General features: G+C 45.4%; 115 protein-coding genes, 2 tRNA genes and 3 pseudogenes (2 of these 120 only partly in view). 74 read left to right on the forward strand and 46 right to left on the reverse strand.

All coding sequences use genetic code 11. The features are described 5' to 3' along the window. Positions 1–486 carry the 3' portion of a class I SAM-dependent methyltransferase gene (locus Q9R23_RS04180; RefSeq protein ID WP_311246455.1) on the forward strand. 306 nt of this gene lie to the left of the window's left edge, so the window shows 486 of its 792 coding nt (coding positions 307–792); its start codon lies beyond the left edge, outside the window; the stop codon is at positions 484–486. Positions 487–542: 56 nt separating this feature from the next. On the opposite strand, the gene putP is transcribed toward Q9R23_RS04180, so the two are convergent. Beyond that, entirely contained in the window at positions 543–2,015 is a 1,473-nt protein-coding gene (gene putP / locus Q9R23_RS04185) for a sodium/proline symporter PutP (protein ID WP_311246456.1), read from the reverse strand. Positions 2,016–2,276: 261 nt separating this feature from the next. Continuing rightward, complete coding sequence (locus tag Q9R23_RS04190) at positions 2,277–3,452, reverse strand: MalY/PatB family protein (protein ID WP_311246457.1); 1,176 nt, start codon at positions 3,450–3,452, stop codon at positions 2,277–2,279. A gap of 156 nt (positions 3,453–3,608) precedes the next feature. Between Q9R23_RS04190 and Q9R23_RS04195 the strand changes: the two genes are divergently transcribed. The 7 genes and pseudogenes from Q9R23_RS04195 (at position 3,609) to Q9R23_RS04225 (ending at position 8,606) form a co-directional block, all read left to right on the forward strand. Next, a complete protein-coding gene (locus Q9R23_RS04195; protein ID WP_035407347.1) occupies positions 3,609–3,806 on the forward strand; it encodes a hypothetical protein in 198 nt (65 codons plus the stop codon). A gap of 85 nt (positions 3,807–3,891) precedes the next feature. Next, positions 3,892–3,962 (forward strand) — tRNA-Thr (locus Q9R23_RS04200). A gap of 88 nt (positions 3,963–4,050) precedes the next feature. Next, positions 4,051–4,944, forward strand: coding sequence for a helix-turn-helix domain-containing protein (locus tag Q9R23_RS04205; protein ID WP_290759021.1), 894 nt, complete (start codon positions 4,051–4,053; stop codon positions 4,942–4,944). Continuing rightward, positions 4,941–5,834 (forward strand): helix-turn-helix domain-containing protein, encoded by an 894-nt coding sequence (locus tag Q9R23_RS04210; protein ID WP_311246458.1) that lies wholly within the window; start codon positions 4,941–4,943, stop codon positions 5,832–5,834. The genes Q9R23_RS04205 and Q9R23_RS04210 overlap by 4 nt, the downstream gene beginning before the upstream one ends. An 83-nt stretch (positions 5,835–5,917) precedes the next feature. After that, positions 5,918–6,799 (forward strand): annotated as a pseudogene (locus tag Q9R23_RS04215) (helix-turn-helix domain-containing protein). Positions 6,800–6,835: 36 nt separating this feature from the next. Beyond that, complete coding sequence (locus Q9R23_RS04220; protein ID WP_311246459.1) at positions 6,836–7,702, forward strand: helix-turn-helix domain-containing protein; 867 nt, start codon at positions 6,836–6,838, stop codon at positions 7,700–7,702. Between the two features lie 28 nt (positions 7,703–7,730). Further along, positions 7,731–8,606, forward strand: coding sequence for a helix-turn-helix domain-containing protein (locus tag Q9R23_RS04225; protein WP_290784336.1), 876 nt, complete (start codon positions 7,731–7,733; stop codon positions 8,604–8,606). Here the strand turns inward: Q9R23_RS04225 and Q9R23_RS04230 are convergent. Then, complete coding sequence (locus Q9R23_RS04230) at positions 8,603–9,232, reverse strand: FMN-dependent NADH-azoreductase (RefSeq protein WP_311246460.1); 630 nt, start codon at positions 9,230–9,232, stop codon at positions 8,603–8,605. The genes Q9R23_RS04225 and Q9R23_RS04230 overlap by 4 nt on opposite strands. A 145-nt stretch (positions 9,233–9,377) precedes the next feature. On the opposite strand from Q9R23_RS04230, the gene Q9R23_RS04235 reads away from it, so the two are divergent. Both Q9R23_RS04235 and Q9R23_RS04240 read left to right on the forward strand, forming a co-directional pair. Further along, positions 9,378–9,521, forward strand: coding sequence for a hypothetical protein (locus Q9R23_RS04235; RefSeq protein ID WP_311246461.1), 144 nt, complete (start codon positions 9,378–9,380; stop codon positions 9,519–9,521). Positions 9,522–9,629: 108 nt separating this feature from the next. Continuing rightward, positions 9,630–11,219 (forward strand): putative bifunctional diguanylate cyclase/phosphodiesterase, encoded by a 1,590-nt coding sequence (locus Q9R23_RS04240; RefSeq protein ID WP_311246462.1) that lies wholly within the window; start codon positions 9,630–9,632, stop codon positions 11,217–11,219. A gap of 83 nt (positions 11,220–11,302) precedes the next feature. Here the strand turns inward: Q9R23_RS04240 and Q9R23_RS04245 are convergent, their stop codons facing one another. Both Q9R23_RS04245 and Q9R23_RS04250 read right to left on the reverse strand, forming a co-directional pair. Continuing rightward, a complete protein-coding gene (locus Q9R23_RS04245) occupies positions 11,303–11,980 on the reverse strand; it encodes an amino acid ABC transporter permease (RefSeq protein ID WP_290784344.1) in 678 nt (225 codons plus the stop codon). 2 nt (positions 11,981–11,982) lie between these two features. Next, positions 11,983–12,825: a transporter substrate-binding domain-containing protein gene (locus tag Q9R23_RS04250; protein WP_035407369.1), complete on the reverse strand. Its 843-nt coding sequence runs from the start codon at positions 12,823–12,825 to the stop codon at positions 11,983–11,985. Between the two features lie 294 nt (positions 12,826–13,119). Here Q9R23_RS04250 and gltB point away from each other — a divergent pair, with 294 nt between their 5' ends. From gltB to Q9R23_RS04360, 22 genes are all read left to right on the forward strand, one after another. After that, positions 13,120–17,592: a glutamate synthase large subunit gene (gene gltB / locus Q9R23_RS04255; RefSeq protein ID WP_311246463.1), complete on the forward strand. Its 4,473-nt coding sequence runs from the start codon at positions 13,120–13,122 to the stop codon at positions 17,590–17,592. Further along, on the forward strand, positions 17,589–19,055 hold the full coding sequence (locus Q9R23_RS04260) for a glutamate synthase subunit beta (protein ID WP_311246464.1): 1,467 nt from the start codon (positions 17,589–17,591) through the stop codon (positions 19,053–19,055). Before gltB ends, Q9R23_RS04260 begins: the two co-directional genes overlap by 4 nt. 158 nt (positions 19,056–19,213) lie before the next feature. After that, the gene (locus Q9R23_RS04265; protein ID WP_214854292.1) at positions 19,214–19,507 is read left to right on the forward strand and encodes a PTS sugar transporter subunit IIB; all 294 of its coding nucleotides are present in this window, start codon (positions 19,214–19,216) and stop codon (positions 19,505–19,507) included. Further along, the gene (locus Q9R23_RS04270; protein ID WP_311246465.1) at positions 19,500–21,512 is read left to right on the forward strand and encodes a BglG family transcription antiterminator; all 2,013 of its coding nucleotides are present in this window, start codon (positions 19,500–19,502) and stop codon (positions 21,510–21,512) included. Before Q9R23_RS04265 ends, Q9R23_RS04270 begins: the two co-directional genes overlap by 8 nt. Before the next feature lie 194 nt (positions 21,513–21,706). After that, positions 21,707–23,137, forward strand: coding sequence for a PTS mannitol transporter subunit IIBC (locus Q9R23_RS04275; protein WP_311246466.1), 1,431 nt, complete (start codon positions 21,707–21,709; stop codon positions 23,135–23,137). Between the two features lie 34 nt (positions 23,138–23,171). After that, on the forward strand, positions 23,172–23,609 hold the full coding sequence (locus Q9R23_RS04280; RefSeq protein WP_200934376.1) for a PTS mannitol transporter subunit IIA: 438 nt from the start codon (positions 23,172–23,174) through the stop codon (positions 23,607–23,609). Positions 23,610–23,611: 2 nt separating this feature from the next. After that, complete coding sequence (locus tag Q9R23_RS04285) at positions 23,612–24,754, forward strand: mannitol-1-phosphate 5-dehydrogenase (protein WP_214854286.1); 1,143 nt, start codon at positions 23,612–23,614, stop codon at positions 24,752–24,754. A gap of 246 nt (positions 24,755–25,000) precedes the next feature. Further along, complete coding sequence (locus Q9R23_RS04290; RefSeq protein WP_214854284.1) at positions 25,001–25,798, forward strand: hypothetical protein; 798 nt, start codon at positions 25,001–25,003, stop codon at positions 25,796–25,798. A gap of 68 nt (positions 25,799–25,866) precedes the next feature. Continuing rightward, on the forward strand, positions 25,867–26,391 hold the full coding sequence (locus tag Q9R23_RS04295) for a TraR/DksA C4-type zinc finger protein (protein ID WP_214854282.1): 525 nt from the start codon (positions 25,867–25,869) through the stop codon (positions 26,389–26,391). 195 nt (positions 26,392–26,586) lie between these two features. After that, on the forward strand, positions 26,587–28,107 hold the full coding sequence (gene adh, locus Q9R23_RS04300; protein ID WP_290758975.1) for an aldehyde dehydrogenase: 1,521 nt from the start codon (positions 26,587–26,589) through the stop codon (positions 28,105–28,107). Positions 28,108–28,129: 22 nt separating this feature from the next. Next, a complete protein-coding gene (locus Q9R23_RS04305; RefSeq protein WP_214854277.1) occupies positions 28,130–28,492 on the forward strand; it encodes a DUF779 domain-containing protein in 363 nt (120 codons plus the stop codon). 187 nt (positions 28,493–28,679) lie between these two features. Then, positions 28,680–29,690 carry a S66 family peptidase gene (locus tag Q9R23_RS04310; RefSeq protein WP_311246467.1) on the forward strand — a complete coding sequence of 337 codons (1,011 nt, stop codon included), beginning with the start codon at positions 28,680–28,682 and terminating at the stop codon, positions 29,688–29,690. Positions 29,691–29,705: 15 nt separating this feature from the next. Next, a complete protein-coding gene (locus tag Q9R23_RS04315; RefSeq protein WP_214854271.1) occupies positions 29,706–30,047 on the forward strand; it encodes a hypothetical protein in 342 nt (113 codons plus the stop codon). A 21-nt stretch (positions 30,048–30,068) separates the two neighbouring features. Continuing rightward, positions 30,069–31,001, forward strand: coding sequence for an alpha/beta hydrolase (locus Q9R23_RS04320; RefSeq protein WP_029341930.1), 933 nt, complete (start codon positions 30,069–30,071; stop codon positions 30,999–31,001). A gap of 42 nt (positions 31,002–31,043) precedes the next feature. Beyond that, a tRNA-Leu gene (locus Q9R23_RS04325) sits at positions 31,044–31,127 on the forward strand. Between the two features lie 202 nt (positions 31,128–31,329). Next, positions 31,330–32,097 carry a transporter substrate-binding domain-containing protein gene (locus Q9R23_RS04330; protein ID WP_035407400.1) on the forward strand — a complete coding sequence of 256 codons (768 nt, stop codon included), beginning with the start codon at positions 31,330–31,332 and terminating at the stop codon, positions 32,095–32,097. Positions 32,098–32,128: 31 nt separating this feature from the next. Further along, positions 32,129–32,773 carry an amino acid ABC transporter permease gene (locus Q9R23_RS04335; RefSeq protein ID WP_290758966.1) on the forward strand — a complete coding sequence of 215 codons (645 nt, stop codon included), beginning with the start codon at positions 32,129–32,131 and terminating at the stop codon, positions 32,771–32,773. Further along, the gene (locus Q9R23_RS04340; protein WP_290758964.1) at positions 32,770–33,498 is read left to right on the forward strand and encodes an amino acid ABC transporter ATP-binding protein; all 729 of its coding nucleotides are present in this window, start codon (positions 32,770–32,772) and stop codon (positions 33,496–33,498) included. Before Q9R23_RS04335 ends, Q9R23_RS04340 begins: the two co-directional genes overlap by 4 nt. 311 nt (positions 33,499–33,809) lie before the next feature. Continuing rightward, entirely contained in the window at positions 33,810–36,650 is a 2,841-nt protein-coding gene (locus Q9R23_RS04345; RefSeq protein ID WP_290758961.1) for a 2-oxoglutarate dehydrogenase E1 component, read from the forward strand. Positions 36,651–36,685: 35 nt separating this feature from the next. After that, positions 36,686–37,942 carry a 2-oxoglutarate dehydrogenase complex dihydrolipoyllysine-residue succinyltransferase gene (gene odhB / locus Q9R23_RS04350; RefSeq protein WP_311246468.1) on the forward strand — a complete coding sequence of 419 codons (1,257 nt, stop codon included), beginning with the start codon at positions 36,686–36,688 and terminating at the stop codon, positions 37,940–37,942. A 180-nt stretch (positions 37,943–38,122) separates the two neighbouring features. Then, positions 38,123–38,995, forward strand: coding sequence for a glycerophosphodiester phosphodiesterase (locus Q9R23_RS04355; protein WP_311246554.1), 873 nt, complete (start codon positions 38,123–38,125; stop codon positions 38,993–38,995). 217 nt (positions 38,996–39,212) lie between these two features. Continuing rightward, the gene (locus Q9R23_RS04360; RefSeq protein WP_050678277.1) at positions 39,213–39,656 is read left to right on the forward strand and encodes an Rrf2 family transcriptional regulator; all 444 of its coding nucleotides are present in this window, start codon (positions 39,213–39,215) and stop codon (positions 39,654–39,656) included. A 54-nt stretch (positions 39,657–39,710) separates the two neighbouring features. On the opposite strand, the gene mnhG is transcribed toward Q9R23_RS04360, so the two are convergent. Genes mnhG through Q9R23_RS04395 form a run of 7 tightly spaced genes read right to left on the reverse strand, consistent with a single transcriptional unit; the run spans position 39,711 to position 45,498 of the window. Further along, positions 39,711–40,085 carry a monovalent cation/H(+) antiporter subunit G gene (mnhG, locus tag Q9R23_RS04365; protein WP_214854257.1) on the reverse strand — a complete coding sequence of 125 codons (375 nt, stop codon included), beginning with the start codon at positions 40,083–40,085 and terminating at the stop codon, positions 39,711–39,713. After that, a complete protein-coding gene (locus Q9R23_RS04370) occupies positions 40,069–40,305 on the reverse strand; it encodes a Na(+)/H(+) antiporter subunit F1 (protein WP_369792030.1) in 237 nt (78 codons plus the stop codon). Before Q9R23_RS04370 ends, mnhG begins: the two co-directional genes overlap by 17 nt. A gap of 47 nt (positions 40,306–40,352) precedes the next feature. Further along, positions 40,353–40,829, reverse strand: coding sequence for a Na+/H+ antiporter subunit E (locus Q9R23_RS04375; RefSeq protein WP_311246469.1), 477 nt, complete (start codon positions 40,827–40,829; stop codon positions 40,353–40,355). A 3-nt stretch (positions 40,830–40,832) separates the two neighbouring features. After that, the gene (locus Q9R23_RS04380; protein ID WP_311246470.1) at positions 40,833–42,320 is read right to left on the reverse strand and encodes a Na+/H+ antiporter subunit D; all 1,488 of its coding nucleotides are present in this window, start codon (positions 42,318–42,320) and stop codon (positions 40,833–40,835) included. After that, complete coding sequence (locus Q9R23_RS04385) at positions 42,313–42,654, reverse strand: Na(+)/H(+) antiporter subunit C (protein ID WP_023468540.1); 342 nt, start codon at positions 42,652–42,654, stop codon at positions 42,313–42,315. Before Q9R23_RS04385 ends, Q9R23_RS04380 begins: the two co-directional genes overlap by 8 nt. 1 nt (position 42,655) lies before the next feature. Beyond that, on the reverse strand, positions 42,656–43,096 hold the full coding sequence (locus Q9R23_RS04390; RefSeq protein WP_214854251.1) for a Na(+)/H(+) antiporter subunit B: 441 nt from the start codon (positions 43,094–43,096) through the stop codon (positions 42,656–42,658). Continuing rightward, on the reverse strand, positions 43,093–45,498 hold the full coding sequence (locus tag Q9R23_RS04395; RefSeq protein ID WP_311246471.1) for a Na+/H+ antiporter subunit A: 2,406 nt from the start codon (positions 45,496–45,498) through the stop codon (positions 43,093–43,095). The genes Q9R23_RS04390 and Q9R23_RS04395 overlap by 4 nt, the downstream gene beginning before the upstream one ends. Positions 45,499–45,855: 357 nt before the next feature. Between Q9R23_RS04395 and Q9R23_RS04400 the strand changes: the two genes are divergently transcribed. Then, positions 45,856–46,107: a hypothetical protein gene (locus tag Q9R23_RS04400; RefSeq protein WP_023468537.1), complete on the forward strand. Its 252-nt coding sequence runs from the start codon at positions 45,856–45,858 to the stop codon at positions 46,105–46,107. 40 nt (positions 46,108–46,147) lie between these two features. Here the strand turns inward: Q9R23_RS04400 and Q9R23_RS04405 are convergent, their stop codons facing one another. Then, positions 46,148–46,441 (reverse strand): hypothetical protein, encoded by a 294-nt coding sequence (locus tag Q9R23_RS04405; protein ID WP_023468536.1) that lies wholly within the window; start codon positions 46,439–46,441, stop codon positions 46,148–46,150. A 246-nt stretch (positions 46,442–46,687) separates the two neighbouring features. Then, on the reverse strand, positions 46,688–47,401 hold the full coding sequence (locus tag Q9R23_RS04410) for a YebC/PmpR family DNA-binding transcriptional regulator (protein WP_214854245.1): 714 nt from the start codon (positions 47,399–47,401) through the stop codon (positions 46,688–46,690). Positions 47,402–47,595: 194 nt separating this feature from the next. Here Q9R23_RS04410 and Q9R23_RS04415 point away from each other — a divergent pair, with 194 nt between their 5' ends. Further along, positions 47,596–49,368 carry a glycoside hydrolase family 13 protein gene (locus tag Q9R23_RS04415; protein WP_311246472.1) on the forward strand — a complete coding sequence of 591 codons (1,773 nt, stop codon included), beginning with the start codon at positions 47,596–47,598 and terminating at the stop codon, positions 49,366–49,368. 55 nt (positions 49,369–49,423) lie between these two features. On the opposite strand, the gene Q9R23_RS04420 is transcribed toward Q9R23_RS04415, so the two are convergent. The 6 genes from Q9R23_RS04420 to Q9R23_RS04445 all read right to left on the reverse strand — a co-directional run bounded on the left by Q9R23_RS04420 (position 49,424) and on the right by Q9R23_RS04445 (position 54,141). Next, positions 49,424–50,626, reverse strand: coding sequence for a DUF1015 domain-containing protein (locus tag Q9R23_RS04420; RefSeq protein ID WP_290758940.1), 1,203 nt, complete (start codon positions 50,624–50,626; stop codon positions 49,424–49,426). A 14-nt stretch (positions 50,627–50,640) separates the two neighbouring features. Continuing rightward, a complete protein-coding gene (locus Q9R23_RS04425) occupies positions 50,641–51,798 on the reverse strand; it encodes a phosphoglycerate dehydrogenase (protein WP_311246473.1) in 1,158 nt (385 codons plus the stop codon). Beyond that, positions 51,799–52,863 carry a 3-phosphoserine/phosphohydroxythreonine transaminase gene (serC, locus tag Q9R23_RS04430; protein ID WP_311246474.1) on the reverse strand — a complete coding sequence of 355 codons (1,065 nt, stop codon included), beginning with the start codon at positions 52,861–52,863 and terminating at the stop codon, positions 51,799–51,801. A 124-nt stretch (positions 52,864–52,987) separates the two neighbouring features. Next, positions 52,988–53,353, reverse strand: coding sequence for a nuclear transport factor 2 family protein (locus Q9R23_RS04435; protein WP_023468530.1), 366 nt, complete (start codon positions 53,351–53,353; stop codon positions 52,988–52,990). A gap of 82 nt (positions 53,354–53,435) precedes the next feature. Further along, entirely contained in the window at positions 53,436–53,636 is a 201-nt protein-coding gene (locus tag Q9R23_RS04440) for a cold-shock protein (RefSeq protein ID WP_023468529.1), read from the reverse strand. A 247-nt stretch (positions 53,637–53,883) separates the two neighbouring features. Then, entirely contained in the window at positions 53,884–54,141 is a 258-nt protein-coding gene (locus Q9R23_RS04445; RefSeq protein WP_035407462.1) for an RNA polymerase sigma factor, read from the reverse strand. A gap of 141 nt (positions 54,142–54,282) precedes the next feature. On the opposite strand from Q9R23_RS04445, the gene Q9R23_RS04450 reads away from it, so the two are divergent. The 5 genes from Q9R23_RS04450 to egtD all read left to right on the forward strand — a co-directional run bounded on the left by Q9R23_RS04450 (position 54,283) and on the right by egtD (position 58,836). Beyond that, a complete protein-coding gene (locus tag Q9R23_RS04450) occupies positions 54,283–54,840 on the forward strand; it encodes a GNAT family N-acetyltransferase (RefSeq protein ID WP_308101685.1) in 558 nt (185 codons plus the stop codon). Then, positions 54,827–55,333, forward strand: coding sequence for an NUDIX domain-containing protein (locus Q9R23_RS04455; RefSeq protein ID WP_214854230.1), 507 nt, complete (start codon positions 54,827–54,829; stop codon positions 55,331–55,333). The genes Q9R23_RS04450 and Q9R23_RS04455 overlap by 14 nt, the downstream gene beginning before the upstream one ends. 158 nt (positions 55,334–55,491) lie before the next feature. Continuing rightward, on the forward strand, positions 55,492–56,475 hold the full coding sequence (gene guaC, locus Q9R23_RS04460; protein ID WP_311246475.1) for a GMP reductase: 984 nt from the start codon (positions 55,492–55,494) through the stop codon (positions 56,473–56,475). 124 nt (positions 56,476–56,599) lie between these two features. Next, the gene (egtB, locus tag Q9R23_RS04465; RefSeq protein ID WP_311246476.1) at positions 56,600–57,880 is read left to right on the forward strand and encodes an ergothioneine biosynthesis protein EgtB; all 1,281 of its coding nucleotides are present in this window, start codon (positions 56,600–56,602) and stop codon (positions 57,878–57,880) included. Beyond that, entirely contained in the window at positions 57,880–58,836 is a 957-nt protein-coding gene (gene egtD, locus Q9R23_RS04470; protein WP_311246477.1) for an L-histidine N(alpha)-methyltransferase, read from the forward strand. The genes egtB and egtD overlap by 1 nt, the downstream gene beginning before the upstream one ends. 84 nt (positions 58,837–58,920) lie before the next feature. On the opposite strand, the gene Q9R23_RS04475 is transcribed toward egtD, so the two are convergent. Next, positions 58,921–59,244 carry a hypothetical protein gene (locus Q9R23_RS04475; protein WP_056061877.1) on the reverse strand — a complete coding sequence of 108 codons (324 nt, stop codon included), beginning with the start codon at positions 59,242–59,244 and terminating at the stop codon, positions 58,921–58,923. Between the two features lie 39 nt (positions 59,245–59,283). Next, complete coding sequence (locus Q9R23_RS04480; RefSeq protein WP_035407485.1) at positions 59,284–60,402, reverse strand: NAD(P)/FAD-dependent oxidoreductase; 1,119 nt, start codon at positions 60,400–60,402, stop codon at positions 59,284–59,286. Positions 60,403–60,686: 284 nt separating this feature from the next. On the opposite strand from Q9R23_RS04480, the gene Q9R23_RS04485 reads away from it, so the two are divergent. The 3 genes from Q9R23_RS04485 (at position 60,687) to Q9R23_RS04495 (ending at position 63,594) form a co-directional block, all read left to right on the forward strand. After that, entirely contained in the window at positions 60,687–61,235 is a 549-nt protein-coding gene (locus tag Q9R23_RS04485; RefSeq protein WP_290781983.1) for a hypothetical protein, read from the forward strand. A gap of 487 nt (positions 61,236–61,722) precedes the next feature. Then, entirely contained in the window at positions 61,723–62,673 is a 951-nt protein-coding gene (gene corA / locus Q9R23_RS04490) for a magnesium/cobalt transporter CorA (protein WP_311246478.1), read from the forward strand. Positions 62,674–62,685: 12 nt separating this feature from the next. Next, positions 62,686–63,594 (forward strand): LysR family transcriptional regulator, encoded by a 909-nt coding sequence (locus Q9R23_RS04495; protein WP_311246479.1) that lies wholly within the window; start codon positions 62,686–62,688, stop codon positions 63,592–63,594. 60 nt (positions 63,595–63,654) lie between these two features. Here Q9R23_RS04495 and Q9R23_RS04500 read toward each other — a convergent pair whose 3' ends face one another. Together Q9R23_RS04500 and Q9R23_RS04505 are read right to left on the reverse strand one after the other, a co-directional pair. Then, positions 63,655–67,242, reverse strand: coding sequence for a dynamin family protein (locus Q9R23_RS04500; protein WP_311246480.1), 3,588 nt, complete (start codon positions 67,240–67,242; stop codon positions 63,655–63,657). 121 nt (positions 67,243–67,363) lie between these two features. Next, positions 67,364–68,788 carry an NAD(P)H-binding protein gene (locus Q9R23_RS04505; protein WP_311246481.1) on the reverse strand — a complete coding sequence of 475 codons (1,425 nt, stop codon included), beginning with the start codon at positions 68,786–68,788 and terminating at the stop codon, positions 67,364–67,366. Between the two features lie 160 nt (positions 68,789–68,948). Here Q9R23_RS04505 and Q9R23_RS04510 point away from each other — a divergent pair, with 160 nt between their 5' ends. Both Q9R23_RS04510 and Q9R23_RS04515 read left to right on the forward strand, forming a co-directional pair. Then, positions 68,949–69,338 carry a hypothetical protein gene (locus Q9R23_RS04510; RefSeq protein ID WP_311246482.1) on the forward strand — a complete coding sequence of 130 codons (390 nt, stop codon included), beginning with the start codon at positions 68,949–68,951 and terminating at the stop codon, positions 69,336–69,338. Positions 69,339–69,583: 245 nt separating this feature from the next. Then, entirely contained in the window at positions 69,584–70,933 is a 1,350-nt protein-coding gene (locus Q9R23_RS04515) for a phenylacetate--CoA ligase family protein (protein WP_311246483.1), read from the forward strand. Between the two features lie 55 nt (positions 70,934–70,988). Here the strand turns inward: Q9R23_RS04515 and Q9R23_RS04520 are convergent, their stop codons facing one another. After that, on the reverse strand, positions 70,989–71,843 hold the full coding sequence (locus tag Q9R23_RS04520; protein ID WP_311246484.1) for an effector binding domain-containing protein: 855 nt from the start codon (positions 71,841–71,843) through the stop codon (positions 70,989–70,991). Between the two features lie 172 nt (positions 71,844–72,015). Between Q9R23_RS04520 and Q9R23_RS04525 the strand changes: the two genes are divergently transcribed. Beyond that, complete coding sequence (locus Q9R23_RS04525) at positions 72,016–72,897, forward strand: phenylacetate--CoA ligase family protein (protein WP_311246485.1); 882 nt, start codon at positions 72,016–72,018, stop codon at positions 72,895–72,897. Between the two features lie 43 nt (positions 72,898–72,940). Here Q9R23_RS04525 and Q9R23_RS04530 read toward each other — a convergent pair whose 3' ends face one another. Continuing rightward, complete coding sequence (locus tag Q9R23_RS04530; RefSeq protein ID WP_311246486.1) at positions 72,941–73,303, reverse strand: hypothetical protein; 363 nt, start codon at positions 73,301–73,303, stop codon at positions 72,941–72,943. A gap of 186 nt (positions 73,304–73,489) precedes the next feature. Between Q9R23_RS04530 and Q9R23_RS04535 the strand changes: the two genes are divergently transcribed. Then, a complete protein-coding gene (locus tag Q9R23_RS04535) occupies positions 73,490–74,221 on the forward strand; it encodes a DUF5694 domain-containing protein (RefSeq protein ID WP_311246487.1) in 732 nt (243 codons plus the stop codon). Further along, positions 74,222–74,818 carry a hypothetical protein gene (locus tag Q9R23_RS04540; protein ID WP_311246488.1) on the forward strand — a complete coding sequence of 199 codons (597 nt, stop codon included), beginning with the start codon at positions 74,222–74,224 and terminating at the stop codon, positions 74,816–74,818. It abuts the gene before it with no gap. Here the strand turns inward: Q9R23_RS04540 and Q9R23_RS04545 are convergent. Continuing rightward, positions 74,800–75,726 (reverse strand): zinc-dependent alcohol dehydrogenase, encoded by a 927-nt coding sequence (locus Q9R23_RS04545; RefSeq protein WP_311246489.1) that lies wholly within the window; start codon positions 75,724–75,726, stop codon positions 74,800–74,802. The genes Q9R23_RS04540 and Q9R23_RS04545 overlap by 19 nt on opposite strands. Positions 75,727–75,848: 122 nt before the next feature. Between Q9R23_RS04545 and Q9R23_RS04550 the strand changes: the two genes are divergently transcribed. From Q9R23_RS04550 to Q9R23_RS04565, 4 genes are read left to right on the forward strand one after another with little or no spacing between them, the layout of a single operon-like run. Continuing rightward, positions 75,849–76,016 (forward strand): hypothetical protein, encoded by a 168-nt coding sequence (locus Q9R23_RS04550; protein ID WP_156358986.1) that lies wholly within the window; start codon positions 75,849–75,851, stop codon positions 76,014–76,016. Positions 76,017–76,028: 12 nt separating this feature from the next. Beyond that, on the forward strand, positions 76,029–76,442 hold the full coding sequence (locus Q9R23_RS04555) for an RDD family protein (protein ID WP_214854197.1): 414 nt from the start codon (positions 76,029–76,031) through the stop codon (positions 76,440–76,442). Then, positions 76,432–77,157 carry an alpha/beta fold hydrolase gene (locus Q9R23_RS04560; RefSeq protein WP_214854195.1) on the forward strand — a complete coding sequence of 242 codons (726 nt, stop codon included), beginning with the start codon at positions 76,432–76,434 and terminating at the stop codon, positions 77,155–77,157. The genes Q9R23_RS04555 and Q9R23_RS04560 overlap by 11 nt, the downstream gene beginning before the upstream one ends. After that, complete coding sequence (locus Q9R23_RS04565) at positions 77,129–77,587, forward strand: NUDIX hydrolase (RefSeq protein ID WP_056061840.1); 459 nt, start codon at positions 77,129–77,131, stop codon at positions 77,585–77,587. The genes Q9R23_RS04560 and Q9R23_RS04565 overlap by 29 nt, the downstream gene beginning before the upstream one ends. Positions 77,588–77,642: 55 nt before the next feature. Here Q9R23_RS04565 and Q9R23_RS04570 read toward each other — a convergent pair whose 3' ends face one another. Further along, positions 77,643–78,392, reverse strand: a complete 750-nt coding sequence (locus tag Q9R23_RS04570; RefSeq protein ID WP_311246555.1) for an SDR family oxidoreductase — start codon at positions 78,390–78,392, stop codon at positions 77,643–77,645. 188 nt (positions 78,393–78,580) lie between these two features. Between Q9R23_RS04570 and Q9R23_RS04575 the strand changes: the two genes are divergently transcribed. Continuing rightward, entirely contained in the window at positions 78,581–78,970 is a 390-nt protein-coding gene (locus Q9R23_RS04575; protein WP_214854193.1) for a thiol-disulfide oxidoreductase DCC family protein, read from the forward strand. 44 nt (positions 78,971–79,014) lie between these two features. On the opposite strand, the gene Q9R23_RS04580 is transcribed toward Q9R23_RS04575, so the two are convergent. The 7 genes from Q9R23_RS04580 to Q9R23_RS04610 all read right to left on the reverse strand — a co-directional run bounded on the left by Q9R23_RS04580 (position 79,015) and on the right by Q9R23_RS04610 (position 85,808). After that, positions 79,015–80,127: a hypothetical protein gene (locus Q9R23_RS04580; protein WP_311246490.1), complete on the reverse strand. Its 1,113-nt coding sequence runs from the start codon at positions 80,125–80,127 to the stop codon at positions 79,015–79,017. Between the two features lie 74 nt (positions 80,128–80,201). Then, positions 80,202–80,444, reverse strand: a complete 243-nt coding sequence (locus Q9R23_RS04585; RefSeq protein ID WP_311246491.1) for a spore coat protein — start codon at positions 80,442–80,444, stop codon at positions 80,202–80,204. Between the two features lie 78 nt (positions 80,445–80,522). Then, entirely contained in the window at positions 80,523–81,404 is an 882-nt protein-coding gene (locus tag Q9R23_RS04590) for a manganese catalase (RefSeq protein ID WP_058264888.1), read from the reverse strand. A gap of 84 nt (positions 81,405–81,488) precedes the next feature. Continuing rightward, positions 81,489–82,628: a M14 family metallopeptidase gene (locus Q9R23_RS04595; protein WP_311246492.1), complete on the reverse strand. Its 1,140-nt coding sequence runs from the start codon at positions 82,626–82,628 to the stop codon at positions 81,489–81,491. Between the two features lie 2 nt (positions 82,629–82,630). Continuing rightward, positions 82,631–83,185, reverse strand: coding sequence for a cysteine hydrolase family protein (locus Q9R23_RS04600; RefSeq protein WP_311246493.1), 555 nt, complete (start codon positions 83,183–83,185; stop codon positions 82,631–82,633). Positions 83,186–83,197: 12 nt separating this feature from the next. After that, entirely contained in the window at positions 83,198–83,503 is a 306-nt protein-coding gene (locus Q9R23_RS04605) for a hypothetical protein (protein WP_035407545.1), read from the reverse strand. Further along, complete coding sequence (locus Q9R23_RS04610) at positions 83,493–85,808, reverse strand: sensor histidine kinase (RefSeq protein WP_214854179.1); 2,316 nt, start codon at positions 85,806–85,808, stop codon at positions 83,493–83,495. The genes Q9R23_RS04605 and Q9R23_RS04610 overlap by 11 nt, the downstream gene beginning before the upstream one ends. 288 nt (positions 85,809–86,096) lie before the next feature. Between Q9R23_RS04610 and Q9R23_RS04615 the strand changes: the two genes are divergently transcribed. The 5 genes from Q9R23_RS04615 (at position 86,097) to Q9R23_RS04635 (ending at position 89,558) form a co-directional block, all read left to right on the forward strand. Then, a complete protein-coding gene (locus Q9R23_RS04615) occupies positions 86,097–86,498 on the forward strand; it encodes an RrF2 family transcriptional regulator (RefSeq protein ID WP_056061810.1) in 402 nt (133 codons plus the stop codon). A 327-nt stretch (positions 86,499–86,825) separates the two neighbouring features. After that, the gene (locus tag Q9R23_RS04620) at positions 86,826–87,254 is read left to right on the forward strand and encodes a hypothetical protein (protein ID WP_056061808.1); all 429 of its coding nucleotides are present in this window, start codon (positions 86,826–86,828) and stop codon (positions 87,252–87,254) included. A 368-nt stretch (positions 87,255–87,622) separates the two neighbouring features. Further along, on the forward strand, positions 87,623–88,435 hold the full coding sequence (locus Q9R23_RS04625) for an MBL fold metallo-hydrolase (protein ID WP_214854177.1): 813 nt from the start codon (positions 87,623–87,625) through the stop codon (positions 88,433–88,435). Continuing rightward, on the forward strand, positions 88,432–88,926 hold the full coding sequence (locus Q9R23_RS04630) for an AAA family ATPase (RefSeq protein ID WP_035407558.1): 495 nt from the start codon (positions 88,432–88,434) through the stop codon (positions 88,924–88,926). The genes Q9R23_RS04625 and Q9R23_RS04630 overlap by 4 nt, the downstream gene beginning before the upstream one ends. Continuing rightward, the gene (locus Q9R23_RS04635; protein WP_311246494.1) at positions 88,923–89,558 is read left to right on the forward strand and encodes an HAD hydrolase-like protein; all 636 of its coding nucleotides are present in this window, start codon (positions 88,923–88,925) and stop codon (positions 89,556–89,558) included. Before Q9R23_RS04630 ends, Q9R23_RS04635 begins: the two co-directional genes overlap by 4 nt. 39 nt (positions 89,559–89,597) lie before the next feature. On the opposite strand, the gene Q9R23_RS04640 is transcribed toward Q9R23_RS04635, so the two are convergent. Further along, positions 89,598–90,983 (reverse strand): MFS transporter, encoded by a 1,386-nt coding sequence (locus tag Q9R23_RS04640; protein ID WP_311246495.1) that lies wholly within the window; start codon positions 90,981–90,983, stop codon positions 89,598–89,600. Between the two features lie 321 nt (positions 90,984–91,304). Here Q9R23_RS04640 and Q9R23_RS04645 point away from each other — a divergent pair, with 321 nt between their 5' ends. Further along, complete coding sequence (locus Q9R23_RS04645; protein ID WP_214854171.1) at positions 91,305–91,646, forward strand: hypothetical protein; 342 nt, start codon at positions 91,305–91,307, stop codon at positions 91,644–91,646. A gap of 478 nt (positions 91,647–92,124) precedes the next feature. On the opposite strand, the gene Q9R23_RS04650 is transcribed toward Q9R23_RS04645, so the two are convergent. After that, on the reverse strand, positions 92,125–92,835 hold the full coding sequence (locus Q9R23_RS04650; RefSeq protein ID WP_290758850.1) for a GntR family transcriptional regulator: 711 nt from the start codon (positions 92,833–92,835) through the stop codon (positions 92,125–92,127). Between the two features lie 165 nt (positions 92,836–93,000). Between Q9R23_RS04650 and Q9R23_RS04655 the strand changes: the two are divergent. The 3 genes and pseudogenes from Q9R23_RS04655 (at position 93,001) to Q9R23_RS04665 (ending at position 97,036) form a co-directional block, all read left to right on the forward strand. Then, positions 93,001–94,891, forward strand: a pseudogene (locus Q9R23_RS04655) (beta-glucoside-specific PTS transporter subunit IIABC). Positions 94,892–94,915: 24 nt separating this feature from the next. Next, a complete protein-coding gene (gene bglA / locus Q9R23_RS04660) occupies positions 94,916–96,373 on the forward strand; it encodes a 6-phospho-beta-glucosidase BglA (protein ID WP_290758847.1) in 1,458 nt (485 codons plus the stop codon). A 105-nt stretch (positions 96,374–96,478) separates the two neighbouring features. Further along, positions 96,479–97,036, forward strand: a complete 558-nt coding sequence (locus Q9R23_RS04665; protein ID WP_290758844.1) for a ribonuclease FAU-1 family protein — start codon at positions 96,479–96,481, stop codon at positions 97,034–97,036. Positions 97,037–97,052: 16 nt separating this feature from the next. On the opposite strand, the gene Q9R23_RS04670 is transcribed toward Q9R23_RS04665, so the two are convergent. Beyond that, positions 97,053–98,264, reverse strand: coding sequence for an MFS transporter (locus Q9R23_RS04670; protein WP_311246496.1), 1,212 nt, complete (start codon positions 98,262–98,264; stop codon positions 97,053–97,055). A 130-nt stretch (positions 98,265–98,394) separates the two neighbouring features. Here Q9R23_RS04670 and Q9R23_RS04675 point away from each other — a divergent pair, with 130 nt between their 5' ends. From Q9R23_RS04675 to Q9R23_RS04690, 4 genes are all read left to right on the forward strand, one after another. Next, the gene (locus tag Q9R23_RS04675) at positions 98,395–98,964 is read left to right on the forward strand and encodes a GNAT family N-acetyltransferase (protein ID WP_311246497.1); all 570 of its coding nucleotides are present in this window, start codon (positions 98,395–98,397) and stop codon (positions 98,962–98,964) included. A 271-nt stretch (positions 98,965–99,235) separates the two neighbouring features. Next, positions 99,236–99,454 (forward strand): AbrB/MazE/SpoVT family DNA-binding domain-containing protein, encoded by a 219-nt coding sequence (locus Q9R23_RS04680; protein ID WP_023468485.1) that lies wholly within the window; start codon positions 99,236–99,238, stop codon positions 99,452–99,454. Between the two features lie 25 nt (positions 99,455–99,479). Then, entirely contained in the window at positions 99,480–99,980 is a 501-nt protein-coding gene (locus Q9R23_RS04685) for a cation:proton antiporter regulatory subunit (protein ID WP_311246498.1), read from the forward strand. Positions 99,981–99,983: 3 nt separating this feature from the next. After that, positions 99,984–101,204, forward strand: coding sequence for a cation:proton antiporter (locus tag Q9R23_RS04690; protein ID WP_311246499.1), 1,221 nt, complete (start codon positions 99,984–99,986; stop codon positions 101,202–101,204). Between the two features lie 53 nt (positions 101,205–101,257). Here Q9R23_RS04690 and Q9R23_RS04695 read toward each other — a convergent pair whose 3' ends face one another. Beyond that, entirely contained in the window at positions 101,258–101,782 is a 525-nt protein-coding gene (locus Q9R23_RS04695; protein ID WP_311246500.1) for a dihydrofolate reductase family protein, read from the reverse strand. An 82-nt stretch (positions 101,783–101,864) separates the two neighbouring features. Between Q9R23_RS04695 and Q9R23_RS04700 the strand changes: the two genes are divergently transcribed. Continuing rightward, on the forward strand, positions 101,865–102,773 hold the full coding sequence (locus Q9R23_RS04700; RefSeq protein ID WP_214854152.1) for a helix-turn-helix transcriptional regulator: 909 nt from the start codon (positions 101,865–101,867) through the stop codon (positions 102,771–102,773). 56 nt (positions 102,774–102,829) lie between these two features. Further along, entirely contained in the window at positions 102,830–104,845 is a 2,016-nt protein-coding gene (locus Q9R23_RS04705; RefSeq protein WP_214854149.1) for a Na+/H+ antiporter, read from the forward strand. 52 nt (positions 104,846–104,897) lie between these two features. Here the strand turns inward: Q9R23_RS04705 and Q9R23_RS04710 are convergent, their stop codons facing one another. Then, positions 104,898–105,329: an Lrp/AsnC family transcriptional regulator gene (locus tag Q9R23_RS04710; RefSeq protein ID WP_290777027.1), complete on the reverse strand. Its 432-nt coding sequence runs from the start codon at positions 105,327–105,329 to the stop codon at positions 104,898–104,900. Positions 105,330–105,448: 119 nt separating this feature from the next. On the opposite strand from Q9R23_RS04710, the gene Q9R23_RS04715 reads away from it, so the two are divergent. Further along, positions 105,449–105,868, forward strand: a complete 420-nt coding sequence (locus tag Q9R23_RS04715) for a carboxymuconolactone decarboxylase family protein (protein ID WP_311246501.1) — start codon at positions 105,449–105,451, stop codon at positions 105,866–105,868. Between the two features lie 12 nt (positions 105,869–105,880). Here the strand turns inward: Q9R23_RS04715 and Q9R23_RS04720 are convergent, their stop codons facing one another. Continuing rightward, positions 105,881–106,336, reverse strand: coding sequence for an NUDIX hydrolase (locus tag Q9R23_RS04720; RefSeq protein ID WP_311246502.1), 456 nt, complete (start codon positions 106,334–106,336; stop codon positions 105,881–105,883). A gap of 156 nt (positions 106,337–106,492) precedes the next feature. Further along, on the reverse strand, positions 106,493–107,908 hold the full coding sequence (locus Q9R23_RS04725; RefSeq protein ID WP_311246503.1) for an NAD-dependent succinate-semialdehyde dehydrogenase: 1,416 nt from the start codon (positions 107,906–107,908) through the stop codon (positions 106,493–106,495). Between the two features lie 193 nt (positions 107,909–108,101). Here Q9R23_RS04725 and Q9R23_RS04730 point away from each other — a divergent pair, with 193 nt between their 5' ends. Next, on the forward strand, positions 108,102–109,349 hold the full coding sequence (locus Q9R23_RS04730) for a polysaccharide deacetylase family protein (RefSeq protein WP_311246504.1): 1,248 nt from the start codon (positions 108,102–108,104) through the stop codon (positions 109,347–109,349). Between the two features lie 36 nt (positions 109,350–109,385). Here the strand turns inward: Q9R23_RS04730 and Q9R23_RS04735 are convergent, their stop codons facing one another. Continuing rightward, positions 109,386–110,183, reverse strand: coding sequence for an SDR family NAD(P)-dependent oxidoreductase (locus tag Q9R23_RS04735; RefSeq protein WP_311246505.1), 798 nt, complete (start codon positions 110,181–110,183; stop codon positions 109,386–109,388). Between the two features lie 63 nt (positions 110,184–110,246). Then, entirely contained in the window at positions 110,247–111,014 is a 768-nt protein-coding gene (locus Q9R23_RS04740) for an SDR family NAD(P)-dependent oxidoreductase (RefSeq protein WP_311246506.1), read from the reverse strand. A gap of 118 nt (positions 111,015–111,132) precedes the next feature. On the opposite strand from Q9R23_RS04740, the gene Q9R23_RS04745 reads away from it, so the two are divergent. Continuing rightward, positions 111,133–111,762 (forward strand): hypothetical protein, encoded by a 630-nt coding sequence (locus Q9R23_RS04745; RefSeq protein WP_311246507.1) that lies wholly within the window; start codon positions 111,133–111,135, stop codon positions 111,760–111,762. On the opposite strand, the gene Q9R23_RS04750 is transcribed toward Q9R23_RS04745, so the two are convergent. Continuing rightward, complete coding sequence (locus Q9R23_RS04750) at positions 111,750–112,604, reverse strand: LysR family transcriptional regulator (RefSeq protein WP_311246508.1); 855 nt, start codon at positions 112,602–112,604, stop codon at positions 111,750–111,752. The two genes, Q9R23_RS04745 and Q9R23_RS04750, sit on opposite strands and share 13 nt — an antisense overlap. 136 nt (positions 112,605–112,740) lie before the next feature. Here Q9R23_RS04750 and Q9R23_RS04755 point away from each other — a divergent pair, with 136 nt between their 5' ends. The 3 genes from Q9R23_RS04755 to Q9R23_RS04765 are packed head-to-tail and all read left to right on the forward strand — an operon-like array spanning position 112,741 to position 114,013. Next, positions 112,741–113,106 (forward strand): ArsR/SmtB family transcription factor, encoded by a 366-nt coding sequence (locus Q9R23_RS04755; protein ID WP_311246509.1) that lies wholly within the window; start codon positions 112,741–112,743, stop codon positions 113,104–113,106. Next, entirely contained in the window at positions 113,078–113,584 is a 507-nt protein-coding gene (locus Q9R23_RS04760; RefSeq protein ID WP_311246510.1) for an SRPBCC family protein, read from the forward strand. Before Q9R23_RS04755 ends, Q9R23_RS04760 begins: the two co-directional genes overlap by 29 nt. An 18-nt stretch (positions 113,585–113,602) precedes the next feature. Next, positions 113,603–114,013: a DUF4362 domain-containing protein gene (locus Q9R23_RS04765; protein ID WP_311246511.1), complete on the forward strand. Its 411-nt coding sequence runs from the start codon at positions 113,603–113,605 to the stop codon at positions 114,011–114,013. A gap of 48 nt (positions 114,014–114,061) precedes the next feature. Here the strand turns inward: Q9R23_RS04765 and Q9R23_RS04770 are convergent, their stop codons facing one another. Then, on the reverse strand, positions 114,062–114,697 hold the full coding sequence (locus Q9R23_RS04770) for a homing endonuclease associated repeat-containing protein (RefSeq protein ID WP_311246512.1): 636 nt from the start codon (positions 114,695–114,697) through the stop codon (positions 114,062–114,064). Positions 114,698–114,880: 183 nt separating this feature from the next. Here Q9R23_RS04770 and Q9R23_RS04775 point away from each other — a divergent pair. Further along, positions 114,881–115,343: pseudogene (locus tag Q9R23_RS04775) on the forward strand (SAM-dependent methyltransferase); it runs 250 nt beyond the window's last position.

Here is a 115,343-nt window from a genome sequence, read left to right on the forward strand (position 1 = left end):
GGGATGCATGTGTTAGATTGTACACTCGGTTTAGGTGCAGATGCGATTGTCATGAGTCATGCTATTGGAGAGCAGGGACGGATCATCGGTCTAGAAAGCAAGACTGAGACAGCCTTTGTCGTCAAGGACGGATTAAAACGCTGGGAAGAATCTTACGAACCAATCAATCAGGCGATGCGACGAATCGAAGTGAAAGTCAGACATCATCTCGCATTTTTGAAAGAATGTCCGGATAATTGCTTTGATGTCATCTACTTTGACCCCATGTTTGAACAGACTGTTGAAGAATCGACACATCTAGACGCTTTACGAAAACTTGCGAATTATGAAGCCTTATCTGTTGAAGCGATGATTGAGGCGAAGCGTGTGGCACGTCAGCGCATCGTATTAAAAGCACATTATGAGAGCCCATTGTTTGAACGGTTTGGGTTCGAAAGAACAAAGCGTAAAACGTCGAAGTTGCATTATGGCGTGATTGAACTGTAGATCAAAAAAAGACCTCTGCAATTCATACGGCAGAGGTCTTACTCGTTATTCGCTGATTATTGAACAGCGTCTTTTAATTCGTCTTCCATCTCTTCAAACGTTTCCTGAACGGCACTGACCGGTTGTTTCGTCATCAAGCTGACAACGACCGTAAAGATCAAGCTTGTGAAGAATCCAGGTACCATTTCGTAAAGCGTCGTACTAAGTCCGAGTTGAACCCAGATGATGACAGTCAAGGCACCTGAGATGATACCAGCCAGTGCACCTTGTTTCGTCATCCGTTTCCAGTAGAGAGAAAGCAAGATGATCGGACCAAAGGCAGAACCGAATCCAGCCCAAGCGTAACCGACAAGTGCAAGAATCGTCGCTGACGGATTCCAAGCGAGTACACTTGCAACGATTGCTACGACAAGAACAGCAATTCGACCTGTTAAGACGAGTTGTTTATCCGTTGCATCCTTTTTCAAGAACGTTTTATAAAAATCTTCTGTCAACGCACTCGAAGTAACGAGCAACTGTGATGAAATCGTCGACATGATTGCTGCAAGAATCGCAGCCATCAAGAACCCAGTGATATAAGGGTGGAACAGTACGTCAGAGAAGCGGATAAAGACCGTTTCCGGGTCGCCAAGTCCATTCCCTTGACCTTCGAAATAGGCAATTCCGACGAGTCCTGTCATCATGGCACCAAGAATCGAGATGAACATCCATCCGATTCCGATACAACGGGCGCTTTTTAAATCCTTGACTGAGCGAATCGCCATGAAACGGACGATGATGTGTGGTTGACCAAAGTAACCAAGTCCCCAGGCAAGGAATCCGATGATTCCAAGAACTGTTGTTCCTTTAAGTGGATCAAATAACGAAGGGTCTAATTTTTCAGCGTAGTTGTATGCACCATCGACTCCGCCGACGTCTGTCAATGCGACGACAGGAACAAGCACGAGTGCGATGAACATGATACAGCCCTGGACGAAGTCGGTCCAACTAACTGCGAGAAAACCGCCGAATAAGGTGTAGGCGATTACGACCGCAATCGTCAAGAGCATACCATAGTGGTAATCAAATCCGAATGAGCTGACAAATAGTTTTCCGCCTGAAACGATTCCAGCTGATGTGTAGAACGTGAAGAAGATGATGATGACGAGTGCTGACACAGTACGAAGCACGCGTGATTTGTCTTCAAAGCGATTCTCTAAGAAATCAGGGATCGTAATTGAGTCGTTTGCCATTTCCGTATAGAGACGGAAACGTGGTGCGAGTACGATATAGTTTACGTAACATCCAATCAATAAACCAAGTGCGAGCCAAAGGGCTGATACACCTGTTGCATACATGGCGCCGGGAAGTCCCATGAGCATCCATCCACTCATATCCGATGCACCAGCAGATAGTGCTGTTACACCTGGACCGAGATCGCGTCCGCCTAACATGTAATCTTCTGTATTCGTCGTTCGCTTGTAGGCAAAATAACCGATTGCCAACATGAGAACAAGATACAGGATGATCGAAATCCATTCTTGCGTCATAAAGTTAAATCCTCCAAATGCAATAGTTTTTTCAGCGATCAAGCATGTATTGACTTGTTCGCCAAATGATATGTTCCCAACCTTACAGGGGATAAAACGACTTTGCAAGTCACTCCATTTTCAGGAAAAGTGCCGCTACGCCTAGTGCCTTAAGGGATTGGGACGGTTTTAGTCCCTATTAAAGTTCTTCTAATCAAAATATTCCGAATAATTCACTGCATTAAAAAATGACCCTAATGATTTAAGGTCATTCGAGTCAAATTAATTGCTCCAAAATCGTTCGTACGCAGCGCTTAAGCGGTCTAGAGCTTGATCGAGCTGTGCGCGAGGGCAACCGATATTTAAGCGTTCAAACGTTTCTCCATGGGAACCGAATGAAGAACCGTGTGTCAAAGCGAGTTTTGCTTCCTTAACTAGCCAATCGGCGCGCGTTTTGCTATCGAGATTAAGTGCTTTGAAATCAATCCACAACAAGAATGTAGATTCTGGAATGATGACATTTAATTTCGGCATTTCTTGACGAATACGACGGACGGCATGGTCACGATTGTCTTCCAAATAAACAAGGAGTTGCGCTAACCATTGCTCACTCGCATGATCTCCGTACGCCGCCGAAATAGCAGTTGAAGCCAATGCGTTTGGATGAACAAAATGACGTTGCTGGACACGCTCGATCCGTTGACGAATCGAAGTGTCTGGTACGACCAAATAAGACGCGTAAAGTCCAGGAATATTGAATGTTTTGGATGGTGCGCTGACCAAAATGATTTTTTCATAATCTAAGGCAAGAATTGGTGTGTGGACAGAACCCTTATAGACGAGATCCGCATGAATTTCATCGGATACAAGGTAGACATCGTGTTGTTTCGCGAGTGCTACGATGCGCTGTAATTCTTCTTTAGGAAAGACTTTTCCGCTTGGATTATGAGGACTACACAGAATCATCATCTGCGCAGTTTGCATTTGTTGTTCGAGAAGCGAGAAATTCGTCCGGTACGTCTCTTCTTCTAAAAGAAGTGGATTCTCAACGATCTGCCGTTGGTTAGACTGAATGATCTGATGAAATGGTGGATAGACAGGTGTCTGGATGATGATTGAATCACCAGGTTCAGTTAGCGCTAGGACTGTATGGGCAAGTCCTGGAACGACACCGTTCGAATAAAGAATGGAATCGGTAGTGATCGTTACGTCATATCGCTGCTGAAACCAATGCTGAATCGCTTGTTTTGCTTCCTCTTCAAACATCGAGTAACCGAAATGACCTGTAGCAGCACGTCTTGTCAACCGTTCTGTGAGATGATGCGGTGGACGGACATCCATGTCGGCGACCCACATCGGAATCAGCTCATCGGATCCATAGAGTGAATGAAGTCCGTCCCATTTGACGGATCCTGTATTTCGTTTCTCAATCGTTTCATCGAAATTAATCTGCTCCATCAGACTTCACTTCCTATTCTTTTTAAGTTAAACTGCTCCATTTCACCATAGCGGATAAAGAGAGGAAGGAGCAAGTCGGAAAATATAAGGTTTAACATTTATTCGATCAGGCAATTATTTAACTCGAACCTACCATAACAGAACGGAGTGATGATCATGTTACATTCTAAAGTAGTTGTCGGGCGAACGCCTGAAGAATTAGAAGAACGATTGAACGAATTTTTTGAGAACAACGGTGTTGGGTCAAACGCCATCATTACGTTGAAATTTTCAACATTCGTCGCGTCTAAAGCGGATGAACATTATTCGGTTTTAGTCGTCTATGATAATTCATTAACAAAAACGACACTGTAAAAAAGTAACAAGGAGTTGCGTGGAAATCACGTCGACTTCTTGTCTTGTCTTTTTTTATAAGTTATACTAGAAACAGATTTTACAAGCTTCCGTAGGTTAATGGCAGACCTCAGCAATGGTAATGCTGCAGTGCGAGTTCGATTCTCGCCGGAAGCATACATGCGTCTTTCGTCTCAAGTGATATATACTTGAAACGAAAGACTTTTTTTATGATGGATTCATCTTTGATTGAGGAGTGAACTTCATGCATCCAGTCATTCATTCTGTTGGCGATAAGATCAAGCAAGAACGAAAAAAACAAGGAATGACACAAAAAGCACTTTGTGAAGGGATTTGTAGTCAGGCTGAGATCAGCAAAATCGAAAATGGTCGAAATTCTCCGACGATTGATTTACTACAGCAAATTTGTCGAAGACTGCGCATTCCGATTTCATTGTTTTTTGAAGATGAAATCGTGTCACAAAAATTAAATGAGATTGATCAAAAAATGTTACGCCATATGAGAGAGAAAAATTACTCATCTATGGACAAAGATTTAGAAGAATATGCGAAATCAAATACAGCGTTTGAAATTCAAGTGTTAATTCGTTATCATCGAAAATTACTATTATATGAAAAAGGAAACATCGATTTTAGAACATGCATTTCTGCTTTATTGAAATTAGTCAGCGAAGAAAAGTTAGAAGAAAAATCATTTCTTCTCTATACTCGAATTCAAATGGCAATCGCTGTATTGTATACGAATCATGAAGATTACATGCATTCCCATCAAATCTACGTAGAATTACTAAAACTACATTATCAGACGCGAGAATATAAAAAAATTAGAATGAAAATCATATACAACTATTTACGTAACTTATACAGATTAAAGCGATTCGAGGAAGGGTTACAAGAAGTAGAACGAGTCATAGAAGAAACTAAAGAAATACAAGATTTGACATACCTTGGTCATTTCTATTATCAAAAGGGCTTTTTTTTAGAATCATTAAACGCTCCTGAGAAAAGTGTTAAAGAAGCTTACACGATTGCTTACTCATTTTTTACTGCGACAAACAATCACGCATACCGAAAAATTCTTGAAACACATTTATCAGATTTATTACTATTCCCTATCGACAGAAGTGAAGGGAAATGATGAATTTGGAAAATTTAACTTCGTCAATTGGTAAAAAGATTAAACAATTGCGTATCGAAAAGCATATGACTCAAAATGAACTATGTGAAGATATTTGTAGCCAAGCTGAAATCAGTAAAATCGAAAACGGCTTAAATTCACCGACTGTCGATTTGTTGCAACAAATTTCCAAAAGGTTAAAGGTGCCCATTTCTTTATTATTTCAAGAACATACGGATGAAGAACAATTTTTTCAAATTGATCAATTCTTATCCGATTTGCTTCGAGAAGAGAAGTACGAAGAAGCAATGGAGCGAATTAATCAGCAAGAAAAAAATATGATCACTGAAGTCGATATTTTAAAAAGTTACATTAAAACGATCATTGATCTAAAACAAAATCGGATTGATTTTCGGACAGCTGCGAGCCTACTCAGCAACTTGTTGAATGAAAAAGAAGTGTGGTCGCATTCCATTCAATTGTTCATTCGAATCAAAATGGCGATTGCAAATATGTATTCAGAAAAGGATCTATTTCATTTAACGGAATCCGTATATCAGGAATTGGAAAAAGAAATTGAAGCGCTCCAGTCGACTGCCCATCTGAATGCGCTATTAAAAATTTATTTTAATCATTGTCAGATTCTTGAATACCAAGGGAAGTTTGAGGACAGTATCGCCATCGCTAAGAAAGGATATGAACTATGTTTGCTGCATAATCATACATTTTTGTTTGGACATTTTTATTATCAGCTCGCGCACTATCACGAACAGTCAGGTGAAGATGAGATGTCACTTCAAAAACAGTATTCCGTCGCCTATACATTGTTTCACGCGTTTGAGCACGACGTTCGAAAACAGATGATTCTTCGCATGAAGGAAAAGTATATGTTATTTACCTTTGAGAAGTGATAAATAGGATGCGTAACCTTCTTGCCAAACAAGAAGGTTTTTTTATTAAAAGTGCAATCAAATGAGTAGTGAGAGGTGATAAGATGAAAAACGTACATCCAATTGGGGAGACACTGAAATTTTATCGACGTTTGAACAACGTATCACAAAAAGACATTAGTACAGGGATCTGTAGTCAGGCTGAAATTAGTAAAATTGAAAACGGTAAGGTAATGCCGACCGTTGAATTATTACAGCAACTTGCTATAAAGCTTTGTGTTCCTATATCCGAACTCGTTAAAGATGGTGCTGAACATCGTTTGGAACAAGCTCGTATTCTTGACCAAGCACTTCGTAAGCTAGTACGAGAAAATAAATTTGATAAATGCCTTCGTGTAATGAAACAAGTCTCATCCAGTCGATCTTCTGACGAAGTAAGGCGAATAATGAGATACTATGAAATCGTGATCGCCTATCGGCAACAGCACGTTGATTATCGAACGACCTCAGTCTTATTTGCACGATTGATCGATCAAGAAGGTTTACAGGTGCAGGATCCGATTCTTTACTTTCGAGTCAAGATGGCACTATCCATTTTATATGCGGAGTGCGAACAGTATCAACAAGCAGAAAAAATATATACTGACGTATTACATTTCACGACAGAAATTAGCGGTTTAAAAGAAGAACGACTTAAGATTCTTTATAATTATGCGAAATTATTATATAAAGTTAATCAGCCAGAAAAAGGACTTCGTATCATCGAGGAAGGGATACTGCTCAGTCGAAAATTGAAATAAACATCCTATTTAGCGCACTTCTATTATCAACGTGGTGAATTTCATGAGCGAATGGGGGTAGATATCTTGCAGACGAAACATGATTATACGATGGCCTACGAATTATTCTCTGCCTTTCAGATGAAACAATATGCTGACATCGTTCTAGAGGTGAAACGTTCTTTTTTGCAGTCTATGCCTGAATGAGGTCATTGCTTAACAAGCGAGAAAAGAGGAGAAACGTTGCGTATTGAATCATTTGGTAAACAGATCAAACAACTACGGATCGAGAGGAAGTTGACACAAAAAGAATTAGCGAAGGATGTATGCAGTCAAGCTGAATTAAGTAAGATTGAAAATGGGAAAACTATACCAACAATTGATCTTGTTCAGCGTTTGTCTCAAAAGTTACATATTTCAATGGATCAGATCTTCATCGATTCAAATGAAGTAAAGCTATTTCAGCGCTATGAGGTACAACTAGCGGACTTTTCTAGACAACGTCGTTATGATGAAATGCTTGATTTCATGAGATGTTTACCAACTAGTCTTCCTCCTTCCGTTCAGTTATTGATTCGTTATTTTGAATGGGTCGCTCGCGAAGGGAAAAAAGATATCGATTATCGAACATGTATCTCACAGTTGCTTCGGTTATCGGATGAACAACAAATGGAAACAGAGTACCCTGTTCTTTATTTACGTATCCGGATGTCTGTTGCAAACTATTATTATTTAAACAGTCAGTATCCGTACGCGAGAAAAATTTATCAAGAATTACTAACCTATGATTACTCGACGGATACGCTGAAAAAGTTACAATGTAAAATTTTATATAATCATGCGCAACAGCTCTATTTTCAAAATGATTTTGTAACAGGGTTAGAGATTACTGAAAAAGGACTCGCCTTATCCGTTGAGCGAAAAGATACAGCGATGTTAGGACACTTCTTTTATCAAAAGGGATGTTTCTATGAAGAATTGAGTTACGCAGAACGTGATATTCGTGACGCGTTTACCTACGCCTATTCTCTTTTTACTGCTTTTGGTAATGAAAATCATGCCGCGCTAGTATTAAAAGGAAAAAACCAGTTTCTCTACTTTCAAATGTAATCTTGGAAGTAAAAGAAAGGAGTATAATTTGAATCATTTACCCGTCTCCATTGGTTATGAAATCAAGCGACTTCGAAAAGAAAAAAAGATCACACAGGCAGAATTATGTGAAGGCATTTGTAGCCAAGCTGAAATTAGTAAAGTCGAAAACGGTAAAAATTCACCTACCATTGATTTACTCCAACAAGTGGCAAAACGGCTGAAAGTACCATTATCGATGTTGTTTCAAGATCATTTACGAAGTGATGTCTTTCAATCATATGATGAACAATTAGCGGACTTGTTACGTACTAATCAATATGTAGATGCTCTGAAATTGAGCGAACACGTACTGTCTACAACTGAATATGAACAGGTACGTAATTTAGCAAGATATTATCAAGTCATCGTGCAGGAAAGAAGTGGTCAAATTCATTACTTAAAAGCTGTTCAATCGCTCGAACGGTTACTAAATAAAGAACAACTCTCGTTTGAATCAGCTACCTTGTATCTACGGATTCAGATGGGGATGGCGAATCTGTATGTCGAACACGGTGACTTTGAATTAGCGGATGATCTTTTTCAGAATTTGATTCAAGCAAAATACGAAACGATCGAATTAAAAAAAGTTCGAATCAAGATTTTATATAATTATGGACAACAACTTTTACTGCAAAAAAAATACCTTGCTGGTCTAAAAATCACCGAACAAGGTATTCAGGAGAGTCTTCAGTTGGAAGACGGTCATTTCTTAGGTCACTTTTACTTTCAAAGGGGATACTTTAAGCAGCAATTAAATGGTGATCTCTCAGATATCCAGCGTGATTTTACGATGGCTTATTCCTTGTTTTGTGCATTTGATATGCCGATTCATGAAAAACGTCTTCTGGAAGAATATGCAGAGTATGTTCTATTCCCAATTTAAAACGAAAGACCGAATTGTCGGCACTCTTGAAGCGCTTGTTCGATCAATTCAGATGCACGATCAGGGTATTGCTGATGTCCTTCTAAAATGACAGTTGATACATCATTGATCCCAAAGAATGCTAACAAGTCTAACATATAGCGAACCGCGTGTTCACTTGGGGCTTTCTCTTTTGTCGAGTAATCACCACCGCGTGAATGAATCAACAGCACTTGTTTGTCTTCAACAAGTCCGATCGATCCTTCGGCTGTATAACGAAACGTTTGACCAGCCTGGGCGAGATAATCCATGTAATTGTGAAGCGGTGCCGGAACCGTTAAGTTCCACATCGGAAATGAAAAGACAACTTTATCGGCATCTAAGAATCCGTTTAGATATTCTTGAAGCCGTTGTGCATGAGTCGCATCATCTCCAGTTAATTCTTCCCCTTTAAATAGCCGCCCTGCCGCGTTCGCAAGTTTTAGGTCAAAGAAGGGAAGACGTTCCTCGAATAAATTCAAAACCGTAATTTTGTCCTCAGGATGGTTTTCACGATAAGCATTCAGAAAGGCATCGTTTAATTCAGAACTGATGCCTTTTTTTTGATGTATGCTATCGTTTGCTTCGATGAATAGTAAATGAGACATAGTGATCGCTCCTTTCTATACCTATCTATTCCCATTTTGCTTAAAATCATGACTTCCCATTATTTTATTATTTTTAGAAAATTCAAGTTTTATTTTGGTTCTGATAAGGAAAATAAACGACAGGAACTTGAAAGAGGGGATGGCGATGAATACACAGCGACGTTCTTCCAATAGTCAGCAATATCATCGAGAAATTCGGGCAAATTATCAATTGTTCGGGATGATCATTTTTATTTTGACGAGTTGTGGTGCCGTTTTATATATCGTTGCCAATACATTTAGTAGTTAAGGTTTAAAAGGGGAGGATTGGATACGTGCACTTGTCATTGCGAGTGCTGGGAGTGTTCAATACTTCATCGGTAAAAGTACATTGTCAGACCGACTAAAGCCACATATGATGTCTAGCGTTTTTTTATTGATTCCATATATTTATCATCCATTCATCGGTAGGGGAGTCCAGACAGTTTGGGCATGTGCCCTTCTATTCATATTAACTTCCTTAGTCGTCATCAACCGAACGATGCTACTGTACGCAACAAGCATCACGACGGTTTCTCTTCTTTATATTTGGTATCAAACTCCATCACTTGAAAACACTTCGATGTTTGTATCCGATCACATCGCGCGTATTGGACTTATCTTGATTGCGACGATCATTAGTTTACTGATCCATAATCAATATGTTACCCGTCTTGAACGAAATATTGAATACTTAGCCCGTTTACAGGAACAAGCATTTACGGATCCCGTGACAGGTTTACCAAACCGCTCTTCGTTTGTCATTGAAGTAGATAAGAAAAAACAAGATGGCGATATGATTTGTCTCGTGGATTTGGATGATTTCAAAACAGTAAATGATGCATTCGGTTATCGAACTGGTGACCGTTCATTACACATCATTGGTCGACGATTGATGAATCGTTTTTCAGATTGTACGATTGCGAAAGCGAGCGGTAGTGCTTTTTTACTGCATGCGCCTTATCATCATGATGCACGAGTCCTCTGTGACGATATTTTATCAAGTGTATCAGAACGTGTACAAATTGACTTTAAGCAAATCAATGTTACTGCGAGTATTGGTGTTTCCTATATCAATGATGAATCGACGGACCATGTCATCAATGACGCGGAGATTGCACTATTCACAGCCAAAGCAAATCGAAAGAACACGTATGCGATCACAGACTTAGCAATACAAAATGAACGGAAGCGAGCACTCCAGTTAACGCGCGATTTATATGATGCAGAATTGGATCGAGACTTCTTTATTTTATTTCAACCTCAAGTCAATGCGAGAACGCGTCAAATTACAGGTGTAGAGGCTTTAATTCGTTGGAATCATCCGGAATACGGTCTTGTTCCACCAGTTGAGTTCATTCCACTCGCGGAAAGAACACGATTTATTGAGACATTAGGGCGATGGGTCATGCGTCTAGCCTGTCTTCAAGGAAAAGCTTGGTTGGAGGAAGGGAAGGAACCTCTAACGATTTCGGTTAATGTTTCACCGTGGGAATTACGACAAGCTGATTTTACGAATCGAGTGCTCACTATATTAAAGCAAACAGGTTTTCCTCCATCACTACTTGAAATCGAGATGACAGAACATATCTTTATCGAAGGAACCGAGCAAATTATCGAAACATTAAACGCACTCCATTTGTATGGCATTCGAATCACTCTTGATGATTTTGGAACTGGATTCTCATCCATGCAACCACTCGTGGAACTACCATTCGATCAATTAAAAATTCCAAAAGAAATCGTTCAAGAAGCGATTCATTCTGAAAGGAAACGAGCGATGATCGAGACGATCATTCAATTAGGAAAACGATTAAATATGACAATCGTAGCAGAAGGAATCGAACTTGAAGAAGAGGCAACATTGCTCGAACAGATGGGGTGTCATACGTTGCAAGGATATCTATTCTATCGACCGCTTCAGCCGCAACAATTAGAATATTTTTTAGCGATGTGTCGAGAAGGCTAAACAGATATCAAACAATTGAAAATACAAACAGGCGAAGGATCATGTCCATCGCCTGTTTGTATTACCATATAGGAGATAATAAATCAGAGATACCGGGCAAAACGACGTTCGAGAATCTCTTGGATGACTGCGATACATGAACATATACCCCAGTAAATGAACGCAACGACAAAATAGACGGTCATATAGTCGAATTCACGCCCACCAACGATTTTTGCCTTTTGAAAAATTTCAGGGACAGTAATCATGGCAGCAAGCGACGAAGCTTTGACAAGATCTAGCAAGACGTTCGAAAGCGGTGGGATGGCAATTCGAATCGCTTGCGGCAAAATGATGCCAACAAACGTCCGATACCTAGATAAACCGAGGGACGCCGCTGCCTCTTCCTGCCCACGATCAATCGAGAGTAAGGAAGAACGAATGATTTCTGCCATGTATGCCGCACTATTTAAACTAAAACCAGTAATCGCAGCGGTCAACGCGTTCAGTTGAATATTGATGACTGGCAGCCCGAAATACAACATGAACAATAGCACGAGAATGGGTACACCACGCATAAATGAGATGTAGGCGCTCGCTCCAATACGCAATACTCGAAAATGAGAGAGACGACAAAGGGCAAGAATTAACCCAATTCCAAGACCAATCGCCATGCTGAGCAAAGAAATCCATAATGTTTGTCCAAGTCCACTTAAAATATATGGAAACGAATCGACCGCCAATTCAGGATTGAAGACGGACCGCCAATCAATCGATGACATCGTTAGTTCACATCGACAATCGTCGTTTTGACGTCAGGCATTTGGGAAACATTCTTTCCGGCATAAAATTGCTTCGAAATGTCTTTTAATGTACCGTCTTCCTTCATTTTATCGAGTTGTTCGTTAATGTTGGATTGAAGTTCTTTATTGTCTAAATCCATGATTAAACCGACTTGGCTCGGATTATAGGCGATGTCCGGATGAATCGTGATATCGAAGTCTTTGAAGAAATCGACAGCGAGTGTTTGCAAGTAATAATCATTCAAGATGACGTCTGTGCGACCGTTTGAGACATCTCGTAGATATTGATCGTTCGTCGCATTATCGTAAGTGACTTCTTTTGCACCGTATTTTTTAGCAATCTGCATATATGTCGTTGTTGCTTCTCCGGCAGCTTTTTTTCCTTTTAGATCTTCTAAAGACTTAATGCCTGACAAATCACTTTTACGGACGATTGCCGTACCATACGTATATTTATATGGTTTTGAGAAAGCGAATTTTTCTTTACGGTCATCGGTGATCGTAATGTCGTTAGCCGCAAGGTCAACCTGACCTGTATTAACGCTTGTCAACATACCGTCGAAAGACATCTCTTTGAACTTTACTTTCAAATCAAGCCGTTTGGCTACTTCTTTGACGACTTCAACGTCAAACCCCGTCAATTTATTACTTTTTTCATCATGATAGGACGTCGGGTAAAGTGTACCTGCTGTTGCGACGACGATTGTGCCTTCTTTTTGGATTTTATCGTATGCGGTTGCTTTCTCGTCTTGTTGACCGCATGCGCTTAATAGAATCGAGCTTCCTGCAATCAAGAGTCCCGTCCATTGCATTGTTTTTTTCATCGTATTATTCCTCTCTTTATTTCCGTAATCAGTAACGCTGTTCCTATATAAAAATACCACGGAATCACATGTTCGGGCAAAGCAATACGTGCATAAAGTGTTGGATTTAACTAAAAAAAATATTGAATGAATATCCAAGTATATGTAAGCGTTATCAATGTTGATATATGGTGATTCTATCTCCAGAGATTGATCAAGATGGTGATTATGCATAGTAGCGAATAAACATAAAAGGGTGTAAAGTGTAACTTAACTGAATATACAGAAAATTAAGAAGGCAAGGAGAGTGCTACTATGACATTTCATAAATACCCTGAACAGCAGGGCTTATACGACCCTCGTATGGAACATGATGCGTGTGGGATCGGGGTTTACGCACATCAAACAGGACGAGCGAGTCATGAAATCGTTGAACATGCATTGGCCATGCTTTGTCAAATGGAACACCGTGGTGGACAAGGGAGTGATGCGAAGACTGGAGACGGGGCGGGTATTTTAACGCAATTACCAGATCGGTTGTTTCGTGAAACGGTTCGGCACATTTCCTTCCCTAAAAAAGGGGATTATGGCGTTTTCATGATGTTCTTGCCACGTGAGGAACGAGAACGGATGCGACTCGAACGAACGTTAGAGTCAATCATTTTGACGGAAGGGCAAGACGTCTTAGGATGGCGAACCGTACCCGTCCAGTCCGAAATGCTTGGATCAGGTGCACGTCGTACGGAGCCAGTCATTCGTCAATGTTTCATTGGTGCAAAGGCGATGGAAGGATTGACATTTGAACGAACACTCTTTTTGATTCGTCGCGCATTTGAACGTGAATCGGAGCAACTCGGTCTTGAGCAATACGTCTTGAGTAGCTCGAGTGAAACAATCGTGTATAAAGGACTCGTGACGACGGATCAACTACGTGCGTACTTTGATGATTTACGTGACGAACGCTATCAGTCAGGCTTTGGTATTGTACATTCACGTTTTAGTACGAACACGTTCCCAAGTTGGAAACGTGCCCATCCAAACCGTTATTTGATTCACAATGGCGAAATCAATACGTTGCAAGGAAACATCCGGGCAATGCGCGGTCGAGAACGTCGACTTGCTGAGACGACGTACGGTAATCGGGCAGAGGAAGTGTTGCCGATATTGGATGAGACAGGTAGCGACTCATCAATGCTTGATAATGCGTTTGAGTTTCTTCATCTGTCAGGTCTTTCTCTCGCTGAGACAGCACTGATGCTCGTGCCGGAACCATTCGAACATGCCGAAATCAGACCGGCGAAGCGCGCGTACTATGAGTATCACAGTAGCATGATGGAACCGTGGGATGGTCCGTCTGCCATCGTCTTCACGAACGGAAAACAGATTGGTGCGACGCTTGACCGAAACGGTTTACGCCCGGCGCGATATGTATTGTTACGCGATGGTCATTTCATGTTGTCGTCAGAAGCAGGAGTACTCCCTCTTCGTGAACAAGACATTTTGTACAAAAAACGATTAGCACCGGGTGAACTCCTTTTACTCGATTTTGCGTCCGGTCAGTTAATCGCAGATGAAGAGATCAAGCGGGAGTTAGCGACACGTCACCCTTACGCGGAGTGGCTCGCTCAAGAAGTCGTTTCCCTCTCAAGTAACGACTTCAAGGAAACACTCATTGAACTTGGAACGAAACAGCGGCATTTTGGATACACGCGTGAAGATATCGATCAATACTTGATTCCACTCGTCGAAGAACAAAAGGATCCGATAGGCGCGATGGGAACGGACATACCGCTAGCGGTCTTAAGTGAACGTCCTCAATCCTTGTTCCGTTATTTCAAACAGCTATTCGCACAAGTCACGAATCCACCGATCGATGCGTTACGCGAAGAGATCGTCACCTCGACGCTAACATGGCTTGGTCGACAAGGGGAGCTGCTGACGCCGAACCGTGCGAACTGTCGTCGTGTTCGCTTAGAGACGCCGATCCTGCGACCAGACGAAGCCCATGTGCTTAAACAATGTGGACTTAAGCAGAAAACGATCTCAACGACGTTCACCGACTCGCTTGAAGAAGCGCTTGACATGATCGTTGATGAGGCTGTGACCGCTGCACAAAACGGGTATGAATTATTGACGTTATCGGATCGTCTCGTTCGCCCTGGAGCATTACCGATGCCAATCCTCTTAGTAACGAGTGCGATTCATCATGCGCTGATCCGTAAGGGATTACGAACAAATCTCAGCTTGATCGTTGAAGGTGGAGAAATTCGTGAGGTCCATCATGTCGCGACGTTGATCGGGTATGGTGCGGATGCGATTTATCCGTACCTTGCATATGCGACGCTTGAAGAAGCAGTAGGGGATCGTTTTACGGATGTAGCCAAACGTTATCAAAAAGCAGTCACGGAAGGCGTCGTCAAAGTCATGTCGAAGATGGGCATTTCGACGATCTTCAGTTATCGGGGCGCTCAAATCTTTGAAGCAGTCGGAATCGATCGCTCTGTCATCGAACAGCATTTCACTGGCACGGTCTCTCAATTGAGTGGGATGACGCTTGAGCTGATGGAAGAAGAAGTCCGACGAGCACAACAGGTTGCAGATGAACGGATTCATTTAGAGTCCGGCAGTGTCTTCCGGTACCGTCAAGCAGGAGAACATCATGCGTTTAATCCAGCGACGATTCATTTGCTGCAACACGCATGCCGCACAAATGATTACCGGCTCTATCAAAAGTACGCACAACGCATTCAGGAGGAACCAGCAACGGTGCTACGACATCTGTTGACATTCAAGGAGACGACGGCAATCCCGATCGAAGAAGTCGAGCCCATTAGCGAAATCGTCAAATACTTTAAAACAGGTGCAATGTCATACGGCTCGTTATCAAAAGAAGCGCATGAGACACTCGCGATTGCGATGAACCGCTTAGGTGGAAAAAGTAACAGTGGTGAAGGTGGGGAGGAAGAAGAGCGATACGAACACGATGAAAATGGCGATTTCCGGATGAGCCGAATCAAACAAATCGCCTCTGGTCGTTTTGGAGTGACGAGTCATTATCTGGTACATGCCGACGAATTACAAATCAAGGTGGCACAAGGTGCGAAGCCTGGTGAAGGTGGTCAATTGCCTGGTGAAAAAGTCTATCCATGGATCGCACGTGTGCGTGCATCAACACCTGGTGTTGGATTGATCTCCCCACCTCCACACCATGATATCTATTCAATTGAAGATTTAGCCCAGTTGATTCATGACTTAAAACGTGCGAACGATCAAGCCCGGATTAGCGTCAAACTCGTCGCCAAAGGAGGCGTTGGAACGATTGCTGCTGGCGTTGCGAAGGGGTTAGCAGATGTTATCGTCATCAGTGGTCATGACGGCGGAACGGGCGCCTCACCTAAGACGAGTATTCAACATGCCGGACTGCCATGGGAACTTGGTCTTGCTGAAACACATCAAACGTTGACATTAAACGGGTTACGCGAGCGTGTCGTTCTCGAGACGGACGGAAAGCTATTGACCGGTCGTGATGTCATCCTCGCAGCAATGCTAGGAGCGAATGAATATGGATTTGCGACAGCACCACTTATCGCTGTCGGCTGTATCATGATGCGTGCTTGTCATCTCGATACGTGTCCTGTTGGTGTCGCGACACAGGATCCAGAGCTCCGCAAGAAATTTACCGGATCTGCCGATGATGTCGTCCATTTCATGACATTTATCGCTGAGGAAGTACGAGAACATTTAGCAAAGCTAGGTGTGAGACGGTTGCAAGATCTCGTAGGGCGTACGGATTTACTCGAACCATCGGAACGACAACGAACGCATTGGAAGGCGAAAAGTCTTGATTTCTCTCGTCTCCTCGTTCATGTGTCACACGGTCCGGCTGAACAACAACAGCATCACGTTGAGCGTTCCTTTGACGCTCGTGAAATCTCGCCGTATTTGGAGGAGGCAGATTTCAGTCAGCCACAGACACTACGTTTAACGATTCAAAATACAGACCGTGCGATTGGCACGCAGACCGGTGCAATGCTGACCAGACGATTTGGGGCACTTGGTCTTCCGACGGATCGATTGAAACTTGAACTGCAGGGATCTGCCGGGCAAAGTTTAGGTGCGTATCTCCCACGTGGTATGACGCTTGATGTCACGGGAGAAGCAAATGATTATGTAGGAAAAGGGTTGTCCGGGGGTATCATCGCCGTTCATCCTCCACGTTCGATTTCGTTCGTCTCGTCCGATCAATCGATCATTGGTAATGTCGCACTTTACGGGGCGACAAGTGGAGAACTTTATGTCAACGGTCAGGCAGGTGAGCGATTTGCGGTTCGAAACAGTGGAGCCGTCGCCGTCGTCGAAGGAATCGGCAACCATGGACTCGAGTATATGACCGGTGGATCCGTCGTAGTACTTGGCGATGTCGGAAAAAACTTTGCTGCCGGTATGTCAGGTGGTGTCGCCTATGTCTTGCCGCGTAATCCTGAACAATTTTTACAACGTGTCAACCGCGAACTCGTCTCGACGGGACCTGTCACGCATGTCGAAGAGATTGCGCGACTGAAGACGTTCATCGAGCGGCACGTCGCACGGACCGGAAGTGAGCAGGGAGATGCGATTCTAGCGAACTGGGATCATGTCATTCATTCGTTCATCCGCGTCATTCCTTCGACGTATGAGAAAGTGACAACGTTGATGGCTGATTTCGCTAAACAAGGACACAACACCGAAGAAGCGATGTTGCTCGCATTCGAGACACATCTAGGGCGCAGAACAGGAGGGGTACGATGAAACGACGCGATCAATTCATGACAGTTGCTCGTTCGGGTGGAACGGAACGACACCCAAGCGAACGAGTGGGTGATTTTAAGGAATATAAGACGGCTTTGACGGAAGCAGAAGCGAGTCAACAAGCAAGTCGATGTATGGATTGTGGCACCCCGTTTTGCCATGTAGGGGAAGTATTTGATCAAGTGAAGATTGGTTGTCCAGTCTATAACTTGATTCCAGAATGGAACTTGCTCGTAGAAGAAGGACGTTTTCAAGAGGCACTCGATCGCCTTCTTGAGACGAACAATTTCCCGGAATTCACGGGTCGCGTCTGCCCGGCGCCATGTGAAGGGTCGTGTACGTTGTCGATTCATGAACCTGCGGTCGCGATTAAAGATATCGAACGGGCGATCATCGACATTGGCTTCGAAAAAGGATGGGTCGTGCCCCGAATTCCAGCAATACGATCGACACGTTCGATTGCCATCGTTGGATCTGGTCCTGCCGGTCTTGCGGCTGCCGATCAGCTGAATCAAGCCGGTCACCAAGTGACGGTCTATGAGCGGGAAGATCGGATTGGCGGATTACTCACGTACGGTATACCAGCCATGAAACTCGATAAAGAGGTCGTACAGCGCCGTGTTGATTTGCTTGAAGCAGAAGGAATCCACTTCCGGACGAACGTCACGATCGGTGCAGATATCACGCTCGAGACACTTGAAGCGGAGTATGACGCCGTTATCTTATGTGTCGGCGCGACGGAACCACGCAAATTAACGGATGCGCCAACGCGTGGAGTTGGTTATGCGATGGATTATTTGACAGGGGTGACACGTCACGTGCTCTCGCAAGAACCGTTGTCTCCTGATCACGATGCGAGAGATAAGGATATTCTCGTCATTGGTGGCGGCGATACCGGAGCGGACTGTGTAGCGACGGCGCTCCGTCAACGCTGCCGCTCCGTCGTCCAATTCGGCAAGCATGAACAACCGGATACGACACGTGCAACAGGAAACATGTGGCCGGATACACCTTTGCTTTATTCGATTGATTATGGATATGCGGAAGCATTCCAACAATTCGGTCGGGATCCCCGTGAATACTTGATCGCCATCAAGCGATTCACGACAAGTGAATCGGGTCAAGTCACCGGTGTCTGGACGATTCAGACGACGAAAACAAAAAATGAATCGGGTGCGGTGATCTTTGAGGAGATCAAAGGGAGCGATCGTTACTTCCCAGTCGATCAAGTCTGGATTGCCATTGGATTCAGTGGTGTCGAAGAGAACGTACTCGAACATTTAGCAGTCGCCTCGGAACGTGGGAAAATCAAGACGATTCGTTACGCGACGAACCGTCCAGGAGTATTTGCCGCAGGTGACGCAAGACGTGGTCAATCATTGATCGTCTGGGCGATTCGCGAAGGTCGTGAAGTAGCAGAAGCCGTTGGACAATATTTAAAAGCAATGCAACAAACAGGCTAAATCACATCGTCTGGATTTTCTGGCAACATCGGAAATCCAGGCTTTTTTGTGTTTGGCAAAGAAATCTGCCAGTTCAAAAATAACTATTGATTTTGTTTCAAGGTGAAACACCGAAAATATTTCTGCTATTCTTATAAAATGAAGAGGAGGTATGACAGATGAATTCAGAAATCATCTATTTCGTATGCGAGAGTGGAATGGCGAGTAGTATCATGGGGGCTACGATTTTAAAAAAGCGCTTACTTGAATGCGGTATTACGACAGACGTCAAGACATGTCGGATCGCAGAACTACCTGATCAAGCAGCTTTTATCGTCGGAGAAGCGCAACTCGTCCATCGACACGTATGGAAAACACATTGTTCGGTTCATCCAGTCGATCGGATTCTTGATCCGACTGCATATGACGTCATCCTCGAATCTTGGCAGAAAAGAGTGAGGCTGCATGACTGAATTTACACCACGTGAACATGATATCTTATTTTTCCTCTTATCACGCGAGGAACCTGTTCAAATACAAGAGATTGCGGAAACGCTCGAGACATCGGATCGAACGATTCAACGTGAACGCGATCGTCTTGCCCAGTCTTTAGAAGATCATGATTTGCGTTTGACATATGTTCGCGGCAGAGGTCTCTTGATTGAGGGAACGGACGAAGCCAAACATGCATTACGGGACCAACTCTTGTTGTCACATAAACAATTACCGAACGCTGAAGATCGCCAAGTCGAGTTAGCGTATCGGCTACTACAAGAAGAAGGGATGGTCAAATTACAGGCAATCGCCCATGCGATGTATGTGGCTCCGAGCACGGTTAGCCAGGATTTAGAGCGGATTGATGAGTGGTTTCTACAATATGACCTTGAAATCAAGCGCAAAAAAGGTATTGGTGCCGAAGTCATCGGCGAAGAAATCAACAAACGCCGTTTACTGATTTCATTGATCTTTACGCAATGGGATGTTCTTGCTTTCTATCGGTTGTTGCAAGGCGACGCCGGGCAATTACCTCATCTGTTACAAATGAACCGAACATCATGGCTTGAGATGATCAATCAAGCGTATGCAGTCATTGCACCGTTGACGAAAGAAGGGCGTCTCAATGACCGACAAATCATGCGTGCGACACTCAGCTTAGCTTTACAAGCGTTACGAAAAGATCAGTTTCCGATGCGTTACGAGTTAAAAGCGTATCCGGTCGAAATCCTCAAATGGGTGGAACGCGTCGAAGAGCGATTACCTGACACATTGTCGATTGCCGAACGCCAATGGTTATCAGAAGAATTGCGTGCTTTCTTTCAATCGGACGCAGGAGATACGGAAGAACTCGTCACGCGCCTCCGTGTGAAACGATTGATTGAACATGTCTCCTTATTGTATGGAACGAACTTTACGAAAGATCATGCTTTGGAGCGGGGGCTCGTTTCGCATATACAATCCTATACGCGTCAAAATAGCGTTAATCCGTCCTATGTCATCAAACAAATTGAACGGGAATATCCACGTCTGTTCGATGCGGTCAAACAAGCAGCATTATCGATCTTCACAGATGCGACATTTGAAGACGTAGATTTAGCATTTTGGGTCATGCATTTCGGGGCTGTTCTCAGCAAACCGACACCTAAACTACCATATCGGGTTTTAGTCGTCTGCTCTGCTGGACTCGGCTCTTCAAAGTTATTGATGAATCGGTTACGGCAAGAATTTACTGAACTTGAACATATCGATAACTCGTCACTGTTTGGCATTGAACGGTTACCGATTGAATCGTATGACTTCGTTTTATCGACCGTGCCGTTGCCTGACATCCGCCCACCACATCTTCTTGTCAACCCGTTGCTCCCTCAGGATGAGGTCGAACGGATCCGAAAATTGATTCTTGCCTTACCAAAATCCTTCCAACCAGAACCACGGCAGACGAAAACAGAATGGCTCGATCTCGAGCAATTGCATCGGCTCGTTGCATCGTCGATTCAAGTGTCGAACGGATTTCAAATGGAACGGTTGGAGCGTGTGGACGATGGGATTGAATCGTTATTATTTGAGATCAGCACACGCATGGTCGACCAAGGATTAGCAAAATCAGCTGTTTCACTCTCGGCGCAATTGTTGCGTCGTCATGAGATGTCGGGTCTTGGTATTCCAGGAACACGGCTTGCTTTATTCCACGGACGTGATGCGACAATTCAAAGAGGAGGATTTCTTATTTTTGAATTGCCTGAACCAATCGACTTACTCGGGATGGATCAACAGTTGCAATCTGTCGAAAGGCTTCTTGTCCTTGTCGCACCGGAAGAGACCTCAAACGAACTGCTTGAATTACTCAGTTCGATTAGTGCCGCAATCATTGAAAGTCCCGAACAAATGGATCAATTTGAGTTCGGAGAGGAACATGCAATTCGTCTGCTTTTAAATCGAACGTTTCGAACGGTAATTGATCAATTCCTAGGCAATACTTGAAAAACCCCTGTCACTCGATCTTTGAAGTGGCAGGGATTTTTTCTTGGATCAGGCAGGCTTCTTTCCAGTCTGTCCAACTTCTTGGACAAAGACTGAACTAGGAAAGATTGAGTAAGCGCTTGCAATGATCTTAAAATAAGGGCATAGCAAAGCAATCATCTTATCAACTCATACACGAAATGGAGGCTAACGCAATGGCGACAGCTCAAAATGGAGCACGGGGTATCCGTGTACAAGTTCAACGGTTCGGTAGCTTTTTAAGCGGTATGGTCATGCCGAACATCGGTGCATTCATCGCTTGGGGGATCATCACGGCACTCTTCATCCCGACTGGATGGGCACCGAATAAGGAACTCGGGGAACTTGTCGGTCCGACAATCACCTATCTCTTACCGTTGCTGATTGGATACACGGGCGGGAAGTTAATGCATGACGTCAGGGGAGGCGTTGTCGGGACGCTTGCGACGATGGGGGTTATCGTCGGAACAGAGATTCCGATGTTCCTCGGTGCCATGATCATGGGACCACTTGGTGGATACGTCATCAAAAAGTTCGATCAGTTAATTGAAGGAAAAGTCAAACCAGGTCTCGAGATGCTCGTCAATAACTTCTCAGTCGGAATCATCGGTGGTTTGTTGATGCTCGGTGGATTCAAAGTATTCGGACCACTCATGACAGGTCTTGACGACATCATGGCCGCAGGAGTTGGTGCAATCGTCAGCGCACATTTGTTACCACTAGCGAGTTTGTTCATCGAACCGGCAAAAATCTTGTTCTTAAATAATGCGATCAACCACGGTATTTTAAGCCCGCTTGGTCTCGACCAAGTAAATGAGGCGGGTAAATCAGTTCTGTTCTTACTCGAAGCCAACCCAGGTCCAGGTCTTGGATTGTTACTTGCATACTCGTTCTTCGGTTCTGGTGCAGCGAAGAAGACAGCACCCGGTGCAGCATTTATCCAATTCATCGGTGGAATTCACGAAATCTATTTCCCATACGTCTTGATGAAGCCAGTCTTGTTGCTTGCGATGATTGCAGGTGGCATGAGTGGTATCCTCACTTTCGTCCTGTTTGATGTCGGATTAGTCGCACCCGCTTCACCTGGTAGTATCATCGCGGTCCTCGCAATGGCATCACGCGGTTCTTACGTCGGATTGATTGCAGGTGTACTTGTTTCAGCATCTGTGACATTTATTGTCTCGACTGTCCTGCTAAAAACTAGCAAGGCAAAAGAAACGTCGCTTGAAGAGGCAAGCGCGAACGTCAGTGCGATGAAAGGAAAACAATCAATTGCCTCATCACTCGTTTCAGCTGATGCAAAACCACTTGCGGAAGTCGAACATATCATTTTCGCTTGTGACGCTGGTATGGGATCGAGTGCGATGGGTGCATCCGTTCTTCGCAATAAAATCAATAAGGCGGGCTTACCCATCAAAGTGACGAATACGTCGATCAGCCAACTTCCACCAAACGCTGAACTGATCATCACACACCGTGATTTGACGGAGCGGGCAAAGGAACAGGTACCATCGGCAGAACACCGGTCAGTCGATAACTTCCTGAATGCCGGATATTATGATCAACTCGTCCACGAGATCGAAACAGCACGGAATAAGATTTCTTAAAGATAAAGATAAAGACACTCAAGGAGGAATAAACATGACAACGACAATGAACCTTTCACCGGAACTTGTATTACTTGATCAACAATTCGCAGACGAGACGGCAGCCATCACGGCTGCCGGTCAACTCCTCGTCGATCACGGATATGTCGAAGCGGGGTATATCGATTCAATGCAGGAACGTCATGCCTTATCAACGGTCTACATTGGCAACCATGTCGCGATTCCACACGGAACAGAGTCGGCTAAATCACAGGTCAAGAAAACGGGGCTATCGATTCTACAAGTACCGCAAGGCGTAGCGTTCGGAACGGAACAAGCACGACTCGTTATCGGCATTGCTGGCGTCGGTGATGAACACCTCGAGTTGTTATCGAATATCGCAGTCATTTGCTCCGATGAGGAGAACGTAGAGCGCATCGTAGCAGCGACATCAAAAGAAGAAATCATCGCGTTATTGACAGCGGAGGTGTAATGATGAAAGCCATCCATTTTGGTGCCGGTAATATCGGACGAGGATTCATTGGCTTACAACTCGTCAAGACGGGTTACGAAGTATGCTTCGTAGATGTCAATACGACAGTCGTCGATGCATTAAAAACACGACATACCTATGAGGTGGGTTATGCCTCTGAAAGAGGAGGGCGTGAACGGGTCGACGGCGTGACGGCACTTAACAGTTTATCTGAACCAGATCAGGTCGTTGCAGCGATTCGTGAAGCAGATGTAATCACGACAGCTGTCGGACCGAGTTTGTTGTCGAAAGTAGCTCCTTTGATCGCGGAAGGGTTACGTCAACGGGATCAACAGACACCTGTCTACGTCATTGCCTGTGAAAACATGATTGGGGGGTCAAAACACTTACAAACAGAGGTGGCGAAACATCAACCGGTAGCGGAGAATTGGTATTTCCCGAATGCAGCAGTTGATCGGATCGTGCCACTTCAGCATCACGAAGATCCGTTGTACGTCGAAGTGGAAGAATTCTTCGAATGGGTGATCGAAACGACTGGACTACCGGAAGCCTATCCACGGATCGAAGGCGTCACCTATGTCGAGGATATCGAACCGTTCATCGAGCGGAAGCTGTTCACTGTCAACACGGGACATGCAATTGCTTCATACCTCGGAGCACTATTTCATAAAGAGACGATCGCTGAAAGTCTAACAGATCCACGCATCCGTCGGGGTGTCCAGACGGCACTTTACGAAACAGGGTGGTTGTTACTTGAAAAGTACGGCTTTAATCCGGTCGATCATAGTGCGTACATCCAAAAGAATATGAAACGCTTTGAAAACCCGCGAATTCATGATGAAATCATTCGTGTCGCCCGTTCACCGATTCGTAAATTGAGTCCAAGTGACCGACTTGTCAAACCAGCAAAGGAATTGATGGAGCGTGGGATTGAAGCAGATGGATTAGCACGTGGGATCGCAGCAGCCCTGACCTATTTCGATCCAAATGATTCAGAATCTTCAGAATTAAATGCGTATATTACGAAACATGGAATCGAAGATGCGCTGAACGCATATCTACAACTGTCAGCAACGGATCCACTTGGATCTCGGATCGTTGAACATTATGAAGCGATGCAACAACAACTCAACTCGATTGCTTAAGAATGAATAACTCTGTAAGCCGAACACCTTTCACATCTGTGAAGGGTGTTCTTAGTTTGCGATTTAAATATGTCATGGTATCGACAAAATAAGCAGTTTCTAAAAATCTTGCTATCACAATTTGATTACAATTTGTATATTAAATTTGGAATATTCGAAAACGAATATTTAGCGAATAAAATACATTGTACGCTATATGAACGGAACATCTCTATTCCGATTTTTCAGGTAAGAGAAGGTGATCATATGTTGAATTATAAAGTGAATGTATATAGATTAAACGGAGCACGACCAAAAACTACAAAAGGAACCGGACCAAAACATTTGATTTATTCGAGTCAGTTTTCTTCACGTACACCAGTCCATTTATTGCATCAACTCATCTTGAATCGATTGTTGGTTGAGCAAGAAAAAAACCTAGATTTAACGTATACGATCGAAGTAAATGCGGTACTTGATCAATTCGTGATCGACGTCCGTGTCTTTTCAACAGATACGGTCAGCATCCAAGTCGAGCGTGACTTGATTGAAATCATTGAACGTGAAGAAGTTCGTCATATCCCAGCGCTTGAAATCGGAAAACCGGATTTCGCAGAATTCGCTCATATCGTCTTAAAGGTGAAGGAAGGTGGACCACGCCTTTCACAAGAGGATACGCAACGAATTTTCAATGAGTCTGGTGTTCGAGGACGAATTATCCTGCACAAGGAGCGAATCGATAGTCATGAACCCTCCCATTCGATTCAGTTGTTGATTGGTGGGGCCGAGAAGTGTTTGTACAGTCTCTCGCAATATCAGCTTGATCCACTCTTCCGTAAACATGGTTTGACGATTCAATCCTTGAATCTGTTACCGTTTGATTTATTCATGATTCGCGACAAAATCGCGATGCTGTCTTCAGCAGATGCTTCGCAACTGTGGATTGATGACATCACGACATCCAAGAACGGACGATCACATCAGATTTGTTTTAACGATGGGAATGAATGCATGACGGTTATCTGTGATCTTCATGGATCAATTCGGTCTTATAAATGTTCGTGATGGTTTAATTCTTCTTCGAATAGGCTACATTCTTAACAGAGGTTCTAACGAAGGGGAGTCGAACAATCATGTTATCTAAACAACAGACGGAAGAATTCAAGCAACGGTTATTGAAGGAAAAAGAAAAGACGACATCAAACATCGAACAACGCGATACCGATTACGATGAAGGTGAACTGTCGAGTTACGATAATCATCCTGCCGATTCCGGCGATGAATTGTTCTTGCGGGAACGTGATCAAGCAATCACGGATATGCAAGAGGATATGCTATCGGATGTGGATCGCGCCTTAAAAGCAATCGAGGACGGAACGTATGGCATTTGCGAAGTCTGTGGAAAAGAGATTGAATTCGAACGTCTTGATATCATTCCAGAAACCCGATTATGCATTGAGCATGCAAAAGAAGAAGCAGAACAAAACGAGAACGATCCGAATTCGCGACCAAGCGAAGAAGATGTACTAGATCCATCTGTCACAGCTCGCGGGAAAGACATCGACGGTGATACGGACGGATTCTCGAAAGTAAGTGACTTTGGTAGTTCCGATACACCGTCTGATCAAGAAGATGGAATCGATCCGACACGGTCTTGACCGACAAAGCATCTCCCGAAAATGGAGATGTTTTTTTTCGAAAAAAATCACAAATAGTTACCTGAATTTTTTGACTTTTCATATAATTTTGATACGATGGTATCGAGGGGACTGTTTTAGCCTATATTAAAATGTAAGCGCATACAAGCATCCGTCTCACTGCTTGACCATTTTAGTTGAGGGAGGAAATAACGCATGATTTATGACATTCCGAACAAGCAAGGGTCAAAAGTACAGTACAAGGAACGGTATGAAAATTACATCAATGGAAAGTGGACGGCACCTGTCGGGGGAGAATATTTTGATAATGTGACACCTGTTACTGGTAAGGTGTTGTGCCAAGTCGCTCGTTCTACAAAGGAAGATATCGAACTCGCTCTTGACGCAGCACATGCGGCAAAAGAAGCATGGGGAAAAACATCTGTAACCGAACGTTCGAATATTTTAAATAAGATCGCCAATCGAATGGAAGAAAACCTCGAGATGCTCGCTTATGCGGAAACACTTGAGAACGGAAAAGCCGTTCGTGAGACACTTAACGCCGATTTACCGCTCGCGATCGACCACTTCCGTTATTTCGCTGGGGTCATTCGTGCCCAAGAAGGTTCGGTTGGCGAACTCGATCAAGATACGGTTGCGTATCACTTCCATGAGCCACTTGGCGTCGTCGGTCAAATCATTCCGTGGAACTTCCCGCTCCTGATGGCTGTCTGGAAATTAGCACCAGCTCTCGCAGCAGGAAACTGTGTTGTCTTAAAACCAGCAGAACAAACACCAGCGAGCATCATGGTACTCGTTGAGATCATCGAAGATTTACTTCCACCAGGTGTGCTCAACATCGTCAATGGATTTGGTCTTGAGGCAGGGAAACCGCTCGCTTCAAGCAAACGAATCGCCAAAATCGCCTTTACGGGTGAGACGACGACAGGACGTTTGATCATGCAGTACGCTTCGCAGAACTTGATTCCGGTCACACTCGAACTCGGTGGGAAATCACCGAACATCTTCTTTGAAGATATCATGCAGGCAGACGATGCATTCTTCGATAAAGCAATCGAAGGATTATTGATGTTCGCGTTGAACCAAGGGGAAGTCTGTACGTGTCCGTCGCGTGCCTTGATTCAAGAATCGATTTACGAACCGTTCATGGAACGTGTTCTAGAGCGCGTCAAAGCCATCAAAATCGGAAATCCTCTTGATGTCGACGTCATGATGGGTGCTCAAGCTTCGAACGAACAGATGGAGAAAATTCTTTCGTATCTTGAAATCGGTAAGTCGGAAGGCGCAGAGTGTCTAATCGGTGGAGAGCGCAACATGCTCGAAGGAGATCTCGCAGAAGGATATTACATCCAACCAACGATCTTCAAAGGCCACAATAAGATGCGCATCTTCCAAGAAGAAATTTTCGGACCGGTTCTATCGGTCACGACATTCAAGACGGAAGAAGAAGCACTCGAAATTGCGAATGATACGTTATATGGTCTTGGTGCCGGCGTCTGGACACGTGACATGAACCGTGCTTATCGGTTTGGTCGTGCGATCGAAGCAGGGCGCGTCTGGACGAACTGTTATCACCAATATCCAGCTCACGCGGCGTTTGGTGGTTACAAAATGTCAGGTATCGGACGCGAGAACCATAAGATGATGCTCAACCATTACCAACGAACGAAAAACCTACTCGTTAGCTACAACCCGAATAAACTCGGTTTCTTCTAAGTCGGAAAGGACGTGGATGCAAATGGTGGAACGTGTTCAGGCGACAGCAGCTTGTCTTGAGTTGATCGACCAGTTGAGAGAAAAACACGGTCCGTTGATGTTTCATCAATCTGGTGGTTGTTGCGATGGCAGTTCCCCGATGTGTTTTGCGCAAGGCGATTTATTCCTGGGAGATCAGGATAAAAAACTAGGAGAGATCGGTGGTTGTCCGTTTTATATTCATGAAGATCAATATGAGTACTGGAAACATACCCAACTCATCATTGATGTCGTGGATGGTCGAGGCGGAATGTTCTCTCTTGAGGGTGTCGAAGGGAAACGTTTTTTGACACGCTCCCGTGCGTTCACGCAAGAGGAAAACGCTGAACTATCAGCATCAAGTTAATGAAGGATACAAACGCGATTTTGTCTAGGCGACTTGTTCATTCAGGTCGCTTGTACAGAATCGTGTTTTTGTTCGTATTACAGCGTTCTAACAGGATAAAAGTTGGTAATGCTGCATAAGAACGGTATAATGAACTCATATTTTGACGAGAAGATTTTTTCACACTAAGACATTATAGGGGGTCACCATGAAATATCCATTTTTAGGTTGGACAGGTCAAACGATCGGAGTGACGGCGCCCTCCTCCGGATTACGTGAACAGCAACAGGAATGGGTCGAACGAGCAGTTGAACAGGTACAAGCACGGCAAATGAACGTCCGTTTGGGCGAAACGATTTGGTCGCATCAACTTGCTGAAAGTGCACCGGTCAAACAACGGGCTGAGGAATTGAATCACATGATGACGGATGAGACGATTGATGCCGTCATCCCGCCATTTGGTGGGGAACGCGCCATTGATCTTTTACCCGAGTTGACGCCAGCTACTTACCAAACAAAATGGTTGCTTGGCTATTCCGATATCAGTACGTTATTGCTCAGTCTGACGCTTCAGACAGGAATTGCGACAGCGCATGGTCCGAATTTCGTTGAGCTTCGAAGTGAAGAGTGGGATGAGACGACAAGTGCCTGGCGACGGGTGCTCGCGACGCCAACTGGAGGAACCGTCACACAGTGGGCTTCCGATCGTTATCAATCCGAGTGGACTGATGAAGAACGTCCAGCAGGTTCATTATTTCAGTTAACGGAAGCGACGGAATGGAAAGCACTTGATGAGCGAACAGAAGTGACCGGACGGTTACTTGGTGGCTGTCTGGAGACGATTCGCCATCTGATAGGGACACCGTACGGAGATGTGCGTCGTTTTCAGCGTGAAGAGATCAACGGAGAACCGATTCTCTGGTACTTTGAGGTATCTGAAGCGAGTTCTGCAGAGGTGCATCGGACGCTTCGACAAATGGCGTATGCTGGATGGTTCGACCATGCGGCTGGCTTTTTATTCGGGCGTACATCTGCAAGGATTACTGAAGATCTGACATGGCTAGACGTGTATCACTATCTAGCGGATGAAACAGGCTTACCAGTCTTATATGATCTTGACATCGGTCATCAGCCACCGCAGTTGACGTTAATCAATGGAGCGACAGGTGTGGTTCGTATTCAAGGAAAAGATTCACGAATCGATATTACGTTCAACTAAAAAGGAGAGCACGCAATGGCACGTCGTAAGTTTCAAGCATTAGGCGTTTATAAACGCGTCCATATTAACCCGGAGACACGTCGAATGACGTTACCGGAACCGTTTTACGATGCACTTCGTCTAGAAGATGAATTGCTGATTGCACAAGTCGGAGATGTTCTCGTCATGCGTCGTCCGGGGGAAGTCGTCGAGATAGAAACGGATTTATTGAGCGAACTCGTAGAAGATGGATTCACGGGTACAGAGCTTGTCCAAGAGTTTGCCTACCGGCGTCAGCAACAGGAACAACGATTACGTCAACAAGTCTTGCAGGATGAAGAGGATGACCATGCTGCTCAACTGAAGATCGAGCTATAACGGAAAGAAGGAGTGGGGCAGATGCGTCGCAGAACAAAAATTGGAATCGGAGTCATCGGATCCGGATTAGTAGCAGCGAGTTATTATTTTTATGAGATGGCAATCGCCACGAATCCGAAGCCGTTCTTATCGAATAATCGGGATTTGAGTGATGAGATGGTCCGGTTGATGCAACCTGGACAGACATGGATCAAGGAGCAGCCGCTCGAGCGGATCGAGATTGAAGCGAAAGACGGCTTAACGTTGCGCGGACATTTCCTCCCGTCTCCTGTTCCGTCAGATCGGATTGTCATTCTCGTGCATGGATACGGAGGCGTCGGAACGGATTTAGCCGGATTCGCCTATCTGTACCATCAGGCCGGTTTCCATGTCATGATGCCCGATAATCGAGGACACGGAATGAGTGACGGTCATTATATCGGATTCGGATGGCATGATCGGGAAGATTGTCTCAGTTGGTCGAACTATCTGATTGAACGGATTGGACAGGATGCGAAACTGTTCTTACATGGTGTGTCGATGGGAGGGGCGACCGTATTGATGACGAGTGGCGAACAACTTCCACCACAAATCAAAGGAATCATTTCTGATTGTGCCTATACGTCCGTCAATGCTGTTCTTGCGTATCAGATGAAGCGGATGTATCGACTACCACACTTCCCGTTTTTAGGGATGACGAGCGTATTAACGAAGCTAAAGGCAGGTTATACGTTCCGTGAAGCATCAGCGCTGAAACAGGTCAAAAAGGCACAGGTTCCGATTCTCTTCATTCATGGTGGTGCGGATACGTTCGTACCGACAGATATGGTGTATGAGCTGTACGAAGCCTGTCCAACGGAAAAGGAACTGGTCGTTATTCCGAATGCCGCACACGCGATGGCATATTTCGAGGATCCGGCTTTGTATGATGACGTCGTTGAGAAGTTCGTCCGGAACATCTTGCGAAATGATTGACAACTCAGTTCGTTACCCGCTATATTAATATCATAAATCAACGTCGTCGTGGCGGAACTGGTAGACGCGCTAGACTCAGAATCTAGTGGTGGCAACACCGTGGAGGTTCAAGTCCTCTCGGCGGCATAAATGATTGAAGGAGGCAATCCCATCAAGGGGTTGCCTCCTTTTTTGATAATGAATAGAAAACGATTGCATTGAATAAAAATTCAGAAATGTTTATCTTTTTAGAACTTTTCTGGTAAAATACGTTTTAAAGAGGGTACTCTTCAGGGAAAGTACTAAGTGGAGTCGACAATCTTTAACACATAGGAGAGGGGAAACAAACATGAAAAAAGGAAGTATTTTGCTAGCGCTCTTGATGAGCTGTATTCTCGTACTTGGTGCATGTAGTATCGGTTCGAAGGATGAAGGGTCTTCAGAAGGAAAGACGTATAAAGTTGGTATCGACGTCACGTATCCACCATTTGAGTACAAAGACGGGGACACGTACAAAGGAATCGACATTGATCTTATGAAAGCAATCGCTAAGGATCAAAACTTCAAGATTAAATTTGAAGCAATGGATTTCAGCGGTATCATTCCAGCACTTCAAGCAAATCAATTGGACGTTGCCATTGCCGGTATGAGTATTACACCAGAACGGAAAAAAGTCGTTACATTCTCAGACCCATATTTCAAAGCTGGTCTTATTTTAGTCGTCAAAAAAGATGAGAATGGTATTAAATCCGTTAACGATCTTAAAGGGAAAAAAGTAGCCGTCAAAAAGGGAACGACGGGTGCAAAATATGCAACGGATAACGCGGATAAACTTGGCTTCACTGTTACACAATTCAATGACAGTCCAGCGATGTTCCAAGAAGTAAAGAACGGTAACGCAGCTGCCTTGATTGAAGATTATCCGGTCATCTCATATGCAAACAAACAACAAAACCTTGGATTGAAACTTGTCGGTGATCGTCTCAACGGTGATAACTACGGGATCGCTGTCTTAAAAGGTGAGAATAAGGATCTGCTAAAGAAAATCAACAAAGGACTTGCGAATCTGAAAGAAAACGGTGAATACGATAAAATCGTTGACACGTATCTGAAATAAGTCGCAAGGCGATAAGGGAGTGGGATAGCCAATGGAAGTGGTCAAAACCGCATTTCCATTTTTCTTGGAAGGGCTTCAAGTCACATTGTATATTTTCATCATTGCGGTCATCGTCGGCTTTCTGATTGGCTTAGTCGTCGCATTGATGCGGTTGTCACCGTTAAAGATTTTGAACGCGATCGCGATCATCTATATCGATGTCATTCGTGGTACACCGTTCATCGTTCAGCTTTTCTTCATCTACTTTGGACTCAACTCGCTTGAGTGGTTATCGATGGACCGGATGTATGCAGGGATACTGACGGTCGCGATCAATGCTGGTGCTTATTTCGCGGAAATTATTCGAGCAGGTATCCAGTCGATTGATAAGGGACAAACAGAAGCCGCACGTTCACTCGGGATGACAGGACGTCAAACGATGGTTCAAATCATTTTACCGCAAGCATTCCGACGGATGTTACCAACGATTACGAATCAATCAATCATCAGCTTAAAAGATACATCGTTGTTATCGATCATCGGCATTGCTGATTTGACGCAACAAGGTCAAGTTCAGCAATCGACGACGTTTGAGCCATTCATCGTTTGGTCTGTCGTCGGATTGATGTACTTCGTCATCATTTATCTCTTGTCATTCGTGGCGAAGTTCTTGGAACGGAGGTTTACATTACGATGAGTATCATTGAAGTGAAGAATCTAAAGAAATCATTCGGTTCGAATGAAGTCTTAAAAGACATCAACGTCTCGATTGCCGAAAAAGAAGTCGTTTGTGTCATCGGTCCGTCGGGATCTGGGAAAAGTACGTTTTTACGCTGTTTGAATCGATTGGAAGAGATTACAGGTGGCACGGTCATCGTCGATGATTTCGATATTACGAGTCCAAAGGTCGATATCAACAAGGTCCGGGAAGAAGTCGGGATGGTCTTTCAACATTTTAATCTCTTCCCGCATAAGACCGTGCTAGAAAACGTCACGCTTGCACCGATCAAAGTGCGTAAATCGGATAAAGAACAGGCGAAACAGCGGGCACTTGAACTACTCGATAAAGTCGGATTACGGGAAAAAGCGGATAATTATCCAGGTGAATTATCTGGGGGGCAAAAACAGCGGGTCGCGATTGCCCGCGCGCTCGCGATGAATCCGAAAATCATGTTGTTTGACGAGCCAACGTCAGCGCTTGACCCGGAAATGGTCGGTGACGTGCTTGCCGTCATGAAACAACTTGCCCTTGAAGGGATGACGATGGTCGTCGTGACCCATGAGATGGGATTCGCTCGAGAGGTCGGAGATCGCGTCTTATTCATGGATGGTGGCTATATCGTCGAAGAGAACGTGCCACAAGTATTGTTTGATTCTCCACAACACGAACGGACGCAATCGTTCCTTAGTAAGGTCTTATGATGGAACCGGCGTATCTAAATGCGGATACGCCGGTTTTTGACGAATCATAAATAACTGTCTAAGCGCTCATAAGAAAAACTTATACATTTAAGCGTGAGAATTTGGGAATTCGAAATGCACACATAGGAAAAGAGTAGTAATATAGTAACGAAGGCACTTTCATGGAAGAATGACACGATCATTCCTTCTCATGACGTTCAGCGTTTTATTCATGCAATTCCTTTTGAAAGCGCTAACAGGTAGGGGGCTGGAAACACATCGAGTATCCACTAGATGTGTGGGGAGAAATATAGAAACGGGGGGAACCGTACATGGCAGGCCACGAGCAAGATCAACAAGCATTCTATGGACCAAACCTTGGCTACATCATTGAATTGTACGAGCGTTTTTTAGAAGACAAGACATCCGTTGATGAGGAGACACGTGCTTATTTCGAAGAGCATGGTGCACCCGTGACGGAAGCAGTCGTACCGATGCAAGTCGAGACAGGAGATTTCGAAAAATATCTTGCGGCGAATCGTTTAGCGGAACAAATTCGTGCAAAAGGACATCTTGCGGCGGATATCTATCCGCTGAAGGACCATCCGCGAGAAACAGGATTATTCGAATTGAGTCAGTACGGATTGACAGAGGCAGATCTTCGAAAAATGCCAGTCTCACTCGTCTGTCCTGAACCACCAACTGGTGTACAGGACGCGTTTGAAGGCATCGAACATTTAAAAGCGCAGTACACGGGAGCAGCCGCAGTTGAGTTCCAGCATGTCGACGATCTCGATGAAAAGAAATGGCTCCGACAGAAAATCGAGCAAGGTGCTTTGACGGCGACGCTAGACGCTGAACAAAAGAAACAATTGTTCAAACGCTTAGCTGAAACGGACCTTTTCGAAAAATACTTGCACAAAACATATGTCGGTCAAAAACGCTTCTCGATTGAAGGACTTGACGCGATGGTGCCATTGCTCGACACGATCGTCGGACACCTCATCTCGAATGGGTCGGAGACGATCAATATCGGAATGGCACACCGTGGACGGTTGAACGTTTTGGCGCACGTACTTGGGAAGCCATATGAAATGATCTTTGCTGAGTTCCAGCATGCACCGAACCACGACCTCGTACCATCTGAAGGATCGATCGGGATCACGTACGGTTGGACGGGCGACGTGAAGTATCACCTCGGTTTAAACCGAAAACTCGAGCAAGAGACACGTAACGTGCGGATGACGCTTGCGAACAATCCGTCGCACCTTGAGTTCGTCGACCCAGTCGTCGAAGGCTTCACACGTGCGGCACAAGATGATCGCTCACAAAAAGGGGCACCACGTCAAGAGCAAGCAGCAGCAGCTGCGATCCTCATTCATGGGGATGCAGCGTTCCCAGGTCAAGGAATTGTGGCTGAAACTTTGAATTTAGCGAATCTCAAAGGATATAACACCGGCGGAACGATTCATATCATCGCGAACAACACGATCGGCTTCACGACGGAGCCGACGGACTCCCGTTCGACGCGTTACTCGAGTGATCTTGCCAAAGGATACGAGATCCCAGTCTTCCACGTCAACGCGGATGAGCCGGAAAGCTGTCTCGCAGTCGCTTTGCTCGCGAGCGAGTACCGGGCAACATTTAAGAAGGATGTCATGATTGATTTAATCGGATATCGTCGTTTTGGTCATAACGAAATGGATGAACCGATGAATACGAACCCGGTCTTATACGATTTGATTCATAAACATGATCCAATTCGTGTCTTGTACGGGAAAACGCTTGTCGCGAACGGGGATGCGACAGCTGACGAAATTCAATCGATTGAAACGTCGATCAATGATCACATGAAGGCGGCTCGTGAAAAAGTACCGAACGCTGAGAAAGAGTATGGTGGGGTCATGCCGGACGTCGTCTTTAAAGGCGTTCCGACGATTGAGACAGGGGTCTCGATTGAAACATTGACGGCGTACAACGAAGAATTGTTACAGTGGCCGGATGGCTTCCAAGTGTTCCATAAACTTGAGAAGGTCCTGAAGCGCCGGACGGATGCGTTCTCGACAAAGAACGGTATTGACTGGGGACATGCCGAAACATTGGCGTTTGCTTCGATTCTCTCAGATGGAACACCAATCCGCTTGAGCGGTCAAGATTCTGAACGAGGAACGTTCGCACAACGGAACATTAATCTTCATGATGTGAAAACAGGAGAAGGCTTCTCGCCACTCCATGCCTTATCAACGGCAACTGCATCATTCTCGGTCTACAACAGTCCGTTGTCTGAAGCAGGTGTACTTGGTTTTGAATACGGTTATAACGTCTTCGCTCCGGAAACGCTCGTATTATGGGAAGCGCAATACGGGGACTTTGCGAACTCAGGTCAAGTCATCTTCGACCAGTTCATCTCAGCTAGCCGAGCGAAATGGGGACAAACATCAGGTCTCGTCATGTTGCTTCCGCATGGTTATGAAGGGCAAGGACCAGAACACTCGAGTGGTCGTTTAGAGCGCTTCTTGACGTTATCCGGTGAGAAAAACTGGACAGTCGCGAACGTATCGAGTGCTGCCCAGTACTTCCACTTATTGCGCCGACAAGCAGCGATTCTCGGAAAAGAGGAAGTCCGACCGCTCGTCGTCATGACGCCGAAGAGTCTCTTGCGTCATCCGCTTGCGACATCTGACGTCTCTGAATTGACGGAGGGTAGTTTCCGTCGTGTCATCGAACAATCAGGGCTCGGAGAAGCACCAGATCGTGTCAAACGTCTTGTGTTCTGTTCTGGTAAGATGGCAATTGATCTAGCGGAAGCGGTCTCGAAATCAGATGAGAATCTCGATTGGCTACAAATCGTCCGGGTCGAGGAGTTGTATCCATTCCCGGCAAAAGCCTTAAAAGAAGTCATCGCGCGCTATGAATCCGTCGAAGAAATGGTCTGGGTGCAAGAAGAACCGAAAAACATGGGGGCGTGGTCCTTCATGGAACCTCGACTTGAGACAGTCGCACCGAATGGTATCCAAACGGTCCGTTACATCGGTCGTCGTCGTCGTTCCAGTACAGCAGAAGGTGACCCGTCAGGTCATAAAGTAGAGCAGGCACGTATCATCAATGATGCACTCACAGCGACTGCTTCTATTCCAACAGCACCATCACATGTATCAAATCACACATCATAACTTAAGATAGAATCGAGTCATAGGGGGAGAATACGATGGAAATCAAAGTACCAGAACTTGCCGAATCAATTACAGAAGGAACGGTGGCGTCTTGGTTAAAACAACCAGGTGATCACGTGGAAAAAGGGGAAGCCATCGTTGAGCTCGAGACAGATAAGGTCAACATCGAAGTGCCGTCAGATGAAGCTGGTACGTTGACGGAGGTGATGGCTGCTGAAGGAGATACAGTCCGCGTCGGGGAAACGATTGCTGTCATCTCTGCTGGTGGCGAGGCTCCAAAACCGGCTGCGGCAGAAACAGTACAAGAAACTCCAAAAGAGACACCAAAAGCAGAAGAAAAAGCGGAACAACCGGTGGCTGCAGCAGCGACTGAAAGTACATCTGTTGCGGATCGTCCGATTGCTTCACCTGCTGCCCGTAAACTGGCTCGTGAAAAAGGAATTGATTTAGCACAAGTGGCAACGCAAGATCCGCTCGGTCGGATTCGCGTGCAAGACGTCGCGACGTTTGAAGTAGCACCACGTGAGCAAGCAAAACCGGCTCCTACGAAACCTGCTACACCGGCACCAGCACCTGCAGCCGCTCCTGGGAAACCGGAAGAGCGGATCAAGATGTCACGTCGTCGGAAGACGATTGCGAATCGCCTTGTTGAAGTCCAACAAACGGCAGCGATGTTGACGACGTTCAACGAAATCGATATGTCAGCGGTCATGACCCTGCGTAAACGTCGTCAAGAGAAATTCGTGAAGGAAAACGAAGTTAAACTCGGTTTCATGTCATTCTTTACGAAAGCAGCAGTCGCAGCACTCAAAAAGATGCCATACCTGAATGCTGAGATTCAAGGCGATGAAATCGTCCTGAAGAAATTCTATGATATCGGCATTGCCGTCTCAGCACCAGACGGTCTCGTTGTTCCAGTCGTTCGTGATGCGGACAAAAAGAACTTCGCTGAAATTGAAAAGGACATCATTCAATTAGCGGTCAAAGCGCGTGATAATAAACTTGGTCTATCTGACTTAACGGGTGGTACGTTCACGATTACGAATGGTGGTACGTTCGGTTCACTCATGTCGACGCCGATCTTAAACGGTCCACAAGTCGCGATTCTCGGCATGCACGCAATCAACCTGCGCCCTATTGCCATTGATGCAGAACGCATGGAAAATCGTCCGATGATGTATGTTGCACTCTCTTACGATCACCGAATCGTTGATGGAAAAGAAGCTGTTACGTTCCTGAAACACATTAAAGATCTTCTTGAAGATCCAGAGTCATTGATTTTCGAAGCGTAATCATTAAAAGACCCGTTTTAGATGCGGGTCTTTTTTCTATGGAGTGATATCGTTTTGTCATCAAATCAAGAAATGACGTTTACAGCTTCTCTATATCATCTTCATACAAACAATTTAAGATAAGTGTTGTAAGAATATTTCAAGGGGGAATAGATGATGCTGAAACAAATCGGATTGACGATGGTAGCGGGAGTTGCATTAAGTACAGGACTTCCGACAGAAGATGTCGGTGCACAATCAAAAGGCAAATCGTTACTCGATTCAAATCGAATCATTAACATTGCTCATCGTGGAGCTTCAGGTTATGCGCCGGAGCATACGATGCCAGCTTACGAAATGGGACATAAGAAATTTAAAGCAGATTACATCGAAATTGATTTACAGATGACAAAAGACGGTCATTTGATTGCGATGCATGACGAAACCGTCGATCGGACGACGAACGGAACAGGTGCCGTCAAAGATAAAACGCTTGCTGAAATCAAGAAACTTGATGCTGGTAGCTGGTTTAATGAAGCGAACCCGACGCTTGCGAAAAAGTCATATGTCGGTTTGAAAGTACCGACGCTTCAAGAAGTCTTGAGTAAGTATGGGAAGCATGCGAATTACTATATCGAGACGAAATCACCGGAAGTGTATCCCGGAATGGAACAGAAATTGCTCGACGTACTAAAGCAGAACGGATTGTCGAGTAACAAGGTCAAACCAGGACAAGTCTTGATTCAGTCGTTTAGTGAAGCGAGTCTTCAAAAAGTCAGAGCCATCGACACGAACGTTCCACTGGTTCAGTTGATGGAAGCAAATGAAGTCAAGGCTTTGACGGATGATCGATTAACCGCAATCCGTCAGTATGCAGTCGGTGTTGGTCCTTCCTACAAAGCATTGACACGTGAAAACATCTCAGCGATTCGGACTCATGATTTGTTACTTCACCCGTATACTGTGAATGAAAAAGCGGATATGGTTCGTATGCTCGACTATGGTGTCACAGGAGTCTTCACGAACTATGCCGACCGTTTTAATGATGTCGTGAAAGGACTATACAAAAAATAAAGTAAGGACGATACAGGACTATTTCTTCTTTCGAACAGGAAAGAAGAAATAGTTTTTTTGTTTTTAAAACTCGTATTTTAAATCCAATATTTCATTCCATACGTAAACCTAATAGAGGTTTATCAGAATTTCGAATCATGAGACAAAACAATGTAGTCAGTTTCGTATTTCATGGTACGATAACAGTGCAGTTTTGGGAAGGAATGGAGTGAGGATCGTGAGAATTACACAGTATACGGATTATGGACTACGTGTGTTGATGTATCTCGGGGTGCACCGGGATGTCATCACACCAATGCCGCAGATTGCAAATCATTATGGCATCTCATCCAACCATTTAATGAAGGTGACACAACAATTAGCGAAACTTGGCTATGTCGAATCAACAAGAGGTCGGTCAGGCGGACTCCGTTTGATTCGTGATCCAAAAGACATCAACATCGGGAAAGTCGTTCGGGAAATGGAACCGATGGATATCGTCGAGTGTTTTGGAAGCAACGGTCATTGTGTCATCGAACCAGGATGCCGTCTAAAAGGTGTGCTCGGACGAGCGCTTCGAGCTTTTATCCGGGAACTGGAACAGCATACATTAGAAGAATTGTTAGATAATCGTGATGAGTTGGCGCTCTTATTTGCTGCTTCACCCTTACAGCGTTCCTAATCAAAAACCCTCGTTTCCGTAAGCGGAAGCGAGGGTTTTGTCATGTCGATATACTCACATGTCATCTTGGCATTTCTTCGGTTCTACATGTTCTTTATTCTTAGACAGGTCGTCACGGACAGACGATTTCCATAATGGCACGTCGCTATAGTAAGCAGCACGCGCAATTAAATGTCCACCAATCGGTGCTGTGATGAGCACGAACAGGATGCCGAGAACGACACGAGAGGAGAAGAATCCATCTTCAGTGACGAAATAGATGATGACGCCGATTAAAATCGACATGACACCTAATGTCGCGCTTTTAGATGCAGCGTGAGCACGCGTATAGACATCCGGTAAGCGGATCAGACCAAGCGCGGTGACGAGACTAAATCCCATACCGAGCAAGGCGAAGACCGCGACGATCCATTCATTGGTTGCGATCACGTTCGATGATCTCTCCTTTCTCGATATATTTTGAAAAGGCAACTGTACCGATGAAGGCGAGTATACCAATCAACAGGATGACTTCGAGGTAGTCGCTCGTCCGTAAGATGATCGAGACAAGTCCAACGATTGAAATCAAGCTGATACCAATTGAATCAAGCGCGATGACACGATCCGCAACACTTGGTCCTTTGATGACCCGGTAGAACAGACCAAGCATCGAGAGAAAGACACCCCCGAGTGCGATATAGATTAAAATATCGAACATCACCGACTCACCTCCAGAATGGCTTTCTCAAAACTATCACGAATCGAAGCGACCGCTTCATCGACCTCTGGCATGTGGAGTGCATGAATGTAGAGTGTCTTATTATCATCCGAGATATCAACGACAAGCGTTCCCGGTGTCAGCGTGATCAGCATTGACAGCAACGTGATTTGCCACGGTTGATCGAGTTCGGTCTCATAGGCGAAAATACCAGGTTGAATATCTAACTTCGGCTTTAAAATGATTTTCAAGACATCGATGTTCGCGACGACAAGCTCGTAGAGAAAGCGGAAAAACAATAGGATGAGTGCGACGACAGGTCCGAGATAAAAGCGACCTTTGAAGCCGCGACGGAAAGCGAACATCGCAATCAGCCCTAGCGCGTAACCGATGACGAAACCGGAGGCCGAGAAATTGTTTGAGAGAAACATCCACAAGAATGCAAGAAATAAGTTGAGCAAGACTTGAAATGCCATGAATTAACGACCTCCTTTTAGTACGGCATCGATATAGAGCGTTGGATTCGTCAACGGTTCGACGGCTTGTTGAATCAGTGGACGCATCGCCTCAGTACCTACTCCATAGAGAACGCTGAGCGCAACTAAGGCAATCGTAGGAACGAGCAGCTTTGGAACAAGCGCTTGTTTATCACCAGAGTAGGTCTTCGGTGTTCCCCAAAAGGCACGCATGAACAATTGAACGACCGAATACAAGACGAGTAGACTGGATAGTAGAACGATGATTGGTCCAATCAACTCACCGGCTTCAATACCACCACGAACAATCAGGAATTTCCCAATGAATCCGCTGAGCGGTGGAATCCCGGCAAGTGATAACGCCGCGATGAAGAACGTCCAACCTAATACAGGATAGGCTTTGATCATCCCGCCCATATCTTTCAGCTTACTCGAGCCGGCAATTCCGACCATGATTCCTACGAGTAGGAATAAAGCGGCTTTAATCAACATATCATGAAGAAGGTAGAAAATCGCACCTTCTAGCGCTTGCGGTGTCATGAGGGAAACCCCGTACAAGATGACTCCGACTGCGACGATGATGTTGTAGATGATGATTTGCTTCGCATCTCGTGTCGCGAGCGCACCGATCACCCCGATGACGATCGTACTGAGTGCAAGGATACTTAAGATTTGATGAATCGTTCCAATCTCATTTGAGAAGAACAAACTATACGTCCGTAAAATCCCGTAGACTCCGACCTTCGTCAGCAAGGCACCGAACAAAGCAAGAATAGGCGTCGGCGGTACTTGATAAGAACCAGGTAACCAGAAGTAGAGCGGGAAGATCGCACCTTTTAATCCGAAGACGATCAAGAATAACAATGCGATGACGTTTAGGATTGCCGGCTGTCCGACCTCTGAAATCTTTTGACTGATATCCGCCATGCTGAGCGATCCGATGATCCCGTACAAGAAGGCAACCGTCATGACGAATAATGCGGACGAGATGACGTTGATCAAGAGATACTTCAGCGATTCTCGTAATTGTGCCGGTTTCCCGCCAAGAACGATCAAGACATAAGACGAAATCAGGAAAACTTCGAAGAAGACGAACATGTTAAAGATATCACCTGTCGTAAAGGCACCATTGACACCAACGAGCAGGAATTGAACGGCAATGAAATAGTAGTACCGTTGATAGGAAACGCTCAAGTAGACAATGGCATACCAGATGATACAAAGAACAAGAATGCTCGTCGTCGTGACGAGTAAAGCGGATAGCATGTCAGAGACAAGCGTGATACCAAAAGGTGCTGGCCAACTACCGAGTGTGACTGTTAAGATGCCGTTCGACCGGACAGTCAGCACAAGATAGATGGAGGCACAGACAGTCAAAATCGTCGAAAAGAGGGAAACGATTCGTTGTCCTTTGAGGTGTCGCGGGAAAAACATCAAGAGGACACCCGTCAACAACGGGATGATGATTGGTAATAACGGTAAGTTAATCATTCGAATCGGTTCCTTTCATTTCTTCGATATTATCGGTTCCGAGTTCTTGATAGGCACGATAAGCGAGTACCAAGAAGAAGGCAGTGACACCAAAGCTGATGACGATGGCGGTCAAGACGAGTGCTTGCGGTAGTGGATCCGTATAGGAAGTCACGCCGTCCTTTAAAACCGGAGCCGCGCCTCGTTTTAGTCCACCCATTGTCATGACAAGCAGATGGGCAGCGTGGCTGAGCAACCCTGTTCCGATGATAATGCGAAGAATACTTTTCGAAAGAATGAGATAAATGGCACACATCGTCAGGATGCCTGCGGCGATCGCCATGATGATTTCCATATTAATCACTCTCCCCAATCGTTTGAATAATCGTCATCGTCACACCGACGACGACAAGATACACTCCAAGATCAAACAGCATCGCGGTGTGAAGCGATGTCTTGCCGAACAACGGCAGGTTGAAATAATCATGTGCATGTGTGAAGAACGGTACGTTGAACAGAAGCGCTCCTGACGCCGTCAGTACGGCAATCAACATACCGAGAGCCGTGATCCATTTGTAGTCGAATGGCAAAATCCGGCGCAATGTCTTGATATCGTAAGCAAGTAGGATCAAAACAAGAGCAGAAGCCGTCACGAGACCACCAATGAATCCGCCACCTGGCGTGTAGTGTCCAGCAAAGAACAAGTAGACAGCAAACAGGAAGATGATGAACGTGATAAAGGAAGTCGCGGACTCTAAGATGACGTCATTCGTATGCTTTTTTGCCTGCTTTTTCATTTATCCATCCCTCCTGTTCGTCTGAATTTAATCATCGTGTAAATACCGATTCCAGCCAGTGCGAGAACGGCAATCTCAAACAACGTATCGAAGCCACGGAAGTCGACGAGAATGACGTTGACCATATTACCGCCAGCGGCAAGATCAGCGACGTTATCGATGTAATACTTGGCGATTGAAGTAAACGATCGTTGGCTGAGAGAAGCAAGGGCGACGAGTGTCACTGTCAATCCGACGAGTGCTGAAATCAAGGCATTGCCGAGCTTGAACGGGATGCGCTCTTCTTTCCGGCTGATTTCCGGTAAACGATAGAAAACGAGCAGGAACAAAGCGACCGATACTGTCTCGATGACGAGTTGCGTTAAAGCAAGGTCTGGCGCTCGGAATAAGACGAAGAACAGAGCGACCGTATAACCTGTCACACCGAGCAAGATGATCGATGTCAGTCGTGAACGCGCAAAGGTGATCGAGAGTGCACTCGAAACGAGAACGAGTGCAAGGATGATCTCATACGCGTCAATCGTGCTGATGGGATCAACCGCGAAGCGGAAGGCATCAAACCCGTATAATGCCGTCAAAATCAAGATGACGATGAATCCGAAGATGTAGACGAGATACGACCGCATGTATCCGGTCATGACCGTATCATGGATCTTTGTCGAGGTCTGTTCACCACGGCGTAACAAAGCGTCATATTGATGATTCAAGGAGATGGCACGAGGCATCCGGTTATAGAGCGATTGCCAGCGCGGCAGTGTCTTATACAAGATGATGCCAGCACTGATGATCACGAGTGTCAGGAATAATTCAGTATTGAATCCATGCCACATTGAAATATGCACATCAATCTTGCCACCCGCATCAACGACTTGCGGTAAGATCGCTTCGACTGCCGGTTGAATCAACGTATCCGATAATATATTCGGGAAGAGTCCGATGATGACGACGAGCGAGACGAGGACGAGAGGTGGAATCAACATGCCAATCGGTGCCTCGTGTGGTGTTTTCGGTAACTTGTCGTCTTGACGCTTACCGAAGAACGTTCTGCGGACGATCAAGATGCTATAGACGAATGTAAAGATACTTCCGACGACGGCGAGTACAGGAATAATCCAACCGTAAGACGGTAAGTGGAACAAGTCAGATCCTGAAACTTGAAGTACACCTGTCAAGAACATCTCTTTACTTAAGAAACCATTGAATGGTGGAATCCCCGCCATCGAAAGGGTCCCGATCATCGCAATCGTCATCGAAATCGGCATGAGTTGCGCAAGACCACCGAGCTTCCGAATGTCGCGAGTACCAGTCTCGTGATCGACGATTCCCGCCATCATGAAGAGACTGCCTTTAAACGTCGCGTGGTTGATCAGGTGGAAGATCGCAGCGACTGTCGCAATCGTATATAATCCGTCATCTAACGCGTCGACGTGCAAGGCGGCTGCTCCGAGTCCGAGCAAGGACATGATCAATCCAAGCTGAGAAATCGTCGAGTAAGCAAGGATTCCTTTCAAATCATGTTGTTTCACCGCATTGAGTGAACCCCAGAATAAGGTGAATATTCCGACAGATGAGACGAGATAGAACCAGAGCGACTCATCCGCAAAAATCGGACTGAAACGAGCGACAAGATACAACCCTGCCTTGACCATCGTTGCCGAGTGCAAGTAGGCGCTGACAGGGGTCGGTGCTTCCATCGCATCCGGTAACCAGATGTGGAACGGAAATTGAGCCGATTTCGTGAAGGCAGCTAGCAAGAATAAAACGAGGGCGACCGAAAAGAAGGGTTCACCTTGAATCGATTCAAGCGACGCATAGGTCTCACGAATACTTAACGATCCACTGAGTGTTGAGAGAATCGCGATTCCCCCAAGCATCGCTAGTCCACCGAAGACGGTGATCAGCATCGATTTTTGAGCGCCGTAACGAGAACGTTCCCGCTCGTACCAATAGGCGATCAATAAGAACGACGAAATCGACGTTAATTCCCAGAACAGATAGAGGACGATCATGTTATCTGACAGCACGACGCCAAGCATGGCGGTCATGAACATCAACAGATAAACATAAAATGTTCCGAGTGATTCTTTTTTCGCATCTAAATAAAAAATCGAATAAAGAACGACGAGTGAGCCGATTCCTGTGATCAATAGTGCGAACAATAAGCCGAGTCCGTCGAGATACGTGACGAAATCGATACCGAGCGATGGTATCCACGGCATGCGTGCCGTAAAGGTCTCACCTGACATCGTACCAGCGAGAAAGCGGCTGAAATACGAAACGAGCAGTACAGGTACGACAAGTACAAACCAACCGGTATGAATGTTCGGAAGGCGTTTCGCTAGAAGCGGAATGAAAAGACTGATCAATATGGGCAGTAAAATAGCCCCGTGCATCACGGACACGAAATTCCCTCCTTTGTGACATCGACGACCAAAAATGAAAAAGGGACGCGAACGCAAGCTGTTGAAGCTCGGAACTGTCCAGTAGAAGACACGATTCATTTTGTTCGTCGAAGATGTTTCTGAATCAAGTATAGCGTACTTTTTTCCTTCTTGCATGACGTGAAGCGTTGAAGCATAAGGGATAGAGCCATTTTCTCTCTTGATTATTAAATATGTAGGAACACGGCAGAAATAGGCTGAAATTTTTTTTGATTTTTTTCAAATAACACGTTGATCCATGAGAAGAATGATTCAAATTCAAGTAACTCGGGTACATCTACCTAGAGCACAACTAATGACCATAGAGGGGGAACTTTCATGCGAGCAACATTCAAGACAGGTGTCATTTTAGGTGGTCTAGCGGCGATTGCGACAATCGCCTATCAACAATACCAACAACGAAAAACAACTTCAGACGATATTGATCATCGTCCAAGTGTCGACGCGAAACGCGATCCGGCTGAAGTCGGGCTGACACAACTTGATTCCATTCATCGGGCAGATTGGCAAGCGAATGGATTCCCACAAACGCACGCAGAACTCGAACGCCTCGAGCGAGAAGAAAATTAAAAAAGCACGTCTCTCGAATGAGAGGCGTGTTTTATGGTCATTAAGCACTTGTTGTGACTAGGGCACGTGTCCGTTCACTATGTGCAGTATAAGAAGAGAGATGTTCGAATTGATAAAGCGTTAAGGTCGCTGTGCGACGTTGACCAGTACTCGATTCAAGCATTAAATAAGCTTCATTGAAGTCCGTACCACCACCATCATAGCGGATGTGTGCCGTAATCGTTCGTCCATCCGTCGTCTGCATATAAATATCGTAACCCCCGAAATCAACGCGCTTAAAGCTAGTTGCCTCGCTTACGATGTGTTTGAATGTTTCAATCAAAGAATATGTCATCGTTCGTTCCTCCCTTTATTTCTTCCAAAACAAGATAAGTTATAATCAACTCCGAATATTACTTTTCCCATTAAATTGAAGAAATAAACATCAAAAATGAATCTTTTTTAATCTTGTTATGAAACGCGTTTCATACTTTATGATGATGACAGACGGTGCGTAACCGATTGCGGGCGTTAGCCGATACAGAAACTGTATAATCAAAAAGACAAGAGGATGGTCGTGACCATCCTCTTGTCTTTTTGATTATAACTCTACGTTATGGTACACCTGTTGCACATCCTCAAGATCTTCAAGTGCATCAATCATCTTCTCGAATTGTGCGACGTCGTCTTCAGACAACACGACTTCGTTTTGGGCGAGCATGACCAGTTCAGCAAGGGAGAACTCGGTAATTCCTGCAGCTTTCAACGCTTCTTGTACAGCATGGAATTGTTCCGGCTCAGCGTAGATGATGACAGATTCGTCTTCTTCGAGGATATCGCGCACATCAATATCCGCTTCCATCATCAATTCGAGAACGTCATCTGCAGTTTTACCTTCAAAGGCAAAGATTGCCGTCGCATCGAACATATAAGCGACGGATCCGCTCACGCCCATGTTTCCACCATTTTTTCCGAATGCAGCACGAACGTCAGAAGCCGTCCGGTTAACGTTGTTCGTCAACGTTTCGACGATGACCATTGAACCGCTTGGACCGAATCCTTCATAACGCAAGACGTCGTAGTTTTCTTCCGCTCCACCTTTTGCTTTTTCAATCGCCCGATCGACGATGGCACGTGGCACGTTGTATGTTTTCGCTCGTTCGAGAACGACCTTTAATGCTTGGTTTGATTCTGGATCGGGTTCACCTTGTTTAGCCGCTACATAAATCTCACGACCGAACTTTGCGTAGATCCGACTCGTATTTTTGTCTTTTGATGCTTTTTTTTCCTTGATGTTGTTCCATTTACGACCCATTTCATATCCACTCTCTTTCCGTAATATCAGAAATCCCTGATTTCCTATGCGTTATCAGTATACCTTAAACTACCTGACAGACTGAACTAAAATGTCGGTCGAACAGTTGAATTTCTACTAAATGCGTTTAAGTGATGCGGAAGAAAGGAACTTTACCGATAGAGAAATATCAATTTAAGGGAGAGTGACAGTATTTGAACCAGGCTGGAGTAGTTCATCGCGCATTATCACCATTCGTTTATGCCTATGATCAAGAGACCGTTCATGTTCGACTGATGACGGCTAAAGACGATATTGAAAAAGTCGAATTGATATATGGTGATCCGTATGAATGGGAAGCGGAAAAAGAAGAAGACCGAGATTGGAATTTTGATCCGGATAAAGAAAAATACTGGAAAGTGCAACGGAAGTCGATGCAATACAATGGAAGTGACGCGACGTATGACTATTGGTTCATTGCAATCCGTCCAGAACGGAAGCGGGTAAGGTATGGGTTCGAGGTTCATGGCGAAACGACAGCCATTTTGACCGAACGTGGTTGGTATGACGAAGCGCCACTCGATCATCCTGGCTATTATTTTTCTGTTCCATATGTTCATGTGACGGACGTCTTTGATACGCCGGATTGGGTGAAAGATACGGTCTGGTATCAAATTTTCCCGGAACGATTCGCAAATGGCGACACGACGAACGATCCAGCGGGAACGAAGGAGTGGGGAAGTGAAGCACCAGCTTTTCAGAATTTCTTCGGTGGAGATTTTCAAGGGGTCATCGATCACGTCGATCATTTACAACGGCTTGGCGTCACCGGTGTCTACTTCTGTCCAGTGTTTGAAGCACCATCGAATCATAAATACGATACGCTTGATTACTTAAAGCTTGATCCTGCCTTTGGTGACGAAAAAACGTTCCGTAAGATGATCGATGTGCTGCATGAGAACGGTATCCGCGTATTACTCGATGCCGTCTTTAATCATATTAGTGAAGATCACCCCGCATTTCAGGATGTCTTAGAAAAGGGACAAGACTCAAAATTTGTCAACTGGTTCACGATTGACTCTTTCCCGGTCGATCCGTCGATCCCGAACTATGAAGTGTTTGCATTTGAACGGAACATGCCGAAGTTGAATACTGCCCATCCGGACGTCAAAGACTATTTGCTTCACGTCGGACGTTACTGGGTCGAGGAATTCGGAATTGACGGCTGGCGTCTGGATGTCGCTAGTGAAGTCGATCATGCGTTTTGGCGTGATTTTCGAAAGGAAGTCCGGGCTGCGAACGGAACATGTTATATCGTCGGTGAATGCTGGACGGATTCACAACCATGGCTCCTCGGCGATCAATTTGATGCCGTCATGAATTACGGTTTGACAGAGAGCTTTTTGACTTGTTTTGCGACGGGCGAGACGAGCGTTCGTGATTTCTCACATGCAGTCATCCGGAATTTAAACTGGCATTCTCAAAATGTCAACGAGGTCATGTTCAATTTGATTGACTCGCATGATACGCCGCGTGCTCTAACGCGTGCGAAAGGGAATATCGATCGAATGAAGTTACTCTTCACTACACTGTTGACGTTTCCGGGTTCACCCGTCATCTATTATGGCGATGAGATTGGAATGATGGGCGGACAAGACCCGGCCAACCGTGCATGCATGGAATGGGATGAGACGAAGCAGAACCGTGATTTGTTCGATCACGCTGCACAGTTGATCGCCCTTCGAAAACAGCATCCGGTTTTAGCAAATTCCGGAACGTATCATTTCCAAAGGATCGATGATACAAAACAGACATTTGTCGTCGAGCGACGTCAGGGCGAACAGGTTTACTTGCTCGTTGTCAACGTAAGTGAAGAGGCACAATCTCTTTCGCTTGAGGGAACGTATGAAAGTCTGTTAGATGCAACGACGTTATCGGGAACTATTCAAGTAAAAGCTGTGTCAGCTCTTCTTTTACGACACGTTTAAGAAAAAGCAAGTCGTGGATGCGATATCCATGACTTGCTTTTTTAGTGCGTGTGCATTACGAATCAAACGGATGGATCAGTAAACCACTCCGAAGCTTCGGTTCGAACCAAGTCGACTTCGGGGGCATTACTTCTCCTGCATCAGCCACATCCATTAAATCTTCGATCGAAGTCGGATGCAAGTGAAAAGCGACCGCGGCATGTCCGGAATCCACGATTTGCTCAAGACCGGCATACCCCTTATGACCACCGACGAACTGGATACGTGCGTCCGTTCGTGGATCTTCGATACCGAGTAACGGTGTCAATAACTCTTCTTGTAAAATCGAGACGTCGAGATTCGCTTTCGTCCCTGTTCGTTCAGAATCGTACGAAAGGGTATACCATTGCCGATTGAGATACATCTCGATTTGGTGACGTTTTGTTTGTTCGGCACGTCCTTTGGCGATCGTGAAGCGATGGGCTAGACGTTCGAGAAAATCAACGACGGATTGACCGTACAGATCTTCGACGACACGATGATAGCCGAGGATTCGCAATTGTTCCTGCGGAAAGGAGACACCAAGGAAGCGTTGGGCTTCTTCCTGATCCGTCCGACTGGCAGCGACGGCTGCCGCTGCAGCGCGATGGTGACCATCAGCGATATAGAGGGCGTCGTGGCGTGCGAACTGGCTTCCGATCGTCAACAGATGATGGCGATCGATGACTTTAAAAATTCGGTGTGTGATTCCATCGACAGTAAAGTCGTATAGGGAATCACCTGCAGTAATCGTCGAGACGATTTCTTGAAGCTGGGCATCCGTTTGATGCGCAAGTAAAATAGGTCCAGTATGAGCTTTTAGATGTTCGACATGTCGGACACGATCGCGCTCTTTGTCCGGACGCGTGAACTCATGTTTACGAATTTGATTCGTTTCATAATCGCTAACGGAAACACATCCGACGAAACCGGATTGTGTATGTGTCCCGTCAGACAGTTGATAGATATAATACGTCTCGTCCGTGTCGAGCTGTAAGATGCCGTTTGTTTGACTCTCTTCGAAGGCGAGAGCTGCTTGCTGATAAACGCGTGGATCATCTTCAGCGATTAATGACGGAAGCGTGGCTTCTGCTTTATCGATCCGTAAAAAAGACAGCGGATGACGACGAATCTCAGACCGTGCTTCTTCGCGCGAATAAACATCATAGGGCAAAGCAGCAAAATCTGCTGCATATTTTGAATCCGGTCGTAACGCGGCAAAAGGTTCGAACGTTGGCATGGGGATCACTCCTTTTAAAGTAGACGTGTTTTCAAGACGCCAGGAATTTGATTCAGTCGGTCGAGCGAAATCAACTCGTCCGCATGGTTATCGATATCGATGATCGTATAGGCAATAGCATCTTTACTACCATTGATCATATTCGCGATATTGATCGACTCTTGTGCTAACACGGAGGCAATTTGACCGACCATATTCGGAATGTTATGGTGAGCAATCGTAATCCGTCGTTTTCCGGTGAACGGTAACTCGACAGCTGGGAAATTGACAGCATTACGGATGTTTCCTGTCTCAAGGAACAGACGCAGTTGATCGACCGCCATGATGGCACAGTTTTCCTCCGCTTCACTCGTTGATGCCCCGATATGCGGCAAAGCGATAACCCGTGGAAGGGACAAGATGAAGGCATTCGGGAAATCCGTCACATAATTAGCCAGACGACCAGACCGGAGTACATCGGCTAACGCTTGTTCATCGACGAGTTCGCCACGCGAGAAGTTGAGCAACGTCGCGCCGTGCTTCATCTTCGACAAGAGTGATGCATCGAGTAAACCCTTCGTAGCGTCAACGAGCGGAAGATGCAACGTGATGTAGTCGCTTGTCGCGAGCAGATCCTCAAGCTGTGTTGCCCGCTGAATTTGATTTGAGACACGCCAAGCGGACTCAACGGACATATGTGGATCATAGCCTGTAACGGTCATGCCAAGCTCATGGAGAGTGTTGGCTAAGTTCGCGCCGATTGCTCCAAGTCCTACGATCCCGATTCGTTTCCCGAGCAACTCCGTTCCGACAAATTGTTTTTTGTTCGCTTCAATCCGCTCCGGAATATCCGGTCCGCGTAAGTTGTTCGTCCAAAGTAGACTGGGGACGAGCTTTCGCGCCGTTAAGAATAAGCTGCCGATGACAAGTTCCTTGACGGCATTTGCATTAGCGCCTGGTGTCGAAAAGACAGGAATCCCGCGATTCGCAAGTTGATTAAGTGGAATCGTATTGACACCGACGCCAGCTCGGGCTACGGCTTTAAGACTATCCGGGAAGCGCATGTCATGCAAATCCTTGCTGCGGACGAGAAAGGCGTCTGGTTGCTCCGTTTCTCGCTGGACGTGATAGTCGTCTGTGAATCGTTTTAATCCTTTATCCGATAGATCATTCCATAGTTGGACTTGATACATTTAACGTTCCCCCTGTTCAAAACGGTGCATGATGTGAATCAGTGCCGTAACCCCTTCGGTCGGCATCGCATTGTAAAGACTCGCGCGCATTCCACCAATCGAGCGGTGACCGGCAAGATTGATTAGATCGTGACGCGCAGCGAAGGTCAAGAAAGCAGCGTCTTCCGTCTCACTTCCGGTCGAAAATGGAATGTTCATCCGGCTTCGATCCTTGATGGCTACATGGTTATGAAATAGATCGGATTGATCAATTGCTTCATATAACATGCGCGCTTGTGAGACGTTTCTTGCCTCAATCGTCTCGAGTCCCGTCTCTTCAATCCAATCGAGTACTAATTTCGTCATGTAAAGACTGAATGTCGGCGGCGTGTTATACAGAGACCGCTGTTTGGCATGGACGTCATACCGTAAGTAGGCACCAATCGTGTCAGGAACACGATTTAGCAACTCATTCTTCAGAATGACGACCGTTAAACCGGCGACGCCAAGGTTTTTTTGAGCACCGGCGTACAACACATCAAATGCCTCGATTGGCAAAGATTCAGACAAAATGGAAGAAGAAACGTCGACGACGAGTGGCGCATCGACGTGAGGCGGTGTTTGATACGTCGTTCCTTCAAGCGTGTTGTTCCAAGTGATGTGCAAATAGTCGGCTGATGACGTGAACGGACCTTCTGGGATGAAACGATAACCGTGATCAGCAGAAGAGGCGAGCACATTGACCGTGGCGTACAGTTTAGCATCTGCAATCGCCTTCGTTGACCAGCCGCCGGTATCGATGAAATCAATCCGTCTGGTCTTCGTCGCTAGATTTTGAGGTAACATCGCGAACTGAAGTGTAGCTCCTCCTTGAAGAAACAATACGGAGTACGAATCGGGAATCGACATCAGTCTCCGTAAGGATTGTTCAGCTGCCTCCCGAATCGATTCGAAGATCGGCGAACGATGACTCATTTCAAAAACGGATTGTCCTGAATTTTCATAATCGAGTAGCTCGGATTGAGCTTTCAATAGGACCGGGGCAGGAAGGACTGCTGGACCGGCAGAAAAGTTATAAACCGTCATGAGGAACACTCCTTCTTGAATTTTCAGAAAATATGTACCACTCAAGTGTAACGGAATGAAAAATGAGAAGCAATTCCAACTGACGATGAATGGAAAATGAAAACAAAAACATCCCTTGAATCCGTTATGAAGGATCAAGAGATGTCAATTGACCAAAGTGCCATTTCCAACCATCTGACGTAGCACGATAGATGGATACGATCCGGAAACGACCAACGTATTGAGTTGTCCCGTATTCAAATCGGTCTTCTGTCAAACTATACTGGATTGCCGTATCTTCGAAATGATCAATGTATGAAAAATCATCGGTCCGGGATAACCAGCGGATGTTTGCAGGATCCACGTAATGATCGAGGTAGGTCTCGGCATCAAATGACCGCCCTAATGCATCGATGAACGTAAATTCGGGAGATAATAGATGCGAGACTTGTGATAAATCTCCTTTTAGCATAGCATCTTGAAGGTGTTGCATCGTTTGTTCGAGTGTCATGTTACATCTCCTTTCTTCCTGAATCGCTAGTGTAGCATATTTAAACAAAAAAAGACCCTGCCGGAGCAGGGTCTAAAAGAAATTAAAGTTTTACAACGTTAGTTGCTTGTGGTCCGCGTTGACCTTCTTCAACTTCGAAAGAAACCTCTTGACCTTCGTCAAGTGATTTGAAACCTTCAGATTGGATTGCTGAGAAGTGTACGAATACGTCGTCTCCGCTTTCGCGCTCGATGAAGCCGAATCCTTTTTCTGCGTTAAACCATTTTACTTTACCTTGTTCCATGTGTATTGCCTCCTGCGTGTGACTGGCACACTGATTATTACTACCGTGATCAATTTCATCGAATATAAAGTGAAACACTTCGTATCTCCACCGAACAACAATAATTACTTAATAATATAGCATGCCCGTATCGAAAAAGAAAGGACAAAACAAAAAAAGAACAAAGTAAGCTGTTCTTCTCTAAATACATCATTGAATTAAAGGGTTCATTTTACCTGTGTCGAAAGGGTATAACTGATTCTTTCAATTAAGTCGGAATATGTTCTCTTTTACTACTGAGTTGTCGTAATGTATGCAAAATGAATCCTTGGAAGTTCGGGTAACGTGTCGGTTGTTCCCAAACAGTGCGGAATAACTCGGTCATTGCAGAATGAATAAGTGCTTCATCAACCTGTGTACGACGAAATAAAAGAAAGAGTGTTTTTTCGTAACGATCGTATAATCGTTCGAGCGCGACAGAATCACGCCGTTTGATTTGATTGAGCAAATCAGTGTCTGAATACATAGGTCACTCCTTCTTCGACAGTTTTCTTTATAGCATGCTGTCACTGTAATGTAATGAACTATTATGTAGATTCCCGCTGGATGAATTATGAAACACGCAAACTTCTTGAACTAAAGATAATAATCTAAAGGAGGAAAAATGATGTTGCCTATATATATTCGTCCGTATGTCTTAGATGATGCGGCAGTTATTCTTGAGATGAACTTACGAAATCGTGAACACTTCGAATACTGGATGCCAGTTAAGCCGTTACCTGAACAGTACACGTTAGAGGGGCAGCGGGAACGAATTTTTCGTCATCAAGAGTTGATGAAACAAGATGCGTATTATGCTTACGGTGTTTATTTAACAGAGAATGATCAATTGATTGGCGATGTCTCAGCGATGTTCATCCAGCGTGGACCAGCCGAGACGTGCATGATCGGCTATCAGTTAGATGAAGCTTATGGCGGAAAAGGATTTATGGCTCAAGCAGTTGGATTGTTCGTAGACCATCTATTTGATGTCCATCAGTTCCACCGGATTCGTGCTGAGGTCATGCCGGGGAACATCGGATCAATCCGAGTTCTTGAAAAAGTCGGATTTCGTAAAGAAGGAATCGCGAAACAAAATCTCTTCATCAATGATGCCTGGGAAGATTTTATTCTGTTTGCTCTATTAAAAGAAGACCGGGAGGAGTCACGTCATGCCAATCTCTGATTATTATGCCAATCTACGGCGATATGTCGGAACACAACGTCTGTTTACACCATGCGTCGCAGCAATCATTCGAAACGAAGCAGGGCATATCCTTTTCCAGGATCCAGGTGGTCCGTTTTGGAGTTTGCCTGCCGGGGCGATTGAACTAGGAGAATCCCCTGCACAAGCAGTCATTCGCGAAGTCTATGAAGAAACGGGTCTATTCGTTCGACCCGTCCGACTAATCGCGACATTTGGTGGGGAATCGTTTCGACTTACGTACCCTGACGGAAACGAGGTCGAGTATGTAGCAACGATGTTCGAATGTGAGGTAGTCAGTGGGACGCTCGAGGCCATTGATGGGGAATCTAAGCAACTGGCTTATTTTCCAAAAAATGAGCGTCCGCCACTTGCCTTGCCTTATCCTGATCAAGTGTTTGAGAAATCGGAGGCATCGAGTTTTTTCGAGTGGGAAGAACAATGGTTGACTGATTTACAACAACAATATTGTTAAAATCCGAACATTATTTTTTTGTTTACTAAAAAAGTTCATGAAAAATCTTAAAAACACGAAAATTTCTTTGACACCATGATAACAGTTCGTTATAGTGGTCAAGGGGCGAATGATTATCGCCGATATACAAAAAATATTCGTTATTAGAGGTGTTATTCATGGATGTAGTATTCGATTATGAAGATATTCAATTAATTCCAGCAAAATCAATCGTTGGTAGTCGTTCGGAATGTGATACGTCAGTCGAGTTCGGCGGTCGTCGTTTCAAGCTTCCGGTCGTACCCGCAAACATGCAAACGATCATTGATGAATCGATTGCTTTGTTCTTAGCTGAAGGCGATTATTTCTATATCATGCATCGATTCGAACCGGCACGTCGCCTAGCGTTCGTTCGTATGATGCAAGAGCGTCAACTGTTCGCTTCGATTAGCGTGGGTGTCAAGGAAGAAGAATATCAGCTGATCGAACAGCTCGCGACAGAGGGGCTAACTCCTGAATACATCACAATTGATATCGCACACGGTCATTCGGAAGCAGTCATTCAGATGATTCGCCACATCAAGTCGCTTTTGCCAACAAGTTTCGTTATTGCTGGAAACGTCGGTACACCGGAAGCGGTACGCGAACTTGAGAACGCAGGAACAGACGCAACAAAAGTCGGGATTGGACCAGGTAAAGTTTGTATCACGAAAATTAAAACAGGGTTCGGTACAGGTGGTTGGCAACTCGCAGCACTTCGTTGGTGTGCGAAGGCAGCAAGCAAACCGATTATCGCCGATGGTGGTATTCGGACGCATGGGGATATCGCGAAGTCGGTTCGGTTCGGTGCTTCGATGGTCATGATCGGTTCACTTTTCGCAGGGCATGAAGAATCGCCTGGTGAGACACATGAAGTGGACGGGGTGCTCGTCAAGGAATATTTCGGTTCTGCTTCTGAGTTCCAAAAAGGCGAACGCAAGAATGTTGAAGGGAAAAAGATGTTCGTCGAGCATAAAGGAAGTCTAGCAGATACATTGATTGAAATGGAGCAAGATTTGCAATCAGCGATCTCATACGCTGGTGGAAATAAATTGAAGGCGATTCGGACGGTCGACTACGTTGTCGTCAAAAACTCGATCTTCAACGGTGATAAAGTATTTTAAGTATGATGAATCCGCTCTTAACAGAGCGGACTTTTTTTGTTTCCTTAGCATAACTCTTCCATAGGAGGGGTATAAGTCAAATGGACCAAAAAATTCGGAATATTTTGGATAGGGAGTGATTGACATGCTATTTGAAACGACATCGTACTTAATTGAAAAATTCGCAACCGTTCGCAACCAAACGATCGCCTTAATCGAACCGCTCGAAGCAGAGGATTTCATCATTCAAGCTAGTTCAGACGTGAGTCCGCCAAAATGGCACATTGCTCATACGACTTGGTTTTTTGAACGGATGATACTACAGGAATATAGTGAAAACTATCAAGTCTTCCATCCGAAATACAATTATTTGTTTAACTCGTACTACAATTCAATCGGACTTTATCAACCTCGTCAACAACGGGGAATGTTGTCACGTCCGACCGTCGAGGACATCATCGCTTACAGGGCATATGTCGATGGACAAATGATCGAGTTCTTGAAAGAAGAACGGACTCCAGAAGATCAACGAAAAATCGAAGCATTGGTCGAGATGGGACTACAACACGAACAACAACATCAGGAATTGATTTTGATGGACGTGAAGTATAACTTTTTCACGAATCCGTTATTACCTGCCTATCAGTCAAAGTCGTTAGAACCAGACGTGCCTGAAAATGCACTCATGGAAACATCCTTTATTCCATTTGAGGAAGGACTCGTCGAGATTGGTCATACAGGAGACGGTTTTGCGTTTGATAACGAGAGTCCGCGCCATAAAACGTGGCTGCATCCGTTTGAATTAGCGACACGTCCTGTCACGAACGGGGAGTATTTGGCGTTTATTGAAGCAGGTGGCTATGAAAAGTCAGAGTATTGGTTATCTGATGGCTTTGCGACGGTTCAAAAAGAAGGCTGGAAAGCGCCATTATATTGGATGAAGGATGACGCGGGAGAATGGACGATCTTTACGATGAATGGCGTCGAACCATTGCGGCTCGACGAACCAGTCTGTCACGTTAGCTTTTATGAGGCGGATGCTTACAGCCGTTTTAAAGGGAAGCGTTTGCCGACAGAAGCGGAATGGGAATGGGCTTCTCGTCAAGTCGATTCCGTTACGAAGCGCAACATGATGGGAAACGGTACGTTTCATCCAGTCGTAGTCAAAGAGTCAGAGACGACGCTTGCAAGCATGTTCGGTAACGTCTGGGAATGGACATCAAGTCCTTATAGTTCGTACCCAGGCAGTAAACCACTCGAGGGAGCACTTGGAGAGTACAATGCGAAGTTCATGTGTAATCAAATGGTACTACGTGGAGGAGCGTGCGTGACGCCTGACGATCATATTCGCGAGACGTACCGAAACTTCTTCCCACCCGATAAACGCTGGTTATTTGGCGGCTTCCGATTGGCGGGTGATATGTGATGCGCGAGACGGTCATTGGCTACGATTTATATACGCCGCAACAAAACATGCGTTTAGAAGTCATCGAAGGTCTGATGCGCGAACAAAAAGTCTTACCGGCGAAATATTTTTATGATCATATCGGCTCCCAGTTGTTCGAGCAGATCACGCAACAACCGGAATATTATCCGACACGAACGGAACTTGCTATCTTGGAGCAACACCGAGCGGAAATCGCTCAGAGTATTGGGGATGTGCATACACTGATCGAATATGGAAGCGGAAGCAGTCGTAAAATCCAGATGTTGCTTGAGACGTTTACGCACTTGGATACGTACATGCCGATCGACATCTCAAAAGACTTTTTGATGGAATCTGCTCGTCAATTATCGGAGCGGTATCCTGCATTGCATATTAAAGCTGTTTGTGGAGATTATTCACAAGCCATTTCCTTACCGGTAGAGGAGTCTCAAAAACGGGTCATCTTTTTCCCGGGATCGACGATCGGGAACTTTGAACCGGAGGAAGCGATGCACTTTTTACGTCATTCATCGCGGATCCTTGAAAGTGGAGATGGATTCTTGATCGGCGTTGATCTAAAAAAATCGACCGATGTCCTTGAACGTGCTTATAACGATGTAGCCGGTGTCACGGCAGCATTCAATTTGAACATGTTGACGCACTTGAACCAGATGCTCGATGGAACGTTTGATGTGACCCGATTTAAACATCATGCTTTTTATAATGAAGAAAAAGGACGAATCGAAATGCATCTTCGGAGTCAACTTGATCAATTAGTACAAGTCGGAGACGTGACGGTTCCGTTTAAACAGGGGGAGACGGTTCATACGGAGAACTCCTATAAATACAGTAAAGAAGAGTTTGAGACTCTCGCTCGTCAAAGTGGTTTTCATCCGGTCAATTGCTGGATCGATGACGATGAACGATTCAGCGTGCATTATTTAGAAAAAATGTAACGGCGTCATAATTAAAAAACACTCCTACACGTAAGCTTCCGTTAAAAGCATGACTGGGGAGTGTTTTTCATAGGTTAAAGTGTCTTATTCGATCCGTGCACCTTCAGGTATCGGATGTTCCGGCACGACGAGAATCGGCATCCATTGCTCTGAACGCCCAATCTCAAGCACTCGTCCGGACTCTTCTGGCGTACGACCAGGTACGTTGAGTACAGCAATCGCTTGTTTTCCAAGCAGCTCGTGGACATCAGGTCGTAGTGAATCCCAAGCGAGTGAAAAAGAACGTGTAAATCCGTCGAATTGTAGCTCAAGCTGAATTGAGCCATCCGTGCGATTCGAAATCGACTGGATCGTACCGACACGAATATCTAAAGCATCAAATAATTCAAGTGAAACTACTGGTTTCATGGACAATGACGTACTTCCTTTCAAAAAGCATAAAGTGAGTTAGGAGTCGAAAGAGACGTATGTCGGCTCATAGGTCTGCCATTCGATATCAAGCGTTTGATGATTTGCAAGCTTCGCTAATTGGCTACCGAGATAAGGTCCGATCGTCAAACCGGATGCGCCGAGTCCGTTTGCTAAGAACACGTTTGGATGATTTTGAAGCGGTCCGATTACTGGTAACGAGTTTTTTGTATAGGGACGTAAGCCGATTCGGAGTTCATCAATTGTCGTTTCCTCGAGACTTGGTAAGACAGGTAAAGCACGATTCAATAAAGCATGCATTCCTTTGACGGTCGGCTTTAAGTTGTAATCGGTCTGTTTCTCGTGTGTCGAACCGACGATCAGTTTCTTTTCGTGGATCGAAACCAGGTACAATCCGCGTTGTCCCATGACGACTGGCCACGTCGTTGATGTAGAATCCGTCAAGTCGAGTTGTAGGATTTGTCCCTTCTCTGGGTGCAAATCGATTTTAAGGTCAAGTGGCCGAAGAAGGTCATTCAACCAAACGCCTGCCGTTAAAATGAAGTGGTCTGCCGAGTACTGTTCGTTTTCCATGGTTATACCGGTGACGACTCCTTTGTCTACGACAAGAGATGCATCTCCTTCTAGTACAGTCGCACCGTGTTCGACAGCACCACGGATCATAGCGGCACATAAGGCACGTCCATCAACACGTGCACCGCCAGAGACGAATAAGGCATCTTCGATCTGTTCAACGAGCGGAAACAGCGTTTTGACACGTTCTTGATCGAGTCGTTCGATCCGTTCGATAGCAGGGGCTTCTGGAAAGCGGTTTTGCGCAATCGTCTCCATCTTATCGATTTTTGATGTTTCGTGTAAGGCAATCGCTCCAACTTGCTGATAACCTGTGCTCGTCTCGCCGAGTGCTTCGAGTTCAGGAATCAATGTCTTGTAAAAATGAGCACCGTTATTCGCTAATTTGTACCATGCCTTATTTCGTCGTTGTGTCATCCATGGACAGATGATGCCGGCTGCCGCATGGGAGGCGCGACCGGGTTCCTTCCGATCGACGAGTAAGACGCGTTCACCAGCCTTTGATAAATGATAAGCTGTCGAGGCACCAAGAATTCCGGCACCGACAATGATATGGGTGTACATGAAAAATTCAACTCGATTCTATTCAATTGGAATATCTTATATTGTAGCAGTAGAAGATCCGGGCGACTAGCAAGAGTGAGAATCGGATCGGTAGCACATCGAATAATGGGAAATGATGGGGAAAGTGAACTTTTTCGAAACCAATCACGTATACTAAATATACAATTTCTATAAACTGTGAATTAGATGATTAGAAACAGTTGAATTTGGAAACATACCCTTATAGGCATCATGTCCTGTCATCATTGACTTTGAAACGGTCCATCATGAAGGAGGGGAAGGCAATGAATATGAGTCAAGCCATCGTACGCAAACGCTACACGGATCATACTTTATTTTATTCCGCCATCCTAATCTGGAAATTGCTATTCTTCCTGCCACTGCTCATGTTCGTCAACAGTGGCACGGACCATGTGTTTCAAATGTATTTCGTACCGTATCTAACGGTCATCTTGTTGTTTCGCGTGATGACCTACTTCGCGACCTATAAAGCATCTTTTATGGAGATGACGGAAATGGGTCTCTCGCTATCTTTACTCATCGCAGATGTATATTTGATTGCATTGTTCGATATTCCACTTCCGTTTGCTTTAATTATCCTTGCGCTTGCCTTACTCCACTTCAGTGCGGCATTCAGTCGTTTTCGTTGGTTCCGCCGTCGTCTTTGGTTGAATCGGCATCTTGAGATCCTCAATTATTTGACGGATCACGGTGAAGTACCCATTAAAATCGCCGTCATGGCAGAAGATGAAATGCTTGTGACGACGAAGAGTGGAAAAGAGTTTACGTATCGTCAGGTTTATTGGAGCGGATTTTATATTGAACATGGTTGATTGCTATATGAAACGGATTTCTCTTCGGGGAAATCTTTTGAGACTGAAGACAAGTGCAATTGTTCTCTAACGAGAAGGATTGCGCTTTTTTTTTGTTCGACTCGCACCGTTTTCCTGGGACAAGCATCGCGCCGCTTCGCTTCGCTGCAGGGTCGCTCTTGCTTGTTTTTCCCTAGGAAGCGATGTCGAGTGAACAAAATGCTTCTCGGTCCTTCTTCCGGATATAAAAAATGACGCATTACACGCCACTCCTACAGGAAAAAGTGCGATTTTGCGCTGTCAGAGACAAACAAGACCCGTTTTCCTGCTCGAATGGAGTGGGAAAACTGGCTTGTGTCTCGCCTGAGGAAAGGGCGTGAAAAGGTGTGTCATTTTTTGAGTCAGTTCATTTGTCTACAATCTGAAAGGATTTCTCTTCGATGGAATCCTTTTTTTGTTGCATACGAAAAAATATAGTACGCTTACATAGGAAAAGGGGGAGAAAAAGTTGATTCGTTGTATACTGATCGATGCGGATGACACAATCATTTTGACCGATGATGTAAGTCGGATACAGGAGTCGGGCATCAAACGTTATTTCGTTGATTTCGATCAACCGACAGACGCAGAGAAGCAAAAATTGATTGAGGTTTTTGATTTTCATCCACTGGCGATTGAAGACTGTTTTCATTATTTACAACGTCCGAAGCTCGAGTATTATGCGGATCATATTTTTTTTGTCCTTCATGCACTTGATGAAGGAACGTTGATGAGTCGAGAGATCAATTTGTTCGCAAGTGATCGGCATCTTGTTAGCTACCATGAGCAATCCTCGCCGGAAATTGACGTCGTGTTTGAACAATACAGTCATTGCCTACACACACAAGAAACGGTCGATCTCGTACATAAAATCATGGATAAGATCGTCGACGGTTATTTTCCGATCGTCCATGCGACAGAAGATGAATTGTTTGCGCTTGAGGAACGCTATCGATCACGCGGAAACGATCGTCGGTTGATGGAAGAAATTTTCGAACTAAGAGCGCAGTTACTTCGAATCTCACGGACGGTCATGCCGATGCGGGACTTATTGTATCGGGTCGTCGAATCGAAGCGGTTATCGATTCATCCGAAGAAGCAAGCATTCTTTCGCGATTTGTATGATCATTTACTAAAGTTATCCGAAATGATTGAATACAACCGATTGATGACATCTGAGTTTCGGGATAACTTCATTTCCCTCAACTCGTACCGGATGAATAGCATCATGAAGACGTTAACGATCTTTACGACGATTTTCATGCCGTTGACGTTCATCGCTGGTATATATGGCATGAATTTTGAACATATGCCAGAACTGACCACCCGGTATGGTTATTTCGTGACGTTAGGGGCAATGGGACTCCTTGCTTTAGGGATGATTCTGTTCTTCAAAAAAAATCGTTGGTTTGATGAATAAGGAGAGATGTAAGTGGATATTCGACAGTTACTTTTTTTTACGACAATTGTCGAGCAAGGCTATAACTTAACGCGTGCTTCGAAACACTTGTCGATTTCGCAACCGGCGCTTAGTCAGATGATTCGCGACTTCGAACAGCTGGAGCAAGTGGAATTATTCATTCGAAAGCACGGACGGTTGACAGGGTTATCGGAAATGGGACGCCAATTGTATGAAGATGCGAAGATCGTTCTGACACGTCATCAAGCATTGATGGGGCATCTGCGCGAACGCTCAAACGTCGTCCGAGGGAAAGTCCGTCTCGGAATCCCGCCTGTCATTCTCCCTGTTTTATTTTCACAGTTAATCCCGAAGTTTATGGCGGAACATCCTGGGATTGAACTCGAAATCATCGAAGAAGGGGCGTTTGAACTCAAACGTCGACTGTTACTTGAAGAACTCGATTTGGCCATTTTGATCGAACCAGGTGAATCCTATGGCATTGAACGTTTTCGATTGATTGAAGATGAAGTCGTCGTTGCCGTTCGCCCAAATCATCCGTTTCAAGCAAAAGAAGCTCTATCTTATAGTGATATCGGAAATGAACCACTCGTCATCTTAAATGATCGATTCATGTTACATCATCAAATACTATCGGAGTTTCGCAAAGTGCAGCAAGAACCGAATATCTTCTTCATGTCTGGTGCATGGGACTTGTTGATCGGGATGGTTCAAGAACTCGACGTCATCTCGATCCTACCGGAACCGATTCTGCGGTTTCATCATGCGGATGACATTAAGATCATCCCGTTCGAGCCGCCGATGTTATGGGATGTCTCGTTGAACCGACTTGTCGGGACAGAATTACGCCCAGTCGTCCGGCACGTCCATCAATACATCGTCCACTATTTTCAATCGTTCTGGCCAACGCCTGTGCGGTGAAGAAAATACAAAAGACCGGAACGCGTCGCGCTCCGGTCTTTTGTATGGATTGATCATGTTTCATGACGTGACGTGCTGCGTCAGATTGCGAATTTTTGCGGCAGCTTGTTTATAAGGTGTCAGTGTCTCTTGTGCCTGTAACGTCGCACGTTCACTCTCGAGTTGTTCGAGTGCTTGGCGTAACAGGTACTCTGAAAGGGATGTTAAAGAGACATCTAGATGTGCCGTCGCGACTGTCAGCAAACGCTCTTCTTGAGCAGTAGTGTATGCGAGTGCTTCTTGTTTAGTTAACGTCGCCAGTTCTTCCTTCAGTTGTTCTTTCTCATTCTTCTCAAAGAAGGCTTTCGCATTCCGGAAGTGGCGTTTGACACCAATATAAGGGGTTGCATCCTCGAAGGGTCCGTCGAACGTCATTTCGTTCAACCGAGAGACCGTGACAGGCGCCAGCTGGAAGGATTCGTTCCATTGCTCAAGCAACTGTTGCTCCTCTTGCTGACGACGGACTAAGGCCGCTTCAAGCCATTGGTCGATGCGGAAATGCGTGACCCGGAGCTCCTGCTCAAAGTCGAACCGGAGGAATGTCAACAGTTCCGTCAAGGCCTCCTGTAGTGCTACTCCTTTACTCGTCTGAGCAAAACGAACGGGATTATAGGCTTCTTTGAAGAAGTCAGGGAAACGGTAATAAATGCGTTGTACGACATGGTGCAACAGCTCATGGATCTCTGCTTTGAGTGCAGGTTCGATCAAAGCGGCGCGATTGTCTTCGAAACGATCCGTGACCTGCTGTTCTAAAGCAGACAGCTCAGCCAACCGTTCTTCTTTTCGCAACAGATTCGCTTCAGTCGCAGCGATAAATCGTTCGAGTCGCTGGACGGTCTTTTCCGTCTGCTCAGACAACGATACTTTGGCGAGACCGGTCAGATCCTCCGCTAGGAAGTGATGGAATGCCTCCTCGAATTCAGGTAAACCGGAAGTTGAATCCGATCGCTCTTGTTGCTTTTCCGTGAGACCTTGTAAGCTCGAGACTCCATACAGTCGGGGCGACCGAATCCCGAAGCGTTGCAGTTCCGTAGCGACATAGTTCAAGACATCTTGACGTTCGCTTTCTGACGCAGCGAGATCAATCGCATTGACGAGGAAGAACATCTTATCGAGTTCGAATGCATCTTTGACACGACCAAGTTGAATCAAGAATTCACGGTCAGCGCGAGCAAAGGCATGATTGAAGTACGTGACGAACAAGATTGCATCCGCATTTTTGATGTAATCGAAGGCGACATCGGTATGACGGGCATTGATTGAATCCGCTCCTGGTGTATCAACGAGTGTCACGCCGAGACGAGTTAAGGGACTATCATAATAGAAGTCGATGACATCGACGAAACAGCTTCGCTCTTCCTGTGCGACATATTGTTTAAAAGCTTCTTGATCGACCGTCTGGACGGTACCGATGAATGATTGAACGGTTGGGAATCCTGTCAAGAAGGCATGCAAGAACGGATCCGTCAGCGATGCGGCACGTGGTAAGAGCGTATCGTATGCCTGTTTCGTTGACTCGAACGTCATCGTTGCGACCATCGCTTCATTTAAGTCTTCAAGCATCGCTGCTTCCGACTTGAATGTGACTTCTGCCACGCCGTGCGGGTGTGCAGTGTCAACGGGATGAATCCGGTTGATGGACGCGGTCGTTGGGTTCGGAGAGACGGGGAGGACCTTCTCTCCGAGCAAAGCATTGCAAAACGATGATTTTCCGGCACTGAAGGCACCGAATAAGGCAATCGTGAACGATTGGTGTGTCAGTCGATCCAATTTGTCATTCAAATAAGCGACGGCATCTTCAAAACCTTGAAGACCATTCAGATGATGACGGATTCGAGCGACGTCTTCCGGTGCATAACGGACGGCTTGTTGCTCACTGATCGTCGTCGCAATTTCAAACGCAGTAGTTTCTGTCACCGATTCATACCCGGTAAAGGAGACGATTGCCGCTTCTTGCTGAATCAATTGCTCCTCCCAGATTGAAACTTGCGTCCGAGCCTGTTCGAGTTGTTGGTCGGATGGACTAGCAACGCCATGCTCATATCGTTCGAGTGCTACGGTAGCTTGTTGCCATGCTTGAACGCTATTCCATTTATGCTGTAGTGACGTCTGTTGCTGCAATAGCTCAGCTTGTTCTTTCGGGAAAGTTGTCGTCAATTCTTGACGAATAAGCTCACGCCATGCATTCGTTTGCTTGACGAACCAAGCTTGTGTCTGTTCGGCGACACGATTCGTGAACTGGAGCACCGATTCACCCGTAATCGTAATGCCAGTCGGCAGGGCACTCTCGAGTACGGAAAGCGGCGGGGCGAGTGAAAGCTGATCGATCGCGACGATATGCATATCCTGCAGGAGACCAAGGTCGCGTAACGATTGTTTCATCAAGTTACGTAAATGAAGCGAAATCTCGGAAGCGGTCACCGTCTGATAGGCACGCAACACATCTTGTGCAATCTCTGCTTGAGCCGCTTCCGTTTTTTTTGTACTTCGGAACAATCCGACCTTGAAGTCGCGTTGGCGTGACTCGAGGAAACGGCGCATCTTCTCGCGTAATTCGAACGGCATCAATGTCGCATTTTTCAAGAGTTGATCTCGATGCAACGAAAACGTCTGTACCCAGCGGTCCGGCTGACGTGCTTCTAATTGTTGCGAAACGTGGGCTAATTCGGTTTCGATCGTCTCTGGATCACGTCGTTCAGCGTCATTCAATTGTTCAGCCATCGTCTCGTGGGCTTCTGAAACGAGACGTGTGAGATAACGTGTGTGCTCTTGATGAAGACTTTCAAGCGTTAAAGCGGCAGAAGTCAACAACTTCGGTTGAGCATCACGAATGCTTTGTTTGACGAGCTGTTCGACTTCCATGAAATCGTTATACGGATGATCGGGTTTCCGCAGGCTTGTAAAGAAGATCCCTTTCGGCGCGACACCATGTTCAGCGAAAGATGCATGGACCGAGCGGCGGAAGGCGTCGAATGATAGTTCATCTTCACGATGTTTATCGATTTGATTGACGATTAAATATAGTTCCGGTACGGCAGCTTGTAATTCATTCGTCACCATGAAGTTCAATTCAGATTGAACATGATTGTAGTCCATGACGTAAAACAAGATGTCAGCCAAGTGAAGGGCGGATTCCGTTGATACACGGTGGGCATCATCGACCGAGTCGACGCCTGGTGTATCCATCAAGACGAGACCAGGAGGCAGATCGGACGCAGCATGCGTCAAATCGATTTGACGGACATCACCACTCTTCCCAAGTGTTTTAAGATGCTCCTCTTGCTCTGTTGCTGTCAGACGAACAGACGGCTGTTCATGAAAGTGAACGATCGCTGAATCAGTGTCCCCTTGTTGAAGTGTCACGATGTTCGCACTCGTCGGAATCGGACTTGTCGGTAAGACCGATTCACCCGTCAAGGCGTTGATCATGCTTGACTTTCCAGCCGAGAAATGACCAGCGAAAGCAATCGTGAACTCTCGTTTCAATAGTTTCATAGCGAATTTATCTAGTTTATCTAAACGGAGTTGATCCGTTGAAGGTTGAATCAACGTGGCGAGTGAAGCTGTCGCTTCGAGTTGGTTCGATAATCGTTCCTCAAATGAGCGCATGCAATGAAACCCCTTTCTTTCAGTCATCGTTCAGTGTATCACGATTTTTTTAGTTTCGTCATCCTTCTGCAAGCGACAAAAAACGATCCGCCAAGGAAGAGGCGGATCGTTTTAATCGGGATCAAGATGACGGAACGATTTCGTCTGCGTGTGTTGATTCTTGTTCCGTCGAATGAATTCGACGCAATAAGTGTAATTTAAAGAGATACATGACGAGCAAGTGAACGTTCGCCTGCGTCACCTTATAGAGTATCCACGGTAAAGCAGGGACGAATTCGTGAATGGCAATGATACATTCCTGTGTACCGGGAATTTGCCGAAATTCAATCCGACCCCGGCTATCTTCCTCGACTTTTGCGAACAGTCCGCCGGTAATCCGGTATGTCGCCATTTGTCGATCACGAACCGGTTCCTTCGTCAATTCAAGTAGGGGTTGTTCGTAAAATGGAATGTTTATTCCAACGACTTGATCTTTCATAGTTGATGATAGGAAAGGACGCGCAAACGAAGATAACCAATCCATGTAATCGTCAGCTGCCCAGTCGGCATCGCGATCCTTCGGCAAAAGAACACGTTGAACTGAACGAACGTCAAGGGCGTCTGGTGTTGAAGACGACGAGGAAGAAGAACCTTCTTTTTCTTCCTCCTCTTTTAGCGCATCACGGACCGATTGTTCGAATGTAATTTTTCCGTCACTGATCCCTGGAACCATTTTTTCTGGATCTGCAACCATCTCATGAACCATGCTTTCAACGAGTGGATAGACGGTTTCTTTTGGTTCTCCAGACACGAGCGTCACCCAAAGTCGAGATAATTTAACTGTCAATAAAGGAATATCGATGGTCGGTTGTCGTTTTCCCATGATGTCAGCAGTTCGAAGGATCATCTCTTTATAGGTCATCGCTTCCGGTCCACCGATATCGATTGCCCGGTCTTTAACATCATCGCGATCGACACTTTCACCAAGTGCATGAATGACATCCGGTAAAGCGACGGGGTGTGTCTTGTTACGTGTCCATCGTGGGAGTGCCATGACGGGGAGGCGTTTGACGAGCTTCGATAAGATTGGGAAAGATGAGCCTTTTGGACCGACAATCAATGCGGCACGGATCGTCGTCACCGGTGTGCCATAAGCACCAAGAACGCGTTCGACCTCGAGTCGGCTCTTTAAGTGACGCGATAGATTTTCTGTTTCCTCAGGAATGATACCACTTAAGTAAATGATTTGTCGGATACCATTTTCTTTTGCTGCACGGGCAAAGTTATCGGCTAACAATAAGTCCATGTTTTCAAACGATCCTTGTGTCAATTTAGCAGAAGGCATCATCGAATGAACGAGGTAGACAGCGATGTCCGCTCCTTTCATACCAGCAATCGTATCGTCTAGAGAAAAGAGATCGCACGATCGCCATTCGACACGTTCCTCATTGTCCTTATCATCGCCGTTTCGAGAAAGGGCAATGACGTCATATTTTTTCTTCAGTTCGTTCAGTAGATTGTGACCGATGTAACCGGTAGCTCCGGCTAAAGCTAGGCGCGTTGGCATGGATGTAAACTCCTCTCTTATATCTGTTGTAATGTACCCCCAATCGTGTCAGTTCAATCGCAAAAGGATACGCTGAGATGATTCAGTTGGATGGAATAGGGAATAAAAATATAAGGAAAAGAATCAACAGGAAGAATGAAAAACAAAGGAGGCTTCAACCATGCAGACGATACAATTCATGCAAGCGGAACATGAACGACGATTCGATCTGTTGTGGAGACGCTTAAAGCCGAAACAACGAAAAGATGCAGCGATGGTCTCGATGCTGTATCTCGCAACAGGACAGCCACAAGTGCTCGAACGATTCTCGGATTATTTCTTTCCGGATAGTGGTGAGTTTTTTGATCGTGAATTTCTGGCAGAACCCTATCCAAGTCCAGCGTTAGAAGCAATCATCCACTTGATCGTCCAATTATATAATGGGCGAACGACGATAACGATCATCGAGTTGATTGAACGATTGGATGAACAACAGATGTCGCTTGTACTCGAATCGATTAAATTACGGGCTTACGGGTGTCAGATGCTACAAAAAGTCGCGAAATCGTAATGACCCTAGTATGAATCCGATTGATGAAGAACTTCTCTTCGTCGATCGGATTTTTTTGTGAGGGAAGAAAAGTTGTAAGTTCAAGAATCGATAAGAAGATGTTCGTGAATCAGAGTTCATTAAAATAAATCGTCCTGAAAATAAAAGCTAAGTTTATTCACGAAGAACTAATTGAGGTGGGCGACGACTGGAAATAAGATGAAAGTATCAGTAAAAGGTGGTTTATCTATGGAAGGAGTGACATCATGCAGCTCAAAGAATCGATCTACTTTCACTCACCGATCTTCATCCAAAACTTGTTGACGACTTTACAAGGACGTCGCCTGTTCCACGAACGATATGGTCCAGCCTATCAACAACGCCTACAAGAACTGAAGCAGAAGTTAGGACGACCGAATGACGTACGGGCGGAACAGTTGCATCGATTAAACGACTTCCTTTCTTTTTGCCAAACGCATAGTCCGTATTATCAGGAATTGTTTTCCTCTCTTGCGTTAGAGCTCCCTCTACGATCGATTGACGAACTAATACAAATTCCTCCTTTGACGAAAGAAATCTTACGACAACAAAATGAGGATGTCCATGCGCGCGTCCATGCTCCGATTCTCGGGAAAACGGGCGGTACGACCGGCAAATCGATTCAAGTCCATTACACGAAAGAAGACATGCAAATCCGCATGGCGCATCTCGACTTTTTCAAATGGACACATGGCGTCGATCAAGGGATGCGCCGTGCGAGTTTTACCGGTCAAATGCTTGCCTCGCCTCAACAAAAGGCACCGGTTTATTGGCGGACAAATAAAGTCATCAATCAAATGTTGTTCTCGATCAAAAACATCAATCCGAAAACCGCAGCTGCATATATTGAACAACTCAATCGGTTTCAGCCGGAATCAATTGATGGTTTGCCTTCAGGAATGATCGAAGTTGCACGATACGCTAAAAAATATGGTTTGACTTGCACATTTCGTCCAAAAGCGATTTTTCCGACGGCTGAGATGATGACGGCAGAAGAGCGAGCACTTGTCGAGGATGTTTTCCATGCGCCAATCTATGATCAGTATGCGTCTTCAGAAGGGGCTCCGATCGTCGCGGAATGTCCGTATGGCAAAAAACATTTACATTATGAGATGGGAATCATTGAACGCGATGAGGATGGCGAAATTCTCGTGACGAGCTTCGATACGCACGGCACACCACTTGTTCGCTATCGAGTTGGAGATCGCATGACGCTGAGCCAGGAAACGTGTCCTTGTGGTCATCAAGGTCCGATCATCGCTTCGATTGACGGACGAGGACGAAGTTTCATCCAGTTACGAAATGGACACCGTGTCTTTGAAGGGGAGCTCTCAGGAATCGTTCGAGCGTTCCCAAACTGTATCGAACGTGTGCAATATATTCAAGAGACGCGGGATGAGATTGTGTTATTGTATGTACCAGATGAACGGTGCTTCGAAAAAGAACACGAGAAGAAACTCTTTTTCGTTCTGGATCGATTGTTTGAAGGACAACTGAATGTCGTCATGCGCGCTGTACCAGAAATTCCGAAAGAAATCAGTGGAAAGACGCTACTGATTAAGCAACAGTATGTATGACATACGAAAAGGTGAGATCACCGATGATCTCGCCTTTTCTTATGTCCTGAAACCATCAGTCGCGCGGACGCACCGGAATCCAGATGGCAGATTGATAATCGGCGGCAGACGGGTCGCCTGCCGAATAGACTTCGAGTTCTGCATGAGGTAACGGCTCATAACCATGTGACGGAAGCCATTCTTGGTAGATGCGGTGCCACATCTCTTGAATGGCGTGCGGCATCGGACCGACAACTGGGAACGTCGCCCAAAGACTCGCCGGAATCGTCATCGTTTCCTGACCAGGCAGGACTTCCGTTGTCGTCGTCGCGATCCAATAATCCATCGATGCTTCGGTGAAATTGGAGCAGACGCCAATCACACCATCAATCTGACCGTCATTTTGTTTGAACAAGGTAGCATCTTGACCGGAATGATTCACATCATTCCAAAACAATGGAATCAGTTGCTGTTGGGCACCATCTTGCGTAGGAAAATGTTTTCGCCATCCTGAAATCTGTAAAGCCGGTCGTTCAATGAGTTGATAATCCATTTGCTCCAGTCCCTTCAAGGTCACCTGAATGCTCAGGCGGTTATAGGCGTGAATCGGACGTCGCTCGCTTCGCATCAACGTCGGGGAACAACCATGCTGACGTTTGAAAGCTTTTGTGAAAGCTTCCGGTGTCTCATAACCAAAACGTAAGGCGAGATCGATGATTTTTTCGTCCGTCTGTGTCAATTGTTGCGCAGCAAACGTCAGACGTCGCCCTCTGATGTATTCCGGTAAGGTCATCATCGCAAGTAAGGAAAACGTTCGTTGTAAAGGATATGCCTGCATCTGAGCCACGCTTGTCAAAACGTTGAGATCAAGCGAGTCTTCTAAATGATCTTCGATATAGTCAATGACGCGTTGAATCGATTCGAGCCACATCTTGTCACCTCCTTGTTTTCAGTATAGTAGAGCGAAGATCGTCGGACCTGTCCAAGGTGATATCAATTTGTCAGGATGCATGTTCCCTTGTATTTGTCATATTCTTGTCAGGTACATAGGCTATCGTAGAGACATCGAAACCGTTACTTCCCTTGCGAAAGGACGTGATGACATGGGTATCAAAGAGCAAATCTACAATCGCTCTCCTCTATTTCTCCAGCACCTCTTCACAACCCTCTATGGCTATCAATTGCATCGCGAACGTTATGGACCGGTCTATCAAGAACGGTTTCGGATGCTCCTCGAACGAGAACAATCGACGATCGACGTCAAAGCGGAACAACTTGACCGTTTAAATGACTTCCTTCGCTTTTGCATTGAACACAGTTCCTATTATCGTCAGCTCTTCATTTTGCATGGTATTATCCTACCGTTAAAGGACCTATCCGAACTAAAACATATTCTTGTACTGTCAAAAGAAATATTACGAACGCATATGGAGGACATTCAAACAGATATTGTTGCGCCAATTATAGGTAAAACGGGCGGAACAACAGGCGCATCACTGCAAGTACGATATACGATACCGGATATGCAAATTCGAATGGCCCATCTGGATTATTTTAAGGCGACCCACGACGTCTACCGTGGCATGCGACGGATCAGCTTTACGGCACAGGATTTCGTACCCGAGCGTCAACAGACGGACGTCTACTGGCAGATGAATCGAGCGGCGAATCAACTCTTATTCACGGTAAAACGATTATCCCCACGGACGATGGCAGCGTATCTTGAAGCCATCGAACGTTTTCAACCAGAAACAATCGATGGTCTTCCGTCAGCGATGATTGAGCTCGCCCGGTTTGCGAAGCGAGAAGGGATCCGCTTGACGTGTCAACCGGTTGCGATTTTCCCGACGGCTGAACGAATCGACGCGGAAGAGCGCCAGGTCATCGAAGAAGTGTTTCATGGGCAAGTTTTTGATCAATATGCATCGTCTGAAGGGGGACCAATCGTCTCAGAATGTCGACTCGGTCAAAAACATCTCCACTGATAGTATTTCTAAAGATGTACCACGTTAAAAGTGTTAAAGTGCTTCATTGATTTAGATTTTTTTCGATATCCCTTACCTTTTGTAAAAGCCATTTTTTATTTTCTTTGTCTTTTACGATGATGAAATCTTCTGTTCCATTAACAGCATAGATGGTGGAGCCGACTGAAAAGAGATTCGATTGACTGTTCGCTTGGGGCATTTCGTATGCTTTTGTTTTCTTTAGTATCGTACTAATTTTTTCTCCTTGTTGTTTAGATGCGTCCAATTCAGCTTCTGTTCCGTTATATTCTTTATTGTTCACAATGACGATCATTGCATAGCTTCCTTTTTCTTCTGTACCAGCCTGACTGCATCCCATCAAAACAAACAGAAATCCGATTGAGAAAATGACGAATCTTCTTTTCATGAGAACCTCCTGCACGCTTTTTTTGTTTAATTTTAACATATATTAAATTATTCACCTTTTAATTCATGATAATACAATAAATCAAATAGTCATTGTAAATTGAGATCATTCGTCTAAATTGATCATAGATAAATGTCGCATCTTTTGTTAAAAAATAAGGTAAAATCAGGAAAAGGAGGAATGTAGATGAAGCCCCAGATTTTACTGTTAGGCATGTTCCATCTTGATCGACCGGCAAATGGTGATCTGATTCGTCCAGTAATTTTTGATGTCGCATCAGAGAGACGGCAACAGGAAATCAAGGAAGTCGTCGTTCGATTAAACAGATTTCAACCGACATGCGTTGCTCTTGAAACGTCACCTGAACGCATAAGTGACCTGCAACATACATATGACACCTATCAACACGAGAGTGATTTAACCGCTAATGAACGGCAACAAATCGGCTTTCGCCTAGCCCGGATGGCAGGATTAGCACAGTTGCATGGAATCGATTGGAACGAAATCGTACCAGGCGTACCGGATTTAGGAATAGTCCGTTCACATCATCCGGAAGCTTTCGAGACGATCGTCACTGCTGAGATGAAGCGGACTGAACAGTTAGAGAACGCGATGGAGCAGTTATCCTTTTCCGAATGGCTCGATCGATTGCACGCTGAAGAGACGATTGCAGCGTCCGCTAAGGTCTACGATCAAATCGAACAGCTGGAAAACGGGCGGATTTGGATCGAATGCTACTGGCATGCCCGTAATCAAAAGATTGCCGATCGTCTACTGCAACTTGCCCAGACGACCGAGCGAATCGTCTGTTTGTACGGTGCTGCGCATCTTCCGCTATTAAGACAATACTTAAATGAATCGAACCAAGTTGTAGTGATGACATGGAACGATTGGAACAAGTATAAGGAGTGTATGTAAATGCTATTTCACTACCATATTTGGACACCACATTTGGAGGAAACAGAAGCTTGGTACACAGCACGCGGATTTCACGTTTCCCAGCGCATTGGGAAGAAAAATGGAGAATTTTCTTCGTTTAATCTACCTCTGACATGGAACGATTTTCGAACGGATCAAATTTTATTCCGAATCATTGAAATGAAACGGGGAGGGGTCAATGCGACGATCGGATTCGGAAAAATAGTTCGCTTCGATCACATCGGATTTTTGATACAGCCTGGTGACTTACAAATGATCCTTGACCGTGCAGAAACACTTTCGTTTACAGTCCAACCGAATGAGCGTCGGACGTTCTTGCAGACACCATACGGATTACGGATCGAACTGCAAGTCCATGAAGATGCGATTGCGGATACTGATGGAACGACACTTGAGCGTTTAACTCTAACGACACCGCTCGAAGGATTAGAGGCGGATTTAGCGAAACTGTTCGATCAACCGGTTCCGCAAATCCAAACCGTCCGCGGGGAGAAGACCGTCTTACAAGAAGCAGTCTTTTCCGACGTATCGCTAGCAGGCACGGATCCGAACGGTGTTCAGCTCGTCTGCTCATAATCAACGAAGACTTTGATCGGGAGATCGGTCGATGCCATTAAGGCAGCGAAGCAGTTGGCGAGCTCCGAAAACGAAGTCTCGTGTTCGAACAAAGCAGGTAATGTCGCGTGACGATCGTTGGAAAAAAGCCAGTCTGCGTGCTGCCGGTAGTTCCAACCGTCACTCGATGCAATGATCTGAAGTTCCTTTGCGTGAAACGCGGGCGTCAACGTCAAAGATTCACGGTTGCCGTCCGATAAGACGCAGATTGCACCATGAGGACGGACAGCGGATTGAAGTTCGGCAAAGGCCGCTTGACGCCCGGAACATTCGATGGCGACGTCATACGTGTCTGAATCCGGTGTGACGACACGTGCACCTAATTGACGTGCTAATTCAGCTCGGGAGGCGAGCGGCTCGATGATATCTATCTGGCGAACGTTAACGTAATGCCGTAAGTAATGTACCGTCAACAAACCGATCGTACCCATTCCAGAAACTAAGACACTTGTATCGGGCGTCATTGTCAGTTTTCGGACGCCTTTTGCCGCGTCACAGGACAGAATCAGTAGTAAGGCTTCACGTGGTGAGACATAAGCAGGAACCGGGATGACTTTCGATTCAGGAATGATCGCTTGATCTTGATGACCATAGAAGCTGACGACCCGATCTCCGGGCTTGACGATTTGGACGGCGTCACCAACTGCAAGCACTTCGCCATAACTTTCATATCCTGTCTCGAGCGGATAGTCATAGCTGGTTTCGGTCATGTCTTGTTCCAGCCATTGGGGAAGTTCGGCACCGATACTAATGGCACCGGCTAGAGTGCGGACGTAGACGTCATGGATGCCAAGCGGCGGCAGTTCCCGAACAAGATAACCAGGTGTCTTTGACTCCACAAGACAGCAAATCGTTGTAGTGTTCAACATGTAAACCTCATTTCATTGTTGGATTGATGACATATGGATCAAGCATATACCACTTTACTTGTAAAATATAACAATTCGAAACCAGAAATGAGGTAGAATAAGTAAGGGAAGGGGGAGGTCGAATGGAACCATTATTGATTTTGGCTTTGCTCGTGTTCGCATTCTTGACGTTTCGGTACAGTAAAATCCTTGTCCGAAAGGATATCTCTACCGCAAACAAACGACTCGCGATCGTCTTTTATTTGATTGCTGTCAGTGCACTCGGCGCTGTCGTCTATTTTAACGTATAAGGAGGATCATCCATGCACTCAACAACAAAACGACGAATCGGTGCGTATATCATCAACCAGGCTGTCTATCTCGGACTTTCCGTCGTCATCGAAAAAACGGTATTACGACGTGTGAAGTCAGAAGTCGTTCACGCCGTCGTGACACAACCGACGATCAGTTTTCTAGGAGAAGTCGCGCAATTAAAACTGTTGAATGGAAAAACGGTTGGTGGTCAGATCTGTGGCATACAGGTCGAGAGCGAGAACGGATTGCCGTTGACGACGAAACAAATCGTCCGTCGAACAGTTTATCGCGATACGGTCTCGTTGTTTAAGATTCGACCGTACTGGAAACCGTTTCTCGAGAACGGACAACGATTACCGGAAGATGACTTTGCGAGAACGATCGTCCGCTTGAACCAGGAGAAGCTAAAAAATGAAGCTTGATTTTCATGTCCATAGCGTCCGCTCCTCTCACCCAACAGGAGCCATTTTACTCTACCATGGTTGGGGCGGTACGGCTGTTTCTTATCTAGAGTTTGCACGACAATTATCTGAAGAAGGGTTCGATGTCTTTATCCCGGAACTTATTCGACACGATCAACGTGAACCGTTTGATCATCCGTTTGATCCAGAAGTATCGACGACCTATTTTTGGACGGTCGTTGAACAATCGATCAAGGAAGCGACAGCTATCATCGAACAATCAGGCTGGCATGTTTCAGATGTGATCGCGATCGGCGCCTCGATGGGTGGGTTCATTGCCCACGGAATCATGGCGCGTTTGCCGATTAAAGCTCTCATTGCGATCAATGGGGGCGGTGCCTTTCTTGAAGCGGAGCATCAATTCCGCACGCGCGACGGACGACCTGCTATCAAAGAAACAGATGTACCATGGAAGATCGATCCGATCGATGTGATGGATGAGCGTCCACGTTTGCTCCTGCACGGGGATGCTGATGACATTATTCCACTATCAATCCAGCAGTACTATCACGTAACAGCAGTTCAAGCAGGTATGACGCAAACGACTGAATTATGTGTTTTTCCGGGTGTGAATCATACTGTGACGGAGGCGATGATCGAACAACTGATTGTCTGGGTGAAGCAAGTCAAACTTCAAGGGGCAACAGATGGACTATATACGTTTTCTCCGCAGTAAGGTCGGTCAGGAAAAAGTGATGTTGAACTTTGCAGGTGGCATTGTCTTCGACGAAGAGGGACGCATTCTTCTACAAAAACGGCGGGAGCAACAAGCGTGGGGCTTTCCCGGCGGCGCACTGGAACTCGGAGAGTCGATTGTCGAAGCAGCCAAGCGTGAGATTTTCGAAGAGACCGGAATTCATGTCGCGATTGAACGTTTGAGTGGTGTTTATTCGCAGTACGAAGAGATTTATCCGAATGGGGATGTCGCCCAACCAATCGTTCATTTTTTTGTTTGCCAAGTCAATGGAGGACAGTTAACGATCGACTCCAATGAATCATTGGACATTGCCTTTTTTGAAAGAGACCAGATGCCAGAACTCTATAGCGACTTGCATCAAGTCGCCTGGAACGATTTTTTGACGGAAATGGGTCCGGTCTTTCGATAATGAAAAACATCCTTCTGATTTTGACGTCAGAGGGATGTTTTTGCATGCTACACGTTTAGCGTTCGAATCCGCCTTCGGAATGAATGACTTGTCCGGTCACCCAGCCACCGTCTTGACTAACGAGGAATTGAATCAATCGTGCAACGTCTTCCGGCACACCGATTCGACCGAATGGAAAACTAAGTTTAAGCGCTATCCGTGTTGCTTCATCCATCCAAGTCGAGTCAGTCGGACCCGGATTGATGGCATTGACGGTGATACCAAGCGGTGCTACGGCTGCCGCATACGTCTTCGTAAATGTTGACAATGCACCTTTCGTCGTAGCGTACGCAATCTCGTCAGGCATTGGACCGAGGTCTTGTCCGGACGTCAATTGGATGATACGACCGGAAGTTAGATGTGCTTCAGCAAATCGCTTTGTAAAACGTGTCGCGAGTAATAGCGGTGCCCGGAGATTAACGGCATAGTGTTGGTCGAGGCTTGTTGCATCGAGCGTTTGCCAATCTGTCATTGTCGAATGAGCAGCGTTATTGATCAGGATGCTTGGTGCTCCAACACCTTCTATGCGTGCGAATAACTCGTCAGCAGCATCTGATTGACTTAAATCAAGTTCAATCGCAAGGACTCGGGCACCTTGATTTTCGAGTTCGGTTGTAAAACTAGCCGCCCAATCCGCTGTTGCTTTAAAATAAGTAAAGACCAGGTCATGTCCGGAAGAGACAAGTTGGCGGCAGATTGCAGCTCCGATGTCGCGTGTCTGACTGGCACCGGTCACGATGGCAATCGATCGTTTTGTCATATATATGCTCCTTTTAAGTGGATGGATTTGTAAAAACCAAATGTTTACAGAATCAGTATAACGGAATGAAGAGAAGAAGAGAAAGCGTTATCATGATTTAACATACTAAATAATTGCATGTTTATACCCAAAGTGTGGTAAAGGAAAAGTGTACAAAATCATTCGTTAAACAGGTAGGGAAGGGTGAATCAATCATGAAAGCAATCGTCTTATTCGATGGAGAATGCAATCTCTGTGACGCGAGCGTCCAGTTCATCTTAAAACGAGACCAGGGGTACCATGATTTTGCATCGTTACAAGGGGAGACAGGGCAAGAACTCGTAAAGCGCCACCATCTCCCGGAAACGATTGACAGTGTCGTTGTAATTGACCGAGGTGTACCGTATATCAAATCGGATGCTGCGTTACGGATTGCCCGTCATTTACGAGGTGGATGGCGTCTGTTGAGAGTGCTTCGCATTGTTCCACGTTCACTCCGGGATCGCGTCTATGATTTCGTTGCAAACAATCGTCATCGTTGGTTTGGACAAAAGCAGCAGTGTGCACTGCCGTCTCCGGAGACACGTGCTCGATTTCACGACTAAATATGAAAAACCGCGACGAATCGGTCGCGGTTTTCTTCTGTTCATTAGTTAGTCACATGCAACCAGTTACAACTTGGCAACGGATTGCCGAGGAAACTTAAACCTAAATCATGGGCTTGGTGGATTGTTTCAAAACAATCGTCTCCTTCATCCAGATATACTTCATGGTGCGGTGATTGGAGATGTGTTCCTGCGATACGCCAAAGATTTGCATGATGCGCTACCTTGATTTCGTAGTCGATATTAGGTGAGACGACGAGCGGATTGCCGACAGAGTGGTGGAGCGTATATCGTGCTTTTGATTGATCTGATAAATAGACCCGCTGAGTCGACGCTACATCTTCTCGATATAACTGATGACGAGCATCAAAAGATCGGGTAGGGTTTGCTTGTTTTGATAGTTGATGAGTGGTTTCACCATCAAATGTCAGGACTTCTGTAAAGGTGCGATACTCTTTTGAAAAAGGCGAATATTGTCGCGCATCGCCTTCGAAATAACGATGCGGAGAAAACGGATTAGGGTTCATGAGAATTGGAGGAGCAATGAACGTCAGTACACGCAATCGGTAAGAAGAAACCTTCTTATGTGAAGCGGATAGCGGGTACAAAGAAAAATAGAGCACGAATTGTTCAAATTCTCGTTCACGGTCTTGTTCCTGTTTTATCTGATTCGTAACGCGGGCGAACGTCTCGATTATCCGTGCGAACGGCATCGATTTTCTTGAAATTGGACGGAGCACCCGGATTTCAAAACGTGTAAATTGTTCAGGGTTAATCGTTCCTTTCCATTCGGGTGACGCAGTTTGACCTAATCGATGCCCATCTTGAAATACCGTATAATGCGATACCTCTGGGATTTCACCCCACAACAGTCGGACAGCATGATCTTGTTGGATCAGGACAGTCATTTTTCGGTTCCAGAACAAATCATCTGTACTTGAAACAAGAGCGGTGACGATACGTGTCTTCGAATCTGAATCGATCAGTTCGAATGACAAAGGCTCAAATAAAGGAAGTGTCTCCGTTTGATAGCTATTCGAGTTCTGAATGAAACACGGTCTACTATTTAATAAGAGACGGACGTTACTTGCCCCTTCCCAGGTGAGACAAACAGTTTCTCCACTTTGTTTGATTTGAATATGATTGATGTCAATCATGAGACTGATCGCTCCTTACACGAATTCTGAAAGAAAACCCCTTCCATTTCAAAATCAGAAGGGAAGGGGGAACGTCATAGTAAGCCTTTAGCGACTTCTAGTTTTTCTTGATCGTGTTTTAATTGTTTTTTCAAGTCATGCACGTGATACATCTCATGATCGATCATGTATCCGGCGATTGCTGCGTGAGTCTGAATGGCTTTGTTCAGCTGTTCAGTTAAGACTCTTCGAACGTCAGGAGAAGCCGTTTCCGTAATTGCAACAGCATAAGCGCGGACAAGTGATTTGCTGCTAATCAAAAAGTCTGTCGCAATCAACTCGTCGCTTTTTTTACTGGGACGGCTAATGAATTTCGAGTGTTTCATGGATTGCGAGTGGTGATTTAGCCATCGATCTCACTCCTTATCATGTAACATACGTTTGACAGTATCTTTGACGTTTTGCATTCCTGTTTTTTCTGCTAGGTCGTGGTGAAGTTTGTGTGCCGGTACCTTCATGTTCGGAATATTTCCTTGCGGTGCAGGATTTTCTAGATGAACGAATTCACCGGTTCCATCCTGCGCTTCCCCTTGAGCCCAGCGACCTTCTTTTGAAGCTGTGCCTTCCGATAGGTCCCAGAACTCATAAGCATGCGGTTGCGCTTCCATCTCATCTTCCGGTGCGAAAGTAGCAGGCACGACAACTCCATTTTTCGTCTCCAGTTCTTCGATCGCAGCCATCCATTGATACTGATGATACCGGTCGCGAGCGAGCATCTTACGGAAGGTAGCACGAACGCCTTCATCCGTCGTCATATGATAGAGGCGAGCGACCTGAAGACGACCTTGTGATTCAGCATGTAGATTCGAACGCATGTCTGCCAACAAGTTACCGCTCGCGACGATATAAGATCCGTTCCACGGAATGCCGTTGGCGTTCGATGGCAGTCCACCGAGACCGCTGACAAGAAGATGCTGTGGATTCATACCCCCGAGAATTGCTGCCGTCGCTGGATCTTTGGCAGCTTCTGCCTGATCATCCGGTGACGCCCCGTCGAGCAATTGAGAAATGAGGGAACACAGCATTTCAACGTGCCCGATTTCTTCCGTCCCGATATCCATCAGCATATCCTTGTACTTTTCTTCACCACGGCAATTGAAGCCTTGGAAAAGATATTGCATCATGACCGTCATCTCACCGAATTGTCCACCGAGTACCTCTTGCACGGCCCGAGCAAGCTTTGGATCGGGTCGATCAACCTTGACTTCGAATTGTAATTCTTTTTGATGGCGAAACATGAAAAGAACCCCCTTTAAGTTTTAAACATATGCGATTTACACATGTTATATACCTTAATCAGTTTCTTTCAAACCTGTTTTACCTTATTTTTCGATAGGTTGAAGTGAACGTTTAATCAAAGAATGACTTTTAGGATCATTGATCCATTCAGTGATGTTGTTAAAGATGAAGGATGTCTCGTTCAAGATGGACCGTCGCCACTGTTTATTTTTAGGGATATAAAGTGCATCGAATCGCTCTCTAATCCGTCGAGGGGCAACTGCTTGATTGAAAAAGAGACGATTTTCATCGATCGTTGCTTTTAACGTTCGGAGTAGGGCAAAAGGATGCTTTCCAAGCGTTCCACACTCTAATGTTAAACCTAAAAAACCGATGTGTCGCTTTTTTGTTTCTTCATACAGATAGTTTAACCATTCTCCTTCAATTGCATAAAACTGTTGATCTCGTGGTTGATCGACGATCGGATAACGTGTGTATACTTCTACCTCCCTAGCGTGTCGTGGATCTTCCGACGACATGACGAGTTGGACTTGACCCGCTGGTCCATAACCCGTATGGCAGTCGAGCATCACGACATGTTCGTAAGCAGATAGTGTATCGACGAGCCGACTTAACACATCGGAGAAGTAAGCGTCTTGCGTATGTCCGCCATAATAGAATCCGGTCGGATGCTTGAATTGTCCAAGTGTCGCAGCCTTTAAAAAAGCGTGTGGACCTAGACGAAGCAAGTCGTATAATACATGCAGTGTAAACGGTATGTAATCCAGACGCCGTCCTGAACCTGACCTTTTTATAAACAAAGATTGCAACTCATCAAAACCCGGATTGCGTAAATCTGCCTTTGAAAAATCGTGAATCGCGTTTCGATTTAAATTGAGGTTATGCTGTGTTTCTTTTCGATGATGTTTCATCCCATATGCATTAATACCATGGATCAGCAAAATATCGACTTCTCCCGTATTTACCTGTTTCATATGGTCTGATAAAAACTGGAGCTGCATGGCACTCCCTGCGTACCCTTCGATTCCATGTAATCCACTGGTTAAGATCAGTAATGTTGAATTATTACCGGACTGGCCGTGCCACCAATCGGAATAGAGTGACGCTTGTTGTTCCAGTGAATCATGCGTTAGCTTCGGATAATGCTGAGAAAGAATGCACTGTGCAGTCTCATTGAAACGTTCGCGTGCTGATTCATACGTTCCAGAAAAATAATGAAGCATGGTTATTCCTCCTTATTCATCAAGCATGAACTCGAGGAGCAATCCAGTGATAATGTCGAACTGAGAATTTCTAAGGCATGATCTTTTGCGACAGCGGTTTCTGCTGCCGTACAGTCTGCAGGGACATGAATGGCATATTCCCGCATATAGGCGTCATTTGCTGTAAATAAGATACACATGTCGGTCGTTAGACCGGTGATGATAAGACGCGAGACATCCAAATGCTTCAATAAAATATCGAGCTGAGTACCGAAAAAACCTGAGTGCTTGGGCTTGATGATGAAGTAATCATCCTCTTCTGGATGCAGTGCTTCGATGAGTACATCCCCAAGACCCCCGCGGCACTCATCAATGATTTGATTGACATTTTCCTGCCACAGACCAAAATTGTCATTGACGTAAATCACGGGAATATTTTGACGTTTACAATGTCGTTTTAATTTTGTGAGTGGTGAGAGGACAGGGAGCGTTTGTTGCATTAACTGCTCAGCTCCTTCAAAATCCATCTTATTAATGACGTCAATGATCAACAATGCTGTATTTTCTTGAACAGTCATGGTGGACTCCTCTCATAAAAAAGTAATCAAATAATGATAAGGCGAATAGAGTTGGGCTTTAGAGATAAAAATCTCGGAAGGGGAGGCTGATTCACGGGCTCCCCGGACATCAATTAAACAGCGATAAATAAGTGATTCCAATTCAGCGATGAAATCAGAGTATTGATACAAAGCATCATTCAATCGTCTTTTGCGGTGATCCTCCATCAAAACGATGCAGGGGTTGGTTTCTTTCAGTGCCATTGCACTGAAGACAGTTTTATGCTGTTTAAAATCTTGATTTAAACAGTGAACGATTTGATTTAAATCAGCTTCCACGTTCTTCACTTCCTAGTTGTAGATTATTCATACTGTTATTGTACATGTTATTGGTTGTGTTCCACTCTTCATCACGAGGTAAACGGATAAAAAAGTCAGACCCTTTCCCGACTTCTGAATGAACGGTGATCCGTCCGCCATGCGCTTCGATGATTTCCTTACAAATCGGTAAACCAAGACCTGTTCCTTGAACTTGGAGATGGTCTGCATGTTCGACACGGTAATATGGATCAAACAGGTAGGGGAGATCTTGTTTTGGGATACCATATCCGTCATCGCTAATGGTGATGACGACTTCCGCTTCACAACACGCTAACGAGACTTGGATAATTGAATCGACGGGAGAGTATTTTATCGCATTATTCAAGATGTTTAATAAGACTCTCCGGATTTTTTCTTGGTCAGCCGTAATCAGGCAAGGACCGTCAGTTTGGATTTGTAAATGATGCGTCGATGTCGCAACGTTCAACCACTCCGTTAACTCGATGAGCATATGTTCGATGCAAAATGATTCTAACTGATAGGATTCTTTTTGATGACTAAGTCGCTGATAATCTAGGAATTCGGTTAACAGTTGACTGAGTCGCTGTGTCTCACTCCGCATGGTTTCTAAATATTTTCGCTGTTTTGAAGGAGATAACGACCGGTGTAACATTAATTCACTGAATCCTTCGATGGATGCAAGTGGCGTTCGAAGCTCATGTGATAAAACCGAAATGAAGTTTTGCTCCTTTTTAGCATGGTTGACTTCAACTGTGCGTTCACGAAAAACAAATAGAATACCTTGACGTTCGGGTAAAAATTCTGTGTAAAGTCGTAAATGACGATCGTCTGGCATTGAAAAATCCTGAGCTGGAATAACTGATGCGTGGTCAAAGCCTGCTTTGATTTGTTCGACATATGCATATAACGCCTCTGTTTCGAGAATCAACGGTTCGAAGGCTTCGATGACGAATGCTAAGTTTTCAGATTGGTTTTCAGAAGGTGACCAGTTCGGAAATAATTGATGAAACATGCGATTCGTAAAGATATTCGTATTCGTCACATCGACGAATAAGATAGCTTCTCGTAAACCATTTAAAATGCGCTGAATTAATTGATGGTGTTCTTTTATACGAATGTCATCAAGCAATCGCATCAACCCGATATTTAATAAATGAGTCGTTTTCTGAAGTGCGACAGTCTCAGTAAAACGATGATGAAATTGTAACGTCAATGAACCAATGAATTTTGACGGACTGTGTAAAGGGAGAGCACATAACGTCAACTGCTCCTTCTCGATTAGATGGATGGATGTATCTAGCTCGGTCTTCGCTTCTAACTCCAACCGTTCTTTGTCATAAATTGGTTCGTCTGATAGTGCGATATGGACAGGTTCAAAATTCTCCGACTGCGGTGAAAAATAGATATGAGCCGCCCGAAAATGACTACCAATTACTTGTAGCCAGGTGTGAAGACCTGAAGTAGATTGATGACGCAAAATTTGAGTGGCTAACTGATTTTGAAATTGAAGTTGTCGCTCGATTGTTTTTTGTTGGTATAAAGACTCTTGAAGTTGTAAATTAGCAACTTGTGTTTGCTGGTGTTCAAATGCGAGCAACGTCGTCATTTGTTGCATCGATCGCCCAAGTGTACCAATCTCATCGGAACGGTTCTGAAAATCATTCTGTTCCAATCGATCAGGCTGTTTCGTTTGATCGACGAGATCGAGTAAATCTGTTCGAAAAGACCGCACAAGTCTTAAAATCAAGTAACTGAGAAGAAAAAAAGCGATGATCATCACACCAAAGGCGTAGCGTAATACTTCAGCGGTTCTTTGTTGTAGCGACTGCTGTGCGTTTTTCTCTTCATTATGAATCATTCGAAAGTAGTCGTTAACGACGAAGTCAGACTGCTGAACCAGCTTTTGATTATCCGTACGTATTTGCAAAGTGACTTCCTGTTCCAAAAATCTTGAAAATTGAACGAGTTGATGCGCAAATCGTTCGTCTGATGGATCTGAATAACGTTGACTGAACGATTCAACGTTTTTTTGTAAACGTTTCAATCTTTTATTGATTTGCTTCAGATCATCTTGATCATTAAAATCAATTTGTTGGACTTGGAGATTGACTTGTTGTGCTTCATTCCAAAGCGTGCGAGCTTGCGTTTTTTGTAATGTGATCTTCTGTGATGAAGTTCGGTGTTGCTCTAGCTCTTTTTGAGCAAAGTAAAATGTTAAGACGCTGATGCTTGCAAAAATTAAGAAATTCGAAAACAATAAAATATAAAACCGATGGAACATACTTGATGAGAGCCAATTCATGACAAGACCTCTTTCTAAAAAATATATAAATAAACTTTAAACGTACATGTTTAAAAGAATCTTATCATAGACTTGAAATAACTAAATGGTTTGCTTCATCAAATTAAAATACCATTTTACTTTTTCCGAGAAATGCCTAGATTTTGACACTTCATATCCTTTAAGATAAACGATATACATACGTGCAAAACCACTATAAACGACACTTTAAGCCATACTATTGATTGTGAAAATGAGTGAGCTTCTGTACTATGTCTATATAAAGGAAAGAAAAAGAAGGTGAAATGGATGAAGATGACTCGCTCTACGGACTATGCCATTCGTGTGCTTATTTTCGCAGCGTCGCATCCGACTCGGCTCGTGCAAATTCAGGAAGTGGCAACCCATTATGATATTTCTAAAAATCATTTGATGAAGATTGTCCATTCATTGAGCAAGTTTGGTCTCATCATTTCTGTACAAGGTCGTAATGGTGGGTTCAAATTAGCGAAATCCCCAGAAACGATTACGTTAGGAGAAATCGTTCATTTATTTGAAGAAGTATCCTATCTTGAAAATGTGACAGTTCCAAATAAAAATGGTAGTTTGCAAAACACACGACAAGCGTTCGATCAAGCATTCACGTCCTTTACGGACGCGCTGCAGGCATATACGTTACAAGATTTAATCGCGCCAACGATGAACGATTGATGGAAGAGTCAGAGAGGAATAGATGATCTCTGGCTCTTTATCCGTGTACATATTCCAGTCATGCAGATTTTTATCAGATGATCATATTAAATATGATTATAACTAGTGTCTTTTATGTTACTATAAACAAGATTCGGAGGCTATTCGAATCTTAGTTTTGAAACATAAACATGTACACTTTGTACTTGTTTTTGTGGTATAACTTTACAGAAGGGAGGTTTTTTTCCCAATTCACCTGCTTGATTTCATACAGGACTCTTACTGTCCATTCACATAAAGGATTAAAGGCATTCGTCCGTTGATCCATGCAAAAGGGAGGGTTTCGGTATGTCCGAAATGACCATCGAAATGTTCGTTCACTTCGTTCAACATTTAGTACATTCTCCACGATTCATCGTCCAGCGTCAGCATGAACATGAGAACGCCTACATGTTTGAAATTCGAGAGTTGAATTTATCGCGAGTCTCAAAAGCCGTATTGCTTCATAAGACAGTTGATCTTCTCCAGGAAAAGACGTCAGAAGATACACGCGAAACGTTGACGAATGAACTGGTCACTCTATCACAAAAGACATTAATGAAGTCAGATACGATTGCTACACTTAAAGTGGAGTCTACAATAGATGACTCATTGCATCTTACATTTTCAGAAGACAAAAAGATCTGGTTTTCTGGAAATCTTGATACAGAAGAAGCGATCAATCGATTCACAGAACATTTTCAAAGCGTCATAAATGACGATCGAACGTCTTATTAAATAAAGCAGGTCGAGCCACATCAGTGGTTCGACCTGCTTTTGTCTTATCTTCTGCCTATTGCGTCATTCGTGTGATCATCGAGCGTTAAACGAGCTGGACCTTCGAAGGGATTATTATAGACAGTTGACGTGACACATAACGAATCAAACGGCAGCTGAAGTAACTAGTGATACCAAGTGGCGAAACGTTTTACATCTAAAAGACAGTGTTCAAACAGTGCACAATGAGAGGAAACGAAATCGACATAATAATCTCATGCTTCATTTTTCATACTTGTTCATTTCAGCGAGCACATCTTAATCCCTATAATTGGAATATGTTATGATGTATCAGGAAAATCATTTACGAATTGGAAAGGAATGATGATATGGAAACCATCATCTGTACGACGTGTGGTGTCGAACAAATCAATCCGCATCGCGAAACGTGTCCGATTTGCTTAGAAGAACGACAGTATGTCAATCCGACCGGTCAAACATGGACGACACTCGCTGCCATGCAAGCGTCAGGAACGTACCAAAATATCATTATGGACGACGGAGCAGGTGTCTATGCGATTCAGACGACACCAGCATTCGGCATCGGTCAAACGGCATATCTCGTCCAAGGAAAATCGTTCAACCTGTTATGGGACTGCATTACATATCTTGATTCCGCAACGAAAGAGCAGCTTGACGAATTAGGCGGGCTTCAGGCGATCGCTTTATCACATCCGCATTATTACGCGACACAAGTCGAATGGGCGGAGACTTTTGACGTACCGATCTATATTCATGAAGACGATGCGTCGTTCGTGACGCGACCAAGTGAGCGCATCGTATTCTGGAGTGGTGAATGCTTGGAGTTAACGGAAGAGTTGATGTTACATCGCGTCGGTGGTCACTTTAAAGGAGCAGTCATCTGTGAACGAAAAGATGCGGCAGCAGGACTGTTGTTGACAGGAGACATCATTCGAATCGTTGCCGATCGGGCATGGGTCAGTTTCATGTACAGTTATCCGAATATGATTCCGCTTCCTGCAAAGACGGTCGCGCGCATGGCAGAAACGATACGCCCGCTTCGCTTTGAAAAATTATATGACGCCTTTTATCGGAAGATCGAAACCGGTGCGTCTGAAGCTGTAGCGCGCTCTGCAGAGCGGTACATTGCTGCCTTGAACGGAGACTGGTTCACGACATGAAGTCGCGCTTGATCGTCATCCGTGGAAACTCCGGTAGTGGAAAAACGACGCTAGCTAAGGCATTACGATCGGTCTTACCGGATAGTATCCTGTTTTCGCAAGATGTCATCCGTAGAGAAATGTTGAACGTAAAAGATGGACCAGGAAATCCGACGATTCGCTGGATCGAGGAGTTGGTTGGACTTGCTGACGGACGTCATGCGACGATTCTGCTAGAAGGAATTCTCGCACAGGATTGGTACGGTGAGATGATTGACCGGTTGGAACGACGCTTTACTTCACGGTACGTGGCATATTATTTTGACGTTTCATTCGAAGAAACCGTCCGTCGCCACGCAATGCGCCAGCCGACGGAGTTTTCTGAGACGGATATGAAACGCTGGTGGATTGATCAGGATCACCGCCCGACGGATCGTCTGATTGCTGAGGATAGATCCATAGAAGCCATGATTCAGATAATAAAGCGTGAGCAGATAGGAGAGAGTCAATGACACACTATATTTTTGACATGGATGGAACATTGTTTCAAACAAATGCTGTGCTTGCGCATACGTTAGAAGAGGTCTTTCATGAATTGCGTCAGACGGGGCGCTGGGAAGGAGAGACTCCACTCGCGCTCTATCAGCAGATCATGGGCGTCTCGTTACCGGAAGTCTGGCAGACGTTACTACCGGACTTTTCACCCATAGACCAACAGGCTGCGGATCAAAAGTTTCGACATGGCTTAGAGCAGGCAGTCAAGTCCGGGCATGGTTGTTTATATCCAGGAACGGTCGAGTTGCTCGCTCGTTTGAAACAAGCGGGTCACTCGGTCTATATCGCTAGTAACGGATGGCCGTCCTACCTATCAGCGATCGTAACGACGTATGGTCTTGAAGCGTATATCGATCATGTCTATAGCATTGAAGACATTCGTTCCGGTGATAAATCAGCACTCGTACGAGAGATTTGTAAGACGCACGATATCTCGTCCGGATACGTCGTCGGTGACCGTTTGTCCGATTTCAAAGCAGCGCAAGCGAACGGTCTAGTAGCAATCGGTTGCCAGTTCGATTTTGCGCAAGAGCAGGAACTCGTAGTTGCGGACCGAATCGTAACAGAGCTGAGTGCTGTCTACAAGTAAGAGCCGTCTTCTGCGGAAGACGGCTCTTACTTGTAGCAATTATTCTGCCCACCAGAGGGCATCGTCTGGTTTTTTTGCGATCGACGCGACTTCTTTTTCACTCGATACAGTCGGATGCGATCCTTTAAGTGCTTTACCGGCTGTATTTTTAAAGAGGAAGAAGAACGTGACGAACCCGATGACGCTGACTGCTGTTAAATAGAAAGCAGGAGCGAGCGGATTTTGCGTCTCATGGACGAGCCAAGTCGAAACGAGTGGCGTCGTTCCACCGAAGATCGAGACCGAGACATTGAACGTCACGGATAGTGTCCGGTAGCGGACATCCGTATAGAAGATACTTGGTAGCAGACTTGGCATCGTTCCTTCAAAGATCGCCAAGAAGAATCCGAGGATGAAGATTCCGATTCCGACGAACAAGAGTGGTTTAAGACCAATCAAGAAGAACGACAGGATCGAAAGCAACGATAGTCCTGCTAACGCGAATAGGACGATATTGCGATTGCCTTTTTTATCACTTAGCTTTCCGAAGAAATAAGCGAGTGGAATCATGATCACCATGACACCGGTGATGAGAATCGTACTTGTCGAACTTGACATACCGATGACTTCATCAAGGTACGATGGCATGTAGGACAAGAGCATATAGTTCGTAATGTTGAAGAACGCGACAGCAATGAAACAAAGGATGATATCACGCTTATGATCGCGTAAGATTTCGCGGAATGTCGCGGGTTCTTCTGTATTTTCATTAATCTCATTTTCGAAGATTGGCGACTCATCCAAATGACGACGTAAATAGAGACCGAATAAACCGAGTGGTGCTCCAAGGATGAATGGAATCCGCCATCCCCAAGATGCCATTTGATCATCTGATAAAGTGACAAAAAGTGTTGTAGCAAGTAATGAGGCAAGAATGTACCCACCGAGTGTTCCGATTTCAAGACCACTTCCAAGAGCACTCCGTTTGTTATCTGGTGATGACTCAGCGATGTAGACCATTGCACCGGCGTATTCACCGCCAGTCGAGAATCCTTGTAAAATCCGGGCTAACAATAACAGGATCGGTGCCCAAATTCCAATTTGATCATAGGTCGGTAATAGTCCAATGATGAGTGTCGAACCAGCCATCATGACGATCGTCGTCGTTAAGACGACCTTCCGCCCGAGTCGATCTCCGATGCGTCCAAAGACGATTCCGCCGATTGGTCGCATTAAAAAAGCGATCGCAAAGGTCGCAAATGTAAAGACGAGCTTCAGTTCATCATTTTCAACAGCGCTAAAGAAGTTTTGACTGATGATGATTGCGAGATAGGAATAAAGACCAAAATCGAACCATTCCATCGCATTCCCAATTCCGGTCGCGTAGACACTTTTTTTGGTTTGCTTCATGTCAACGACATTGACTTTTTCTTTTCTGAATTTCATAAGTTCTGTTCACTCCCTTTAATAAGTTCGTATCGTACCATAGCAGGAAATGAAGTCAAGTTGCTAATGTGCTTAACCACTTGAAAATGATTGAAAATGGCTCTGTGCCTGGAGTTGTCAAACCGTTGCGACTCTAAGGACGAACAAAGGTGTGCATTTTTTATGAAAAAAATTGAAAATTTTTTGGGTGTTTTCATAAATTCGAAATAATTTTCATGTGTTTTCACAACGAAAAAATCAGTAATCCGTCTTTAGGATGAGGGAAATAAAACTATATTTTGGTAATTTTAAAATGAGGGTGGAAAGTAAAGGAGAATGCTTATGAAAAAGAGATGGATCGCCATTATATGTCTTGGGCTCATTGTAGTCGTCGGTGGTTGGTATGCTGGATTTCAAGAATCGAAGGTATCCAGTTTTCCAGTGCCACGATTTGCTACGGCAGTTGAAAAACAAGGCGAGTGGAAAATCAAAACGCGTCTTGTCTCGGAAACCGATGGACCGGGTCTACTCTATGGAACTCGGATTCGCCAAGCCGGATGGAAAGAGCTCGATCGTGAAGGAGCGACGGCATGGTATGAAAAAGACAGGAAAGTGATTGCCTTGACGACGTTTGATGGGGAACTGTATCTCGAAAATTCGAGTAAAGAAGAGATCGGTATTTAAAGCATGCGATTATTTGTAAAATGGAACGGATGGAGTCTGTTTTTCGCTTTGATTCTCTTTCTTCCTGTTGAGATGACATTAAACATTGAACGTATTATCCGCATAACGGGAACATCATATCAGTTTTTTTACCTAATGGATTTTCTATTGATCACGGTGTGTATGATCCTATTCTTTACACCTATTCGTCTGATGCAGGGGATAATAGTTCGAAGTCGACTTACTTGGTCGTTTTCCTTTAGTTGGATACCGTATTTTGTCTTCATGTCGTATGCATTGAGTCAGTGGTTCCCAGTCATGTATCCTACTGATTTTCCGAGCCCAGTTCTTGGCTTATTATTGATTGTCGTTTTAGCGATTTATCCGTTTTGTATATTAATTTTAGTTAGTTTCTTAAAAGAAAAAGCGAAATCCGATGCAACGTCTTCAGTAAAATGAAGACGATCATCAGACTTCGCTTTTTTACTTTTTTCGTTTGTTAAAGATATAGTCCGTTTGCCTGAACGACGAATTGTGAATGTTCATAGTGGTATGTGATGACGGAATAGTCGAACGGACGACCGTTCGTCAAATGAAATACTGTCTCAATCGTTAATCCAGGATCGCCCTCGGTGAGCCCCAGATGACGAGCCGACTCAGCGCTTAACTTCCCGACGTGCATATACATATCCGAGAACCCAATATTCAATTGGAGTGCCGTCTCTAAGTATTCGAAGATCGACTGCTCGACGATTTCACGATTTAAGTACGGAACAATCGATTGACGATAGTAAGACTCTTCGAGACAGAGGATCTTGCCGTCGATGTAGCGGATTCGCTTGACGTAATAAATCGTCTCACCTGCCTCGATCCCGAGATTCTTCGCGATGTTATCGGTTGCAGCAATTGATTCGAGTGCGAGAACGGTCGACTCGATCGTATGACCGACGAGATTCTGCTTGAATCCTTGGGTCGAGAACAGGCGAATGTAGCCAGTCCGATTCGTCTTCCGGACAAAAATCCCGCTTCCACGGACTTGAAAGATGATTCCTTTTCGTTCAAGTAACTCAAGTGATTTTGTCATCGTCGTCTTACTGACAGCGAACTGCCGGATCAACTCTTCGAGAATCGGGAGTTTGTCCCCTTGTTTCAACTGATGTTGTTCTATGTACCGTTCGATTTCATCGGCTGTCTGTTGGTATTTCAGCATAGGACACCTTCTTTTCTTGCGAACTTTTTTCTTTCTTCAGTATAGCATAAGCCATTTCTTGATTAATAACATGGTAAATTTAATTATTTATGTATTGAACAATTGTGCATGTACAATTAAAATAAAAGGGTATTCAACGCGTCATATTCAGGGGAGGTACACCATATGGGCAAGGTTCGCGATTATCAAAAACTGGCGCACGCGATTTTAGAAGCGGTTGGAGGAGAAGAGAATATCATCAGTGCTGTTCGATGCGCTACACGACTTCGTCTTGTCTTAAAACGTTCAGATCCAGTAGCCAAAGAAACGGTCAGTGCATTACCTGGCGTCATTACGGTCGTTGAGTCTGGCGGGCAATTTCAAATCGTCATTGGTCAACACGTTGGAGAAGTCCATCAAGAATTTGTGAAACTCGTCGATCTAGAGCAACCGGACACGGAAGAGGCACCGAAAGGGACGGTCCTTAACCGAATCATAGCGACGATGTCAGCCGTTTTTGCACCGTTCGTTTATATTTTAGCTGCAGCAGGGATTCTGCAGGGAACATTGATTTTAGCGACACTTGCTTCCGGCATTCGCGAAGACAGGTACTTATGAAGTCTTCAGCTTCATCTCATGGGCACCATTTACGTTCTTGCCGATTTTCATTGCCATCACGGCAGCGAATCATTTTAAGGTCAACGCCTTCATCGCGGTCGCCTGTATTGCGGCACTTGTCAGTCCAACATGGGCAGATATCGCAGCACGCATCACGGCTGGTGAATCCATCACGTTCCTAGGAATCGCTTTATCCGGTACAACGTATACGTCATCGGTCTTACCGCCATTATTCCTCGTCTGGATTTTGTCCTATGTCGAGCGATTCCTGAACAAGACGATTCATGAAGTCATTCGTCCGTTGTTCGTTCCATTCTTCAGTATGGTATTGATGGTGCCGCTTACGATTCTCTTGATCGGACCGATCACGACACTTGGTGCAGAAGGGATCGCAAACGGGTATAACTACTTAGCGGAGAATGCTCCTGCGGTAGCTGGTCTCATCATCGGTGGCTTCTGGCAAGTCATCGTTATCTTCGGTGTCCACTGGGGTGTCACGCCGATGGTGCTCGCAAACTTCGAGCAATATGGTCGCGACTCGTTCCAAGCCTATCAAACGATTGCCGTCATCGCCCAAATCGGTGCTGTCATCGGGGTCATCTTGAAAGCACGTAACAAAGAAACGAAAAAAGTCGGGGTCTCAGCCGGACTGACGGGCATCTTCGGTATCACGGAACCAGCCATCTATGGGGTGACGCTCCGTTTTAAAAAACCGTTTATCTATGGCTGTATCTCGGGAGCAATCGGCGCTGTCACGGCAAGTTTCTTTAAACCGTATTACTTTGCCTACGCCGGATTACCGGGACCATTGACGCTCGTCAACGGCATCGATTCCGACTATCCATCGTCGATCATCGGCTTATTGATTGGAACGGCGATTGCCTTGATTCTACCGATCGTTTTGATTCAAGTGTTCGGTTTCGGGGAGCAGGCTGCTCCGGTCGTAGCACCTGAAAGTACAGCGACACCAGTTGCAAAACAGGAAGTCAGCGCAACTCTGACAAATGAAGAGACGCTTCGCGCACCACTTGAAGGAACGATTGTTGCTTTATTAGATGTACCGGATCCTGTATTTGCTTCCGGTGCGATGGGACAAGGGGTAGCGATTCGTCCGACGAACAACCGGGTCACGGCTCCGTTTGACGGTACTGTCGTCATGGTCGCCCCATCAGGTCACGCGATCGGATTACGCTCGACGAGTGGTGTCGAAGTTTTGATCCATATCGGTCTTGAGACCGTGACGCTCGACGGTAAACCGTTTACGCTTCACGTCAAAGAAGGCGAATCCGTGACGACAGGCGAGCTCCTCGTAACGTTTGATGCGACAGCGATTGAAGCGAATGGACTCGAGACGATCACGCCAATCATTATCATGAACACGCAGAGTTATGCACAAATCCTACCGACGGACGAGACCGTCACGACGGCAAACACACAGATCTTGACGATCATCAAGTAAGAGAAATAGAAGGAGGACATGAAGATGAAGACATTACCAAATGATTTCCTATGGGGCGGTGCGTTAGCAGCGCATCAATTCGAAGGCGGCTGGAATGCTGGCGGAAAAGGACCGAGCGTCGTTGATGTATTGACGGCAGGAGCACACGGTGTAGCACGGCGCATCACGGATCAGGTAGAGGAGAATGAATTCTATCCGAATCACGAGGCGATTGATTCTTATCACCGTTATAAAGAGGACATCGCCCTGTTCGCTGAGATGGGACTGAAATGTCTCCGGACGTCAATCGGGTGGAGTCGGATTTTCCCGAACGGAGACGAGGCAGAACCGAACGAAGAAGGACTGAAGTTTTATGATGACGTTTTCGACGAATTACTGAAATACGGCATCGAACCGATCATCACGCTGTCGCACTTTGAGATGCCGCTCCACCTCGCACGTGAATACGGTGGATTCCGCAACCGGAAAGTAGCACTGTTCTTCGAAAAATTCGCGGAAGTCTGTTTCACGCGTTACAAAGACAAGGTCAAGTACTGGATGACGTTCAATGAGATTAACAACAAGATGGACGTCAGCAATCCATTATTCCTCTGGACGAATTCCGGTGTCCTCCTTGACCCTAATGAGAACGCGATGGAAGTCATGTATCAAACGGGACACCATGAATTGCTAGCGAGTGCACTTGCCGTCGCGAAAGGGAAAGCGATCAACCCGGACTTCGAAATCGGAGCAATGGTTTCGCACGTACCGATCTATCCGTACTCATCGCATCCGGAAGATATTCTACTTGCTGAGACATCGATGCGTCAGCGCTATTTCTTCCCGGACGTCCAAGTCCGCGGCTACTATCCGTCTTATGCGTTGAATGAGTTCAAACGGGAAGGGTATGATATTCCGATCCTAGACGGTGACTCAGAAATCTTGCGAAACGGTACGGTCGACTATCTCGGATTCAGTTACTACATGTCGACAACCGTCAAACATGATGCTGTCGTTAATAACACGGGCAACATCGTCAACGGTGGTCTCGCGAATGGTGTCGAGAACCCATATATCCAGTCGAGCGACTGGGGCTGGGCGATTGATCCGGTTGGTCTGCGCTATGCGATGAATCGTCTGTACGACCGCTATCAGATTCCGTTGTTCATCGTCGAGAACGGCTTTGGTGCGATTGATACGATCGAGGATGGTCAGATTCATGACACGGCGCGAATCGATTACTTGCGTGCGCATATCGAAGCGTTCAAAGCAGCCGTGCTCGAAGATGGCGTCGAATTGATCGGCTACACGCCGTGGGGCGTCATCGACATTGTCTCTTTTACGACAGGAGAGATGAAAAAGCGCTACGGTATGATTTACGTCGACCGGGATAACGAGGGCAACGGATCAATGGAACGGATGAAGAAGGATTCGTTTGACTGGTATCGTCACGTCATCGAGACGAACGGTGCTGCGTTATACGGTTCAGAGACGGCCAAATGATGATGTAAGGGGTAACGGAAAAAATCCGTTGCCTCTTTTTTTTAAGAATTAGAATGAAAAAGTAGTGGGGTATGGCACACTAAGGAAAAAACGGGGGACCGGTAAATGATCAAAAAACGCTATGCCGATCGACATGACTGGCGTCGCATCACACAACGACACTATGTTCATGAACAAGTAGAAAACGAAGTGTTTAACGGACATGTGACACTTCTTCAACTGATTGAAGTCGCTTCACCGTTAGATGTCCGTTATGGTGACGAAACGATTCGAATCGCTGACGCTGGTTACGTCTGGGTACAACAATTCCCAAGCGATGCTCATCATGCCGTGACCTCGATGTTTGACGCCACAGGTCAGTTGGTACAAACCTATATCGATATTTGTCTTCGTACCGGAGTGGAGGACGGACGAGTCTACTGGGAGGATCTGTTTCTCGATCTGATCGTTTTGCCATCAGGAGAAGTCTTATTAGTCGATGCGGACGAACTGGAAGCAGCGCAGGAGCAAGAGACAGTCTCACAAGCAGACTATGCGCTCGCTTGGGCAGAAGCAAAGCAACTCCAGAACCAACTACAAGACGGGCCTTTTCCGCTAGTCGCGCATGCAGAAGTGATGAAAAGGCAGTTAGAGCAGCAACTCAAGCAGGGAACACCGCGTTGACGGGGTTCCCTGTTTTTTAGGCGTGTCGTTCTGCTTCAACTTCGTCCGTTGTAAAATACTGTTGCTTGTGCGGGAGGAGAACCAATCCGAGAAAACAGATTGTCACGATCACGAGGAGGCAGGCAAATAGAATCGTACTGAAGCGAATCGACCAAATATCGCCGAGTAGACCAATGCTGACGATCGCTAGAATCTGTAGCAGACTGACGCCGACACCGTAAAGACTCGTAAAGCGTCCCATCAAATGAAGCGGAATATTCGTCTGTTGGAACGTCAGAAAACCGGTTCCTGCAAATGCGTGGAAACCTCCGAGCAACAAGAAACCAGTACAGACGATTGAAAACGAATTTGCACTTGCGTACAGCATGTAACCGACCGCGACGAACACATAGCCAGTCATTAGCATCATCCGAACGGAGAGTGTTTTGGCGTAGCGGGCGACGACCCAGCTGCCGGCGACGGAACCGATCCCAGTCAGACTCATCAGTAAACCATAATCGGTTTCCGATAAGCCGATGCTTCGCTGTAAAAAGATGACTTCTTGCGTATCGAGTGCAAGTGTCGCAATCATCATTAGCATCGCGAGGATATATAATCCCGTCACGTAGCGTGCGCTTTTGCTGAACTGATAGACAAGCTGCCAATCGGATATGATGTCTTGCAGCCGCATCCCTCGTTCGACTGAAGCGGTAATACGCGGCAAGCGCATCAGCAGGACGGCTGAACCAAGAAACGAGACAGCGTTGAGGCAAATGGCAACGTCGGCAGAAGCAACATAGAGCAGTCCTCCAGCGAGAGCAGGACCAACTAAAAAGGCACCAGACGTGATCAGACTACGATAGGCATTAAACGACGTCCGATCGTTTTGCGGAACAAGCGTCGTGATGTAGGTCAACGTTGCCGGTTCAACGACCGCTTTGATGATAGCTAAGGCAATCAAATCGATGTAAAGCAACGATAATGGTAGAAATGGCATGATACCGATTAAGAAAACACGCAACAAATCAGTCTGAATCAACAGTCGACGTAAGTCGGATCGGTCGACCCAACTTCCTGCGAACGACTTGATGACGAGAGAGACGACCGGACTGATGATCCACAGCGCAGCAACTGCTGACGCTGAGCCGGTCAAGCGATAGATATAGACATTGATCGCAACGAGATAAATGAAGTCACCAAACTGTGAAATACCGAGAGCACTTAAGAGCGTCCGTTCCCGAGAAGACATAACAGCATCCTTTCTTACATCATTTTCCAATATTATACCAGAAAATTCAGATAACGTTTTCGTATATCTCTATACTTTTTAAGGAAGAGTGGGTATACTTGGAAAAAATCAAAGGAAGAAGGGTTCGATCATGTTAACGACCATCGATTTATATCAAGCTTTGCCTGTACTTGAAACGGAACGGCTCCGTTTGCGACCAGTTCGCACGGAAGATGCAGCAGATATCTATGCCTATACGAAAGATGAAGAGACAGCAAGATATGTCAGCTGGCATGCGCATAAAAGCCTCACGGATACTGAACAATTCGTCGAACACATCCTTCGCCAATACGAACTAGGGAATCCGGCACCATGGGCAATCGAAGACAAAACGAGCGGACGGGTCATCGGAACGATTGATTTCATCAAAGTCTCGTTTGAGCAACACCAAGCAGAACTCGGTTATGCGCTGTCGCGCGACTTCTGGGGAAAGGGTTTGATACCGGAAGCAGCAGCGCGTCTTGTGCAGTACGGTTTCGAGACGCTCGGTCTTGAACGTATTCAAGCACGCTGTTTTGTTGCGAATGACGGATCAGCTCGTGTCATGGAAAAGATCGGCATGACATTTGAAGGCGTCTCTCGGAGTGCTTTGTACGTTAAAGAGCGTTTCTGGGATTTAAAGATTTATGCGATCACACGTAGTGATTATGAAGGAAGGTAAGAGATGGGTTCACGGCTAATGCATGCCTATATCGGACAATGATTGATTATGTTACTACCGTAAATTGAGCCTGCTCGATTCCTTCTAATAGAACGATATGAAGAACGAACGCATCCACTCAGCTTAGGATGCGTTTTTTCTTTATTCATTTTTTTAAATTTTTAATTCAAAGCAAAATACTCGGAATAAGTTTAGAAACATGTTAAACTGGAAATAAGAAAAGTAAGGAAGTAAGGAATATAAGAAAAATATAGAAAGAAGGAAGTTCGTGATGGAGCTATCAAAGTTAACGTCAAAAGGACAGATCACCATTCCTAAAAAAATTCGGCAGGCCTTGCAAGTGGAGGAAGGAGATCGCGTGGCATTCATTGAGGAGGACGGGTTTGTCATCATGGCGAAAGCGGATTTGAAACAGCTGCATGACCTTCAAGATATATTGAGCGATGAGACGTTCAAGACGCTCATCCACAAAGCGAATCATCATTTGTAAAAAACAAATAAGGAGGAAATAACAGATGGATATGCGCGAAGTAGATTTACCAGGAATCGGACGGAAGTTCGAAGGCATCACGACACGAGGAGATAAGGTGGTCGTCATCGTCCATGACGACGGACGACGCGAAATGCATCATTATGATGACGATGATTTTGATGAGAGCATCTCGAGCGTGACGTTCAATGATGCAGAAGCTCGTCAGATGGCAGGAATTCTCGGAGGATTATCCTATAAGCCGAAGGATCTTGAAAAAATTGAACTGGCGTTTGATGATCTCGTCATCGAGTGGTTTAAAGTCGGTCAGGATTCAAAGGTCAACAATCGAACGATCGGGGAACTCAATGTTCGTAACCAATATGACATCTCGATCATTGCAGTGCTTAAACATGACCGTTCGAAATCGTTAAATCCTGGACCAGAAACGCGCCTTGAAGCGGGAGATACGATTGTCCTGTCAGGAGAACGTCAAAACGTCCGTCACATCACGAAAGCATTATTCTCAATCGAAGGAGGCGGATAATATATGGATCATCTCATATTTGAAGTCGGTACCGCGCTTATCTTAGTGGCGATCGCGGCAGTACTCGCGAACAGACTCAATTTCTCGATTATCCCATTTCTGATCATTCTCGGGATGATTGTTGGACCGCACGCTCCGACAATCGGGATACTAGACTTCAAGTTCATTGAAAGTGCTGAGTTCATCAGTTTCCTCGGGCGAATTGGCGTCCTGTTCCTCTTGTTCTATCTCGGACTCGAATTTTCGATCGGTAAGTTGATCCGGTCTGGAAAATCGATCGTCACGAGCGGAACGATCTATTTATCGATTAACTTTACCGGTGGTCTCTTATACGGATTCATCGCCGGATTCCCACTCTATGAAGTGCTCGTCATCGCCGGGATCATCACGATCTCCTCGAGTGCGATTGTAGCGAAAGTCCTCGTTGATCTCCGCCGGACCGGTAACACGGAGACGGAATTGATTCTTGGAATCATTATGTTCGAGGACATCTTCCTCGCCGTCTACTTGTCTGTCTTATCGGGACTGCTTCTCGGTGGTGGGACGACGTTACTCGCGTCCCTTACCTCGATTTTGATCGCCCTCGGCTATATGTTGCTGTTCTTCATCGTCGCTCGGAAGGCAACACCGCTTTTGAATAAGATGCTGAAGATCGCTTCGGATGAAGTCTTCATCATCGTTGTCTTTGCTGCCTTGTTCTTCATCGCCGGATTCTCGGAAACGATTCATGTCGCAGAAGCAATTGGTGCCTTGTTGCTCGGTCTCGTTTTCTCGGAAACCGATCAAGGAGAGCGGATTGAACATCTTGTCGTACCGTTCCGTGACTTCTTCGGCGCCATCTTCTTCTTTAGTTTCGGATTGAGTATCGATCCGACGATGCTCTTAGATGCTGTCTGGCTCGCACTTGGTGCTGTCGTCATCACGATTGTCGGAAACTATGTCGCGGGAATGATTGCAGGACGCAAAGCAGGACTTTCGCATAAAGCTTCATCGAACATCGGCTTAACGATCGTCTCGCGGGGAGAATTCTCGATCATCGTCGCGAATCTCGGAATCGCTGGTGGATTGATGGACATCTTGTCCCCATTCTCGGCTCTGTATGTCTTGATTCTCGCGATTCTCGGACCACTGATGACGAAGGAATCGAAACGCATTTACAACGTCATGAATAAAATCTTCAAATGGACGGAACCAAAAGAGAAAAAGACAAAGAAAAATGCGTAATACGATGTAAACGAACAGCCAGTTCGGATTTCTCGAACTGGCTGTTGTTTTGTTTAAGTCAAGACATCATATGTCGCCATCAGGAATTGTCCCGATTGACGACTGCCCTTCAAGTGAAGTTTCGTTTCAACGGTTCCTTCTGGGAATAACGGGATACCCGTTCCGAGAATGACAGGGGCAATCGCGAGTTCGATTGAACTGACGCACTGTAACCGTAGCGCTTCTTGAATCAATTCGCCACCACCAACAAGCCAGACCTTGCCATCAATTGTCGGTGTGATCCGCTCAAGTAATTGATCGAGCGGTTCATCCGTATAGGTGACCGTCTCTGACGTTCGTTGCGTCCGGCTGTAAATATAACTTGGAATATCCGCGTATGGATACGTCTCGCTGAGTTGAAGGACTTCCTCATACGTTTTTCGACCCATGATGACGGCACCAATCTGTTCATAAAAAGCTTGGTAACCATTATCGCCGTCTCCAGCAACAGCAAATAACCAGTCGAGTGAACCATCGTGTCTGGCAATTTTTCCATCAAGACTACAAGCGATATACAGTACGGTCGTAGAGTGAGACATTAAAATTCCTCCTTTAGATTTATCTGACTTCATCTTAGCGTATAATGACGACAAAAGATGTCGTCATTTGAGGAGGAACTGTATGAATACGAGACAATGGCGTTTGGTCCGTTTATTAAACCGGGGGGAACACTTTTCTGCACGTATGCTGGCGGAAGAATGTAAGGTATCGATCCGGACGATTCAACGAGACATGACGGTACTTGAAGCAAATGGTTATCCGATTTACAGTGAACCGGGTGTAGCCGGGGGCTACCGGATGCTGCCGCACCGGAACATGCCGCCACTCGTTTTGACAAATGAAGAGACGATTGTCTTGTTCATACTACTCGAATGGGTCGGTCAGATTCCAGATTTTCCGTTCGGGACGATCCGCCAGGAAGTCGCTGAACGCTATGCGAACGAGTTACCGAAGATGACGGAGCAACAGATTGTAAAATGGAAAGACCGCTTTCGCTTTCAAGCGGTCGATACACCACCGTCACCGCAAAATCCTGCGTTACTCGACCTTTTAGAGAGCGGACGTATGGGGAATATTCTCTATGAGACGACAAAAGGTAAAAAGTCGATCGTAGTGGATCCGATCGGCTTATCGTTCGAACACAATCGTTGGTATTTTTATGGACAGACTGACCGTGGATTTCGGCAGTTCCGTGTCGACCGAGTTCTAGGTGTATCGCTTCATGAGTTGCCAGCAACTGATTTGACCTTTTCTGATTTAGAAAAGAATATGACACATGTACCGATGACGACGGTGAAACTAGAATTAACTTCTTTAGGTGAACGAATGCTTGAAGGCATTTTACCTCCTCGTCGTGACCGAACATGGCAAATTCCGATTCGCGAGCTCACTTTTTTAGGACGACAATTGATGCGGATCGGTCCGGAAGTTCGAGTCATAGAACCGCAGGATCTCCGCGAACAATTGATTCGTCAAGCAGAAAAAATGATCGCTGTGCAACAGTCCAATAAGCCGTTCGGACAGAATTGATTAAAAAACTATGTTACGATATAGCTAGAAAGAAACAATAGAGGAAGGGGTCTTCCATGGAAACACTATCACTAATTTTATTGATGCTTGCGCTCATCTTACTGACGCAAGTCATCGGGCATTACATCCGTTTCATCCCAACGGCTTTGATTCAAATCATTGCCGGAACCGTCGCTGCACTCTTAATGAGCGGCTTGACGATTGAGGTCGAATCCGAGTGGTTCCTCTTATTATTCATTGCGCCATTACTTTACAACGATAGTTCTCATTTTCCGCGTGAAGATTTATGGCGGATGCGCACAGCGATCTTCGGTAATGCAATCATCCTCGTCTTATTGACGACGATCGTCGGAGGATACTTTATCAACTGGTTGATTCCGGTCATTCCAGTCGCTGCTGCGTTTGCCTTAGCCGCAATCTTATCGCCAACGGATCCAATTGCCGTCAACGGAATTGCAAAACGTGTCCAGATTCCAGAACAAATCTTGACACTCGTTCGCGGAGAATCGCTGATTAATGATGCATCGGGATTAGTTGCATTCAGTTACGCGGTTGCCGCTGTTGTCACGGGTTACTTCTCGATTCAGAGTGCGACAACAGAGTTCTTTTACATGTTCTTCGTTGGAGCCTTGATCGGATTGTTGATTTCGCTCACGATGAACTTTCTCAAGGTTCGCTTGCGTCGCGCCGGTATTGAAGACGTCGTTTTTTATGCCTTGTTGCAAATCTTGACGCCGTTCATCATTTTCTTCATCGCTGAAGAAGGGTTTCATGCGTCAGGCGTCATCGCCGTCGTCACAGGTGGTATCTTGCACGCCTTGATCAAAGAACGAACAGAAACGTTCTTTGCGCAAGAGCAGACGTTGACGGATAACATCTGGACGATGATTGCGTATACGCTAAACGGGATCATTTTCTTATTGCTCGGTTTGACATTGCCAGAAGCGACACGCGAGATTTTTGCGGATGACGCGATCAACAACTGGCGTCTCATGTTATATGTCATCGAAATCGGTTCATTCATTCTTGCGATCCGTCTCGTCTGGACGATGTTCTTCAATTGGTTCGATCATCGGTTCTTCAAAAAAGAGGACCGGGAACACCGTCGACCATCATTCAAGCAAGATTTGATTACGACACTAGTCGGAGTTCGCGGAACGATCACGATGGTCGGGGTGTTATCATTACCATTCCTGACGGAGTCCGGTGAAGCCTTCCCGGAACGCTCGTTGATCATCTTCCTTGCAGCGGGTGTCATCATCTATACGCTCGTTCTCGCGACGATTCTTTTACCGGTCTTGAACCGGGGCGAAGCGTCAACACCAATCGCACTCGACTTGAACGCTCAAAAACAACGGATGATTCGCCGGGCAATCTCAGAAATCAAACAAGTGACGGACGAAGACAATGCAGTCGTTGCGTTTGATCTCCTTAATGAATATCATGTCATGCTTCGGTTATTGCGAGCGCAGGAGAAGAGTCAGGAAGAACTAAACCAGTTCAATGATCAATTAAAAGCCCTACGTCTTGAAGCGGTTCAGTGGGAGAAGGAAGAATCGAAACGCTTCGTTGCTGAACATAAGGTACCGGATTTATTGAAGAAGGATGTCTTCCGCTCAATCGAAAACCGTCGTAAGGCGATCGGCAAAGATTCGCGCTTCCAGATCGTCCAACCGATTCGTAAATTGTGGTGGAAACGGAAACGATCGAATATGTCATCTGACGCATTGATTCAAATGACGCAAGTCGAGCATGAACTATATGAAAAGGTGATGGGCACAGTCATCGAACGTCTCGAGAATTGCCGCACGTCTTATCCGCCAGACGTCGTTCAAAGTGTGCTTGAGTTCTATAAGCGACTCCGCTTCAAACATACGCGCTGGTCGTCACCAATCGGTGGCAAGGACGTCGATCAACAAAAAGAAGAACTTTGCTTAAAAGCAATCGAAGTTCAGCGTCTTGAAATCGCCAATATGTCAAAAGAAGGCGATCTCTCGAAGGAAGAGGAGAAGGAGTTACGCCGCTTCATTCACTACATCGAGAGTGTCGTTCTCTACGAATACGTTGAATAATATTTATCAAAAGACAAGAAGAGCAATCTTTGAATGCTCTTCTTGTCTTTTTTTATAAAGTGACACGAGTATCTACTTCTGAAAAAATAAAGCGAGTAACCGTATGGGCATATGGATGGATTTGTTCAATAAAAAATTCCGCCTCTTGGAACGTTTGGAAATGTAACTTTAGCATGAAGCAAGAATCACCAGAAATTCGATAGCAAAAGTCAACGTTCGAAAGTTGCTGTATGTATTTTTTGAATCTATCATAGCGCCCTTCTTTAATGGTTGCTTCTACTAAGCATTCAATAGGGGAACCTAACTTTTCGTAATTTATTGTTAAACCATATCGTTTTATGAGTCCATAAGATTCCATTTGGCGGACTCTTTCTGTTACTGAAGGAGCTGATAAATTAATTCGTTTAGCTAATGAACGCATCGACAGTCGACTATCTTGAGCCAGTTCATTTAATATTTGTCGATCAATCATATCGATTTTCAAATGTAAATCCTCCTTCAAAATAAGTTGTTGGATATAAAGTATTAGTTCGATATTTGTTTCAAATGAAATGTGATAATTTTTAATCATTATATAAAATTATTGTAGAAGGAGTGAATAAAATGACAAAAATACCTTTATCCCAAATAGGAGAAACACCATTTCAAAAATTACTAGGTCATAACCCTAAAATCTTATCCAGTTGGACAAGGTTAGAAAAAGATTTGATTGAAGAGGGAACCTTAAGTTTGGATGTGAAAGAACAAGTTAGAAGAACATTAGCACAATTAAATGGATGTGCATATTGCAAGGCAAAGGGAAATCCAAAGAAAAACATGATGGATGAGAAAATGATTTTAGCAACTGGATTTGCAGATCTTTTTTTAAAGGTGAAAGGAAATATCCCTGATTCAATATTTTTACTCATGAATGAAACATTTACTATTCCAGAAATCAGCGAGTTATGTGCGTTCATTACGTTTTGTACAGCATCTCAATACTACGGAGCTATCATGAATTTACAGCCAATTGATAGTCCCTGATTTTACTTTTTTCTACACACTTTCATATTTTTTCTTTAGTACATTCTGAACAGCCCATCTTTGATGTTCATGAAATAGATGTTTGATTGCATCAGCCGGATCGATCCATTGTAAGACATGATCATCCTCGATCGGATCTTGTACTTTCTGCCCAGCATCGCAACGATAGAACTGCCCTTCGTTCAAATAATATGCCGTTTCATTTTGTGAATAGAAATGTTGATTGGCTCGTCCGATAAAATCAACGATTTCGACGTCCATCCCTGTTTCTTCTACTATCTCTCTTTTAAGACAGTCTTCATGCGTCTCATAGTCCTCGATACCGCCACCTGGAAGAAACAACTTACCGTCCCTTTTTTGAATGACGGCGATTTTACCTGTTTGAGAGTCACGCAAGACCGCATAAACAGCAGATCTCGTGATGTAGTGTTGATTCTGTACTTTCTGCCCGAAAGTGATGACATCCATTTTTCCGTAGCTCCTTTCCCCTAAAATTGTTCGATGTCAATCATACCTTAAATGTCGTATGCAAGCATCAGCCGTACAAAAACCCTCATTTCGATATAGAAATGAGGGGTGACCTATGAGCAAAGATCGTTTGTTTCAAGCGAAATTTTTAATCGATTAACCGAGTGACAAGTATTTGACCTCGAGATAATCTTCGATGCCGTAGACGCCACCTTCGCGGCCAAGACCACTCTCTTTATAGCCACCAAATGGAGCTTGTGCAGCAGATGGTGCGCCATCGTTCAGACCAACGATTCCGTATTCGAGTCGTTTTCCGAGTAGCAACGCTTCATCGATGCGTTCTGAGAACGCGTAAGCTGCCAGTCCATATGGTGTGTTGTTCGCCCGTTCGATGACTTCATCAAGCGTCTCAAAAACAGAGATCGGTGCGAGCGGACCAAACGTTTCTTCCTGCATGCAGAGCATGTCTTCCGTGACATTGGCAAGTACCGTTGGTGTAACGAAATAGCCGACTGTTTCGTCAATCGTACCACCTGTCAAAATTGTTGCCCCTTTTGCGACAGCGTCATCGATGTGTGCTTTGACTTTCGCGACGGCTTTCGCATTAATCAATGGACCGACTGTCGAATCAGCGTCCATGCCGTTACCGACTTGTAATTGTTTGACGGCAGCTGTGAACTTTTCTGTGAATGCGTCAAGAACCGATGCTTGCACGTAGAAACGATTCGTTGCGACACACGCTTGACCACCGTTGCGGAATTTCGAGCGCATCGCACCTTCGACGGCTTTGTCGAGATCTGCGTTTTCAGTGACGATGAATGGCGCATGACCACCGAGTTCAAGTGACAATTTTTTCATCGTATCGGCTGCTTGGCGCATGATCAATTTCCCGACGGCTGTTGAACCTGTGAACGTGATTTTGCGAACACGGGAATCTGCTTGCCAGACGCCACTAATGGTTGCTGCATCACCTGTTAGCACGTTGATGACACCTTTGGGGATACCTGCTTCTTCTGCTAGTTCAACGAGGCGAAGTGCCGTAAACGGTGTCTCTTCCGATGGTTTAAGGACGATCGTACAACCCGCTGCAAGAGCCGGTGCGAGTTTACGTGTGATCATCGCTGCCGGGAAGTTCCACGGTGTGATTGCTGCAACGACACCAACCGGTTCTTTTTCGACGAACAGTCGCTTTCCTGGAACGGAAGCCGGAATCGTTTCACCGTAAATCCGACGTGCTTCTTCAGCGTACCAACGGACATATTGATTGCCGTAATCGACTTCACCGAGCGCTTCGACATACGGTTTCCCTTGTTCCGTCGTCATGATTCGGGCGAGTTCCTCGCGGTGTTCATTGATCAAGCGATACCAGGCGTCGACTAAATTCGCACGTATGTCTGCGGTTTCGTTTGACCACTTGACGAATGCTTCGCTCGCTGCATCAACGGAACGTTGTGCGTCTTCCGCTGAACTTGCCGGAACATGTCCGAGCAACGTTTTCGTTGCTGGGTCATAGACCGGAATCGTTTCTGACTTATCGTACCATTCCCCATTAATTAAGTTCTTTTCAATCATCTTGTTGCACCTCCGTGAATTTCGTTACGTTCTTTATTAAACACCTCAAGACGAGTGAACGGAAGTTCCGCTTTGGATGGACAGTCATAACGAAACGGAATGACTCAAAAAATAGTTAATCGACTGAATAATCGGGAACAGTTACAATAAATGGGGAATGAAAATGTCAAAATTGATAAAGGGGTCGAAAGTCATGAAACGCAACTGGGTTATTTGTGGTTTGGCGCTGAGCCTACTGCTAAGTGGATGTGGGGAAAAGGAAGTCGTTGATAAAAAGTCGGAAAAACCACGCGAGACACAGCAAAAAAGACAAGCTTCACAACAAGCCTACATAGAAAAGACGATGCAGCGTGCGGATCGTTACGCTGCCCAGTACGATTATGACCGGGCGATCAAGGTGTTACAACCCGTTCGTACAAAAGAGACGGAACAGAAAACAGAAGAATATGAACAGAAAAAGCAGACGCTCCTGCCTGTGAAAAAACCTGTGCCGCATCTCTTCTTCCATTCACTGATTGCTGATTCAAAACAATCATTTGACGGTGACCGGAAGGAAGCGGGGTACGATGATTACATGGTGACGCAACAGGAATTCGAACGGATTTTAGATGCGTTGTATAAAAACGATTACGTACTCGTCCGACCAACAGACTTAGCAAAAGAGGTGAACGGGAAGATCGTCGAGACACCCGTCCGTTTACCAAAAGGAAAACAACCGCTCGTTCTCTCGCAGGATGATGTCAATTATTACGAATACATGAAAGGCGACGGATTTGCGAAGAATTTAAAAGTAAAGGATGGCAAAATCGTCAACACGATGGTCGGAAAGCCGGATGGTGCCTATGATCTCGTACCAATCGTCGATGCGTTCGTCCAGTCGCATCCTGACTTTTCCTATAAAGGAGCAAAAGGGTTGCTCGGTATCACAGGTTATAACGGAGTGCTCGGGTATCGTTCTTCTTACAATCAATACGGGCATAATAAACAGGTCGAAACGGCACGAAAACAAGCGAAACAGACCGCTGTCGCGTTAAAACAGGACGGCTGGCAATTCGCGAGTCATACGTACGGACATATTTGGGTCGGAAAAGAGTCAGTTCCTACGATCCGCACGGATCTTAAACGCTACAAACAGGACGTAGAACCATTGATCGGAAAAACGACGCAACTGATTTATCCGTACGGCAGTGATGTCGGGGATTGGTATGAGTATTCGGGTGAGAAATATCGTTTGCTCATCGATAGCGGGTTCCGTTATTTCTTCAATGTGGATGCGAGTCAACATGCGTGGAAACAAGTTGGACCCGACTACTTCCGTCAAGCCCGAATCAACGTTGATGGGATTCGTTTACGTCAAGCCGTTGCTGGAAAGACGAGCGTCCTTGATTCATTCTTTAATGCGAAAGAGGTCTTTGATCCAGCACGACCGGAACGGAAGTGAGTGATTGAAAACTAGTTAATCCATCGAGTAAAGCAATTAAAACGGTAGTGACTGCGTTCCGTCCTGATCCGTAAAGTGATAGGTCTTCGCGAGATCGGCAACGAAGATGGCTTGTCCAGAATAACGGCTAACGGCGTCATCCGCCATCAGCGCTGCAACGGCTCGTCCGATATAGGTCGTCGATTCTGTCGCGGCACTCGCGAATCCAGCATCGACGACCCGTTCCGTTCGCATGAAACCGGAGCAGAGCGCGATGACAGAAATGGTCGTCTGAGCTAACTCCTGCGCCATGACGTGTGTCATTCGATTAATCGTTTGCATCGCCAAATCATAATAGAGGTTTCCTGCCACCTGATCTGATGTGAATGACGTCAGATTGATGACGAGCGCGGCTGGACTCTGTTGCAGTAATGGCATCGCAGCCCGAATCGTCCACAAATACGCTTTTGGTCCGGCAGACATCATCGCGTCCCAATGTTCCGGTGGTCGCTCCCAAAACCGTCGTCCGGTTCCGGATGGCAAGTGGCTTTCCGAACCACCGAATACACAATTGATGAGGAGATCGATTCGACCATGTTGATGTTGGATCTGCTGAATGAGACGATCGATATCATCAAGACTTGTATGGTCACAAACGACCGGGATGCCAAGTCCGCCGCGTGCTGTGACACCAGCAACTGTCTCTTCGATCGTCTCTCTACGGTTGTTCGTTGTCTGTTCGTTCGTACTCCGCCCGGTGACGTAGACAATCGTTTCAGCGTCACCTAAAGCATAAGCGATGCCACGTCCGGCGCCACGGGAGGCGCCAGCTACGAGTGCAATCCGTTTTGGCATGATGAAACTCCTTTCAGATATGAGAAGACGGATGGGCAGATGCGCATCCGTCTTCTTCTGTCTTTAAAAACCTTTAATCGTCATCCCACCATCGACATAAAGCGTTTGCCCGGTCACGTAACGGGCTGCAGCAGACGATAAGAAGACAGCTGGTCCAACCAGTTCTTCTAATTCACCGACCCGACCGAGCGGTGTCACGTCAACGATCTCCTGCAGATATGTAGGATCTTTAAGTAAGGGTTTCGTCAGCGGTGTTTTAAAATACCACGGTCCGATTGCGTTGACACGAATGTTTCGTGGTCCCCACTCAAGGGCTAACACCTTCGTCATCTGAATCATTGCCGCTTTCGTCGTCGCATACACGACACCGGTCCGTAAGGCGACGTGGCCCGCGACGGAGGCGATGTTCAGAATACTTCCACCTGTCTCTTGCATCCGTTTCCCAATTTCTTGAGCGAAGAAGAAGGCGGATTTCAGATTGGTCTGTTGGATTGTTTCCCACTCGTCTTCTGTTACATCAAGTGCCTTCGAGCGAATGTTCATCCCGGCGTTGTTGACGAGCCCATCGATCTGCGGTACTTGTTCGTAGGCACGAGCTACCGTCTCGACGACTTGTTTCCGATCAGTGATGTCGCACGGGAAAACGTAAGCTTTTTGACCAAGTCGTTCGATTGCTTGTGCTGTTTCCTTTAAGTCGCGTTCCGTACGGGCAACGAGAATAAGGTCGGCACCGGCTTCTGCCATCCCGATGGCAAGTGCCCGTCCGATGCCTCGACCAGCTCCTGTGATAAGAAATGTCTGATCGGTCAACGAAAAACTTGGAAGATACATGATGTCACGTCCTTTAAATGAGAGTTATCACTTACTCTAATGAAAAATTGACTGAAAAGAAAGAAAAATCACTTCGTGGTACAGTATAGATGGTAAAATATTGAAAAGGAGGGATAGGATGAAGCGTGGTTTAGTTATGACATTATGTATGGCACTCGTGAGTCTTGCTGCGATTCAATTGGTCGGTACGGAAGTTTACCGTTATTTCTTTTATGATCCAGCAACCTATCAATCCCGACTCATAGTTGATGGGAACGGAAAAGAAAAAGGGGAACCGACCAAACAAAAAATGGATGTACGAAATGAGGGGTTTGTGGATAAGGATGCATTAGGAGTTGCCACCTTTTACGGCGTCGTCGGTCTTGTCATACTACTGATTGTTCTCTTCAGTGTGCGCTACTTCTTGAAGCGTTTACGAAAACGGCGCAAACAGGAGAGTGTAGTCGACGATCTCATGGATCCGCCTCCAGTGTTTACACAGAATCGTTCGACACGCCAAACGTTTGTCGGTGAAGAAACAGAGTCAGAGATTCGCCGGCTTTTACAAACATTCGATCGGCAGCTGACAAGACAAAAACGCCGCCGCTCTGAAGAGACGGTCGGCGAATGGTTACAACGGATTGATGTCACGCTCGATCCGTCGATCTATCATCTCGTCCGTTACGGCGAGACACCGGATTCAGAGATTTCGCAAGATCAGGTCGATGATCTAAGGAATGAACTACAAGTGCATCTTCAACGCGACTGACCGAGTAAATCAAGTAAGATGGCATGATGGGAAGCGTCTCGTGAGACGAGTGACAATTCGCGGACGACATCAAACCCATCAACCGGTAACGTCTTGATTTCAGGGGATAGTCCGTCTTGAAAAATCTCCGGTAACAGGGCGATGCCGAGCCCGGCGCGAATGAAACCGAGGACGCTCGATCCGAATTCCATCTCGTTTTCTGCCTGATAGACGGCACCTCGTTCGATGAACGCGTCTTTTAGGATGTTCGTCGAATCGCAATCAATCGGGAGCGATAAGAAAGATGCATCTCGAATTTGATCAAACGCAACCGACGTACAGCCTATAAATCGTTCATCATCTTGATGCACGTAAAGCAAAAAATTCTCCGTATATAAATGCGTCGTATGGTACGGATGGACATGATGACGATCGTCGAGTAAGACGGCATCGTATCGGCGTTCTTCAAGACCTTGCATCAAATCGATCGTCGTATGCGCCGTCTTCAACTTGAGGTTTGGTGCCGTCGCTTGACGCGAGACGTGACGAGGAAGATATGTCATCGCCACGCTTGGCCATGATCCGAGCGTCAATGTCGTCCGTTCATTGATCGTACCAATCCGTCGTTTCATCTGATCGATCCGGTCAAGCAATTCACGGCTTTCTTCAAAGACGATTTCCCCAGCTGTCGTCAACGTGACACCATGTGCAGAACGGTGTAACAGTGAAACTTCGAGTGCATTCTCAAGACTTTTGATTTGTTTGCTTAATGCTGGTTGCGTCATATGCAGTACTTCGCTTGCTTTCGTCAGGCTTCCGGTTTCTGCAGTGACGAGAAATGCTTCCATCCATTCGGTTTTCATTGGTTCACGCTCTTTTCATACAGGTTGTCTAGAACGTACGTTATTTGAACCCGTCTGACAATCATTTTGCATTTTTTATATTCTTAGTTTGGAATATTCTAAATTGGGAATATATAAAATAAAGAGGTGAACGGATATGAACGAGCGGATGTCCGCACGATTTTCGGCACTCGGCGATCCAATACGACTCCAACTCATCGAAACATTACGAAATGGTCCTCGCTCCGTCAATGAGTTAGCCGATCAACTACACTTACGCCAACCGCAAACCTCGAAGCATTTAAAGCTGTTGCTTGATGCAGAACTAATCACTGTCAAGCGACAGGCGAATCGTCGTTTGTATAGCCTTCGCCCAGAAGCTTTTCAAGAACTTGTCACGTGGAGTAACACACTGGCTCAGATGGAAGAACGCATGTATCGTCTAGATGAACATTTGCAGCGGATACAATCATCCACGAAGGGAGACGAGACGAATGAAAAAGGAATTGAAGACTTCGATTGAGGGGAAGACGCTACGAATGGAATGGGTTTGTGAGGCGCCACGAGATAGCGTCTTTGCCACCTTCACGGAAAAAGAACAGCTTGAAGCCTGGTGGGGACCAGAAGGCTGGGAGACGATAATCAAGACGTTCGAGTTTCAACCGGATGGCGTTTGGCAATATTGCATGCGGTGTGTCGATCCGACACAAGGTGATTTTTATGGCATGGAGTCGTGGGGGAAAGCAATTTTTAGACATATCGATGTCCCGAACACCTATAGTCATGCCGATTATTTCTCGGACGCGTCAGGAGCTATCTCTGAAAATTTACCAGGAAGCGAGAATGTCACGACATTCCTCGATCACGGGCAAACGACGTTAATCGTCTTCGAGTCGACCTATGAAACGGAAGAAGCCGTGCAAGAAGTACTGGGTATGGGGATGAAGGAGGGCTTTACGTCGCAACTGTATCGCCTAGATCACCTATTGACGAAACAGTAAGAAGGAGTCGATGTTTTGGTGCGGAAGATCGGTTTGGCTTTATGCATCCTATTCTTAGTAGGTTGCGGAAAGTACACGATGGAAGAGGCAAAGGAGAACGGCGACATCATCGTCCAGAATGGTGTTACGAACAGCGACCGATTCGAGTCTTTTTTGAATAAGTCGAAGCAAGGAAAATCAGATCAGATTCGCATCACAGCCTACACGACCGAGGGAGATCCGATTGTGTATGACGTCGAGTATGGCGGCAAGACGTATCAGTATTCGTCTGATTCATCACGTGATCAGTTCGGTACAACAGACGATGATCGTAAAAACGAAGTCTGTAAGCGACTCGTCAAGACAAGCGAGAAGGAACAGTCGGTCTATACGTTACGTCAATGCGCTGAAGGAGCGGATCATGAGCTCTTACGATTGCCAAAACAATAATCAAAAAGGATCGTGTCCCGTCGAATCAATCAGCGGGCACGATCCTTTTTATTCGATGTCGAGACGACGCAAAGCTTCACGCCAACTTGAAAAACGTTCAATCAACAACGTCAGTGAAGGTGCTTGGTGTGCACGTGCCCACTTAGCATACTGTTGACTCGTCAGTAGCGATCCATGAGTTTCTGCCGCTTGTTTAAGTGCTTCTAGGCAGTCTTGGTCAGTGAAGAAACCGTTCGAGGTGAGGTCGAAGTGTGCTAAAGCATTTTTCCACGTACCGAACCGACGAATGATCGTATTCGCACTTAACATCTCTGAATGTAAATCCCGTAATTCCGTGTAGGCGCGAATCGTCATGTTCGTTCCTTTTTGTGCGACATAAAAGGCGACGCTTTCTTCGATCGACCAACGTTTCGTTCGTTTGACCGCAGCCGGGCGATTCAACGTCATCCGGTCTTTCGTCGATAAGTGAGAAGCCTTGACGATGCCAGCTTTCTCTAAAAGGTGTGCCCACGAGCCGAATCGTGCATTGATTTCTTCAAGTGATGGGTAAGGAAGTTGAGCCGCTAACTTTTGATAATGGGTAGCTTTCATAGGTGAATGGTGCATTTGATGAAGACCTTGAATCAAGCGGATGATCTTCTCATCCGTTGCTAAGGTAGATGTGGAAGTCGGATGTTGACGCATGCAAAATATCTCCCTTTTGAATGGTTGTTTCAATTAAAGGCTAGTGTAGCATGAGCGATTTCGCGAACATACTAACAAAATCGTAAGGTAAGAAAAATAGCGCATTCTCATCCAGGAAATACAGGGGAATCAGGGAGGGAAAGCGAATACAATATTATAGAAGAAAACAGGGGGAAATAATCAATGACAGAAACACAGACGATTGATACGATGGAGGATATTTTAAAGATGCTCGATGCGCGACTGCGTGAACCAGAACCGTTTTGGGACAAGTTCTATGAAAATCGGTCGAAACCGGTCCTGTTTTTTTTAAGAATAATCCTGATGAGAACTTAATTCGCTACGTCGAACAGGGTTGGATCTCGCCGGGAGACACACTCGATCTCGGTACAGGACCGGGGCGAATTGCGATCTATCTCGCAACACACGATTTCTCGGTGACTGGACTGGATCTTTCAGCAACCGCGTTAGAATGGGCAACGGAACAAGCACAACAGACTAGAGCGCATGTTGCGTTTCGAAAGCAAGATTTTCTAGAGACGACAGAACAGAATACATATGATTTCATTTACGATTCAGGCTGTTTTCACCATATGGCGCCACATCAACGTTTGACCTACGTGACGCGACTGAAAGAGATGCTACG

Origin of the sequence: Exiguobacterium sp. BRG2 (assembly GCF_031844245.1) — a bacterium.
Classification (GTDB): domain Bacteria; phylum Bacillota; class Bacilli; order Exiguobacteriales; family Exiguobacteriaceae; genus Exiguobacterium_A.

Excerpts from the sequence above, each read along its gene's own strand:
- Q9R23_RS04500 (WP_311246480.1), bottom strand. The coding sequence starts at position 67,242 with ATGCGCTCATTTGAGGAACGATTATCGAACCAACTCGAAGCGACAGCT.
- Q9R23_RS04375 (WP_311246469.1), bottom strand. The coding sequence starts at position 40,829 with ATGGCATTTCAAGTCTTGCTCAACTTATTTCTTGCATTCTTGTGGATG.
- Q9R23_RS04595 (WP_311246492.1), bottom strand. The coding sequence starts at position 82,628 with ATGCTTCATTATTTTTCTGGAACGTATGAATCAGCACGCGAACGTTTC.
- Q9R23_RS04565 (WP_056061840.1), top strand. The coding sequence starts at position 77,129 with ATGGACTATATACGTTTTCTCCGCAGTAAGGTCGGTCAGGAAAAAGTG.
- Q9R23_RS04340 (WP_290758964.1), top strand. The coding sequence starts at position 32,770 with ATGAGTATCATTGAAGTGAAGAATCTAAAGAAATCATTCGGTTCGAAT.
- Q9R23_RS04260 (WP_311246464.1), top strand. The coding sequence starts at position 17,589 with ATGAAACGACGCGATCAATTCATGACAGTTGCTCGTTCGGGTGGAACG.
- odhB (WP_311246468.1), top strand. The coding sequence starts at position 36,686 with ATGGAAATCAAAGTACCAGAACTTGCCGAATCAATTACAGAAGGAACG.
- Q9R23_RS04545 (WP_311246489.1), bottom strand. The coding sequence starts at position 75,726 with ATGTTGAACACTACAACGATTTGCTGTCTTGTGGAGTCAAAGACACCT.
- Q9R23_RS04615 (WP_056061810.1), top strand. The coding sequence starts at position 86,097 with ATGAAGATGACTCGCTCTACGGACTATGCCATTCGTGTGCTTATTTTC.
- Q9R23_RS04520 (WP_311246484.1), bottom strand. The coding sequence starts at position 71,843 with ATGTGGCTCGAATCGATTCAACGCGTCATTGACTATATCGAAGATCAT.
- Q9R23_RS04385 (WP_023468540.1), bottom strand. The coding sequence starts at position 42,654 with ATGGAAATCATCATGGCGATCGCCGCAGGCATCCTGACGATGTGTGCC.
- Q9R23_RS04650 (WP_290758850.1), bottom strand. The coding sequence starts at position 92,835 with ATGCTGAAATACCAACAGACAGCCGATGAAATCGAACGGTACATAGAA.
- Q9R23_RS04345 (WP_290758961.1), top strand. The coding sequence starts at position 33,810 with ATGGCAGGCCACGAGCAAGATCAACAAGCATTCTATGGACCAAACCTT.
- Q9R23_RS04580 (WP_311246490.1), bottom strand. The coding sequence starts at position 80,127 with ATGATTGACATCAATCATATTCAAATCAAACAAAGTGGAGAAACTGTT.
- Q9R23_RS04575 (WP_214854193.1), top strand. The coding sequence starts at position 78,581 with ATGAAAGCAATCGTCTTATTCGATGGAGAATGCAATCTCTGTGACGCG.
- Q9R23_RS04540 (WP_311246488.1), top strand. The coding sequence starts at position 74,222 with ATGCTATTTCACTACCATATTTGGACACCACATTTGGAGGAAACAGAA.
- guaC (WP_311246475.1), top strand. The coding sequence starts at position 55,492 with ATGGATGTAGTATTCGATTATGAAGATATTCAATTAATTCCAGCAAAA.
- Q9R23_RS04735 (WP_311246505.1), bottom strand. The coding sequence starts at position 110,183 with ATGCCAAAACGGATTGCACTCGTAGCTGGCGCCTCCCGTGGCGCCGGA.
- Q9R23_RS04455 (WP_214854230.1), top strand. The coding sequence starts at position 54,827 with ATGCCAATCTCTGATTATTATGCCAATCTACGGCGATATGTCGGAACA.
- putP (WP_311246456.1), bottom strand. The coding sequence starts at position 2,015 with ATGACGCAAGAATGGATTTCGATCATCCTGTATCTTGTTCTCATGTTG.
- Q9R23_RS04630 (WP_035407558.1), top strand. The coding sequence starts at position 88,432 with ATGAAGTCGCGCTTGATCGTCATCCGTGGAAACTCCGGTAGTGGAAAA.
- Q9R23_RS04670 (WP_311246496.1), bottom strand. The coding sequence starts at position 98,264 with ATGTCTTCTCGGGAACGGACGCTCTTAAGTGCTCTCGGTATTTCACAG.
- Q9R23_RS04760 (WP_311246510.1), top strand. The coding sequence starts at position 113,078 with ATGAAAAAGGAATTGAAGACTTCGATTGAGGGGAAGACGCTACGAATG.
- Q9R23_RS04205 (WP_290759021.1), top strand. The coding sequence starts at position 4,051 with ATGCATCCAGTCATTCATTCTGTTGGCGATAAGATCAAGCAAGAACGA.
- Q9R23_RS04700 (WP_214854152.1), top strand. The coding sequence starts at position 101,865 with ATGAATACGAGACAATGGCGTTTGGTCCGTTTATTAAACCGGGGGGAA.
- Q9R23_RS04315 (WP_214854271.1), top strand. The coding sequence starts at position 29,706 with ATGGCACGTCGTAAGTTTCAAGCATTAGGCGTTTATAAACGCGTCCAT.
- Q9R23_RS04505 (WP_311246481.1), bottom strand. The coding sequence starts at position 68,788 with ATGCCAACGCGCCTAGCTTTAGCCGGAGCTACCGGTTACATCGGTCAC.
- Q9R23_RS04730 (WP_311246504.1), top strand. The coding sequence starts at position 108,102 with ATGAAACGCAACTGGGTTATTTGTGGTTTGGCGCTGAGCCTACTGCTA.
- Q9R23_RS04305 (WP_214854277.1), top strand. The coding sequence starts at position 28,130 with ATGGTGGAACGTGTTCAGGCGACAGCAGCTTGTCTTGAGTTGATCGAC.
- Q9R23_RS04770 (WP_311246512.1), bottom strand. The coding sequence starts at position 114,697 with ATGCGTCAACATCCGACTTCCACATCTACCTTAGCAACGGATGAGAAG.
- Q9R23_RS04635 (WP_311246494.1), top strand. The coding sequence starts at position 88,923 with ATGACACACTATATTTTTGACATGGATGGAACATTGTTTCAAACAAAT.
- Q9R23_RS04485 (WP_290781983.1), top strand. The coding sequence starts at position 60,687 with ATGAATATGAGTCAAGCCATCGTACGCAAACGCTACACGGATCATACT.
- Q9R23_RS04750 (WP_311246508.1), bottom strand. The coding sequence starts at position 112,604 with ATGAAAACCGAATGGATGGAAGCATTTCTCGTCACTGCAGAAACCGGA.
- Q9R23_RS04230 (WP_311246460.1), bottom strand. The coding sequence starts at position 9,232 with ATGTCTCATTTACTATTCATCGAAGCAAACGATAGCATACATCAAAAA.
- Q9R23_RS04400 (WP_023468537.1), top strand. The coding sequence starts at position 45,856 with ATGCGAGCAACATTCAAGACAGGTGTCATTTTAGGTGGTCTAGCGGCG.
- Q9R23_RS04645 (WP_214854171.1), top strand. The coding sequence starts at position 91,305 with ATGAAAAAGAGATGGATCGCCATTATATGTCTTGGGCTCATTGTAGTC.
- Q9R23_RS04320 (WP_029341930.1), top strand. The coding sequence starts at position 30,069 with ATGCGTCGCAGAACAAAAATTGGAATCGGAGTCATCGGATCCGGATTA.
- Q9R23_RS04535 (WP_311246487.1), top strand. The coding sequence starts at position 73,490 with ATGAAGCCCCAGATTTTACTGTTAGGCATGTTCCATCTTGATCGACCG.
- Q9R23_RS04715 (WP_311246501.1), top strand. The coding sequence starts at position 105,449 with ATGACAAAAATACCTTTATCCCAAATAGGAGAAACACCATTTCAAAAA.
- Q9R23_RS04510 (WP_311246482.1), top strand. The coding sequence starts at position 68,949 with ATGCAGACGATACAATTCATGCAAGCGGAACATGAACGACGATTCGAT.
- Q9R23_RS04245 (WP_290784344.1), bottom strand. The coding sequence starts at position 11,980 with ATGTCATCGATTGATTGGCGGTCCGTCTTCAATCCTGAATTGGCGGTC.
- Q9R23_RS04695 (WP_311246500.1), bottom strand. The coding sequence starts at position 101,782 with ATGTCTCACTCTACGACCGTACTGTATATCGCTTGTAGTCTTGATGGA.
- Q9R23_RS04435 (WP_023468530.1), bottom strand. The coding sequence starts at position 53,353 with ATGACACTCGAACAAACGATGCAACACCTTCAAGATGCTATGCTAAAA.
- bglA (WP_290758847.1), top strand. The coding sequence starts at position 94,916 with ATGAAGACATTACCAAATGATTTCCTATGGGGCGGTGCGTTAGCAGCG.
- Q9R23_RS04530 (WP_311246486.1), bottom strand. The coding sequence starts at position 73,303 with ATGAAAAGAAGATTCGTCATTTTCTCAATCGGATTTCTGTTTGTTTTG.
- Q9R23_RS04745 (WP_311246507.1), top strand. The coding sequence starts at position 111,133 with ATGAAGCGTGGTTTAGTTATGACATTATGTATGGCACTCGTGAGTCTT.
- Q9R23_RS04755 (WP_311246509.1), top strand. The coding sequence starts at position 112,741 with ATGAACGAGCGGATGTCCGCACGATTTTCGGCACTCGGCGATCCAATA.
- Q9R23_RS04560 (WP_214854195.1), top strand. The coding sequence starts at position 76,432 with ATGAAGCTTGATTTTCATGTCCATAGCGTCCGCTCCTCTCACCCAACA.
- Q9R23_RS04725 (WP_311246503.1), bottom strand. The coding sequence starts at position 107,908 with ATGATTGAAAAGAACTTAATTAATGGGGAATGGTACGATAAGTCAGAA.
- Q9R23_RS04275 (WP_311246466.1), top strand. The coding sequence starts at position 21,707 with ATGGCGACAGCTCAAAATGGAGCACGGGGTATCCGTGTACAAGTTCAA.
- Q9R23_RS04675 (WP_311246497.1), top strand. The coding sequence starts at position 98,395 with ATGTTAACGACCATCGATTTATATCAAGCTTTGCCTGTACTTGAAACG.
- Q9R23_RS04330 (WP_035407400.1), top strand. The coding sequence starts at position 31,330 with ATGAAAAAAGGAAGTATTTTGCTAGCGCTCTTGATGAGCTGTATTCTC.
- Q9R23_RS04270 (WP_311246465.1), top strand. The coding sequence starts at position 19,500 with ATGACTGAATTTACACCACGTGAACATGATATCTTATTTTTCCTCTTA.
- Q9R23_RS04705 (WP_214854149.1), top strand. The coding sequence starts at position 102,830 with ATGGAAACACTATCACTAATTTTATTGATGCTTGCGCTCATCTTACTG.
- Q9R23_RS04370 (WP_369792030.1), bottom strand. The coding sequence starts at position 40,305 with ATGCTTGGTCTGTTCTACCGGGTCATCAAAGGACCAAGTGTTGCGGAT.
- Q9R23_RS04240 (WP_311246462.1), top strand. The coding sequence starts at position 9,630 with ATGTCTAGCGTTTTTTTATTGATTCCATATATTTATCATCCATTCATC.
- Q9R23_RS04420 (WP_290758940.1), bottom strand. The coding sequence starts at position 50,626 with ATGCCAACGTTCGAACCTTTTGCCGCGTTACGACCGGATTCAAAATAT.
- Q9R23_RS04265 (WP_214854292.1), top strand. The coding sequence starts at position 19,214 with ATGAATTCAGAAATCATCTATTTCGTATGCGAGAGTGGAATGGCGAGT.
- Q9R23_RS04640 (WP_311246495.1), bottom strand. The coding sequence starts at position 90,983 with ATGAAATTCAGAAAAGAAAAAGTCAATGTCGTTGACATGAAGCAAACC.
- Q9R23_RS04295 (WP_214854282.1), top strand. The coding sequence starts at position 25,867 with ATGTTATCTAAACAACAGACGGAAGAATTCAAGCAACGGTTATTGAAG.
- Q9R23_RS04690 (WP_311246499.1), top strand. The coding sequence starts at position 99,984 with ATGGATCATCTCATATTTGAAGTCGGTACCGCGCTTATCTTAGTGGCG.
- egtD (WP_311246477.1), top strand. The coding sequence starts at position 57,880 with ATGCGCGAGACGGTCATTGGCTACGATTTATATACGCCGCAACAAAAC.
- Q9R23_RS04480 (WP_035407485.1), bottom strand. The coding sequence starts at position 60,402 with ATGTACACCCATATCATTGTCGGTGCCGGAATTCTTGGTGCCTCGACA.
- Q9R23_RS04475 (WP_056061877.1), bottom strand. The coding sequence starts at position 59,244 with ATGAAACCAGTAGTTTCACTTGAATTATTTGATGCTTTAGATATTCGT.
- Q9R23_RS04195 (WP_035407347.1), top strand. The coding sequence starts at position 3,609 with ATGTTACATTCTAAAGTAGTTGTCGGGCGAACGCCTGAAGAATTAGAA.
- Q9R23_RS04440 (WP_023468529.1), bottom strand. The coding sequence starts at position 53,636 with ATGGAACAAGGTAAAGTAAAATGGTTTAACGCAGAAAAAGGATTCGGC.
- Q9R23_RS04425 (WP_311246473.1), bottom strand. The coding sequence starts at position 51,798 with ATGTATCAAGTCCAACTATGGAATGATCTATCGGATAAAGGATTAAAA.
- Q9R23_RS04445 (WP_035407462.1), bottom strand. The coding sequence starts at position 54,141 with ATGTATTCAGACACTGATTTGCTCAATCAAATCAAACGGCGTGATTCT.
- Q9R23_RS04720 (WP_311246502.1), bottom strand. The coding sequence starts at position 106,336 with ATGGATGTCATCACTTTCGGGCAGAAAGTACAGAATCAACACTACATC.
- Q9R23_RS04285 (WP_214854286.1), top strand. The coding sequence starts at position 23,612 with ATGAAAGCCATCCATTTTGGTGCCGGTAATATCGGACGAGGATTCATT.
- Q9R23_RS04280 (WP_200934376.1), top strand. The coding sequence starts at position 23,172 with ATGACAACGACAATGAACCTTTCACCGGAACTTGTATTACTTGATCAA.
- Q9R23_RS04665 (WP_290758844.1), top strand. The coding sequence starts at position 96,479 with ATGATCAAAAAACGCTATGCCGATCGACATGACTGGCGTCGCATCACA.
- Q9R23_RS04740 (WP_311246506.1), bottom strand. The coding sequence starts at position 111,014 with ATGTATCTTCCAAGTTTTTCGTTGACCGATCAGACATTTCTTATCACA.
- Q9R23_RS04335 (WP_290758966.1), top strand. The coding sequence starts at position 32,129 with ATGGAAGTGGTCAAAACCGCATTTCCATTTTTCTTGGAAGGGCTTCAA.
- Q9R23_RS04550 (WP_156358986.1), top strand. The coding sequence starts at position 75,849 with ATGGAACCATTATTGATTTTGGCTTTGCTCGTGTTCGCATTCTTGACG.
- adh (WP_290758975.1), top strand. The coding sequence starts at position 26,587 with ATGATTTATGACATTCCGAACAAGCAAGGGTCAAAAGTACAGTACAAG.
- Q9R23_RS04515 (WP_311246483.1), top strand. The coding sequence starts at position 69,584 with ATGCAGCTCAAAGAATCGATCTACTTTCACTCACCGATCTTCATCCAA.
- Q9R23_RS04410 (WP_214854245.1), bottom strand. The coding sequence starts at position 47,401 with ATGGGTCGTAAATGGAACAACATCAAGGAAAAAAAAGCATCAAAAGAC.
- Q9R23_RS04250 (WP_035407369.1), bottom strand. The coding sequence starts at position 12,825 with ATGAAAAAAACAATGCAATGGACGGGACTCTTGATTGCAGGAAGCTCG.
- Q9R23_RS04625 (WP_214854177.1), top strand. The coding sequence starts at position 87,623 with ATGGAAACCATCATCTGTACGACGTGTGGTGTCGAACAAATCAATCCG.
- Q9R23_RS04610 (WP_214854179.1), bottom strand. The coding sequence starts at position 85,808 with ATGAATTGGCTCTCATCAAGTATGTTCCATCGGTTTTATATTTTATTG.
- Q9R23_RS04210 (WP_311246458.1), top strand. The coding sequence starts at position 4,941 with ATGATGAATTTGGAAAATTTAACTTCGTCAATTGGTAAAAAGATTAAA.
- Q9R23_RS04685 (WP_311246498.1), top strand. The coding sequence starts at position 99,480 with ATGGATATGCGCGAAGTAGATTTACCAGGAATCGGACGGAAGTTCGAA.
- Q9R23_RS04450 (WP_308101685.1), top strand. The coding sequence starts at position 54,283 with ATGTTGCCTATATATATTCGTCCGTATGTCTTAGATGATGCGGCAGTT.
- Q9R23_RS04235 (WP_311246461.1), top strand. The coding sequence starts at position 9,378 with ATGAATACACAGCGACGTTCTTCCAATAGTCAGCAATATCATCGAGAA.
- Q9R23_RS04355 (WP_311246554.1), top strand. The coding sequence starts at position 38,123 with ATGGTAGCGGGAGTTGCATTAAGTACAGGACTTCCGACAGAAGATGTC.
- Q9R23_RS04290 (WP_214854284.1), top strand. The coding sequence starts at position 25,001 with ATGTTGAATTATAAAGTGAATGTATATAGATTAAACGGAGCACGACCA.
- Q9R23_RS04680 (WP_023468485.1), top strand. The coding sequence starts at position 99,236 with ATGGAGCTATCAAAGTTAACGTCAAAAGGACAGATCACCATTCCTAAA.
- Q9R23_RS04405 (WP_023468536.1), bottom strand. The coding sequence starts at position 46,441 with ATGACATATTCTTTGATTGAAACATTCAAACACATCGTAAGCGAGGCA.
- Q9R23_RS04555 (WP_214854197.1), top strand. The coding sequence starts at position 76,029 with ATGCACTCAACAACAAAACGACGAATCGGTGCGTATATCATCAACCAG.
- Q9R23_RS04310 (WP_311246467.1), top strand. The coding sequence starts at position 28,680 with ATGAAATATCCATTTTTAGGTTGGACAGGTCAAACGATCGGAGTGACG.
- egtB (WP_311246476.1), top strand. The coding sequence starts at position 56,600 with ATGCTATTTGAAACGACATCGTACTTAATTGAAAAATTCGCAACCGTT.
- Q9R23_RS04380 (WP_311246470.1), bottom strand. The coding sequence starts at position 42,320 with ATGATTAACTTACCGTTATTACCAATCATCATCCCGTTGTTGACGGGT.
- gltB (WP_311246463.1), top strand. The coding sequence starts at position 13,120 with ATGACATTTCATAAATACCCTGAACAGCAGGGCTTATACGACCCTCGT.
- Q9R23_RS04525 (WP_311246485.1), top strand. The coding sequence starts at position 72,016 with ATGGGTATCAAAGAGCAAATCTACAATCGCTCTCCTCTATTTCTCCAG.
- Q9R23_RS04390 (WP_214854251.1), bottom strand. The coding sequence starts at position 43,096 with ATGAAAAAGCAGGCAAAAAAGCATACGAATGACGTCATCTTAGAGTCC.
- serC (WP_311246474.1), bottom strand. The coding sequence starts at position 52,863 with ATGACGGTTTATAACTTTTCTGCCGGTCCAGCAGTCCTTCCTGCCCCG.
- Q9R23_RS04600 (WP_311246493.1), bottom strand. The coding sequence starts at position 83,185 with ATGACTGTTCAAGAAAATACAGCATTGTTGATCATTGACGTCATTAAT.
- Q9R23_RS04620 (WP_056061808.1), top strand. The coding sequence starts at position 86,826 with ATGTCCGAAATGACCATCGAAATGTTCGTTCACTTCGTTCAACATTTA.
- Q9R23_RS04190 (WP_311246457.1), bottom strand. The coding sequence starts at position 3,452 with ATGGAGCAGATTAATTTCGATGAAACGATTGAGAAACGAAATACAGGA.
- Q9R23_RS04590 (WP_058264888.1), bottom strand. The coding sequence starts at position 81,404 with ATGTTTCGCCATCAAAAAGAATTACAATTCGAAGTCAAGGTTGATCGA.